111 protein-coding genes (2 of these 111 cut by a window edge) are annotated in these 108,090 nt (G+C 69.6%); 62 read left to right on the top strand and 49 right to left on the bottom strand.

Features of this window, described 5'->3' with window-relative positions; all coding sequences use genetic code 11:
- Positions 1-410 carry the 3' portion of a hypothetical protein gene (locus tag CKCBHOJB_RS13165; protein ID WP_281049126.1) on the top strand. It extends 331 nt beyond the left edge of the window, so only the last 410 of its 741 coding nucleotides appear in the window; its start codon lies off the left edge, out of view; the stop codon is at positions 408-410.
- 25 nt (positions 411-435) lie between these two features.
- On the opposite strand, the gene CKCBHOJB_RS13160 is transcribed toward CKCBHOJB_RS13165, so the two are convergent.
- The 6 genes from CKCBHOJB_RS13160 to CKCBHOJB_RS13135 form a co-directional block, all read right to left on the bottom strand.
- Positions 436-1,131, bottom strand: a complete 696-nt coding sequence (locus CKCBHOJB_RS13160; protein WP_281049125.1) for a succinate dehydrogenase iron-sulfur subunit — start codon at positions 1,129-1,131, stop codon at positions 436-438.
- Between the two features lie 17 nt (positions 1,132-1,148).
- Positions 1,149-1,490 (bottom strand): succinate dehydrogenase, hydrophobic membrane anchor protein, encoded by a 342-nt coding sequence (sdhD, locus tag CKCBHOJB_RS13155; RefSeq protein ID WP_281049124.1) that lies wholly within the window; start codon positions 1,488-1,490, stop codon positions 1,149-1,151.
- Positions 1,487-1,873: a succinate dehydrogenase, cytochrome b556 subunit gene (gene sdhC / locus CKCBHOJB_RS13150; protein ID WP_281049123.1), complete on the bottom strand. Its 387-nt coding sequence runs from the start codon at positions 1,871-1,873 to the stop codon at positions 1,487-1,489. Before sdhC ends, sdhD begins: the two co-directional genes overlap by 4 nt.
- 558 nt (positions 1,874-2,431) lie before the next feature.
- A complete protein-coding gene (locus CKCBHOJB_RS13145) occupies positions 2,432-3,007 on the bottom strand; it encodes a hypothetical protein (protein ID WP_281049122.1) in 576 nt (191 codons plus the stop codon).
- Between the two features lie 268 nt (positions 3,008-3,275).
- Positions 3,276-4,028 (bottom strand): SDR family oxidoreductase, encoded by a 753-nt coding sequence (locus tag CKCBHOJB_RS13140; protein WP_281049121.1) that lies wholly within the window; start codon positions 4,026-4,028, stop codon positions 3,276-3,278.
- 107 nt (positions 4,029-4,135) lie between these two features.
- Positions 4,136-4,588: a YaiI/YqxD family protein gene (locus tag CKCBHOJB_RS13135; RefSeq protein WP_281049120.1), complete on the bottom strand. Its 453-nt coding sequence runs from the start codon at positions 4,586-4,588 to the stop codon at positions 4,136-4,138.
- Between the two features lie 291 nt (positions 4,589-4,879).
- On the opposite strand from CKCBHOJB_RS13135, the gene pqqA reads away from it, so the two are divergent.
- The 5 genes from pqqA to pqqE all read left to right on the top strand — a co-directional run bounded on the left by pqqA (position 4,880) and on the right by pqqE (position 8,212).
- Positions 4,880-4,954 carry a pyrroloquinoline quinone precursor peptide PqqA gene (pqqA, locus tag CKCBHOJB_RS13130; protein ID WP_002927495.1) on the top strand — a complete coding sequence of 25 codons (75 nt, stop codon included), beginning with the start codon at positions 4,880-4,882 and terminating at the stop codon, positions 4,952-4,954.
- Positions 4,955-5,040: 86 nt separating this feature from the next.
- Complete coding sequence (gene pqqB, locus CKCBHOJB_RS13125; RefSeq protein WP_281049119.1) at positions 5,041-5,955, top strand: pyrroloquinoline quinone biosynthesis protein PqqB; 915 nt, start codon at positions 5,041-5,043, stop codon at positions 5,953-5,955.
- Complete coding sequence (gene pqqC, locus CKCBHOJB_RS13120) at positions 5,952-6,752, top strand: pyrroloquinoline-quinone synthase PqqC (RefSeq protein WP_281049118.1); 801 nt, start codon at positions 5,952-5,954, stop codon at positions 6,750-6,752. The genes pqqB and pqqC overlap by 4 nt, the downstream gene beginning before the upstream one ends.
- A complete protein-coding gene (gene pqqD, locus CKCBHOJB_RS13115) occupies positions 6,749-7,030 on the top strand; it encodes a pyrroloquinoline quinone biosynthesis peptide chaperone PqqD (protein ID WP_281049117.1) in 282 nt (93 codons plus the stop codon). Before pqqC ends, pqqD begins: the two co-directional genes overlap by 4 nt.
- A gap of 9 nt (positions 7,031-7,039) precedes the next feature.
- Positions 7,040-8,212, top strand: coding sequence for a pyrroloquinoline quinone biosynthesis protein PqqE (gene pqqE / locus CKCBHOJB_RS13110; protein ID WP_281049116.1), 1,173 nt, complete (start codon positions 7,040-7,042; stop codon positions 8,210-8,212).
- An 11-nt stretch (positions 8,213-8,223) separates the two neighbouring features.
- Here the strand turns inward: pqqE and CKCBHOJB_RS13105 are convergent, their stop codons facing one another.
- Positions 8,224-9,135, bottom strand: a complete 912-nt coding sequence (locus tag CKCBHOJB_RS13105; RefSeq protein WP_281049115.1) for a DUF808 domain-containing protein — start codon at positions 9,133-9,135, stop codon at positions 8,224-8,226.
- A 191-nt stretch (positions 9,136-9,326) separates the two neighbouring features.
- Here CKCBHOJB_RS13105 and CKCBHOJB_RS13100 point away from each other — a divergent pair, with 191 nt between their 5' ends.
- A complete protein-coding gene (locus CKCBHOJB_RS13100; protein WP_281049114.1) occupies positions 9,327-9,869 on the top strand; it encodes a hypothetical protein in 543 nt (180 codons plus the stop codon).
- A 36-nt stretch (positions 9,870-9,905) separates the two neighbouring features.
- Here the strand turns inward: CKCBHOJB_RS13100 and CKCBHOJB_RS13095 are convergent, their stop codons facing one another.
- The 4 genes from CKCBHOJB_RS13095 to CKCBHOJB_RS13080 all read right to left on the bottom strand — a co-directional run bounded on the left by CKCBHOJB_RS13095 (position 9,906) and on the right by CKCBHOJB_RS13080 (position 14,954).
- Positions 9,906-11,864 carry an alkaline phosphatase D family protein gene (locus CKCBHOJB_RS13095; RefSeq protein WP_281049113.1) on the bottom strand — a complete coding sequence of 653 codons (1,959 nt, stop codon included), beginning with the start codon at positions 11,862-11,864 and terminating at the stop codon, positions 9,906-9,908.
- A 270-nt stretch (positions 11,865-12,134) separates the two neighbouring features.
- Entirely contained in the window at positions 12,135-12,785 is a 651-nt protein-coding gene (locus tag CKCBHOJB_RS13090; RefSeq protein ID WP_281049112.1) for a response regulator, read from the bottom strand.
- Positions 12,786-12,807: 22 nt separating this feature from the next.
- Positions 12,808-14,178, bottom strand: a complete 1,371-nt coding sequence (locus CKCBHOJB_RS13085; protein ID WP_281049111.1) for a sensor histidine kinase — start codon at positions 14,176-14,178, stop codon at positions 12,808-12,810.
- Positions 14,175-14,954, bottom strand: a complete 780-nt coding sequence (locus CKCBHOJB_RS13080; RefSeq protein ID WP_281049110.1) for a Fis family transcriptional regulator — start codon at positions 14,952-14,954, stop codon at positions 14,175-14,177. Before CKCBHOJB_RS13080 ends, CKCBHOJB_RS13085 begins: the two co-directional genes overlap by 4 nt.
- 342 nt (positions 14,955-15,296) lie before the next feature.
- Here CKCBHOJB_RS13080 and CKCBHOJB_RS13075 point away from each other — a divergent pair, with 342 nt between their 5' ends.
- From CKCBHOJB_RS13075 to CKCBHOJB_RS13035, 9 genes are all read left to right on the top strand, one after another.
- A complete protein-coding gene (locus CKCBHOJB_RS13075; protein ID WP_281049109.1) occupies positions 15,297-16,286 on the top strand; it encodes an ABC transporter substrate-binding protein in 990 nt (329 codons plus the stop codon).
- On the top strand, positions 16,283-17,140 hold the full coding sequence (locus CKCBHOJB_RS13070; RefSeq protein WP_281049108.1) for an ABC transporter permease: 858 nt from the start codon (positions 16,283-16,285) through the stop codon (positions 17,138-17,140). The genes CKCBHOJB_RS13075 and CKCBHOJB_RS13070 overlap by 4 nt, the downstream gene beginning before the upstream one ends.
- Positions 17,141-17,143: 3 nt before the next feature.
- Positions 17,144-17,998, top strand: coding sequence for an ATP-binding cassette domain-containing protein (locus tag CKCBHOJB_RS13065; protein ID WP_281049107.1), 855 nt, complete (start codon positions 17,144-17,146; stop codon positions 17,996-17,998).
- Positions 17,999-18,036: 38 nt separating this feature from the next.
- Complete coding sequence (locus tag CKCBHOJB_RS13060; RefSeq protein WP_281051686.1) at positions 18,037-18,801, top strand: ABC transporter ATP-binding protein; 765 nt, start codon at positions 18,037-18,039, stop codon at positions 18,799-18,801.
- A gap of 116 nt (positions 18,802-18,917) precedes the next feature.
- Positions 18,918-19,907, top strand: a complete 990-nt coding sequence (locus CKCBHOJB_RS13055) for a PQQ-dependent catabolism-associated beta-propeller protein (protein WP_281049106.1) — start codon at positions 18,918-18,920, stop codon at positions 19,905-19,907.
- A 195-nt stretch (positions 19,908-20,102) separates the two neighbouring features.
- Positions 20,103-21,284, top strand: a complete 1,182-nt coding sequence (locus CKCBHOJB_RS13050) for an amino acid ABC transporter substrate-binding protein (RefSeq protein WP_281049105.1) — start codon at positions 20,103-20,105, stop codon at positions 21,282-21,284.
- 7 nt (positions 21,285-21,291) lie between these two features.
- On the top strand, positions 21,292-22,101 hold the full coding sequence (locus CKCBHOJB_RS13045; protein WP_281049104.1) for an ABC transporter permease: 810 nt from the start codon (positions 21,292-21,294) through the stop codon (positions 22,099-22,101).
- 77 nt (positions 22,102-22,178) lie between these two features.
- On the top strand, positions 22,179-22,718 hold the full coding sequence (locus tag CKCBHOJB_RS13040) for an SRPBCC family protein (protein ID WP_281049103.1): 540 nt from the start codon (positions 22,179-22,181) through the stop codon (positions 22,716-22,718).
- Between the two features lie 109 nt (positions 22,719-22,827).
- Entirely contained in the window at positions 22,828-23,763 is a 936-nt protein-coding gene (locus CKCBHOJB_RS13035; protein WP_281049102.1) for a beta-propeller fold lactonase family protein, read from the top strand.
- Positions 23,764-23,789: 26 nt separating this feature from the next.
- On the opposite strand, the gene CKCBHOJB_RS13030 is transcribed toward CKCBHOJB_RS13035, so the two are convergent.
- Positions 23,790-24,773: an MBL fold metallo-hydrolase gene (locus CKCBHOJB_RS13030; RefSeq protein WP_281049101.1), complete on the bottom strand. Its 984-nt coding sequence runs from the start codon at positions 24,771-24,773 to the stop codon at positions 23,790-23,792.
- A gap of 200 nt (positions 24,774-24,973) precedes the next feature.
- On the opposite strand from CKCBHOJB_RS13030, the gene CKCBHOJB_RS13025 reads away from it, so the two are divergent.
- Positions 24,974-25,543, top strand: coding sequence for a DUF3280 domain-containing protein (locus CKCBHOJB_RS13025; RefSeq protein ID WP_281049100.1), 570 nt, complete (start codon positions 24,974-24,976; stop codon positions 25,541-25,543).
- Between the two features lie 64 nt (positions 25,544-25,607).
- Here the strand turns inward: CKCBHOJB_RS13025 and CKCBHOJB_RS13020 are convergent, their stop codons facing one another.
- The 7 genes from CKCBHOJB_RS13020 to CKCBHOJB_RS12990 all read right to left on the bottom strand — a co-directional run bounded on the left by CKCBHOJB_RS13020 (position 25,608) and on the right by CKCBHOJB_RS12990 (position 32,117).
- Positions 25,608-26,438, bottom strand: a complete 831-nt coding sequence (locus CKCBHOJB_RS13020; RefSeq protein WP_281049099.1) for a quinoprotein dehydrogenase-associated SoxYZ-like carrier — start codon at positions 26,436-26,438, stop codon at positions 25,608-25,610.
- Between the two features lie 23 nt (positions 26,439-26,461).
- Positions 26,462-27,424, bottom strand: a complete 963-nt coding sequence (locus CKCBHOJB_RS13015) for a quinoprotein relay system zinc metallohydrolase 2 (RefSeq protein ID WP_281049098.1) — start codon at positions 27,422-27,424, stop codon at positions 26,462-26,464.
- An 82-nt stretch (positions 27,425-27,506) separates the two neighbouring features.
- On the bottom strand, positions 27,507-27,881 hold the full coding sequence (locus CKCBHOJB_RS13010; RefSeq protein ID WP_281049097.1) for a hypothetical protein: 375 nt from the start codon (positions 27,879-27,881) through the stop codon (positions 27,507-27,509).
- Between the two features lie 17 nt (positions 27,882-27,898).
- Complete coding sequence (locus tag CKCBHOJB_RS13005) at positions 27,899-28,642, bottom strand: hypothetical protein (RefSeq protein WP_281049096.1); 744 nt, start codon at positions 28,640-28,642, stop codon at positions 27,899-27,901.
- Positions 28,643-28,703: 61 nt separating this feature from the next.
- A complete protein-coding gene (locus tag CKCBHOJB_RS13000) occupies positions 28,704-29,612 on the bottom strand; it encodes a quinoprotein dehydrogenase-associated putative ABC transporter substrate-binding protein (protein ID WP_281049095.1) in 909 nt (302 codons plus the stop codon).
- 26 nt (positions 29,613-29,638) lie between these two features.
- Positions 29,639-30,061: a cytochrome c gene (locus CKCBHOJB_RS12995; protein ID WP_281049094.1), complete on the bottom strand. Its 423-nt coding sequence runs from the start codon at positions 30,059-30,061 to the stop codon at positions 29,639-29,641.
- Positions 30,062-30,278: 217 nt separating this feature from the next.
- The gene (locus CKCBHOJB_RS12990) at positions 30,279-32,117 is read right to left on the bottom strand and encodes a methanol/ethanol family PQQ-dependent dehydrogenase (RefSeq protein ID WP_281049093.1); all 1,839 of its coding nucleotides are present in this window, start codon (positions 32,115-32,117) and stop codon (positions 30,279-30,281) included.
- 413 nt (positions 32,118-32,530) lie between these two features.
- On the opposite strand from CKCBHOJB_RS12990, the gene CKCBHOJB_RS12985 reads away from it, so the two are divergent.
- The 7 genes from CKCBHOJB_RS12985 to fae (CKCBHOJB_RS12955) all read left to right on the top strand — a co-directional run bounded on the left by CKCBHOJB_RS12985 (position 32,531) and on the right by fae (CKCBHOJB_RS12955) (position 39,653).
- Entirely contained in the window at positions 32,531-33,772 is a 1,242-nt protein-coding gene (locus tag CKCBHOJB_RS12985) for an ATP-grasp domain-containing protein (protein WP_281049092.1), read from the top strand.
- Positions 33,769-34,725 carry a triphosphoribosyl-dephospho-CoA synthase gene (locus CKCBHOJB_RS12980; RefSeq protein WP_281049091.1) on the top strand — a complete coding sequence of 319 codons (957 nt, stop codon included), beginning with the start codon at positions 33,769-33,771 and terminating at the stop codon, positions 34,723-34,725. Before CKCBHOJB_RS12985 ends, CKCBHOJB_RS12980 begins: the two co-directional genes overlap by 4 nt.
- A gap of 66 nt (positions 34,726-34,791) precedes the next feature.
- On the top strand, positions 34,792-35,826 hold the full coding sequence (locus CKCBHOJB_RS12975; protein ID WP_281049090.1) for a beta-ribofuranosylaminobenzene 5'-phosphate synthase family protein: 1,035 nt from the start codon (positions 34,792-34,794) through the stop codon (positions 35,824-35,826).
- Between the two features lie 64 nt (positions 35,827-35,890).
- Positions 35,891-36,796: an NAD(P)-dependent methylenetetrahydromethanopterin dehydrogenase gene (locus tag CKCBHOJB_RS12970; RefSeq protein ID WP_281049089.1), complete on the top strand. Its 906-nt coding sequence runs from the start codon at positions 35,891-35,893 to the stop codon at positions 36,794-36,796.
- Entirely contained in the window at positions 36,793-37,812 is a 1,020-nt protein-coding gene (gene mch / locus CKCBHOJB_RS12965; RefSeq protein ID WP_281049088.1) for a methenyltetrahydromethanopterin cyclohydrolase, read from the top strand. Before CKCBHOJB_RS12970 ends, mch begins: the two co-directional genes overlap by 4 nt.
- Before the next feature lie 4 nt (positions 37,813-37,816).
- A complete protein-coding gene (locus CKCBHOJB_RS12960; RefSeq protein WP_281049087.1) occupies positions 37,817-38,881 on the top strand; it encodes a RimK family alpha-L-glutamate ligase in 1,065 nt (354 codons plus the stop codon).
- A gap of 262 nt (positions 38,882-39,143) precedes the next feature.
- Positions 39,144-39,653, top strand: a complete 510-nt coding sequence (gene fae / locus CKCBHOJB_RS12955) for a formaldehyde-activating enzyme (RefSeq protein ID WP_281049086.1) — start codon at positions 39,144-39,146, stop codon at positions 39,651-39,653.
- Between the two features lie 103 nt (positions 39,654-39,756).
- On the opposite strand, the gene CKCBHOJB_RS12950 is transcribed toward fae (CKCBHOJB_RS12955), so the two are convergent.
- A complete protein-coding gene (locus CKCBHOJB_RS12950; RefSeq protein WP_281049085.1) occupies positions 39,757-40,275 on the bottom strand; it encodes a dihydroneopterin aldolase in 519 nt (172 codons plus the stop codon).
- Positions 40,276-40,483: 208 nt separating this feature from the next.
- On the opposite strand from CKCBHOJB_RS12950, the gene CKCBHOJB_RS12945 reads away from it, so the two are divergent.
- The 5 genes from CKCBHOJB_RS12945 to CKCBHOJB_RS12925 are packed head-to-tail and all read left to right on the top strand — an operon-like array spanning position 40,484 to position 45,094.
- On the top strand, positions 40,484-41,164 hold the full coding sequence (locus CKCBHOJB_RS12945; RefSeq protein WP_281049084.1) for a flavoprotein: 681 nt from the start codon (positions 40,484-40,486) through the stop codon (positions 41,162-41,164).
- On the top strand, positions 41,143-42,576 hold the full coding sequence (locus CKCBHOJB_RS12940) for a DUF6513 domain-containing protein (protein WP_281049083.1): 1,434 nt from the start codon (positions 41,143-41,145) through the stop codon (positions 42,574-42,576). The genes CKCBHOJB_RS12945 and CKCBHOJB_RS12940 overlap by 22 nt, the downstream gene beginning before the upstream one ends.
- Positions 42,573-43,154, top strand: coding sequence for a DUF447 domain-containing protein (locus tag CKCBHOJB_RS12935; protein WP_281049082.1), 582 nt, complete (start codon positions 42,573-42,575; stop codon positions 43,152-43,154). The genes CKCBHOJB_RS12940 and CKCBHOJB_RS12935 overlap by 4 nt, the downstream gene beginning before the upstream one ends.
- 1 nt (position 43,155) lies before the next feature.
- Positions 43,156-43,995: a (5-formylfuran-3-yl)methyl phosphate synthase gene (locus tag CKCBHOJB_RS12930; protein WP_281049081.1), complete on the top strand. Its 840-nt coding sequence runs from the start codon at positions 43,156-43,158 to the stop codon at positions 43,993-43,995.
- A gap of 7 nt (positions 43,996-44,002) precedes the next feature.
- Positions 44,003-45,094 (top strand): trypsin-like peptidase domain-containing protein, encoded by a 1,092-nt coding sequence (locus CKCBHOJB_RS12925; protein WP_281049080.1) that lies wholly within the window; start codon positions 44,003-44,005, stop codon positions 45,092-45,094.
- A 132-nt stretch (positions 45,095-45,226) separates the two neighbouring features.
- On the opposite strand, the gene CKCBHOJB_RS12920 is transcribed toward CKCBHOJB_RS12925, so the two are convergent.
- Genes CKCBHOJB_RS12920 through CKCBHOJB_RS12910 form a run of 3 tightly spaced genes read right to left on the bottom strand, consistent with a single transcriptional unit; the run spans position 45,227 to position 48,064 of the window.
- Positions 45,227-45,802, bottom strand: coding sequence for a protein kinase (locus tag CKCBHOJB_RS12920; RefSeq protein ID WP_281049079.1), 576 nt, complete (start codon positions 45,800-45,802; stop codon positions 45,227-45,229).
- Entirely contained in the window at positions 45,790-46,938 is a 1,149-nt protein-coding gene (locus tag CKCBHOJB_RS12915) for a hydantoinase/oxoprolinase family protein (RefSeq protein WP_281049078.1), read from the bottom strand. The genes CKCBHOJB_RS12920 and CKCBHOJB_RS12915 overlap by 13 nt, the downstream gene beginning before the upstream one ends.
- A complete protein-coding gene (locus tag CKCBHOJB_RS12910; protein ID WP_281049077.1) occupies positions 46,916-48,064 on the bottom strand; it encodes an ATP-grasp domain-containing protein in 1,149 nt (382 codons plus the stop codon). Before CKCBHOJB_RS12910 ends, CKCBHOJB_RS12915 begins: the two co-directional genes overlap by 23 nt.
- Here CKCBHOJB_RS12910 and CKCBHOJB_RS12905 point away from each other — a divergent pair.
- The 8 genes from CKCBHOJB_RS12905 to CKCBHOJB_RS12870 all read left to right on the top strand — a co-directional run bounded on the left by CKCBHOJB_RS12905 (position 48,063) and on the right by CKCBHOJB_RS12870 (position 57,109).
- Positions 48,063-48,773 (top strand): HisA/HisF-related TIM barrel protein, encoded by a 711-nt coding sequence (locus tag CKCBHOJB_RS12905; RefSeq protein ID WP_281049076.1) that lies wholly within the window; start codon positions 48,063-48,065, stop codon positions 48,771-48,773. The two genes, CKCBHOJB_RS12910 and CKCBHOJB_RS12905, sit on opposite strands and share 2 nt — an antisense overlap.
- 296 nt (positions 48,774-49,069) lie before the next feature.
- Positions 49,070-50,365 carry a formylmethanofuran dehydrogenase gene (locus CKCBHOJB_RS12900; protein WP_281049075.1) on the top strand — a complete coding sequence of 432 codons (1,296 nt, stop codon included), beginning with the start codon at positions 49,070-49,072 and terminating at the stop codon, positions 50,363-50,365.
- Entirely contained in the window at positions 50,365-52,041 is a 1,677-nt protein-coding gene (locus CKCBHOJB_RS12895) for a formylmethanofuran dehydrogenase subunit A (RefSeq protein WP_281049074.1), read from the top strand. Before CKCBHOJB_RS12900 ends, CKCBHOJB_RS12895 begins: the two co-directional genes overlap by 1 nt.
- Entirely contained in the window at positions 52,038-53,006 is a 969-nt protein-coding gene (gene fhcD, locus CKCBHOJB_RS12890; RefSeq protein WP_281049073.1) for a formylmethanofuran--tetrahydromethanopterin N-formyltransferase, read from the top strand. Before CKCBHOJB_RS12895 ends, fhcD begins: the two co-directional genes overlap by 4 nt.
- On the top strand, positions 53,003-53,839 hold the full coding sequence (locus CKCBHOJB_RS12885; RefSeq protein WP_281049072.1) for a formylmethanofuran dehydrogenase subunit C: 837 nt from the start codon (positions 53,003-53,005) through the stop codon (positions 53,837-53,839). Before fhcD ends, CKCBHOJB_RS12885 begins: the two co-directional genes overlap by 4 nt.
- A 103-nt stretch (positions 53,840-53,942) precedes the next feature.
- Positions 53,943-54,476, top strand: coding sequence for a formaldehyde-activating enzyme (fae, locus tag CKCBHOJB_RS12880; protein ID WP_281049071.1), 534 nt, complete (start codon positions 53,943-53,945; stop codon positions 54,474-54,476).
- Positions 54,477-54,486: 10 nt separating this feature from the next.
- Positions 54,487-56,418 (top strand): aminodeoxychorismate synthase component I, encoded by a 1,932-nt coding sequence (gene pabB / locus CKCBHOJB_RS12875; protein WP_281049070.1) that lies wholly within the window; start codon positions 54,487-54,489, stop codon positions 56,416-56,418.
- Complete coding sequence (locus CKCBHOJB_RS12870) at positions 56,411-57,109, top strand: HAD-IB family phosphatase (protein ID WP_281049069.1); 699 nt, start codon at positions 56,411-56,413, stop codon at positions 57,107-57,109. The genes pabB and CKCBHOJB_RS12870 overlap by 8 nt, the downstream gene beginning before the upstream one ends.
- A 28-nt stretch (positions 57,110-57,137) precedes the next feature.
- Here the strand turns inward: CKCBHOJB_RS12870 and mnhG are convergent, their stop codons facing one another.
- From mnhG to CKCBHOJB_RS12815, 11 genes are all read right to left on the bottom strand, one after another.
- Positions 57,138-57,494, bottom strand: a complete 357-nt coding sequence (gene mnhG / locus CKCBHOJB_RS12865) for a monovalent cation/H(+) antiporter subunit G (protein WP_281049068.1) — start codon at positions 57,492-57,494, stop codon at positions 57,138-57,140.
- Positions 57,491-57,775: a K+/H+ antiporter subunit F gene (locus CKCBHOJB_RS12860; protein ID WP_281049067.1), complete on the bottom strand. Its 285-nt coding sequence runs from the start codon at positions 57,773-57,775 to the stop codon at positions 57,491-57,493. The genes mnhG and CKCBHOJB_RS12860 overlap by 4 nt, the downstream gene beginning before the upstream one ends.
- Complete coding sequence (locus CKCBHOJB_RS12855) at positions 57,772-58,296, bottom strand: Na+/H+ antiporter subunit E (RefSeq protein ID WP_281049066.1); 525 nt, start codon at positions 58,294-58,296, stop codon at positions 57,772-57,774. Before CKCBHOJB_RS12855 ends, CKCBHOJB_RS12860 begins: the two co-directional genes overlap by 4 nt.
- The gene (locus CKCBHOJB_RS12850; RefSeq protein WP_281049065.1) at positions 58,293-59,918 is read right to left on the bottom strand and encodes a monovalent cation/H+ antiporter subunit D; all 1,626 of its coding nucleotides are present in this window, start codon (positions 59,916-59,918) and stop codon (positions 58,293-58,295) included. The genes CKCBHOJB_RS12855 and CKCBHOJB_RS12850 overlap by 4 nt, the downstream gene beginning before the upstream one ends.
- A complete protein-coding gene (locus CKCBHOJB_RS12845) occupies positions 59,915-60,256 on the bottom strand; it encodes a Na+/H+ antiporter subunit C (protein WP_281049064.1) in 342 nt (113 codons plus the stop codon). Before CKCBHOJB_RS12845 ends, CKCBHOJB_RS12850 begins: the two co-directional genes overlap by 4 nt.
- A complete protein-coding gene (locus CKCBHOJB_RS12840; protein ID WP_281049063.1) occupies positions 60,247-63,165 on the bottom strand; it encodes a monovalent cation/H+ antiporter subunit A in 2,919 nt (972 codons plus the stop codon). Before CKCBHOJB_RS12840 ends, CKCBHOJB_RS12845 begins: the two co-directional genes overlap by 10 nt.
- A gap of 218 nt (positions 63,166-63,383) precedes the next feature.
- Positions 63,384-63,773: a hypothetical protein gene (locus CKCBHOJB_RS12835; RefSeq protein WP_281049062.1), complete on the bottom strand. Its 390-nt coding sequence runs from the start codon at positions 63,771-63,773 to the stop codon at positions 63,384-63,386.
- A gap of 121 nt (positions 63,774-63,894) precedes the next feature.
- On the bottom strand, positions 63,895-64,305 hold the full coding sequence (locus CKCBHOJB_RS12830; protein WP_281049061.1) for a type II toxin-antitoxin system HicB family antitoxin: 411 nt from the start codon (positions 64,303-64,305) through the stop codon (positions 63,895-63,897).
- Positions 64,306-64,343: 38 nt separating this feature from the next.
- The gene (locus CKCBHOJB_RS12825; protein WP_281049060.1) at positions 64,344-64,502 is read right to left on the bottom strand and encodes a type II toxin-antitoxin system HicA family toxin; all 159 of its coding nucleotides are present in this window, start codon (positions 64,500-64,502) and stop codon (positions 64,344-64,346) included.
- Positions 64,503-64,731: 229 nt separating this feature from the next.
- Positions 64,732-64,932: a type II toxin-antitoxin system RelE/ParE family toxin gene (locus CKCBHOJB_RS12820; protein ID WP_281049059.1), complete on the bottom strand. Its 201-nt coding sequence runs from the start codon at positions 64,930-64,932 to the stop codon at positions 64,732-64,734.
- Positions 64,932-65,186, bottom strand: coding sequence for a type II toxin-antitoxin system ParD family antitoxin (locus CKCBHOJB_RS12815; protein ID WP_281049058.1), 255 nt, complete (start codon positions 65,184-65,186; stop codon positions 64,932-64,934). Before CKCBHOJB_RS12815 ends, CKCBHOJB_RS12820 begins: the two co-directional genes overlap by 1 nt.
- A 145-nt stretch (positions 65,187-65,331) precedes the next feature.
- Between CKCBHOJB_RS12815 and CKCBHOJB_RS12810 the strand changes: the two genes are divergently transcribed.
- The 4 genes from CKCBHOJB_RS12810 to CKCBHOJB_RS12795 all read left to right on the top strand — a co-directional run bounded on the left by CKCBHOJB_RS12810 (position 65,332) and on the right by CKCBHOJB_RS12795 (position 67,958).
- Positions 65,332-66,270, top strand: a complete 939-nt coding sequence (locus CKCBHOJB_RS12810; RefSeq protein ID WP_281049057.1) for an AEC family transporter — start codon at positions 65,332-65,334, stop codon at positions 66,268-66,270.
- A gap of 97 nt (positions 66,271-66,367) precedes the next feature.
- Positions 66,368-66,787, top strand: coding sequence for a VOC family protein (locus CKCBHOJB_RS12805; protein WP_281049056.1), 420 nt, complete (start codon positions 66,368-66,370; stop codon positions 66,785-66,787).
- Between the two features lie 103 nt (positions 66,788-66,890).
- Positions 66,891-67,265 carry a hypothetical protein gene (locus CKCBHOJB_RS12800; protein ID WP_281049055.1) on the top strand — a complete coding sequence of 125 codons (375 nt, stop codon included), beginning with the start codon at positions 66,891-66,893 and terminating at the stop codon, positions 67,263-67,265.
- A 243-nt stretch (positions 67,266-67,508) separates the two neighbouring features.
- A complete protein-coding gene (locus tag CKCBHOJB_RS12795; RefSeq protein WP_281049054.1) occupies positions 67,509-67,958 on the top strand; it encodes a MaoC family dehydratase in 450 nt (149 codons plus the stop codon).
- Positions 67,959-68,000: 42 nt separating this feature from the next.
- On the opposite strand, the gene fdhF is transcribed toward CKCBHOJB_RS12795, so the two are convergent.
- The 3 genes from fdhF to CKCBHOJB_RS12780 all read right to left on the bottom strand — a co-directional run bounded on the left by fdhF (position 68,001) and on the right by CKCBHOJB_RS12780 (position 73,054).
- Positions 68,001-70,862, bottom strand: a complete 2,862-nt coding sequence (gene fdhF / locus CKCBHOJB_RS12790; RefSeq protein WP_281049053.1) for a formate dehydrogenase subunit alpha — start codon at positions 70,860-70,862, stop codon at positions 68,001-68,003.
- Positions 70,859-72,604, bottom strand: coding sequence for an NADH-ubiquinone oxidoreductase-F iron-sulfur binding region domain-containing protein (locus CKCBHOJB_RS12785; RefSeq protein WP_281049052.1), 1,746 nt, complete (start codon positions 72,602-72,604; stop codon positions 70,859-70,861). Before CKCBHOJB_RS12785 ends, fdhF begins: the two co-directional genes overlap by 4 nt.
- Positions 72,605-72,682: 78 nt before the next feature.
- Positions 72,683-73,054, bottom strand: a complete 372-nt coding sequence (locus CKCBHOJB_RS12780) for a hypothetical protein (RefSeq protein WP_281049051.1) — start codon at positions 73,052-73,054, stop codon at positions 72,683-72,685.
- A 271-nt stretch (positions 73,055-73,325) separates the two neighbouring features.
- On the opposite strand from CKCBHOJB_RS12780, the gene CKCBHOJB_RS12775 reads away from it, so the two are divergent.
- Positions 73,326-75,371 carry a sigma-54-dependent Fis family transcriptional regulator gene (locus CKCBHOJB_RS12775; protein ID WP_281049050.1) on the top strand — a complete coding sequence of 682 codons (2,046 nt, stop codon included), beginning with the start codon at positions 73,326-73,328 and terminating at the stop codon, positions 75,369-75,371.
- 54 nt (positions 75,372-75,425) lie between these two features.
- On the opposite strand, the gene CKCBHOJB_RS12770 is transcribed toward CKCBHOJB_RS12775, so the two are convergent.
- Both CKCBHOJB_RS12770 and CKCBHOJB_RS12765 read right to left on the bottom strand, forming a co-directional pair.
- The gene (locus CKCBHOJB_RS12770; protein WP_348634846.1) at positions 75,426-76,820 is read right to left on the bottom strand and encodes a quinoprotein relay system zinc metallohydrolase 1; all 1,395 of its coding nucleotides are present in this window, start codon (positions 76,818-76,820) and stop codon (positions 75,426-75,428) included.
- Positions 76,821-76,900: 80 nt separating this feature from the next.
- Positions 76,901-77,713 (bottom strand): quinoprotein dehydrogenase-associated SoxYZ-like carrier, encoded by an 813-nt coding sequence (locus tag CKCBHOJB_RS12765; protein ID WP_281049049.1) that lies wholly within the window; start codon positions 77,711-77,713, stop codon positions 76,901-76,903.
- A gap of 405 nt (positions 77,714-78,118) precedes the next feature.
- Here CKCBHOJB_RS12765 and CKCBHOJB_RS12760 point away from each other — a divergent pair, with 405 nt between their 5' ends.
- Both CKCBHOJB_RS12760 and CKCBHOJB_RS12755 read left to right on the top strand, forming a co-directional pair.
- Complete coding sequence (locus CKCBHOJB_RS12760; RefSeq protein WP_281049048.1) at positions 78,119-79,927, top strand: methanol/ethanol family PQQ-dependent dehydrogenase; 1,809 nt, start codon at positions 78,119-78,121, stop codon at positions 79,925-79,927.
- Between the two features lie 189 nt (positions 79,928-80,116).
- A complete protein-coding gene (locus CKCBHOJB_RS12755; protein ID WP_348634870.1) occupies positions 80,117-80,974 on the top strand; it encodes a cache domain-containing protein in 858 nt (285 codons plus the stop codon).
- A gap of 59 nt (positions 80,975-81,033) precedes the next feature.
- On the opposite strand, the gene CKCBHOJB_RS12750 is transcribed toward CKCBHOJB_RS12755, so the two are convergent.
- Both CKCBHOJB_RS12750 and pedF read right to left on the bottom strand, forming a co-directional pair.
- Positions 81,034-81,882: a transporter substrate-binding domain-containing protein gene (locus CKCBHOJB_RS12750; RefSeq protein WP_281049046.1), complete on the bottom strand. Its 849-nt coding sequence runs from the start codon at positions 81,880-81,882 to the stop codon at positions 81,034-81,036.
- A complete protein-coding gene (pedF, locus tag CKCBHOJB_RS12745; RefSeq protein WP_281049045.1) occupies positions 81,869-82,318 on the bottom strand; it encodes a cytochrome c-550 PedF in 450 nt (149 codons plus the stop codon). The genes CKCBHOJB_RS12750 and pedF overlap by 14 nt, the downstream gene beginning before the upstream one ends.
- Positions 82,319-82,618: 300 nt before the next feature.
- Here pedF and CKCBHOJB_RS12740 point away from each other — a divergent pair, with 300 nt between their 5' ends.
- The 11 genes from CKCBHOJB_RS12740 (at position 82,619) to CKCBHOJB_RS12690 (ending at position 92,162) form a co-directional block, all read left to right on the top strand.
- Positions 82,619-84,667, top strand: a complete 2,049-nt coding sequence (locus CKCBHOJB_RS12740; protein WP_281049044.1) for a sigma-54-dependent Fis family transcriptional regulator — start codon at positions 82,619-82,621, stop codon at positions 84,665-84,667.
- A gap of 153 nt (positions 84,668-84,820) precedes the next feature.
- Positions 84,821-85,300, top strand: coding sequence for a 4Fe-4S dicluster domain-containing protein (locus tag CKCBHOJB_RS12735; protein WP_020687811.1), 480 nt, complete (start codon positions 84,821-84,823; stop codon positions 85,298-85,300).
- 12 nt (positions 85,301-85,312) lie between these two features.
- A complete protein-coding gene (locus tag CKCBHOJB_RS12730) occupies positions 85,313-87,160 on the top strand; it encodes an aldehyde ferredoxin oxidoreductase family protein (RefSeq protein WP_281049042.1) in 1,848 nt (615 codons plus the stop codon).
- A 59-nt stretch (positions 87,161-87,219) separates the two neighbouring features.
- The gene (locus tag CKCBHOJB_RS12725; protein WP_281049041.1) at positions 87,220-88,515 is read left to right on the top strand and encodes an FAD-dependent oxidoreductase; all 1,296 of its coding nucleotides are present in this window, start codon (positions 87,220-87,222) and stop codon (positions 88,513-88,515) included.
- Positions 88,516-88,528: 13 nt separating this feature from the next.
- Positions 88,529-88,798 (top strand): MoaD/ThiS family protein, encoded by a 270-nt coding sequence (locus CKCBHOJB_RS12720; protein ID WP_281049040.1) that lies wholly within the window; start codon positions 88,529-88,531, stop codon positions 88,796-88,798.
- A gap of 3 nt (positions 88,799-88,801) precedes the next feature.
- Positions 88,802-89,110: a hypothetical protein gene (locus tag CKCBHOJB_RS12715; protein ID WP_281049039.1), complete on the top strand. Its 309-nt coding sequence runs from the start codon at positions 88,802-88,804 to the stop codon at positions 89,108-89,110.
- A gap of 33 nt (positions 89,111-89,143) precedes the next feature.
- Complete coding sequence (locus CKCBHOJB_RS12710) at positions 89,144-89,431, top strand: DUF1330 domain-containing protein (protein ID WP_281049038.1); 288 nt, start codon at positions 89,144-89,146, stop codon at positions 89,429-89,431.
- A gap of 114 nt (positions 89,432-89,545) precedes the next feature.
- Positions 89,546-90,250, top strand: a complete 705-nt coding sequence (locus CKCBHOJB_RS12705) for an ABC transporter permease (RefSeq protein WP_281049037.1) — start codon at positions 89,546-89,548, stop codon at positions 90,248-90,250.
- Between the two features lie 8 nt (positions 90,251-90,258).
- The gene (locus CKCBHOJB_RS12700; protein WP_281049036.1) at positions 90,259-90,984 is read left to right on the top strand and encodes an ATP-binding cassette domain-containing protein; all 726 of its coding nucleotides are present in this window, start codon (positions 90,259-90,261) and stop codon (positions 90,982-90,984) included.
- Positions 90,981-91,208 carry a hypothetical protein gene (locus tag CKCBHOJB_RS12695; protein WP_281049035.1) on the top strand — a complete coding sequence of 76 codons (228 nt, stop codon included), beginning with the start codon at positions 90,981-90,983 and terminating at the stop codon, positions 91,206-91,208. The genes CKCBHOJB_RS12700 and CKCBHOJB_RS12695 overlap by 4 nt, the downstream gene beginning before the upstream one ends.
- A gap of 288 nt (positions 91,209-91,496) precedes the next feature.
- A complete protein-coding gene (locus CKCBHOJB_RS12690) occupies positions 91,497-92,162 on the top strand; it encodes a PEP-CTERM sorting domain-containing protein (protein WP_281049034.1) in 666 nt (221 codons plus the stop codon).
- 73 nt (positions 92,163-92,235) lie between these two features.
- On the opposite strand, the gene moaC is transcribed toward CKCBHOJB_RS12690, so the two are convergent.
- Complete coding sequence (gene moaC / locus CKCBHOJB_RS12685; RefSeq protein ID WP_281049033.1) at positions 92,236-92,724, bottom strand: cyclic pyranopterin monophosphate synthase MoaC; 489 nt, start codon at positions 92,722-92,724, stop codon at positions 92,236-92,238.
- 158 nt (positions 92,725-92,882) lie between these two features.
- Between moaC and CKCBHOJB_RS12680 the strand changes: the two genes are divergently transcribed.
- A complete protein-coding gene (locus CKCBHOJB_RS12680) occupies positions 92,883-94,322 on the top strand; it encodes a M48 family metalloprotease (RefSeq protein WP_281049032.1) in 1,440 nt (479 codons plus the stop codon).
- A 108-nt stretch (positions 94,323-94,430) separates the two neighbouring features.
- A complete protein-coding gene (locus CKCBHOJB_RS12675) occupies positions 94,431-94,661 on the top strand; it encodes a sulfurtransferase TusA family protein (protein ID WP_281049031.1) in 231 nt (76 codons plus the stop codon).
- Positions 94,662-94,871: 210 nt separating this feature from the next.
- Here CKCBHOJB_RS12675 and CKCBHOJB_RS12670 read toward each other — a convergent pair whose 3' ends face one another.
- Together CKCBHOJB_RS12670 and CKCBHOJB_RS12665 are read right to left on the bottom strand one after the other, a co-directional pair.
- Positions 94,872-97,856: a valine--tRNA ligase gene (locus tag CKCBHOJB_RS12670; protein WP_281049030.1), complete on the bottom strand. Its 2,985-nt coding sequence runs from the start codon at positions 97,854-97,856 to the stop codon at positions 94,872-94,874.
- A gap of 88 nt (positions 97,857-97,944) precedes the next feature.
- On the bottom strand, positions 97,945-98,874 hold the full coding sequence (locus tag CKCBHOJB_RS12665; protein WP_281049029.1) for a LysR family transcriptional regulator: 930 nt from the start codon (positions 98,872-98,874) through the stop codon (positions 97,945-97,947).
- A gap of 311 nt (positions 98,875-99,185) precedes the next feature.
- Between CKCBHOJB_RS12665 and dctP the strand changes: the two genes are divergently transcribed.
- The 3 genes from dctP to CKCBHOJB_RS12650 all read left to right on the top strand — a co-directional run bounded on the left by dctP (position 99,186) and on the right by CKCBHOJB_RS12650 (position 102,530).
- The gene (dctP, locus tag CKCBHOJB_RS12660) at positions 99,186-100,280 is read left to right on the top strand and encodes a TRAP transporter substrate-binding protein DctP (RefSeq protein ID WP_281049028.1); all 1,095 of its coding nucleotides are present in this window, start codon (positions 99,186-99,188) and stop codon (positions 100,278-100,280) included.
- A gap of 74 nt (positions 100,281-100,354) precedes the next feature.
- Positions 100,355-100,996: a TRAP transporter small permease subunit gene (locus CKCBHOJB_RS12655; RefSeq protein ID WP_281049027.1), complete on the top strand. Its 642-nt coding sequence runs from the start codon at positions 100,355-100,357 to the stop codon at positions 100,994-100,996.
- Between the two features lies 1 nt (position 100,997).
- On the top strand, positions 100,998-102,530 hold the full coding sequence (locus tag CKCBHOJB_RS12650) for a TRAP transporter large permease subunit (protein ID WP_281049026.1): 1,533 nt from the start codon (positions 100,998-101,000) through the stop codon (positions 102,528-102,530).
- 11 nt (positions 102,531-102,541) lie between these two features.
- On the opposite strand, the gene CKCBHOJB_RS12645 is transcribed toward CKCBHOJB_RS12650, so the two are convergent.
- From CKCBHOJB_RS12645 to CKCBHOJB_RS12635, 3 genes are read right to left on the bottom strand one after another with little or no spacing between them, the layout of a single operon-like run.
- Positions 102,542-103,186: a hypothetical protein gene (locus CKCBHOJB_RS12645; protein WP_281049025.1), complete on the bottom strand. Its 645-nt coding sequence runs from the start codon at positions 103,184-103,186 to the stop codon at positions 102,542-102,544.
- On the bottom strand, positions 103,183-103,623 hold the full coding sequence (locus tag CKCBHOJB_RS12640) for a DNA polymerase III subunit chi (protein WP_281049024.1): 441 nt from the start codon (positions 103,621-103,623) through the stop codon (positions 103,183-103,185). Before CKCBHOJB_RS12640 ends, CKCBHOJB_RS12645 begins: the two co-directional genes overlap by 4 nt.
- 32 nt (positions 103,624-103,655) lie before the next feature.
- Positions 103,656-105,161 (bottom strand): leucyl aminopeptidase, encoded by a 1,506-nt coding sequence (locus CKCBHOJB_RS12635; RefSeq protein WP_281049023.1) that lies wholly within the window; start codon positions 105,159-105,161, stop codon positions 103,656-103,658.
- A 139-nt stretch (positions 105,162-105,300) separates the two neighbouring features.
- On the opposite strand from CKCBHOJB_RS12635, the gene lptF reads away from it, so the two are divergent.
- Together lptF and lptG are read left to right on the top strand one after the other, a co-directional pair.
- On the top strand, positions 105,301-106,383 hold the full coding sequence (gene lptF, locus CKCBHOJB_RS12630; RefSeq protein ID WP_281049022.1) for an LPS export ABC transporter permease LptF: 1,083 nt from the start codon (positions 105,301-105,303) through the stop codon (positions 106,381-106,383).
- Complete coding sequence (gene lptG, locus CKCBHOJB_RS12625) at positions 106,380-107,456, top strand: LPS export ABC transporter permease LptG (protein ID WP_281049021.1); 1,077 nt, start codon at positions 106,380-106,382, stop codon at positions 107,454-107,456. The genes lptF and lptG overlap by 4 nt, the downstream gene beginning before the upstream one ends.
- 83 nt (positions 107,457-107,539) lie before the next feature.
- Here lptG and rplS read toward each other — a convergent pair whose 3' ends face one another.
- Together rplS and trmD are read right to left on the bottom strand one after the other, a co-directional pair.
- Positions 107,540-107,947 carry a 50S ribosomal protein L19 gene (gene rplS / locus CKCBHOJB_RS12620; RefSeq protein ID WP_281049020.1) on the bottom strand — a complete coding sequence of 136 codons (408 nt, stop codon included), beginning with the start codon at positions 107,945-107,947 and terminating at the stop codon, positions 107,540-107,542.
- Positions 107,948-108,045: 98 nt separating this feature from the next.
- On the bottom strand, positions 108,046-108,090 hold the 3' end of the coding sequence (gene trmD / locus CKCBHOJB_RS12615; protein ID WP_281051685.1) for a tRNA (guanosine(37)-N1)-methyltransferase TrmD. The gene runs 777 nt beyond the window's last position; 45 of the gene's 822 nt are visible here — the last part of the coding sequence; the start codon falls outside the window, past its right edge — the gene reads right to left on this strand; the stop codon is at positions 108,046-108,048.

Raw genomic sequence — 108,090 nt, 5'->3', positions numbered from 1 at the left:
TCAACGTCTGCCTGTCGATGTACCGCACCCCCGCGCTCTTCGACGCCCTGTTGCGACCGGCCATCGACAACCCGGCGGTCGGGTCGATCCAGTTCGTGCTCGATGAAAGCCAGCGCGAACTGTGGGACAGCACGATCGCGCCCCAGATCGCCGCCTGTGCAGGTCATGCGCGTGTCCGACCGCCACGCTGGTGCAAGCTGGAACGCACGCTTTCCTTCATCCTCGCGGACAGCCAGCACAGCGGCAGTTGCGAGGCCCTGCTCAGTTTCTGGGGCGAACCCTTCATGGCCCAGGCGACCGGGCGGGACGTGCCGCGCTTCGTGTTCCACGTACAGCAGCACTCCGAACTGCTGCCCCACCTGCTCGAACTCGAAGGCTGCAGCGCCCACTTTCGTTCGCGCACGCAGTGAAGGGAACGCCGCCGCGCACGGTGGTTCAGGACGAACGCCGCAGCAGCGCCAGGCGGATGCGCTCGATCGCGTGCGAGGGGCTCAAGCCCTTCGGGCAGACCTCGGTGCAGTTCATGATCGTGCGGCAGCGGTAGAGGCGATAGACGTCGTCGAGGAAGTCGAGCCGCTCGGCGGTGGCCGTGTCGCGGCTGTCGGCGATGAAGCGGTAGGCCTGCAGCAGGCCCGAAGGCCCGATGAACTTGTCCGGATTCCACCAGTAGGACGGGCAGAACGCGCTGCAGCAGGCGCACAGGATGCATTCGTACAGCCCGTCCAGGCGCTCACGCTCGGTCGGGCTCTGCAGCCGCTCGCGCTCGGGCAGGGGCGCGTCGTTGATCAGCCAGGGCTTGATCGAGTGGTAGTGGGCGAAGAACTGCGTCATGTCCACGATCAGGTCGCGGATCACCGGGAAGCCCGGCAGCGGACGCAGCACGATCGGCTCCTTCAGTCCGTCGAGCGCGGTGAGGCAGGCGAGGCCGTTGCGGCCGTTGATGTTCATCGCGTCCGAGCCGCACACGCCCTCCCGGCACGAGCGCCGGAACGACAGGCTGTCGTCCTGGACGCGTAGCCGCATCAGCAGGTCGAGCAGCTTCTTGTCACCCGCCTCCGGCTGCACGTCGTAGGCCTGCATTCGCGGCGGATCGCCGCGCTCCGGGTCGAAGCGATAGATGCTCAGTTTCATGTCCGCCCCTTCGCCGCTCAGGCCGCGAGCGCCACCGCGGCCAGGCTCAGCAGCACCCGCACCAGCACACCGAACAGCACGACCGCGATCAGGCTCAGCACCGCCAGCCGCAGTCCGCGCGGCTGGATGTAGTCGAGCACGATATCGCGCATCCCCACCCAGGCATGCGCGCACAAGGCGCCGAATAGCAGCGCGATCAGCGGCCCTCCCAGCACGCCGCCGGCGAAGGCGCGCCACCCGGAGAAGTCGAGCGGTGGCGCAAAGGGCAGTGCGAGCACGCCGAACACGATCAGCACCAGCAGCAGCAAGGCGCTGATGCGCTGGACCACCCATGCCCGCTGTCCGTCGAAAAGCCTCATGACAGGCCCCAGGCGAGAAACAGCAGGGTGAGCACGGGCGCGCCGACCAGGACCAGGCGCGCACTGACACGCGCCTGCACGAGCTCGCTGCCCACGCCGACATCCATCAGCAGGTGGCGAACCCCGGCCAGCACGTGATGCACGAGCGCCCACAACAGCACGGCACCCGTCACGGTCCAGAAGGGCGACGAAAGCAGATCGCGCACCGAGGCGAAGCCCGCTTCCGTGCGCAGCGAGACGTCGAGCGTCAGGGCGATGACGGGCAGGGCGATGAACAGCAGCACCCCCGCGACCCGGTGTGCGATCGACGCGATCGCACCGATCGGAAAGCGGATCTGCGCCAGATTCAGGAATACCGGCAAGTGACGAGAATGCCTGTCCATGTTGGCTCCCCGGAAACTCGAGCTTTCGCCGACGGTGGCGGAGCGACTCCTACCCGAACCATAGATCATCGGCTGGCGTGGCGCCGGCCGCTGCTTTGCCCGCGCTCCTGACGCACAGCGCCTCTATGAACACGGCACGCGGCGTGCGGGCCTGCGCCAATCAGCCTGGCGCCCGTGTCAAGCGCCGAACACCCGTCGCCACTGGAGGCCTGGTGCGAAATGCGAAGAACGGCTCGTAGCGTGACTGCGGGACGAGGATGGGGGTACGACCTTGCCAATTTTTGGCAAAGCAAAACAATTAGCCTGCGCTCATCTCGTCTTCTACATCGAACGACCGGATCACCTCGATGTCCGGCGCGTACTGCACGGCCAGCGCGACATTCCCGCCTGGATGCAGGACCCTGACGCCTTCGCCTGACAACAATCGGCCGATACTCCAAGGGCCGGTAATCACGGTCCGCTTACCAAGGCGCCATTCCTGTGGCCGGTTTTGGCCGGACCGAGACCGCCACATTGGAGCCCTTGCGGCAGTTCGACGAACCGTCTGCGACAGTTCAGCTAATGCCCGGCCGCGACCGGTTCGGTGTCCCACCACGCGTTGAAGCGGGCCTCCGCGCCGGCAAACGCCGCCTTGGCCCGCTCGACGTCCCATGGCGCCTCGGCGAGCGTTTCGTGGTCCCACATGCTGCGGGGCTCGGGCGGTGCTAAGAAGTCGCCGCCATAGACGTGGATCGCGCAGGTCATCTTGCCGATCGGATTGAGCACGGAGTGGATCGCGTCGCGCTCGAGCGTCGTGATGTCGCCCGCGCCCAGCGACTTCGCACCGTAGGCCTCGATGCCGCCCGCGGTACGCCGCCAGAACACGTTGTCCTCGCGGCCCGCGTAGATGCCCACCACGGAGAACATGTGGTGGTCGTGAGGCATGAGGCTCATGCACGGGGCCCACACGAAGTTGATGATGGTCAGGTTCGGCGCGCGGTACAGCATGCCAATGCCGGCATGGGTCGGCTCGCCGAGCTCGGTGAACACCCGAGAGCCGTCGGATACCGCCGCCGCGACGAGTTCGCTGATCGCGCCTTCGCCCTCGCCGACGGTCTTGATGCAGTCCTCGATGAAATGGTCCCTGTGGAACATGGCAGCGCTCCTCGATCCTCGCTCCCTGCCCGTCGGGCGCGAAGGCGAACGACTCCCCTTCGGCATTTTCCTTTCAGCGCCTTGTTTGTCCCTTTTGTAGACAAGCGGTCGGCCATCCGCAACCCGGCTGGCGGTCGGCAATGTGTGCTCCCGATGGCCAGGCGGCTGCGCTACTCCCTTCCGTCCAACGAGAAGGTCTCGGGGGTTTTGGGGATGGCCAGAAAAAACCCGCCGGCGGCGGGTCGAAGCAGGGTGGTCACGAGGAAGCTCATCCGATGGTATAGCCGCCATCCACGACGATTTCCTGGCCGAAGATGTTCCTGGCACTGTCCGAGGCCAGGAACACCGAGAGCACGGCGATATCCTCCGGCTGGCCGAATGCGCCGGGCATCAGGCGGGACGTGATCTTCTCCGCGACCGCACCCAGGACTTCAGGCGGCAGCCCGACCGTGCCCCACAGCGGCGTCCCGATCGGACCCGGGGCGATCGAGTTGACCCGGATGCCCTGGGGGGCAAGTTCTGCCGCCAGGGTCTGCGACAGGGACTTCAGTGCCGCCTTGCTCGCACTGTAGATGGCCAGCCCGGGGAAGCCCACCTGGGTGAGGAAGGTGGTGATGAACTGGATCGATCCGCCTTTGCGGATGTGGGGAATGAAGAGGCGCGCGGTTTCCGCCGCGCCGAAGAGATTGACCGAGAACTGGGTGTCGAAGGCTTCGGCGGTGCTGTTCTCGAAGGAGACGACGCGCGCGATGCCGGCATTCGGGACGACGACATCCACGCCGCCATGGGCCCGGACGGTCGCATCGACCAGGCGCTTCAGGTCTTCGGCTCGGGTCACGTCGCCCGCGACCGCCGTCACCTGCCCGGGGAAGGCCGCCTCCAGTTCCTTCAAGGCGTCGAGATTGCGGGCAAAGGCCACGATCCGGGCGCCTTCTCCGGCATATTTCTCGACGATCGATTTCCCGATCCCACTGCTGGCGCCGGTGACGACGGCCACCTTGCCTTCAAGCTTCCTCGCCATGTCTCGCTCCCGAAATGATCCCGAATCTGGGATTGCGACAAGAGTGTTGGAGATGCAAGCAGTTCTCGTTGACGCTGATCAAGAAGGCCCAGACCGGAGCGCGACGCTCAGCGCCGCCCCGCCGAGCGCAGCAGCCGATCGAGCCGGTTGGCGAAGGCCTGGCGGTCGGCGGCACTGAAGGGCGGCGGTCCGCCGGTATCGACGCCGGTGTTGCGCAGGGTGTCCATGAAGTTGCGCAGGTCGAGCAGTTCGCGGATGTTTTCCTTTCCGAACAGCTCGCCCTTGGGCGACAGGGCATGGGCGCCGCGCGCGACGACGTCGGCGGCGAGGGGAATGTCGGCGGTGATCACGAGGTCGCCCGCCTCGACGTGGGCGGCGATGTACTTGTCGGCCTCGTCGAAGCCGCCGGGCACCTGGATCATGCGGATCAGCGGGGAGCCGGGCACGCGCAGGTACTGGTTCGCGACCAGGGTGAGCGGCAGGCCGGTGCGCTCCACGGCGCGGAACAGGATGTCCTTGATGACGACGGGGCAGGCGTCGGCGTCGACCCAGATGTGCACGGTGTACCTCTCATGATGGCTGGCGGCCCGTCGCCGCAGGGGGCGGGAGGGGCGGCAGCGTCGTTTTCGCAGAAGCCCGGATGATGACAGGCTGCGGTCGATGGCGGGTCGGTGTTCCGCATCCGCGCGTGCAGCTCGCAGTGGCCTCAAGATTTTCATGAGGCCCGGTTCCGGACTTTCACGATGCGAATTATTCCTCTTCAAGCCACTCTTATACACACGGCCGGCGAACCGGTCGGCGGTGCCTGCAAGGGGCGCCGATCCCACCCAGAGACAAGACAGGAGACGAACATGAAATGGGAAACCCCCGCAGCCAGCGACATGCGCTTCGGCTTTGAAATCACCATGTACATCGCCAACCGCTAAGGCGTGATCCGGGGCGGCGCGGCGCGCGTCCCCGCGCCGTGTCGCCCTTTTCACGTACGCGTCCTTCGCGTGCTCCAGGAGAACCGATGAAGATCCGCGTGCTCGGTTCCGCCGCGGGTGGCGGCTTCCCGCAGTGGAACTGCAACTGCCCCAACTGCGACGGCCTGCGCAAGGGACGCATCCGCGCCCAGGCCCGCACCCAGTCCTCGATCGCCGTCAGCGGCGACGACGAGAACTGGGTGCTGTTCAACGCCTCGCCCGACGTGCTGCAGCAGATCCGCAGCTTCCCGGCGCTACAGCCGGCGCGCGCGCTGCGCGACACCGGCATCGCGGCGATCGTGCTGATCGACGCCCAGATCGACCACACCACCGGCCTCTACATGCTGCGCGAGCACCGCAAGCCGTGGCCGGTTTGGTGCACCGCCTGCGTGCGCGAGGACCTGTCGGTGGGCAACCCGGTGTTCGGCGTGCTCGGCCACTACAGTGGAATCGACTGGTGCGAGTTGCCGCTGCAGGCGCGCTTTGCCATCGAGGGCGCGCCCGGACTCGGCTTCGAGGCCCTGGCGCTGACCAGCAACGCGCCGCCTTATTCGCCGCACCGCGACCGCCCGCAGCCGGGCGACAACATCGGCGTCACTCTGATCGACGCCGCCAGCGGCAAGCGCCTGTTCTACGCGCCCGGCCTGGGGGAGATGGAATCCCACGTGTGGGAGGCGATGCAGACTGCCGACTGCGTGCTGGTCGATGGCACGCTGTGGGCCGACGACGAGATGATCCGCCTCGGCGCCTCGGCCAAGACCTCGCGCGCCATGGGGCACCTGCCGCAATCCGGCCCGGGCGGCATGCTCGAATGGCTGGACAAGCTGCCGGCCGCCACGCGCAAGGTGCTGATCCACATCAACAACACCAATCCGATCCTCGACGAGGACAGCCGCGAGCGCGCCGTGCTGGCCGCGCATGGCATCGAGGTCGCCTGCGACGGCATGGAGATCGCGCTGTGAGCTACATAGATCAGATCAGCATCGAGCACACCGCGGCGCTCGCCGCCAGCGCGGACGACCTGCCGCCCTGGTGTCCGCAGGAATTCGAGGCACTGCTGCGCGAGAAGGGCACGAGCTACCACATCTACCATCCCTTCCACGTGATGATGGCCGAGGGCAAGCTGACCCGCGAACAACTGCAGGGCTGGGTGGCGAACCGCTTCTACTACCAGATCTCGATCCCGGTGAAGGACGCCGCCATCCTGTCCAACTGCCCGGAGCGCGCGATCCGCCGCGAGTGGATCCAGCGCATCCTCGACCACGACGGCTTCGAGATCGGCGACGTCAAGGACCCCGGCGGCATCGAGGCCTGGATCCGGCTGGGCGAGGCGACGGGTCTCTCCCGCGACGACGTCACCTCGTTGCGCTTCGTCGCCCCGGCGACGCGCTTCGCGGTCGACGCCTACATCAACTTCGCCCGCCAGCGCCCGTGGCAGGAGGCGGTGGCCTCCAGCCTCACCGAGCTCTTCGCGCCGCACATCCACCAGCAGCGCCTGGACACCTGGCCCACGCACTATCCCTGGGTGGACACCGCCGGCCTGCAGTACTTCCGCAACCGTCTCACCCAGGCGCGGCGCGACGTCGAGCACGGCCTGCGCTTCACGCTCGAGTACTTCAGCCAGAGCCGGGCGATGCAGCAGCGCGCGCTCGACATCCTGCAGTTCAAGCTCGACGTGCTGTGGGCGATGGCCGACGCGATCATGCTGAGCCAGTGCGAGGTGGCGATCGTCGGCCCGCGCAAGGGGGCGGCGCGATGAGCGAGACGGCGACGATCGGCCTCGAGGCCACTCCGCGCGTGTCGAAGCGCTTCCGCCTGCAGTGGGAGGAGGCCCAGCAGGCCTGGGTGCTGCTGTATCCGGAAGGCATGGTCAGGCTCAACCAGAGCGCGGGCGAGATCCTGCGCCGCTGCGACGGCGCGCGCAGCGTGACCGAGGTGGTCGCCGACCTGGAGCAGGCCTTCGCCACCACCGGGCTCGAGGCCGACGTACTCGCCTTTCTCGAATTGGCGCGCAAGCAGCAGTGGATCGAGCCGTGAGGTGAGCCCATGAATGCGCCCCAGACTCCTGCGCCTCAGCCCCTGGGCCCCCAGCCCGGACCGCCGCTGTGGCTGCTGGCCGAGCTCACCTACCGCTGCCCGCTGCACTGCGTGTTCTGCTACAACCCGGTCGATTTCGCCCACACCCCGGACGAGCTCTCGACCGAGGACTGGTTGCGCGTGCTGCGCGAGGCGCGCGCGGCGGGCAGCGTGCAGTGCGGCTTCTCGGGCGGCGAGCCACTGCTGAGGGACGACCTCGAGGTGCTGGTCGCCGAAGCCCACAAGCTCGGCTTCTACACCAATCTGCTGACCTCGGGCGTCGGCCTCTCCGATGCGCGGGCGCGGGCGCTGAAGGACGCCGGGCTCGACCACATCCAGCTCTCGTTCCAGGACTCCACCAGGGAGCTCAACGACTTCCTGTCGCACACCCGCACCTTCGAACTCAAGCAGAAGGTGGCCGCGATCATCAAGGACAAGGGCTGGCCGATGGTGATGAACTGCGTGGTCCATCGCCTGAATATCGGCTACATCGACCGCATCATCGACATGGCGGTGGAGCTCGGCGCCGAATACCTGGAACTCGCCAACAGCCAGTACTACTCGTGGGCGATGCTCAACCGCGACCAGTTGCTGCCTTCGCGCGAGCAGATCGAGCGTGCCGAGCGCGTCACCAACGAGCGCCGCCAGCTCTACGGCGACCGCATCCGCATCTTCTTCGTCGTGCCCGATTACCACGAGAAGCGGCCGAAGAAGTGCATGAACGGCTGGGGCAACGTCTTCCTCACCGTTACCCCCGACGGCACCGCCTTGCCCTGCCACACCGCGCGCATGCTGCCCGGGCTGGCCTTCCCCAACGTGCGTGACATGGACGTGCGCAGCATCTGGTACGAGTCGGAAGGCTTCAATCGTTACCGCGGCGACGGCTGGATGAAGGAGCCTTGCCGCAGTTGCCCGGAAAAGGAAAAGGACCTCGGCGGCTGTCGCTGCCAGGCCTTCATGCTCACCGGCGATGCGGCGGCGGCCGACCCGGTGTGCGACAAGTCGCCTTCACATCACAAGGTGATCGAGGCGGTGGAGCGTGCCGACCGCGGCGAGCCGGCGGTGGTGGAGCGCCCGCTGGTGTTCCGCGGGCCGGAGGAGTCGCGCCGGCGCAAGGCGGGATTGCTGCAGCCGGGCGGCTGAGGCGCCTCGACTCAGTTCGCGCCGCGCAGCTTCTGCACTAGGATCACCGCGGAGAGCACGATCGCGCCGGCGACGATGCCCACACCGGCGCCTGCGCCGGTGTTGATCAGCGCCCCGCCCACTCCACCGAAGCCTGCGGCGAAATGTTCCACCGCATGCGCCGCCGTCGGCCAGCCGTGCAGCAGGATGCCGCCGCCGACCATGAACATCGCCGCGGTGCCGACCACCGACAGCGTCTTCATCAGCCACGGCGCGAAGCCCAGGATGGCACCGCCGACGCTGCGCGTGAAGGCCGACGCGCTGCGTTGCAGGTGCAGGCCGAGGTCGTCGAGCTTGACGATGCCCGCCACCAGCCCATACACGCCCACCGTCATCAGCAGCGAGATGCCGACCAGCACCGCCACGCGCTGGCCGAGCGAGGCCGCGGCCACGGTGCCGAGCGTGATCACCACGATCTCGGCCGACAGGATGAAGTCGGTGCGCACCGCGCCCTTGATCTTCTCCTTCTCGAAGGCGACCAGGTCCACGTCCGGGTCGGCCAGCGCCTCGAGCGTCTCGCGGTGCTCGGCCTCGTCCTCGTGCTTCGAGTGCAGGAACTTGTGCGCCAGCTTCTCGAAGCCCTCGAAGCACAGGAAGGCGCCGCCCAGCATCAGCAGCGGGGTGATCAGCCACGGCGCCAGCCAGCTGATCAGCAGCGCCGCCGGCACCAGGATGGCCTTGTTGATCATCGAGCCCTTGGCCACCGCCCACACCACCGGCAGCTCGCGGCTGGCCTGTACGCCGGTGACCTGCTGGGCGTTGAGGGCGAGGTCGTCGCCGAGCACACCGGCGGTCTTCTTGGCGGCGACTTTGGTCATGGTGGCGACGTCGTCCATGATGGTGGCGATGTCGTCGATCAGTGCGAGCAGGGTGGTTCCGGCCATGATGAAGGGGGGTGATGGCGAAGGCGTGATGGTGACAGAAATTCATGACGCGTTGCCGCAAGCCCGCATGCTGTTTCATCGTCCCCGTCGCGGGCCTGGCGGCAAAGCGTATCCGGAAGCAATTTCGCATGTCGTCCGCGCCATCGCGGCGCTAACATGAAAGCGTTTCCATTTCCCCGGGGCAGTTGCCTATGCCGGCCGAGCTGCTGTTCGCCTTGCTGCGCGACCCCGCGTCCACCGGCGCGGTACTGCCGTCATCGCGCGCGCTGGCCAATGCCATGGCGCATGCGGCGACCGGTGCCGATGCGGTGGTCGAGCTCGGCGCGGGGACGGGGCCGGTCACCGAGGCCTTGCTGCGGCACATGCCCGGTGTGCCCCTGATCGCGGTCGAACTCCAGGCTCCACTGGCGCGGCGCCTGCGCACGCGCTTTCCCTCGGTCGAGGTGCGCGAGGCCTCGGCGAAGCAGGTCGTCGATGGCCTGATCCACCGCCCCGGCCGGCTGGTGCTGGTTTCCAGCCTGCCGTTCCGCTCGCTGCCCAAGGCGGTGGGGGCGGAGACGGTGGACAGCATCTGCCGTTTCCTCGCTCACAGCCGCGAGCGCAAGCTGGTGCAGTTCACCTACCAGCCGCGCGCGCCCTTCGTCGCGCCGCGCGGCCTGCGCTGGCACCGGCGGTCCGTCGTGTGGCGCAACACCCCGCCGGCCGGGATCTGGGAGCTGCAGGCGGAGGGCTGAACCGCCGCAGCCCCACTCGTCCTGCCCGCTGCGGGATCAGTCCCAGCGCGAGGCGTCCTCGTCGCGGACGAAGGCGATCGTGCGCCCGTCCGCGAGCAGCTCGCGGATCCGCCACGGCACGCCTTCCGCATCCAGTTCGACCAGGCCGATGCCGCTGCCGTTGAGCAGCCGGCGCCCCTGCGCGGCGCCCTCGTAACGGCGCGGCGTCACGCGCATGTGGCGGCGGCGGGTGAACCAGTTCAGCGGGGAGCGCGGCGAGTACAGCCAGCGGTTCAGGCGGTCGAGCACGGCCAGCAGGCGGGGCGGAAACTCGTTGCGCACGCCGCTGCTGCAGATCTGCCAGATGTCCGGCCCGCGCACCCGGCCGCGCAGTTCGACGTCGTACACGAAGGAGTAATGCACGTCGCCCGACAGCACGACGAAGTGCTGCGGCGTCTTGCGGTGGCGGAAGATGTTGAGGATGGCCTGCGCCGAGCCCGGGTGGGCCATCCAGTTCTCGGCGTCGACCATCAGCGGATGGCCGAACCAGGTGAACATGCGCTGGATGGTCTCGATCAGCTTGACGCCGAAGATCGGCGCCGGCGATACCAGCAGCACCGCGGGCAGGCCGCGCAGGGTGTGCTGCAGGTCGGTCAGGGATTCCCAGTCCATCAGCCCGGAGGGGCGACGCGCGGTGCGTTCCGAGCGCCAGCGCTGGGTGCGGGTGTCGATGACGACCAGCGGTGGCGTGGTCGGCCAGGTGTAGTGCCAGCCCTCCGAATGCAGCAGGTGCTCGATGCACTCCTCGTGCGGCGCGTCGCCCGGCGCGGCGAGGCTGCGCTGCAGCAAGTCGAGCGCCTGCTCGTCGAGCGTCTCCGGCCGGTTGCCCCAGGCCTGGTTGATCGCGTAGGCGAGCAGGGCGTTGCCGATGATGCGGCGCGAGAAGGGATGGCCGTAGGCGATCTCCTCCCATTCGCGGCTCAGGTTCCAGTCGTCGGTGACGTCGTGATCGTCGAAGATCATCGCCACCGGGATGTGCGCCAGCACGCGGCGTACCGCCGGCAGGTCGGCGACGAAGGCCTCCAGCGCCCGTCGCTCGCGCGCATAGAGGGCGGCGTCCTCGGCGCCCAGACCGGACGGCGGCGCGAGGTCCAGCCCGCGCCAGGCTTCGGGCGACCACACCAGCAGGTACATCGCCAGCACTTCGGCGAGCGTGATCAGGTGGTTGTGCGCGCTCGCCGAGGTGAATACCGGCTTCTCCACGCCGCCGAAGAACACCTCGATCAGCGCGTAGTTGCGCTTGTGCCGGGGCAGCAGCTGGTCGCGCCGGTAGTAGCAGTCGGGATGGCGGTGGAGGTCGTCGGCGTCGCTGACGCCGGCCTCGTCGATGCCTTCCAGGCGCTCGACCGGCAGCCCCAGGCGGGCGATCAGGCCGTGGATCGCGCGCAGCATCGGCCCGGCGACGTCGTCGGCGTAGATCTGGTCGCCGGTCATCACCAGCACGGAGGGCCAGGCGGGCAGGCCGTCGGGTTCCGGGGCCGGATCGGCGTCGAGCGCGTTGCGCGCAACCAGTTCGGCGAGCAGGGCATCGGCGCGCAGCAGCCCGTCGCCGTCGTGGTGATGCGGCTTGCGGCAGGAGCCATGGAGCAGGGAGGCGACCTGCGGCGCGAACACGAAGCCCGGGGTCTCGCGCCCCGGATAGCAGAGATCCGGCGCCCAGTCGCGATCTGCGCGCCACTGCGGCTCGGTCTCGTCGCGCGGCGCGAGCGCCAGGCGGTAGCCGATCCAGCGCCCGGCGGGCAGCTCGGTGTCGAGCGCGAGGTCGAGCAGCAGGTAGTGCAGGTGCGTGCCTGCCGTCAGCACGCGGCAGGCGGGCGTGCCCGGTTCGGGTTCCAGGCGCAGCGGCCGTTCGTCGCCGAGATCGAGCTCGATGCGGGCGCGCAGCGGCCGGCTGGTCGCGAGCCACAGAACGATGCGCTTCGACTCGACCCGGCGCAGCATGGGACCGGCGAGCACCGGCGGGAGGTCCTGGTTCGCGGAAGGCGAGGGCGCGGGCATCGACCCGGATTGGCGGGGGAGGGACGTCATGCCCGGTTTATATCAAAGCGGCCGTGTCGGCGTCAGCCTCGCGGTCGTGAGCCGTTCCTCTCTTCTGTTGGAGAGGAGATGCAACTGCTGTGGGAGCGGCGGCAGCCGCGACGAAGGCCAGTTTCGCGGCTGCCGCCGCTCCCACAGTTGCCGCCGCCCCCTTTCGGCAAGCCGTCGGGCTGCGCGCCGGATTCGCGCTCAGACCTCGATCAGCCCGCTGCGGATCGCGATCAGCGCCAGTTCGGCGGCGTTGGAGACGTTGAGCTTCTGCTTGATGTGGTACAGGTGGGTGCCGACGGTGCTGGGGCTGAGCTTGTGGCTGTCGGCGATCTCGGCCACGCTGCGGCCCTGGGCGAGCTGCAGGAAGACCGCGAACTCCTTCTCGGTGAGCGCGGCGAGCGGATCCTGGGCGCCCGAGAACTGGGCGAGCGCGAGCGCGGGCGCGATCTCGGGGTCGATGTAGCGCTGGCCGCGGGCGACGCTGGCCGCGGCGCGCAGGAGTTCCTGCGGATGGGCACGCTTGGACAGGTAGCCGGTCGCGCCCGCACGCAGCGCACGGGCGGGAATCTGGGCGTCGTCGTGCGCGGACAGGATCAGCACGCGCGCGTCGGGGTGATGGGCGAGCACGCGCTCGAGCGCGCCGAGGCCGCCGATGCCAGGCATGGACACGTCCATCATCAGCAGGTCCGGGCGGTGCTGGGTGTAGGCGCTCACCGCGGCCTCGCCGCAGTCGGCCTCGCCCACCACGCTCGCACCCGCACCCTCCAGCAGCAGGCGGAAGCCCATGCGCACGGTGGCGTGGTCGTCTGCGAGCAGGACGCGGATTCCTTCGAGCGCTTGTGCGGTCATCTCTTCTGCATCGATGTGGTGGTCACGGACGGGTGTCCTTGCCCGCGGCAGCCGGCAGCGGCAGGCGGGCGCGGACGTTTAGACCGCCTTCGGGCGGACTGCTCAGCTCGAGCTGGCCGTGGAGTTCGGCGATGCGTTCGCGCATGCCGACCAGGCCGTGGCGTCCGGGCGCCGGATTCTGGCCGAGGCCGCGACCATTGTCGATGACCTCGATCTCGATCTGGCCGTCGCGCACGCCGAGCCGGACCTGGACGCGGGTGGCGTGGGCGTGGCGGGCGACGTTGGTCAGGCTTTCCTGGACCATGCGCAGGATGGTGAGCCCGAGCGCATCGCTGACCTGCTCTCCGAGCGGCTCGATCCTGCATTCGATGCGGATATCGCCATGATGGCTGGCCCATAGCGCGCAGTAGCTCTCGATTGCCTCCTCGACATGGACCTGCTTGTCGGCGGTGCGGCTGCGCAGGCGCTGCAGGATGGTGTGGACGCCCTCCTGCATCTGCGTCGTCATTGCCAGGATGGCCTGGGCGCTGCCGTTGATGCCGGGCTGTTCGGTGGTGCGCTGGATGATGGCGCCGGCGATCGAGCGCACCGCGGTGATGCCTTGGCCGAGCTCGTCGTGCAGCTCGCGTGCGATCGCGCGCCGCTCCTGTTCGAGGCGGACCTGCAGCGCACGTGCGAGCGCCTGGTCCTGCTCCAGGCGGGCGTTCTCGGCGAGGCTCTCGTCGAGGCTGTCGGCGAGGCGGTTGTAGCTGTGGGCGAGAAGGGCGAGCTCGCGGGTGGCGTATTCGGGCAGGCGCTGGTCGAACTGGCCGCTGGCGCCGCGCTCGAGCGCGCTGTGGATCTCGTTGATCGGAGCCAGCGCGCGGTCGATCGCGAAGCGGGTCGCAAGCCAGATCGACAGCAGCAGCGCCACCGCCCAGCCGAGCGCGGCGCCGAGGTGGTCCCAGGCGTCGAGCACCGCGCGCGAGGTGTCGGGGGACAGCACGACGCTCAGGCCGTCGGCCTCCAGTCGGCGCTCGGCCACTTCCGGCGCCACCCAGCCGGCGAACCACTCGGGGGCGTTGCGCCCCGCCTTGTAGGGCGATTCGGGCGACACGTACAGGCGCTGGCCGCCGGCGTCGAACACTTCCAGGCGGTTGGCGCGTATGCGGCCGATGGCGCCGAGGTGATCCATCAGGCGCGCGCGCGCCTGCGGGCCGTCGCCCAGGGTTTCCGGCACCAGCACCTTGAGCCACTGCTCGGCGACACGGGTCGCGGCTTCGACCTCCTCGTGGATGGCCTGGCGGGTCTCGCGCAACCACACGCCGGTGCCGATGATCATCATCACCGCGATCAGGGTGGTCAGCACTAGGCTCAGGCGCCCGTGCAGACTGGGGGAACGGAGGATGTTCATGCGGCGGCCCTCCTCAGGCTGGCGCGTGCGGAATAGTCGGCGCCGCGGTGGTCGCGCAGCACGAAGGGCTGGCGGAGGCCGAGCGCAGCGTAGCCGACGATGCCGCACCACTGGGTGGCGAAGCAGGTGGCGGCCGGCACGCCGCAGCCGACCGGGCAGGGCGCGAGCAGGTCGATGGCGACGCGGTTGGCGAGCAGCACGACGCCGTCGGCGTCTAACAGCGCGAGCGCTTCCAGGGGCGTGCCGAGCACGGTCGGATAGCGGTGGAAACGCAGCAGCAGGAAGCCCTGCGGTTCGGTCTCGATCAGGCGGTGCTCGATGATCCGGGCCGCGGTCTGCAGCAGCGCGTTGGCGTGACTCAGCCAGTCGAGCGGCGAGGCCTCGGCATCGACGAAGCCGAGCAGGCCGCCGTCCGGCGGCAGGATCGGCACCGCGATGCCGATGCGCTGCGCCGCGCGCTGGCCACCCACGACCGCGCGCCGGTCCTCGCCGCCGGCCGCGGCATGGGGGGCGTCCGGCGTCGGAGCGCTGGCTGCGGGCAAGGCGGCCGCCTCGCGCCCGCTGCCGATGGCGCGCAGCACGCCGCCGCGGCTGTCGGCGAGCAGCACGGTGGTGGTGGGGCTGTCGAGCTGGCGGTAGAGGTCTTCCATCGCCGGCGCGGACAGCGCCACGAGGCGCTCGCGGTCGAAGGCGTGCACCGCGGCGGACGTGCGCTCACCCGCTCCGGTGGTGGCGCCGGACAGGCTCGACTGGGCAGGCACGGTGATCGGGTTCATGTTCCGTGGGAACGAGTGCGGTGGTGGGACGTGATCGGTCATTGCAGGATTCATGCCCGGAGGCCGCGGGCATGCCTGCCCGCGTCCGCGGGCGCCGGCGCGTGCTTCCCGCTCCTCGGGCCGACCCTGCAGGCGGGCCCCGCGGTTGTGTCGTCATTGAACAGGCGGTGTTCCCATTCGGAACAGTTCGGGCCACGCCGTGGCGAATGGGCCACGCATGTCCATCCAGCGCCAGCGTGGAGAAGCAGTTGCCGACTGGATGGCATGGTTCCTGCATCCGGAACTCCACAATTGGATGCCGCGCACGGTCGACGGCATGCGCATACGAGGAGGAGAGACGACATGCCGGCCCTGATCGGACGCCTGCTGGGATTCCTGCTGCTGACCGCGTTCGCGATGTCGGGCGCCTGGGCCGCCGAGCGTGCGGTGGTGCGCGTCGGGATCCTGCAGTTCGGCACCGTGAGCTGGGAGCTCGAGGTGATGCAGCGCCACGGGCTGGCCGAACGTGAGGGCATCGAGCTGCGCATCGTGCCGTTGGCGCTGAAGGACGCCGCCAATGTGGCGATCCAGGGCGGCGAGGTGGACCTCATCGCCAACGACTGGATCTGGGTGTCGCGCATGCGCTCGGAAGGCAGCGACTACGCGTTCGCGCCCTACTCGCAGGCGGTGGGCGGCATCAGCGTGCGACCCGATGCCGGCGTCGCGCAGTTCGCCGACCTCGAGGGCAAGCGCCTCGGCGTGGCGGGCGGTGCGCTCGACAAGAGCTGGCTGCTGCTGCGCGCCTACGCCCGGCGCACGGTGGGCGAGGATGCGGCGACCTTCCTGCAGCCCCAGTTCGCGGCGCCGCCGCTGCTCAACGAGCTGGTGATGCGGGGCGAACTGCCCGCGGCGATGAACTTCTGGCACTACACCGCCCGCCTGTCCGCCGCCGGCATGAAGGAGCTGATCTCCATGCCGCAGATCCTCGCCGGCCTCGGCATCGAGGATGAACTGCCGCTGGTGGGCTGGGTGTTCCGCGAAGGCTGGGCGCGCGACAATGCCGCGGCGATCGAGGGCTTCCTGCGCGCATCGGATGCCGCCAAGGCGCTGATGCTCGAATCCGACGCGGTGTGGGAGGAGCTGCGGCCGCTGATGCGCGCCGAGAACGAGGAAACCTTCATCGCCCTGCGCGAGGGCTTCCGTGCCGGCATCCCGCGCACCGGCATCGACGATGCCGAACGCGTCGCCACCCGGGTCTTCGACATCCTGGCCGCGGAGGGGGGCGAGGCGCTGGTGGGCAAGGCGCGCACGATCGCCCCGGGCACCTTCTGGCGCGGAGGCGGGAGCCGGTGAGTGGCAAGCGCACGGCAGCAGTCGAGTCTCCGGTGCCGATGATGGCCCGCACGCCGCGTCCTGCGGGGCAGGATGCGAGTCCGCCGGCCGCGCACGCGGCGACGTCCGCGGGCGGCCGGGATGGCTGGCTGCGGCTCGCCTCGCTGGGCGCCTTCCTGCTGCTGTGGCAGCTCGGCGCGATGTTCGCCGACAGCCGCACGCTGCCCGACCCGCTGACCGTCTTCGCTCGCATCGTCGACGAGACCCTGTCGCTGAGCCTGCCCGGCCACCTCGCGGTGACGCTCGGCCGGGTCGCGGTCGCCTTCGCCGCGGCCATGCTGATCGGTGCGCTGCTGGGCATGGCGATGGGGCGCTGGCGCCGGCTCGACGCCTTCTTCGACGCCTGGCTGGTGCTCGGGCTCAACATCCCGGCGCTGGTCACCATCATCCTGTGCTACGTCTGGTTCGGCCTCAACGACTGGGCGGCGATCCTGGCGGTAGCGATCAACAAGATCCCGACCGTGGTCGTCACCGTGCGCGAGGGCGCACGCGCGGTCGATCCCAAGTTGCTCGACGTCGCCCGTGCCTACCGCCTGTCGCGCCGCACCACCTTCCTGCGCGTCTATCTGCCCCAGCTCGTGCCCTACCTGATGGCGGCGGCGCGCTCCGGGCTGTCGCTGATCTGGAAGATCGTGCTGGTGGTCGAGCTGCTCGGCCGCAGCGAGGGGGTCGGCTTCCAGCTCAACGTCTTCTTCCAGTTCTTCGACATCACCGGCATCCTCGCCTACACCCTGGCCTTCGCCGCCGTGGTGCTGATCGTCGAGGCCTGGCTGCTGCGCCCGCTCGAGCGCCGGCTGACCGGATGGAGGGCCTGAGCGATGCTCGAGATCCGCATCGACCGCAAGCGTTACCCCGACCGTGGCGGACGGCCGCACCTGGCGCTGTCCGGCCTGCGCCTGGACGTGGCGCGTGGCGAGTTCGTGTGCGTGGTGGGGCCCTCGGGCTGCGGCAAGAGTACCCTGCTCAATATCGTCGGCGGGCTCGACCGCGACCTGGACGGCCAGGTGACGATGAACGGCGCTTTCCCCGAGGACGTCGGCTTCATGTTCCAGGAGCCGCGGCTGATGCCGTGGATGAGCGTGCTCGACAACGTGCTGCTGGTGGCGTGCGCAGGGGATGCGGCGCGCCAGCGCGAACGCGCGATCGCACTGCTGCGGGCGATGGAGCTCGGCGACGTGCTCGATGCCTATCCGACGCGGCTGTCGGGCGGGATGATGCGGCGGGTGGCGCTGGCGCGCGCCTTCATCAACGAGCCCGAGCTGCTGCTGATGGACGAGCCCTTCGTGTCGCTCGACAGCCCCACCGCGAATCGCCTGCGCGAGATGCTGGTCGAGCAGTGGCAGCGCTGCGGCGCGAGCGTGCTGTTCGTCACCCACGACCTGCGCGAGGCGCTCGCGCTCGGCGACCGGGTGTGCTTCCTGTCGGCGGCGCCGGGGCGGGTGGTGCTGGATCTGCCGGTGGAGCTGGCGCGCCCGCGCGACGCCGCTGCGCCGGTGGTCGATCGCCTGTACCAGACGCTGCTCGCCCGCCACCCGGAGCTGCTCGCGGGGCTGGCGAACGGGGAGAGCGGTTTCCCCGGGAGTAATTCGGCGAAGGGTGACGGGCCGACCACCGGTTCCGGGGCGAGGGGGGCGGGCACGAGTGGGCACGCACCCTGGGGAGGGGCGTCATGAGCAGCGTGAGCACGGCGAGCGGCAAGGAGACGCAACCCATGGCGGACAGGACGGCGGTCGGCGAGGTGCTGCTGTCGGTGCGCGGTGTGCGCAAGTCCTACGGCGCGCGTCCGGCGCTGAAGGGCGTGGACCTGGAGGTGCGCGCCGGCGAGTTCGTCGCCCTGCTCGGACCCAACGGCGCAGGCAAGAGCACGCTGTTCCAACTGCTTACCGGCCTGTTCAACGCCGACGCCGGCGAGGTGCGCGTGTGCGGCCAGGACATGCGCGTGGCCCCGGTGCGCGCGCTCGGCAGGATCGGCGTGGTGTTCCAGCAGATGACGCTGGACATGGATCTCAGCGTCGAGGCAAACCTGGTCTTCCATGCCCGCCTGCACGGCATCGGCGGCGCGCAGGCGCGCGAGCGCATCGCCGATGCGCTCAGTCGCCTGGGTCTGGCCGAGCGCCGCGCCGATCGTGTGCGCGAACTCTCCGGCGGCAACCGGCGCAAGGTGGAGCTGGCGCGCGCGCTGGTGCATCGGCCCTCGGTGCTGTTGATGGACGAGGCCACGGTGGGCCTGGATCCGGCCTCGCGCCGGCATCTGCTCGACGAGGTGCTGGCCTTGCGCGCGAGCGGCGTCGGCGTGCTGTGGGCCTCGCACCTGGTGGACGAGGCCGAGGCCGCCGATCGCGTGCTCGTGCTGCACAAGGGCGAGCTGCTCGCCGAGGGCTCGCCGGCCGCACTGGTGGCGACATCCGGTTGCACCACCCTGGCCGAGGCCTTCCTGAAGCTGACCGGCAGCGGCCAGGCGGTGGAGCCCGCCTGAGCCCGTCCGGGCACGCCGGACGCATCGACCCGGCATGGATTTTTCTTGCGGGAACTTGCCCGCGCTTCAAGCAGTGACAGCTTCGCAGCAACAAGACCAACGAGGAGACGACAACAATGACCCGACTGAAGACCCTGGGCTGCGCCGTGGCCACCACCTTGATGCTCGCCCTGCCGGCCGGCGCCGCGCTGGCCAAGGACACCGGCTACATCTTCGTCAGCAGCGAGAACGATAACGCGGTCACCGTGCTCGACGGCAAGAGCTTCCAGGTCGTCAAGACCATCGCCACCGGCGAGCGCCCGCGCGACATGAAGCTTTCGCCCGACCGCGAGCAGGTCTTCGTCATCGCCAGCAACAGCGAGCGGGTCGACGTGATCGACATCGCCAAGCTCGAGGTCGTGCGCAGCATCGACGTCGGCGAAGATCCGGAGATGTTCGATTTCAGCCATGACGGTAGCAGGATCTTCGTTTCCAACGAGGACGACGCCGAGGTGTCGGTGGTGGATGTCGCCAAGAATGCGGTGCTCGCCAAGATCGAGGTCGGCGAGGAGCCCGAGGGCGTGCTGGTCAGCAAGGACGGCGGCCGGCTCTACGTGACCTCGGAAGTCGCCAACATGGTCCACGTCATCGACACCGCGAACAATCAGATCCTCGCCAACGTCGTGGTCGGCAACCGTCCGCGCCGTTTCGCCGACACCCCTGACGGCAGCGAGGTATGGGTGACCAACGAGCTCGGCGCCTCGGTGACCGTGCTCGACGCGAAGAACAACACCATCAAGGAAACCATCGGCTTCGAGCCCAAGGGTTTTCGCAGCGACGACGTGACCCCGGTGGGCATCACCATGACCCGCGACGGCAAGACCGCCTACGTCACCCTGGGCCGAGCCAACCACTTCGCGGTGGTCGATGTCGCCAGCCGCAAGGTCAAGGACTATGTCCTGGTCGGCAACCGCGCCTGGGGGGTGACGCTGAACCGCGACGAGTCGATGCTGGTGGTGGTCAACGGCCTGTCGGACGACATCTCCATCGTCGATACGAAGACCAACAAGGTGCTGCGCTCGGTGCCCGTGGGCCGCGTGCCGCACACGGCGGTGATCGACGACTGACCGCGGTTTTGGGGGCGGGGCGCGGAAGGTCTCGCGGCTTCCGCCGCTCCCATAGCGCGATCCCGCTGCGGTGTGTGGGAGCGGCGGAAGCCGCGATCCCGTGGAGCCATGTGTGGAAGCGGCGGCAGCCACGATCTGCAGCTTCCACCAGGCACCGCGCGCTGTGCTCACGAATGAGTCGATGGAGGGTATGACATGAACCTGCGTGCGCTGACGCACATCCTGCTGGCGGCAACGATGCTGCTCTTCGCGCTGGCAGCCGGGGCGGCCGAGGTGATCCGCTTCGGCTACCTGGAGCTGAACAAGGACCCGCGCTACGACGAGAAGAAGACCTTCTTCCGCACCCTGTCGCGTCCCTTCGGCCAACCTTTCGCCGGCGCCGAGGTGGCGCTGCGCGAGGCGCGTTTCGTCGGCCAGGCGCTGGGCGTGAGCTTCGACCTGGTGCGCGCGCGCGGCGCCGACGCTTCGGCGCTGGTGGCCGAACTCGACAAGCTGCATGCCGAAGGCGTGCGCTACTTCCTGATCGACGCCCCGGGCAAGGTGGTGGCCGAGGTCGCCGCCGCCACCCGCGGGCGCGAGCTGCTGATCTTCAACGTCTCGGCGGCGGACGATGCGCTGCGTCAGGCGCAGTGCCAGGCCCACCTGTACCACACCATCCCCAACCACGGCATGCAGACCGACGCGCTCGCCCAGTTCCTGGTGTTCAAGAAGTGGCGCAACGTGCTGCTGCTGCAGGGCCCGCTCGACGACGACAAGCTGATCGCGGCCGCCTTCGAGAACTCCGCGCGCCGGCTCGGTCTGAAGATCGTCGCGAAGAAGGACTTCCTGCTCAGCAACGACCCGCGCCAGCGCGAGCTCGGCAACGTCGGCCTGCTGACCGCGGGCGGCGACTACGACGTCGTCTTCGTCGCCGACAGCGACGGCGAGTTCGCGCGCAGCGTGCCCTACGACACCGTGCGCCCGCGCCCGGTGGTGGGCGCCGAAGGCCTGGTCGCCGAGGCCTGGCACTGGGCCTGGCCGCGCCACGGCGCACCGCAGCTCACCGGCCGCTTCGAGAAGCAGGCCAAGCGCCACATGGGCAGCGCCGACTGGGCGGCGTGGATCGCGGTCAAGGCGGTGGTCGAGGCGGTGGTGCGCACCGAGAACGCGCCCTTCGCCAGGCTGGTTGCCTACCTCGGCGGCGAGGAGATCACCATCGATGGCTTCAAGGGCAACCGCCTGTACTTCCGCGACTGGGACCGCCAGCTGCGCCAGCCGATCCTGATCGCCACCCACAACGCGGTGATCGAGCGCGCGCCGATCCAGGGCTTCCTGCACCAGACCAACAACATGGACACGCTCGGCTTCGACCGGCGCGACAGCCAGTGCAAGCCGTGAGGACGCGATGAGGCCCGCCCACGCCTGGCTTGCGCTGCAGGCCGTCACCAGCCGCGAGGTCGCCAAGTTCGTCCGTCAGGGCGGGCGGCTGGCCTCGGCGCTGGTGCGTCCGCTGCTGTGGCTGGTGGTGTTCGCCGCCGGCTTCCAGAACGTGTTCGGGGTGTCGATCATCCCGCCCTACGACACCTACATCCCTTACCAGACCTACATCGTGCCGGGGCTGCTGGGCATGGTGCTGCTCTTCAACGGCATGCAGTCCTCGCTCGCCATGGTGTACGACCGCGAGATGGGCGTGATGCGGCTGCTGCTCACCGCGCCGCTGCCGCGCTGGTACCTGCTGTTCTGCAAGCTGCTCGCCGGCACCCTGCTGTCGGTGCTGCAGGCCTATGTGTTCCTGGCGATCGCGGCGCTGTTCGAGGTCGAGGTGCCGTTCTCCGGCTGGCTGTACGCGCTGCCGGTGCTGGTGCTGTCGGGGATGATGCTGGGCGCGCTCGGGCTGCTGTTGTCGGTCAACATCCGCCAGCTCGAGAACTTCGCCGGCACGATGAATTTCGTCATCTTCCCGATGTTCTTCATCTCGCCCGCGCTCTATCCGCTGTGGAAGCTGGAGGAGTCCGGCGCGGCGGTGATCCACTTCCTGGCGTCCTGGAACCCCTTCACCCACGCGGTGGAGGCGACGCGCTTCGCGCTGCACGGCCAGGTGGCGGTGCAGTCGCTGGCGATCGTCACCGGCTGCCTGGCGGCCTTCTTCCTGCTCGCCGCCTGGGGCTACGACCCGCAGCGCGGCATGCTCAAACGCACCGGAAAACCGGGCTGAATCCGGCTGGCGGCGTCCTGCGCGCAGGCGCTGCCGGTCATGCTGTCCTCGATGACGACAACGATGGTGGAGACGACATGAGACTGACTCGCAGGGATGTACTGGTGGTGGCCTTGTCCGCCGCATTCGCCGGCAGCGCCTGGGCGCACGGGCCGAGCCGGCAGAAGGTCGAGCTGACGGTGGATATTGCCGCGCCGGCCGACAAGGTGTGGGCGCGGGTGGCGAACTTCCACGACATGTCCTGGCACCCGGCGGTGGCGCGCACCGAGGGGCAGGGCGGCAACGAGATCGGCGCCAAGCGCGTGCTGACCCTCAAGGGCGAGGGCGACCCGAAGATCGCCGAGCAGCTCACCCGCTACAACGCGGAGGGCAAGACCTACTCGTACAAGATCACCGAGGTCGACGTGAAGGTGCTGCCGGTGAGCAACTACACCTCGCACCTGACGGTGACCGCCGACGGCGAGGGCAAGTCCAGGGTGCAGTGGCGCGGCGCCTTCTACCGCGGCTTCCCGAACAACGATCCTCCGCCGGAACTCAACGACCAGGCCGCGATCGACGCGGTGACCGGGGTGTACAAGGGCGGCCTCGATGCGCTGAAGGCGGAGATGGAGAAGTGAGGGCGCAATGAAGGTGCCGTGGGGGCGGGCCTGCCCGCGAAAGCTGCGGTTCACGACGCATGATTCGCGGGCAAGCCCGCTCCCACGGGGATGGCTGAGGTGGCCCGCCTTGCTTGCTGCCGCCTTGTTCGCTGCCGCTGCGGCGGCCGCGGACGAGCGCGCCTTCGTCACCAACCAGTCGGCGCAGACCGTCTCTGTGGTCGCGCTGCCGCAGATGGCGGTGCTCGCCACGCTGGCGGTCCCCGGCAAGCCCGCCGGCGTCGCCGCCGCGCCCGACGGGCGCCGTGTCTATGTCAGCAGCCCGGAGGGGGCCTTCGTCACCGTGCTCGCCACCGACCCGCCCGCCGTGCTGCGCCGTATCGCGCTCGAGGGCGGCCCGCTGGGCATCGCGGTCCACCCTTCGGGCAAGCCCCTGTACGTCGCCGACTGGTATGCGGGACGGATCTTCGTCGTCGACCCGGACAGCGGCGCGCGCATGGCCGAGCTCAAGACCGGCGCCTCGCCCTCGGGGCTGGCGCTGTCGCCCGACGGCAGCCTGCTCGCCTCGGCCGATCGCGACAGCGACCAGGTGTCGCTGTTCGCCACCGCCGACAACAGCCTGATCGCCACCGTGCCGACCGGCGCGCGCCCCTTCGGCGTCGGCTTCACGCCCGACGGCGCGCACCTGCTGAGCACCGACGTCGGCGCCGATGCGGTGACGGTGATCGACGTCGCCCGGCGCACGGTGCGGACCACCATCGCGGTGGGCGAGCGCCCTTACGCGGTGGCCTTCGCCGGCGGGCGCGCCTTCGTCACCAACCAGTACGCGGGCACGGTGTCGGTGATCGATCTTTCCAGCTGGACGAAGATCGCCGACCTGCCGAGCGGGGAGTATCCGGAGGGCGTCGCCGCCTCGGCCGACGGCGCCAGCGTCTATGTCGCGAACTGGTTCGACAACAGCCTGGTGCGCATCGACGTCGCGAGCCTGAAGGTGGTCGGCGAGGCGCGCACCGGCGACGGTCCGCGCGCCTTCGGTCAGTTCATCGCCCGGGTGCCGGCGCCATGAGCGACCGCGCCGGCGGCCGGTGGGCCTCACTCGGCGAGCGTCGCGCGCTCCAGGGCGAGATAGCGCTGCTGCACGTTGCGGCCGTGGACCGGCTCGTACAGGGACCAGCCGGCGTAGCGCGGCAGCTGCGCCGCCTGCACCATGGCCGACAGCGGCGTCCCCGCATCGAACAGGCTGCGCACCCGGGCCTCGGTGTCGGCGATGTAGTCGCGCACTGCGTCGAGTGCAGCGGCGGACACCGGCGGGCCGTAGCCGGGCACGATGCGTCCGCCCGCCGCCGTGTGCGCGGGGGTGGGGGCGATCGCAGGCATGCCAGCGGCGTTCGTGCGCCCCGTCTCGCGTCGTGCCATCGCCTGCAAGCCGTCGAGCGCCGCCAGCCAGCCCTGCGGCTCGCCGTCGCGCAGTTCGGGGACGCGGTCGACGGCGACAAGCGCACCCGCGAACACCACGCCGCTGCGGGCATCGCGCACCATCAGGTCGCCGGGCGAGCTGCCCCAGCCAGGGTGGATCAGCTCCAGGCGGCGACCGCCGGCGTCGATCGTTTCGCTGCCATCGATCAGGCGGTCCGGGCGCTGCGGCCGGCTGCCCGCCATCTCGTCCTCGCCGAGCAGCGCGCGCAGCCTGTGCACGCAGCCCTCGCAGCGGCTGGCGATCAGCTCGGCGCTGGCGCGGTGCGCGAGCACCGGGATGCCCTGGTCGGCGAAGGCTGCCGCGCCCAGGACGAACTCCTGCACCGGCTGGGTGAGCACCACCAGCACCACCGGCTTGCCGCCGATGCGCTCGGCCGCGGCGAGCAGGGCGCGACCATGGCGGTAGGAGACGCCGGCATTGATCATGACCGTGCCGCTGTCGCCGACCACGAAGCCGATGTTGCCGATGCGTCCGCGGTTGGCGGGCGAGGGTTCGCCGGTGTCGCCGACGAAGACATGCACGCCCTCCGCCAGCGTCAGCGCGTCCTGTGCCCGCGCGCCGAAGCTGGCTGCCGCGAGCAGGATCAGGACGGCCAGCAAGGACCCCCAGCGCCGCAAGTTGTCCGTGGGAGCAGCCGTGGCCGCGAACGGGCGCTCGGGCCGGCGCCGTTCGCGGGCAAGCCCGCTCCCATACGGACCGCCCGCACGAGTGCCGCTTCCACAAGAACCGTAACCGCAAGAACCACCGCTACCAGCCCGCTTCATGCGCATGCCCTGTCGCCGTCCCGAGGAGAGATTTCATGACCGCCGTCGTCCTTCGCATCCCGTCCGTCCGTTTCAGCCTGGTCGTCCTCATGTCCCTCACCCTTTCCATCGCCTTCAGTGCTGCGGCCCGTGCGGCGGATGCGGCGCCGCCCACCCTAGCCATGGTCGGCTTCGAACTCCTGGAGGACCACCCCGACCCCAGTCGTCACGATGCCCAGCAGGCGCGGCTGAAGATGATCGAGGACGAGTTCCGCCTCCAGATCGGCCAGCGCGGGCTCTATACCCTGGTCGACAACGCGCCGCATCAGGCGCTGATCGACCGCGTGCGCGGCGGGGTGGAGTTCCTCTATCGCTGCCCGCACTGCGTGGACGAGATCGGCGCCGGCATGGGCACGCGCTACATCGCGGCGGGCTGGGTGCAGAAGGTCAGCAATCTGATCCTCAACGTCAATATCGAGATCCGCGAGGTCGCGACCAACCGCGTCGCGCTCGTCAAGTCGGTGGACATGCGCGGCAACAACGACGAAAGCTGGATCCGCGCCATCCGCTTCCTGGTGCGCGACATGGACGAGAAGCGCCAGGCGAACCCGCGCTACGGACTGTGAGCAAGGCGGCCATGCCGGGCCTGTCTCCCGCGAGCGGGTTTCGTGACCTGGGTGGGGCCGGCGCTCAGCCGCCGGCCCCCACCTTCACTGCGGTCTCGAAGCGCAGGTCGTTGGTGTCGACGACCTCGGCCTTGAGTTCGCCCTCGCCGGTGGGCACGAAGTAGAAGCGGAAATTCGGGTTCTCGCTGATCGAGAAGTCCACGTCGGCGCTCAGCACCGGCTCGCCGGCGTAGCTGACCTGGATGCGGCGCACGAAATAGGCGGGCGTGTACATCCGGGTGAGCTGGTCCATGACCAGGCCGGAGTTGTTCGGGTGGCTGATCATCAGCTGCGCCAGCGCCGGCTTGCCGGGTTCGACCTCGCCCTCGACGCGGAAGCGCATCTTGCCCAGGCTCGCCATCGCCGCCTGCATGTCCTTGCCCGGCGGCGCCGAGCAGCCGCCCGAGGCCTTGACGAAGCGGGTGGCCATGTAGAGCTCGCCGGTGTTCATCTCGGCGATCGCGCGCACGTGGGTGTAGGCGTCGATGCGCACCCGGGTCTCGATGTCGGCACGCCCGCTCTTCGGCGTGAAGTGGAATACCGCGCCCAGCGGCGAGGGGTTGTTGTCGATCATCAGGTACACGCGTTCGATGAAGCGCTCCGGGCGCTGCTCGACGTGGGTGCGGATCGAGATCGGCACGATGGCGGCGTCCTGGGCGCGCTCCGGTGCTTCCAGGCTCAGGACCGCGTCGGCGGGTGTGGTGATCGCACGATCCTGGAACATCGACGTGCGCATCTGCTGCCAGGTGGCGTTGGCGTCTGGGTTGTCGGGATCGGATTTCTGCTGCGCCTGCGTCGGGCCGGCCAGGCCGAGCGTGAACAGCGCGGCGAGCAGCAGCGATGTGAGCGTGTTCATGCGTCCTCCGCGGGCCGGTAGCCCTAGTCTTCCCATTCGAGTTCGGCGTAGGCGGCGGTGAGGTTGCGGCGGTGGAAATCCGCCGTCAGCAGCCAGCCGTCGATGCCGGTGTGCGCAAGTGATTCGACCGCATCGGCGATGCTTCGTTTGTCGGCGAGCGCCGCGCGGATGCCGTCGCGCACGGCTTCCAGGTAGCGGCGCTGGGCGGCGAGGGCGCCTGGCCAGTCGGCGGTCGGGGCGCCGTGGCCGGGCACGACGCGCGTCGCCTCCACCAGCGCGAGGCGGTCCATAACCGCCAGCCAGCCCAGCAGCCGGCCGTCGATGACCGGCAGGTGGCCGATGAACAGCAGGTCGCCGGCGAACAGCGTCGCACTGGGATGGTCGAGCACCGAGAGGTCGTTGTCGGTGTGCGCGGTGGGCCAGGCCTGCAGCAGCAGGCGGCGGTCGCCGAGATCGAGCTCGGTGCTGCCCTCGACCTCGAGGTCCGGATACACGATGTCGCCCTCGGCGGTGGCGATGCCGAGATCGCGCGCCAGCGCCTCGCGGTAGAAGGGCGCGCGGGCCGCGAGCGAGGCCTTCAGCCGGGCGTGGCCGACGAAGCGCGGCCGCGGTTCGAGCGCGGCGAAGGCGGCGTTGCCGAGCGTGTGGTCCGGATGCACATGGGTGTTGATGACGTAGCACACCGGCTGCGGCGTGGCGCGGCGCACGGCGGCGAGCAGGCGCTCGCCGAGAGCGGGACTGCCGCCGGTGTCGATCACCGCGACGCAGCGCGTCCCGACCACGAAGCCGAGGCCGGCGATGTCGCCCTCGACCTCGTCGCCACGCGCACCCGGCCAGGGCGCCTGGTGGCCGGTGTGGACATGGACGCCGGGGGCGATTTCCTCGACCGGGAGCGGCTCGATCGCGGGGTTCGCGCCGCACAGACCCGCCCACGCCAGCGCGAATGCTGCGATCGGGCGGTGCAAGCTGCGGGCGAGGGGGCTCATTTCGGTTCGGTCTGGTGGGATGGGTGACGGGGCGCAAGGGAGGCGTCCGCGCCCACCGGGCGTAGCCGCAGGCGCGCCCGATTCAGCGCCGCACCGCCGTGGTGTCGATGAAGCAGCCCTGCTTGGCCTTGGCGACCGCGGTGTCGTACTTGCGCACCTCGCCGCGCCAGTGCTTGCCGCGGTAGTAGCCGCCGCGCTCGCCGCTGATCGAGTTGGCCAGCGCCGCGGTGTGCATGGTGCGGTACTGGTCGAAGCTGATCTCGGCGGCGATGGCGTCGAGGGCGCAGGAGCACTTGCTCGACATCTCGAACTCGGGGCCGGGATGGTCGCGCATGCATTCGAGCACGAAGCTCACGCGCTCGGTGGTCGGGAAGTCGTTGGCCGTGGCGGGCAGGCTCCCCAGGGCGGCGAATGTCGCGAAGGCGAGGCCGGCGAGCGGCCGGGTCCAGGTTTTCATGGTCTGTGTCTCCTTGTTCAGCGGCGCGCGAGCGCGCTCAGGTCGGGCGGCGTCGCGCCTTCAAGATACATCTCCTCGACCACCAGCGGCTCGGCGCCGGCCTCCTTGGCATTGATCCGGCTGGCGATGCCGAACACGCCGCCGGGCACCGCGTCCGACAGCCAGAACACGTACTGCTTGTCGGCGTACTGCTCGAAGCGCGCGCGGTTGGGATCGTCCGCGTAGGGGTCGATGACGACCTCGCGGGCGGTGATCGGGCGGCCGAGGTATTCGAGCGCGCGTTCCTCGACGCGGGCGCCCTGGTAGATCGCCATGCGGATGCGCTTGCGGAAGTGGTTCTGCTGACCCTTGGTGAGCCGGCTCATGTCGCGCACGTCGTGCTCGAGGAAGTACAGGATCACCGGATTGGCGCGGGCGTCCTCGACCCGGGGCAGGGCGAGCCGGCGTTCGGCGCTGAGGAAGTCGGCCTCGCCGTTGCAGCAGGCGCCGGCCGTGGTCGGGGACAGGCGCAGCGTCACGCGGTCCTCGAAGTCGGCTTCCAGCGAGCCGTGGCGGTTGAAGCGGTAGGCGAGCGTCTGCGGCGGCTGCAGGGTGCCGAGATGCTCGGTCATGAAGATGATGCGTTCGGCGTCGGAGTAGTCCTGCTTGCCGGTGTCCTGCGCGGCCGATTGCGCATGGACTGTAGACGCGAGCCCCGGCAGCAGCGTGGCCGCGAACAGGACCAGGCGGGCGGAGAGCGTGGAGCGGAGGAGCGGGCGCATGGGCTTCCTGCGGTGGGGCAGCGGGACGGACGCCGGCGGCGCACCGTCCCCTGCGTCGGACTCAGTTGCTGACGAGCTTCTGGCCGGGCTCGACCAGGGGCACGTGGTAGGCCTCGAGGATGTCGGCGATCTCGGCCTGGTGGGTGTCGAGGAAGCCCTCGAGCTGCGCCTGCCATTCCGCTTCGCCGCGGCGGATGCCCATGCCGAAGGCGAAGTCGAACTGGACGCCGGGCTCGGACTTCATCGGCACGACCTTGAGCGGCGGGTCGAACTTGTTCGCGTAGTAGCCCGCGACCGGGCCCCAGACGATGGCGACGTCGATCTTCCCGCCGACGAGGTCCTTGTCGATGATGTCGCCGACGTAGTGGTCCATGGCGACGTTGATGGTCTGGTAGGGCACGCCCTGATCGACCAGGTTGTGGCGGTCCATCCACCGCGAGGCCGGCGATTTGTCGTAGAGGCCGATGCGCAGTCTCGACAGGCGTTCGGGGCCGAGCGCGAGGAAGGCGTCGACGCTGTCGACTTCGTCCAGGCCCTTGCCCGGCGGGAAGACCATCGCGTAGGTCGAGTGATAGTAGGGCTTGGTGACCACGACCTGGTCGAAGCCGACCGGCACGCCGATGATCACGTCGCAGGGGTAGTCCTCGCCCGGCAGCTTGTAGCGCAGGGTGTTGCGGATGAAGGCGAAGCGCTGCGGATAGTTGAAGTAACTGACCGGCACGCCCAGATGCTTGCCCAGCAGTTCGGCGATGCGGTTCTCGAAACCCTCGTTCCTGTCGTTGGCGAAGGGAAGGTTGTTCGGATCCTGGCACACGCGCAGCGCATCGCGACCGTTGGCCTTGCCTTCGGCGGCGAGCACGTTGGGTGCGGTCGCCAGCAATACTGCGCCCGCGCATGCGGCAAGGCTGCGGGCGGCTAGGCGGCGGAAGCGCTGAGCCTGGGGACGGGGTTGGGGGCGAAGCTCGGTCATCGGGACTCCTTGCAAGCCATGGGCCGTCATTCGATACCGGTCACGCGCGAGCGGGTGATCGCGCCGTCCGAGCGTCCCTTCAGATACGCATACAGCTTGTCGATGTTGTCCATCACGCGCGGGTCGTTGCCGAAACTCTGCATGCCCTTCTCGAGCCGGCCGTCGCGCACGACGGTGACGAACTCCTCCTTGGTCAGGATCTTCAGGCGTTCGATCAGCGAGGGACCGACCATGCCTTCCTGGTTGGCGCCATGACACCGGTCACAGGCCGCCGCGCGCCAGGTGCGGAAACCCTGCAGGGTGTCCGGGTCGACCTTGTAGCCATCGACGACGGTGTACAGGGGTTTATCCGACTCGCCGGGCTGGGCTGCGGCCTTGGCGTCCTGGGCCTGGGTCACACCGCCGAAGCAGAGGAAGGCGAATGCGAGGGCGAACTGCCTGTGTTTCATGAGGGACTCCTCCTCCGTGCGGACGCCGTGCGCTCCGCGGTCTCGATGCGCGCCTTTCCGGCGCTGACTTGTTTTCCACGACTGTGCGATTTGATCGCCACGGCCGGCGAGGGTTCTCCGCCGCCGGCCGCGCGATCGCTCCGCCCCGGGCATCACGCCGTTGCCGCACGCCCCGGGCTGCCGGCCGCCGCCAGGGCGGCAACCGGCTCCGACGCGCTCAGCGCTTGGGCAGCGCGAAGATCGTCAGCGAACCACCGAGCTGGGTGTAGTTCTGCAGATCGCGGTAGCCGCCGACCGCGCCCAGACCGTCGGTATCCTGCTCCAGGCCCGCAGCCATGCCGATGCCGGCCCAGCCGCCGATGCCCGAGAACACGCCGAGGTACTGCTTGTCCTTGTGCGTGTAGGTGAACACGTTGCCGATGATGCCGGACGGGGTCTTGAAGCTGTACAGCTCCTTGTTGATGTCCTTGGCGTCGACGCACTTCAGGTAGCCTTCCAGCGTACCGAAGCAGGAGATGCCGCCGGCGGTGTTGAGCGCGCCGCTCCAGACCGAGAACTTCTCCGGCTTGGTCTGCACGATCTTGCCTTCACCCGCGTTCCAGGCGATGAAGTTGCCCATGCCGCCATGGCTGTTCGGCGTCGGGAACATCGACACCGTGGCGCCGACATAGGGCTGGCCGGCGACGTAGTCGACCTCGAACGGCTCGTAGTCCATGCACACGTGGTTGGTCGGCACGTAGAACAGACCGGTGTTCGGATCGAAGGACGCGGGCTGCTGGTCCTTGGTGCCGAGGGCCGCCGGGCAGATGCCCTTGACGTTCACGTCGGGACCGTGCTCGGGGTTGGTGTGCTTGGAGGTGGAGTACTTCGCCACCACCTGCGGGCGGCCGGTCTTCATGTCGACGTGCGAGGCCCAGTTCACCGTCGGGTCGTACTTCTCGGCCACCAGCAGGGCGCCGTTGGTGCGGTCCATGGTGTAGGCGAAGCCGTTGCGGTCGAAGTGCACCAGCGCCTTGGTGTCCTTGCCCTTGACCTTGATGTCGGCAAGGATCATCTCATTGACGCCGTCGAAGTCCCACTCGTCGTGCGGCGTCATCTGGTAGACCCACTTGGCGACGCCGGTGTTGAGGTCGCGGGCGAAGATCGTCATCGACCACTTGTTGTCACCCGGACGCTGCGAGGGGTTCCAGGTCGAGGGGTTGCCGGTGCCGTAGTAGACCAGGTTGAGCGCGGGGTCGTAGCTGAACCAGCCCCAGGTGGTGCCGCCGCCGATCTTCCACTGGTCGCCCTGCCAGGTCTTCAGCGACGAATCCTTGCCGACCGGCTTGAGTTCGCCGTCGGTCCACGTCATCGTCTTTTCGGGGTCCATCAGCATCTCGGCGTCGGGGCCGGTGCTGTAGCCCTTCCACGCGAGCTTGCCGGTGTTGATGTCGTAGGCGGCGAGGAAGCCGCGCACGCCCCATTCACCGCCCGAGATGCCGGTGATGACCTTGTCGCCGAACACGTGCGGTGCCTGGGTGTTCACCGCACCGAGCTTGGGATCGCCGTTGACCACGCTCCACAGCACCTTGCCGTTCTTGGCGTCGAGGGCGAGCAGCGTGCTGTCCGCCTGCTGCAGGAAGATCTTGCCTTCGGCGTAGGCCAGGCCGCGGTAGACCGTGTCGCAGCACATCTGTGCGATCACCGACGGATCCTGCTTCGGCTCGTAACGCCAGACGATCTTCTGGGTGTCGAGGTCGATCGCGAAGACCTTGTTGGGGAAGGGGGTGTGGAGGTACATCATGCCGTCGATCACGAGCGGCGAGCCCTCATGGCCGCGCAGCACGCCGGTGGAGAAGGTCCAGGCGACCTGCAGGTTGCCGACGTTGTCCTTGTTGATCTGGTCGAGCTTGCTGTAGCGCTGGTTGTAGAAGTCCCCCGCCTGCGCGGCCCAGTTGCCCGGATTGTCCATCTTGCTCTTGAGGTCTGCGTTCGCGAGCGCCAGCCCGGGCAGGGCCAGCAGTACTGCGGCCAGCAGTCGGGGGCTGCGACGGGCGGGTTTCCCTGTTTGTTTCATTGTCGTCTCCTCACTTGTCAACACTGTGGTGTTTTGCCGCGCCAACCGAGCTTCCCCGCCGCGGCACACGAGGACTACTGCTGCAGCACGCCCACCGTCGCCGGCGAGCCTCGGGTGCACTGAAACTGGCAGCTACGATGCAAAGCTTGTGCCAGGCCGCGGATGTGGGTGCGTGCAACGGGCCTGAGCGGCGCGAAGGAGTGGATCCCGCGGACGGGCGATTGCTGCGCGGCGAGGCGGGCGAGGGCGGAACCGGATCGGATGCAGGCCTGGACCTGTAACGGGCGGCCGCCGGCGCCCCCGCTCTGCGTAAATCTGGTGCAGGTGCTCAGTTTTGGGACAGCCCTTGCGCGAGCGGCGCTGCCGGCGCCGGGCACCGTGTGGCGACGGCGGCGCGGTGGCAGAATGCGGCGATGACGTCCGCACCGATCCTGCATCCAGGCGCCTCGCATGAACCTGGCACGTCCGAGTTTCAACCGGGCACGTCCGCCCGGGCTTCCTCACCCCTGCGCCTGGCGTTCGCCGCGACCTCCGCGCGCAGCCTCGTCGATTGCGCGCGTGCGAGCGGCATCATCCCGATCGCCCTCGACGTCTTCGGCGACCTCGACACCTGCCGGCTCGCCGCGGCGTGCGTGCCCATCGGCGGCAGCGCGCTGGCGCTGGATCGCGACGCCTTGCTCGGTGCACTCGCCGACCTGCGCGCGCGCGGCGACGTCGCCGGCTGGGTGGCGGGGAGCGGATTCGAGGCGCAGCTCGGGCTGCTGGCGGAGGGCGCGCAGCGGCTGCCCTTGATCGGCAACCGGCCGGAGACGGTGCGTCGTGTGCGTAGCCCGGCCGAGTTCTCCGCGCTGCTCGATGCGCAGGCCATTGCCCAGCCGGATTTCAGCATCGATCCGCCGGCCGATGCACGCGGCTGGCTGGTGAAGGACGCGCATGCCTGCGGCGGCTGGCACGTGCGTGCGGCCGAGGAGGTGGAGGCGTGCGTGCCGGGCGAGGGCAGGTATTTCCAGCGCCGGGTGGCGGGAGAGCCCTGGTCCTGCCTCTTCCTCGCCGCCGCGGACGATGCGCGCCTCATCGGCTTCTCGCGCCAGATCGTGCGCCCGCTCGGGCGACGTCCCTATGTTTACCGGGGGGGCGTGGGGCCGGTGGCCCTGCCGGCGGCGGCGCGGGAGGATCTGATCGCCGCGGCGCTGAAGCTGACCCGTGCGCTCGGCCTGCTCGGGCTCAACGGCATCGACTTCGTGCTCGACGCCGCAGGCCGGCCCTGGGTGCTGGAGCTGAATCCGCGCCCGACCGCGGCGATCCAGCTCTTCGCCGACGCCTGCGAAGGCGGACTGATGCGGGCTCATGTCGAGGCTTGTGCCGGCCGGCTGCCCCTGTCTGCCCAACTCTCGTCCCCGGTGGTGGTGCGCGGCTTCGAGACCGTGTTCGCGCGTCGGGCCGGGTGGATCGGCGAGGCGGATGCAGCCTGGCTCGCGGGGCAGACGTGGTGCTGCGACGTCCCACAGCCTGGCACGCGCCATGCGTGGGGCGATCCGCTGTGCACCGTGCGCGCGCGGGGCGATTCGGTCGAAGCCGTGCTGCGGCGCCTGGGCGAACGCCGGCGCAGCGTGTCGCTGCGCCTGCAGCCGCCAATGGAGGACAGATCCCGATGAGCATCGATTCACGGCCCGCTGCCGGGCTCGCGGCGCAGGCGCGCGCCGCCTTCCTGTGGGCGTGCGCGCTCGACGTCGCGGTACGCAAGCCGGGCAACGTCAGCCTTCATTCGGCCGGGCACGACATGCGCGCGCGCCAGTTCCTCGACAGCGCGCAGGCTTCCGCGCCGGCGCTGTTCGAGCGCGGGGCGGCGGTGGGGGTGCGCATCGAGGCCGCGGTACGGGCGACGCGCGCGGTCGCGGGCTGCAACACCAATCTCGGCATCCTGCTGCTGTGTGTGCCGCTTGCCTGCGCGGTCGAGCGCCTGGACGCCCACCAGCCGCCATCCGCCGGCCAGCTGCGGGCGGCACTCGAGGCCGTGCTGCAGGGGCTCGACATCGAGGACGCGCGCGCCGCCTACCGCGCGATCGCGACCGCCCATCCGGGCGGCCTGGGTACGGCGCCGGAGCAGGACGTTGCGGACGAGCCCGACGTCGACCTGCGTGCAGCGATGCGCCTGGCCGCCGACCGCGACCTTATCGCCCGCCAGTACGCCAATGGCCATGCGGAGGTGTTCGGGCTCGGACTCGCCGCCTTCGCCGGCCCGGACGGTGAGCCGTCGATGGCGCTCGCGCAGCGCGTGCAGCGCGTCTACCTGGCCTGGCTGGCGACCCATCCCGACTCGCACATCGTGCGCAAGCAGGGCGCGGCGGTCGCGCGCGGAGTGGCGGCCGAGGCTGCGGTCTGGCGCGAGCGTCTGGCGTGCGACCCGGGCGCCGGCGAGGGTGCCGACTTCGCCGCCTGGGACGAAGCGCTGAAGGCGCGCGGGCTCAACCCGGGAACCAGCGCCGACCTCACGGTGTGCACGCTGTTCGTCGCTGCGCTGCTCGATCCGGCGCTGATGGCGCAGGGCGTGGCGGGAATCGATGCGCTGCTCGGCGGGTCAATGGAACGAAGCTTGCTAACCCCGTAGGCGATCAGTCGCCCGCAGGCCTTGCGCCACTGCGGGCCCCAAGCCTGGAGCCTTCCCAATCACGCCATGAAAATCCATCATGCCCCCGCCGAAAGCCGTGCGCCTGCCGACACCGTCATCCGCGTCGATGCGCCGTCGCGGCTGCACCTCGGCTTCCTCGATCCCAATGCCAGCCTAGGCCGTCGCTTCGCCAGCCTGGGCCTGGTGATCGACGCCTTCCCGACCCGGCTGGAGCTTGCTCCCGCGCGGGAGACGGCGGTCGCCTCCGACGACCCGCGGCAACAGGACGCGGTGCGTCGGCTCGCCCGCCACCTCGACACCTTGCAGCGTGCGACCGGGCGCTTCCAGCCGATGCGGCTGCGCCTGCGCAGTGCGCCGCCGGCGCATTCGGGCTTCGGCTCCGGCACCCAGCTCGCGCTCGCGCTCGGGCGTGCGTTCTGTGCGGTGCATGGACTCGATCTGCCCACCCGCAGCCTGGCGGCGATGCTCGGCCGCGGTGAGCGTTCGGGGGTGGGCATCGCCGGATTTGACCAAGGTGGCCTGCTGCTCGACGGCGGCCCCGGGCCGGGCGGCACCCCGGCGCCGGTGCTGGCACGGCTGGATTTTCCTGCCGCGTGGCGGGTGCTGCTGGTGCTCGACGAGCGCATCGATGGGCTGAGCGGCGCCGCCGAGCGCGCGGCGATGGACCAGCTCGCGCCTTTCCCGCGCGAGCTGGCGGCCGACCTCTGCCATCAGGTCCTGCTCAAGGTTCTGCCGGCGGTCATCGAACAGCGCTTCGAGCCCTTCGCCGAAGGCATCAGCCGGATCCAGAGCCAGATCGGCGATTACTTCGCGCCCGCGCAGGGCGGCTCGATGTACACCAGCGCGGGGGTCGCCGCCTTCATGGGCTGGCTGCGCGCGCAGGGTCCGGCCGGGGTCGGGCAGAGTTCGTGGGGGCCGACCGGCTTCGCGATCCTGCCCTCCGAGGCCGAGGCCCGACGCCTGATCGCGCTCGCCCGGGAGCAGGGGGCGATCGATCCCGCATTGCGCGTGGTGGTGTGCGGCGGCGACAACCGCGGTGCGCGCGTCGGCGTGGGCACGCCGGCACTGGTGCGCGCCTGAGCGCGGCCCGCGAACGACAGAAACGAGACCACGGAAGCGATTTCCGCACAGGAGGAGGGCGCTCATGGAGCGAAGCTACATTCTTCACATGTTCACGCCGGGCAAGCAGATGAGCCCGTTCGACATCAACATGGCGGTCGATGCGGGCTACCAGGTCGTGGTGCCGTATTGCGGCGTGAGCCTGGGCGAGATCACCGGCCTGACCCAGGACGCGATCTTCTCGCGCGGCCCCAAGGGCGTGAAGGCCACCGGCATCTTCATCGGCGGCCGTGACGTGATGCTCGCCGCCGACATGCTGGATGCCGCACGCAAGGCCATGGTGCCGCCCTTCGAGGTGTCGGTGATCGCCGACCCCAGCGGCTCCTACACCACCGCCGCGGCGCTGGTCGCCTGTGTCGAGCAGCTGCTGCGCAGCGCGCACGGCACCGATCTGGCCGGCAAGCGGGTGCTGATCCTGGGCGGCACCGGCACCGTCGGCCGCATCGCCGGCGTGCTCGCCGCCGGGCTGGGGGCGCGCGTCGTGCTCGCAAGCCATCGCGACCAGGCCAATGCCGAGAAGGCCGCGGCCGAGACCGCGGCGCGCTTCGGCTGCGAGCTTCACGGCGCCGGCACCGGCAGCGCCGAGGCGCGCCGCGCCGCGCTCGCCGAGGCCGACGTGGTGCTGGCCACCGCTGCCGCCGGGGTACAGGTCGCGACTGCGGAGGAGGTGGCGGACGCCGCGCGCCTGCTGGTCGCCGCCGACGTCAATGCGGTGCCGCCCGAGGGTATCGCCGGCGTGGGCGTGATGGACAAGGGCAAGCCCATCGCCGGTACGCGCGCGCTCGGCATCGGCGCGCTGGCGGTGGGCAACGTCAAGTACCAGGTCGAGAACGGCCTGCTGGCGGCGATGCGGCAGGCGGACAAGCCGCTCTACCTCGGTTTCCGCGAGGCCTTCGCCAAGGCGCGCGAGCTGCTGGCGGAGAAGTCATGAGCGCGCCCGGGGCAGGAACGAACAACGCGGTGACTGGCGCCGCCCGCGGCCTCAGCGTCAACCGGCTGGCCGCGCCGCGGGTGGCCGCGCTGCTGGCTGATGCCGATGCGCTCGGCATCGCGGTGGAGCGCCTGGAGAGCGGTGTGACCGTGGTCGATGCCGGCATCGACGTGCGCGGCAGCGTGGCGGCCGGCGTGCTGATCGGCGAGATCTGCATGGGCGGGCTGGGCAATGTGCGCCTGACGACCCGCGTCGAGGAGGGCTGGCCCGACTGGCTGGAGGTGAGCAGCGCGCAGCCTGTGCTGGCCTGTCTTGCCAGCCAGTACGCCGGCTGGAGCCTGGCGGCGAGCAAGGAGGAGGCGGGCGGCAGGAAGTTCTTCTCGCTCGGCTCCGGTCCGGCGCGCGCGCTGGCCGGTCGCGAGGACCTGTTCGCCGAGCTCGGCTACCGCGACGAGGCCGAGGCCGGGGTGCTGGTGCTCGAAGTCGACCGCCGTCCGCCTCCGATCGTCATCGACAAGGTGCTGCGCGATTGCGGCCTCGCCCCCGAGCGCCTGACCCTGGTGCTGACGCCCACCACCAGCCTTGCCGGCACCACCCAGGTGGTGGCGCGGGTGCTGGAGGTGGCGATGCACAAGGCGCACGAGCTCGGCTTCGCGCTCGCCGACATCGTCGATGGCCATGCCGCAGCCGCCCTCCCGGCCCCCAGTCCCGATGGCGGGGTGGCGATGGGGCGGACCAACGACGCCATCCTCTACGGCGGTCGGGTGCACTTGAAGGTGCGCGGCAGCGACGAGGCCGCGCGCGCGCTCGCCCAGCGCCTGCCTTCATCCAATTCGCGCGACTACGGGCGTTCGTTCGCGGACATCTTCCGCGACTACGAGTACGACTTCTACAAGATCGACCCGGCGCTGTTCGCGCCCGCCGAGGTGTGGGTCAGCAACCTCGACAGCGGCCGCAGCTGGCACGCCGGCGGGCTCGACATGGGCCTGCTGCGGCGCCTCTGGCTGGAGGCCTGAGCCGATGCAGGACACCGACCAGCGCGGGCCAGGGGCCGGGCAGTCCGGTGGCGCTGCGGTAGCGCCTGCTCAGCGTGGCGAGCGGATCGAGGGCGAGCCTGGCGAGGGAGCCTCCGTCGCGCGCGTCGCCATCTTCACCGACGAAACCGGCTGGCACACCCGGCGCGTGCGCCAGGCGCTGGCGCGGCGCGGCTTCGAGGGGCGCTGCGTCGACCTGGCGGACTGCCGCTTCGATACCGTCGCATCGTCTCATGGGCTGGTGATCCCGGGCTTCGGTCGCAGCCTGCCGCGCGCCGGGCTGGTGCGCGGCATCGCCGGCGGCAGCCTGGAGCAGATCACCAAGCGCCTCGGCATCCTGCATGCGCTGCGCGAGCTCGGCGTGCCGGTGTACAACGACGCCCGCGCGATCGAGCGCAGCGTCGACAAGGCCATGACCAGCTTCCTGCTCCACCGCGCCGGCGTGCCCACGCCGCCGACCTGGGCGCTGGAGGACGAGTCCCAGGCGCGGCGCATCCTGGTGCGGGAAGCCGCCGCCGGCCACAGCCTGGTGCTGAAGCCGATGTTCGGCTCGCAGGGCAAGGGACTGCAGCGAGTGGGGGCGGTCGATGGCGGTTTCGTGCCGCTGCCGCCCTTGTCGACGGTGAGCGGGCTCGCCTACCTGCAACGCTTCGTGCCGCAGCCGGAGTCGGCCACGGCGCCCGGTTTCGACTGGCGGGTGCTGGTGGTCGGCGGGCGCGCATGCGCGGCGATGAAGCGCGTCAGCGCGCACTGGATCCGCAACGTGGCGCGCGGCGCGCGCTGCGTGCCCTGCGTGCTCGACCCCGGCCTGGCTGCGCTCGCCGAGGCCGCGGCCGAGGCGCTGGGCATGGACTACGCCGGTGTGGACCTGCTGCCGGACGCATCGAATCCGTATGGCGCACAGGTCATCGAGGTCAATGGCGTGGCGGCCTGGCGCGGGCTGCAGCGCGTTACCGGCTTCGACATCGCCCAGGTCCTGGTCGACGATCTGCTCGCGCGCCGGCTGAGCGTGGCGGCCGGCGGGACGCTGGCACAGGTGTGTCATTTTTGATCAGGTGTATCGGCTTTTGGCATCGGCCTGAACATTCCCGATGCCCCGGTCGGCGCCTGTTCACGCAGTTTGCGGGTGCCGGCGCTGCGGGGCGGCCGGCTGGTGCGGGCGGTGCGGGGTTTTCCCCTCAGGGTCGGTGGGTTCGGCAAAAGCTGGCACGGTTCCTGTATCAGTGAGCGCGACGCCGGGGTTCTGCACCCGCCCTCCGGCTTCTGGCCTGCTTCCGGGCGGCCACACCACCACATCGAACGGAGAAACAAGAATGGCAAAGATCGATCGCATGCTCGTAGGGGAATCCCTGGTCGGAGACGGCAATGAAGTCGCGCACATCGACCTCATTCTCGGCCCGCGGGGCAGTGCTGCCGAAACGGCTTTCGCTACCGCGCTGACGAACAACAAGGACGGCTTCACGTCCCTGCTCGCGGTCGTCGCGCCCAACCTGCTGTGCAAGCCGGCCACGGTGATGTTCAACAAGGTCACGATCAAGGGCGCCAAGCAGGCGGTGCAGATGTTCGGCCCGGCGCAGCGCGCGGTCGCGATGGCGGTCGCCGACAGCGTCGAGGACGGCACCATCCCGGCCGACGAGGCCGACAACATCTTCATCTGCGTCGGCGTGTTCATCCACTGGCTGGCCGAGGATGACAAGAAGATCCAGGACTACAACTACCAGGCCACCCGCGAGGCCATCAAGCGCGCGGTCACCGGCGAGCCCACCGCGGCCGAGGTGGTGTCCAAGAAGGCGACGGCTGCACACCCCTTCGCCGCCAACTGATTTCCTGCGCGTGACACAAAAAGGCCGAAGCGTCTGCTTCGGCCTTTTTGTTCGTGCGCGCCCGGCGACGAGGCGGACGCCGGATCAGGCGCGACGCGCCGGCTCAGCGCCGCTCGCCCGGCACCATGCCGGCGCCGAGCAGGCTCAGCACCTCGGCGCTGTGGCGCGTGCCGGTCGGCGGGGCAGGGCGCCGCCGGCGCTCGATCATCACGCCGACACCGTCGACATCGGCGAACTTGCCTGGCTTGGTGACCCGCACCCGCACCCAGTGCGCGCCGAAGCGCTCGAGCAGCAGCGCGGCGACGCCCTCGGCAAAGGCTTCCAGCAGGCGGTAGGAGTGTCCTGCCAGCATCTCGTGCAGGGCGGTACGCACCACGCTGTAGTCGATGGTGTCGCCGATGTGGTCGGTGTCGCAGGCGCGGCTGCGCGGCAGGCCGGCGGCGAGGTCGATGCGCAGCGGCTGGGTGTCGTGCAGCTCGTCGTGATGGATGCCGATCACCGTCTCGCCGACGAAGCCGTCGATGAAGATGATGTCCAGCCCCTGCCCGTCGGGTTCGTGGGCGGGCAGCGCGGCGATGCCGCTCGAGATCGGATCGGGACGGGGCGCGGGAAAGGGAATCAAGATCGGTTCTCCAGGTTCGGGGAGTGCGTGCGGGACTGCGCTTTGGCCGTCGTGTGGCCGTGCATGCCCGCGTTCAAGCGAGAAACGGGCCAACGGCCGATGGCGGGGCGCGCTTGTAATCGAACGCACAGTTGGGCATGTTAGTTGCTCTTCGATAAAACACCACATGCAGGCGGCAGACAGCCGCTCGGATCAACCAGGCAGATCGATGTCGCACAACGAAGCAAGGGACGTGCACGGTGCCTCCATCCCCGCGCATCACGACGAGGGGCGGCGCGCCTTCGAGGAGGATGCGGTGTTTCCGACCGGTGGCACGGCCGGCGACATGAGCCGGCGCAGCCGCTTCGCGTGGGCGCTGACCGGCTCGGGGCACTACCTCGTCGAGTGCATCGAGCTGGCCTTGCGCCTGCCCGCGATCGACCTCTTCCTGTCCGCCGCGGCCGAGGAGGTGCTGCCGCTCTACGACTACCGCATCGCCGCGCTGCGCGAGCGCTGCCGCGTGTTCCGCGACAAGACGGCGAGCTCGGTGCCGGTGGGCATGCTGTACGACGACGTCTACCACACGGTCATCGTCGCCCCGGCGACCAGCAACACGGTGGCCAAGTGCGCCTTCGGCATCTCCGACACCTTGCCGACCAACATCTTCGCCCAGGCCGGCAAGCTGGAGATTCCCGGCATCGTGCTCGCCTGCGACATGAAGCCGGTGGTCGTCACCCGGAGCCCGCGCGAGTGGGTGGAACTCAAGCCGCGCAACATCGAGCTCGAGAACGTCGAGCGCCTGCGCCGCATCGATTTCTGCGAGGTCGTCGAATCGCCGGAAGAACTCGAGGCGCTGCTGCAGCGCCGTCTGGACCAGCTTGGGCTGACATGGAACGCATCCTCTTCCTGACCGGCCGCCTGGCGCAGCACAACCTCGAGAAGGTGCTCGCCGGCATGGAGCCGCCGCCCTTCCACTGGACGGTGCGGGAGCTCGGTCTGCAGGTGGCCGGGCTGATGACGGCGGACATGATCCACCGCCGGCTCGAGCCGGCGGACGTGCACGGCTTCGACCGCGTGATGGTGCCGGGGCGCTGCCGGGGCGACCTCGAAGCCTTGAGCGCCCGTTACGGCGTGCCGGTCGAGCGCGGCCCGGAGGAACTGAAGGACCTGCCGCGCCACTTCAACCGTGCGGCCAGGGCGGTGGACCTGTCGCGCTACGAGACGCGCATCTTCTCCGAGATCGTCGATGCGCCGCGCATGGACGTCGCCGCCGTGGTCGCGCGTGCCCGCGAGCTGCGCGCCTGCGGCGCCGACGTGATCGACATCGGCTGCCTGCCGGCGACGCCCTTCCCGCACCTGGAAGACTGCGTCGGCGCGCTCAAGGCCGAGGGCCTGATGGTGTCTGTGGATTCGCTCGACCCGGAGGAACTGCTGCGCGGCGGGCGCGCCGGCGCCGACTACCTGCTCAGCCTGACCGCCGACACCCTGTGGATCGCCGACGAGGTCGCCGCCACCCCGGTGCTGATCCCGCGCGAACCGGCGGACGAGGCCTCGCTCGACGAAGCGATCCTGCACATGCAGCGCCTGGGCCGGCCCTTCCTCGCCGACGCCATCCTCGACCCCATCCCCTTCGGGCTGCTCGCCTCGCTGTGCCGCTACCAGCGCCTGCGCGAACGCCACCCCGAGGTGGCGATCATGATGGGCGTGGGCAACGTCACCGAGCTCACCGAGGCCGACACCAGCGGCATCAACGCCGTGCTGTTCGGCATCGCCGCCGAGCTGCGCGCCGCCGCGGTGCTCACCACCGAGGTCAGCGGCCACGCGCGGCGCGCGGTGCGCGAGGCCGACGTCGCCCGCCGCGTCATGTTCGCCGCGCGCGAATCGGCCACCCTGCCCAAGGGCCTGAGCGACGAGCTGATGACTGTGCACGACAAGCAGCCCTTCCCGGACACGCCCGCCGAGATCGCCGAGATCGCCGCCGCGGTGCGCGACCCCAACTTCCGCGTGCAGATCTCGCCCCAGGGCCTGCACGTCTACAACCGCGACGGCCACCACGTCGGCGCCGACCCCTTCGCGCTGTGGCCGCGCCTCGGGCTGGAGCAGGACGGCGGCCACGCCTTCTACATGGGCGTCGAGCTCGCCCGCGCCGAGATCGCCTGGTCGCTCGGCAAGCGCTATGCGCAGGACCAGCCGCTGGCCTGGGGCTGCGCCACCGAGCGCGCGGCGCAGGACATGCTCGTGTATTGCGCCCCCGGCGCCACCAAGAAGAAGCGGCCGCCCGCCGAGCGGCCCGAACCCGTCCCGCAGAGGTCCGCAGAATGATCTTCGAAACCGTCGTCAGCACCCTGTCGCCCGCCGGCGAGCTGCATCTCGCGCCGATGGGCGTGCGCTACGAAGGCGAGGACGAGGACGCCCGCGTCGTCCTGATGCCCTTCAAGCCCTCGAAGACGCTCGACAACATCCTCGCCACCCGCTGCGCGGTGCTCAACCTGACCGACGACGTGCGCGTGTTCGCCGGCTGCGTCACCGGCCGCCGCGAGTGGCCGACGCTGGCGCTCGAGGGCTTCAATGGCCGCCGCCTGCAGGATGCGCTCGCCCACGTCGAGCTCACCCTGACCGGCGACCAGGACGACGCCTTGCGCCCGACCCTGCACATGCGCCGCGGCCGCGAGGGCGTGCATCGCGCCTTTCCCGGCTTCAACCGCGCGCAGGCCGCGGTGATCGAAGGCGCGGTGCTGGTGAGCCGCCTCGGCATGTTACCGCGCGACAAGGTCGAGACCGAGATGGACTACCTGCAGATCGCCATCGACAAGACCGCCGGCGCGCGCGAGCTCGAGGCCTGGGACTGGCTGTACGCGGCGAAGGAGGACTTCTACGCCCGCGCGCCGGAGCTGCGCTGACATGCGCATGCTGGTGAGCGTGCGCGATGTCGCCGAGGCGCGCGAGGCGCTGCGCGCCGGGGTGGATTTCATCGACCTCAAGGAGCCGTCTGCGGGCGCCCTCGGCGGGCTGGCGCTGCCGGTGATCCGCGCGGTGGTGGCGGCGCTGCGGGCGGACGGAGGCGAGCCGGAGCACGCGCGTGGGGAGGGCGAACGAGCCGTACCCGGCGGCTTCGAAGAGCCTGCCGACGCGGCCGTTCGCCTGGCGATGCGGGGCGGCGCCCGGCCGGGGGCGCCGATGATCAGCGCCACGATCGGCGACCTGCCGCCCGAGGCGCTCGACGCCATCCTCGCGCAGGCGAGGGCGGTCGGCGCCTGCGGCGTCGACCTGGTCAAGGTCGGCGTGCCGGGGCGCGGCGCGGCGGCGTGCGCGGTGCTGGAGGCGCTCGCGGCCTTGCCGCTCGCGATCGTGCCGGTGCTGATCGCCGACGACGGGCTGGACCGGGCCGTGATCGACGCCGCCTGCGCGCCGAATTTCGCCGCGGTCATGGCCGATACCCAGGCCAAGCGCGCGGGCAGCCTGCTCGAGCTGCTTGGCGCGGACGAACTGACCGCCTTCATCGACCGCGCCCATGCGGCTGGACGCATGGTGGGCCTGGCGGGGGCGTTGCGCCTCGCCGACCTGCCGCAGCTGGCGAGTCTGGCGCCGGATTTCGCCGGCTTCCGCAGCGCGGTGTGCGACGGCAGCCGCGAGGGCCGGCTCGATCCGCTGCGCCTGGCGGCGCTGCGCGCGGCGATCGGGACGGCGTCGCGCCGTGCGCAGGCGCCGACCCGGACGACGGCGGAAATGCTCGCCGTGTGAGTCTGCGATGGCCGCGCGCCGCAGCCCCCGCTCATCGCTGGCGCGCGCGGGCCGCGCGCTCGCCCTGCTGTGCGCGCTGGGCTTCGCGGCCGGCGCCACGGCCAACATCTTCGTCGCCGACCGCCGCGAATACCGCCTCGCCGACCAGCCGCTGCTGCGTTCGGTCGGCGTGCTGCTCAATGGCCGCCGCCAGGTCGGCACCGCCTTCCTGGTCGGCGAATGCCATGTGATGACCGCCTTCCACTCCGCCTTCTTCCGCGATGCGCAGGCCATCGCCGGCAGGGAGCTCGCCGGCGGGCCGCGCACCGGACGGGCGCTGAGCTTCCACATCGGCCCCGACCCGGCCCGGCCCGGGCTGTTCCGCAGCCGCAGCACCGCACGCGTGGTCGACTACGGCAACTACCATCCGGCGGCACCGCGGGGCATGACCGGCGACTGGGCCATCCTCGAACTGGAGGACTGCCTCGGCCGCGAATACGGCTACCTGTCGCATTTGCGTCCGGGCAGCGGCGACTATCTGCCGCGCGCGCCGCTGATGACGATCGGATTCCCGTATTCGGGCTGGACGCGTCCCGGCGTGGCGGTGGAGGAGGGCTGCCGCGCGCGTGAAAGCGGTCCGGTGACGGGCCTGGTCGCGGTCGATTGCGCCTTCGAGGCCGGCATGTCGGGCGGCCCGGTGCTGGAGCGCCAGCCCGACGGCGAATGGCGGGTGGTGGGGATCATGCAGCTGCGGGTGTCACCGGTCGCGGGCGTGCTGCCGGCCTACGCCCATCGCCATCGCAACCAGATGGTGCATGCGGTGGCCTTCTTCCGTTCGCTCGAACGTGTGCTGGCGTTCGAGCGGGCGGGCATCGAGCTCGTGCTGGCGGACGCGGCCGGTCCGGTTCGCCTCGGCTTCGCCCAGGTGGATGGCTGGCGGCCGCTGATCGTCGGCGAGGGCGCCGCGCGCCGCGGCCTCGTCTTCGACGGCCGCCGCGGTCCCGACCCGCGCGGTGCGCCGGTGCCGCCGAGCGTGGAGAGCGAGGAGATCATGAGGATCGAGACCCTGGTCGGGCCGCTGCGCGATGCCGCCAGCGCCGGCGCCGGCAGCCCGCGTTGAGGATCGGACTGCCTCGCCGCGACTGCGCTGCCCCGTGGGAGCGGCCTTGGCCGCAAAGGTCTCGGACCCGCGGACGCGGCGCGCGCACCGGTCCGCTGGCCAGGGGAGAACCCTGCTCGGGGCCTGCGTGGCTCAGCCCACGACCTGCTCCATGTCGGTGCGCGTCACCACGTCGCAGGCGATGCCGGCGCGGGCGCATTGCGCGGCGTAGCTGGGGAAGGCGCGGTCGACGATGCCTGCCGCCGCGAGTGCGGCCGGCGTGGCCTGCGCTGGTACGGCGCAGGACTTCACCAGCACCACGGCGCATGCGCGCAGGCGCAGCGCGAGCCAGGCCGCCAGGCTGTCGCTGCTCACGTCCCAGCTCGTGAGCAGGTCCGGTGCGTCGCGCTGCAGCGCCAGTGGCAGCCAGATGACGGCGCGGCCCGAGGCGAGGCGCGCGCGCAGGCCGGCCTCCGAATCCGCCAGCGCCAGTCGCGGCTCGATTCCGTGCAGCAGCCGGGCGGTCTGGGCCATGCCGAGCACCGCCATGTTGTGCGCGCAGACGTCGTCCACCCGCCATTCCTTCTGCAGCGCACGGGCCGCGTCGGCGAAGGGGCCGCCACCGGGCACGATCACGGTCTGCCCGGCCCCCCGGGTGGCGAGCCGGTCCAGCCAGGCCGGCAGCAGCGGGTCGCGCAGCAGGCTGCCGCCGAGCTTCACGACCAGCATGGCGTATCCGGGTTGGCGGCGAGCTGGGCGACGGCGACGCTCGGCGCACACACCCGCGCCCAGTCTGCGCAGTCGGCCGCGACCGCGGCGAGGGCATCGAAATCGATGCAGCGGTGACCGAGCTGCGCGGCGAGGTCCCGCACCAGGAAGGCGCCGCAGCCGGCGGCGACCAGCGGCGCGGTGGCGGGCAGCCCCGAGTGGCGGAGCACGCGGGCGAGGTTACGGCGGATCTCGGCGAGCATCTGCGCCCGCCAGCGCAGCGCGAACGTGCGCCATTCCTCGGCGCTGGCGTCACGCGCGTCGTGGCCGATCATGCGCGCCAGGCGCAGGCGGCTGCCGGCCTCGTCGCGCGCGCCGTCGTCGGCGGGCGCGTAGTGGTCGTGTGCGGGGTCCAGTTCGGCGCTGAGGCGGAACACGTCGGCGGTGGTGGCGAAGAACTCGTTCATGACGTTGTAGGCGGTGCCGCGGAAGCGGATGCGGCGGGCGAGCGCGCACAGCGGGCTGCGCACCACGCCGAGATAGACCAGCTCGCCGCTCGCCAGGCGGGCTGCGTCGCTGCGGCCAAGCGGGACCGGGCGGTGGTCGCGGATCGGGATCAGGTCGGTGGTGGTGCTGCCGATGTCGACCAGCACGGCCTCCGGCAGGCGCTGCGCGACCAGGCTGGCGGTGGCGATCCAGTTGGCGGAGGCGACTGCCTGCCAGTGCGCGGCCGCCGCGTCGGCAGCCAGCCAGCCGGCCTCGCCGGCGTAGAAGCGCACCGCCGGGCCGAGCAGGGCGGCCAGGCGCTCGCACAGCGCGCGCACGCCGGCCTCGCGGTCGGGGAAGAGGTCGGTCATCTCGGCGGTCATCGTCACCGCATGGCGGGCGTGGGCGAATTGCGGCCAGCGTGCGCACGCGGCCTGCACCGCTTCGTCCAGATGGCCGAGCCCCTTCCACAGCGGGGTCGGCCACTGGCCGATGGCGGTGACCGTGCCGCCTTCGAGCAGGCTCGCCTTCACGTGGGCGCCGCCGATGTCCCAGCCGATGAGGGGCGAGGCGCTTGCGTCCGCGGAGTGCGTCGAGTGGGGCGAGTGGGGCGAGTGGGCCAGGCGCGCGGCGCCAGGCGGGAGCGTTTCAGGCGTGTTCGGTGGGGACATCGGCGGTGTCGATCGCTGGGGTGGCAAGTGCGGCGTCGTGGGCGGCAATGATCTCGGCGGCGAGGTTGCGGCCGCGCAGGGCAGGTTGGCGGTCGTCGTCGCCATCGCCGGCCGGGGGGACGACTCCGGCATAGGCGCAGGTGAGGCGCGGATTGATCTCGACGACGCACAGCCCTTCGTCCGCCGTGCGGACCAGGTCGATGCCGACGAATCCGGCCAGGCCGGGCACGGCGGCGGCGATGCGTGCGGCCAGCGCCTGCAGCGGTGGCGAGGGCGGTTCGACGCCGGTGTCGACGCCGGCGTAGCCGAGCCGGCCATCGGCAGCCACCGCCACCCGTTGCCGGTTGACGCTCAGCACCTCGCAGTGGCCGGCGCTGCACAGCAGGGACAGGCTCAGCGCCTCGCCCTCGACCCAGGCCTCGAGCGTCCAGCGCGGTTCGTCGGCGCGTTCGCCATCGCCTGGGGCCGCGGCGGCATGCTCGCACGCCGCATCGAAGGCCGCGCGTGCCGCCGCGAAGCTCGGGAACACGCGCGTGTGCTCGCCGCCGGCTCCGTCGTCGGGTTTCAGTACCCAGCGATCGGCGCCCGGGTGGTCCGCGGGCGATGGCAGGGACTGCGCCGGCGTCCATGCGGTCGGGACGGGCAGGCCGTGGGCGGCGAGGTGTTCGCGGGTGCGCGTCTTGCTGCTGGCCAGACGGATCGCGTCGGCGCTGCAGCCGATCCAGCGCGCCGGCGGCACCGCCGCGCACAGCTCCAGCAGGATGTCGTCGGTCTCCGGCGCGGTGACCCAGGCCAGGTCGACCTCGGCCGCAGCCGTGCGCAGCCGGTCCACCAGATCGCCGGCCCCGGCGGTGGGCAGCACGCGCAGCCTGCTCTGTCCGGAACCGGCGGGCGGCGCCTGGAACCGCGTCGGCAGCGGGACGAGGCCGGCGTCGGCGACCAGCACCTCCAGCCCGGGGCTGGCGAGGAGTTCGGCGAGCAGGGCGTCGCGCATGCGCGCGCCCTGGGCGAGCAGGGGTTCCGCTTCGACGCCGGCGTCAGCCTCGCTGGCGGACGGGGCCGCAGCTTCTCCCAGCCCCCCCGCGCTGATAAATTCGAACACCAGAATCCGTCGAGTCCTGTCCATGCAGCTCATTCCCGTCATCGACCTGATGGCCGGCCAGGTCGTCCGTGGCGTGCGCGGCGAGCGCAGCGCCTACCGGCCGATCCGGTCGTCCCTGTGTGAATCCAGTGCGCCGCTCGAGCTCGCGCCTCGCCTGCTCGAGCGTGCGGTGAGCGACACCCTCTACGTCGCCGATCTCGACGCATTGACCGGCGGCGCCCTGCAGTTCGACATCGTCGTCGCGCTGCTCGACCGTCTGCCCGCGGTGCACATCTGGCTCGACGGCGGTTTTCGCGCTGTGGCGGCGATCGACGCCCTGCGCCGGCGCCTCGGGGCGCGCGCCGCGCGGGTCACGCCGATCGTGGCCAGCGAGTCGCTCGCCGACGCCGAGTCCGCGCGCCGCTGCCTGGACGCTCACCGCGAACACTGCATTCTGTCACTCGATCGCCGCCAGGGCAGCCTGCTCGATGCCGCCGGCTGCCACGCCCATCCGGAATGGTGGCCCCAGCGCGTGATCGTGATGACGCTAGACAGTGTCGGTGCCGAGGCCGGACCCGACCTCGACACGCTGCGCAGCGTGCGCGCGCTGCGGCCCGACGCGCAGCTGATCGGTGCCGGCGGCATCCGCGATGCGGCAGATCTGCAACGCGCGGCCGAGGCGGGCGCGCAAGCCTGGCTGGTGGCCTCGGCACTGCACGATGGTCGCCTCGATGCGCGCCATGCCGGCGCGTGATACAGGAATCGTGCCAGTCCGCCGGGCCGGAGTCGCGTCTCACTGCGCTGGGCTGGCTGCGGGACGAAGCCGGGGGCTGGACGGGCGCATGCGCAGGGTTGCGCGCGGATCCCCCGGATCCCCGATCGCGAGGGGCGACGATGCTCGGCCTGCGCCTGCTCAGTTGTGGCACAGTTGGCCTCCGCAGGCTCCGCCCGGGCTGTGCCAGATTTGAACGCTGCCCCGGCCCGGTTCGCTCGCACCGTGGCCGAAGGGAAACGCCGCGGCCTGGCATATCGCTTGCATGAGGCGTGCGCATGAATACGACTTCCGACGGGGCCGCGGCCGGGGCAGCCGCGCAGCCGGGAACCTGGACCTGCCCATTCTGCAGCCTGTTGTGCGACGGCTTCGCGCTGGAGAGCGGGTCGTCGCTGCGGCTGCGTGGCAGCGACTGTCCGCGCGCCCGCGCCGGGCTTGCCGCCTTGGATGACATCGGTGCGCTCACGCCCAGCGTCGATGGCGTGGCCTGCGATCTCGATGCCGCGCTCGACGCCGCTGCCGATCGTCTGGCCGCGGCGCGCCTGCCGCTGTTCGGCGGACTTGCGACCGACGTGCAGGGCATGCGCGCGCTGTACCGCCTGGCCAACGTGCGTGGCGCCATCCTCGATCACGCTCACGGCGAGGCGATGATGCCTGCGCTGCGCATGCTGCAGGACCGCGGGCAGATGTTCACCACGCTCGCCGAGATCCGTAACCGCGCGGACCTGATCGTCTGCGTCGGCACCGATGCGGTCTCCGGCCACCCCGAGTTCTTCCGCCGCTGTGCGCCGGTCGAGGGAAAGGACTCGGCCGCCCGGGTGGTGTTCCTCGCCGCAGGCGAGGGAACGCCGACGGCTGCCGACATCCCGTGGGCGAGCGCGGTCGATGCGGTCAGTCCGCCCGGCGATGCCTTCGACACGGTGGCGATGCTGGCGGCGCTGGTCGATGGCCGGCGCATCCACGACGCCGATGGCGTGCTGGCGGCGCTGGCCGAGGCCATGCGCGCCGCCCGCTATTGCGTGATCGTCTGGGAGCCCGCCCGCCTGCCGCCGCATGGTGCGCTGGTCGGCGAAGCCTTGCTGCGCCTGCTGATGAACCTCAACCGCAAGACCCGCGCCGGCGCCTTCACCCTCGGTGGCAACGACGGCGCGCAGACCGCCAACGGCGCGATGAGCTGGCTCTCCGGCCTGCCGCTGCGCTCGCGCGTGGGGCCGCAGGGCGTGGGTCACGACCCGCTGCAGTACGCCAGCGCGCGTCTGCTGGAGGAGCGCGCGGTGGATCTGCTGCTATGGGTGGCGAGCTTCACGCCTGGTCTGCCGCCGCCGCAGACCGCGCTGCCCCGTATCGTGCTCGGCCACCCGGGGCTCACGGCGGGCTGCGCGCAGGCGGGCTCCGTGTTCATCCCGGTGGCGACGCCGGGCATCAACGCCGACGGCCATCTGCTGCGTTCGGACAACGTGGTGTCGCTGCCGCTGTACGCGGTGCGCGACGACGGCCTGCCGACCGTGGCCGAGGTGGCGCGGGCGCTGGTCGGACGCCTGACCACCGGCACTGCGGCGAAGGAGGGCGCGTAATGACGACGATTCGGCTCAAGGGCGGGCGCGTCTATGACCCCGCCAACGGCGTCGACGGCGAGGTCAGGGACCTCGGCATCCGCGACGGCCGCATCGTCGCGCTGCATGCGCAGGACAAGGTCGACACCGAGTACGACCTCGCCGGCTGCGTGGTGATGGCCGGCGGCATCGACCTGCACACCCACATCGGCGGCGGCAAGGTGAACCTGGCGCGCATGATGCTGCCCGAGGACCACCGCCTGAACCGCCCGCGCGACTCGCTGCTGGAGCTCGCCTCCAACGGCTGCTGCACCCCGGGCACGCTCGAGACCGGTTACCGCTACGCGCAGATGGGCTACACCACCGCCTTCGAGCCGGCGATGCTGGCCGCCAACGCGCGCCAGGCGCACATGGAGATGGGCGATACGCCGATCCTCGACCACGGCGCCTACGTGATGCTCGGCAACGAGGAACTCTTCCTCGAGATGCTGGCGCGCGGCGAGGATCCGCAGCGCATCCGCGACTACGTCGGCTGGGCGATCGGCGCGAGCAAGGCGATGGGCGTCAAGGTGGTGAACCCGGGCGGCATCTCGGCCTTCAAGTTCAACCAGAGGAAGCTCGACGTCGACGAGGACCATGTGCATTGGCAGGTCACGCCGCGCCAGGTGGTGCACAGCCTTGCGCGCGCGCTGTCCGAGCTGGGCGTGCCGCATCCGCTGCACATCCACGCCAGCAACCTGGGCGTGGCGGGCAACATCGACTCCACGCTCGCCACCATCGACGCGCTCGAGGGCCTGCCCGGGCACCTCACCCACATCCAGTTCCACAGCTACGGCAGGGAGGGGCCGAAGAAGTTTTCCTCGGCGGCGCGGCAACTGGTCGAGCGCGTCAATGCGGCGCCCAACGTCAGCATCGACGTCGGCCAGATCATCTTCGGCCAGACCGTCACCGCGTCCGGCGACACCATGCGCCAGTTCGCCAACGCCGATCTCGGCAGCCCGCGCAAGTACGTCGGCGGCGACATCGAGTGCGACGCCGGCTGCGGCGTGGTGCCCTTCCGCTACCGCGAGCAGAGCTATGTGAACGCGCTGCAGTGGGCGATCGGGCTGGAGATCTTCCTGCTGATGGATGACCCCTGGCGCGTGGTGCTGACCACCGACCACCCGAACGGCGGCCCCTTCACCAGCTACCCGCACCTGATCAAGCTGCTGATGGACAAGAGCTTCCGCGACGAGCAGCTCGCCCGCCTGCATCCGGACGTGGCGGCGATGGCCGACCTGCGCGAGATCCGCCGCGAGCTTTCGCTCTACGAGATCGCGATCATGACCCGCGCCGCGCCGGCGCGCCTGCTCGGTCTGACCGACCGCGGCCAGCTCGGCATCGGCGCCGCGGCCGACATCGCGGTGTATCGCGAGGAGGCCGACCGCGAGGCGATGTTCGCCACCCCGGAGTACGTGTTCAAGGACGGCCGCCTGGTGGCGCGCAAGGGCCGCATCGAGGCGGTGCCGGTGGGCGGCACGCACTTCGTCGAGGCCGACTACGACCCGGCGATCGAGAAGACGGTCGAGGCCTGGGCCGACCGCCACGCCAGCATCAGCTACCGCCACATGAAGATCGGCACCGACGAGCTGTGCTCGTGCGCCAACGGCGGCGCGCTGCTGGCGTGCAAGGTGCACGGCCGCGGGAGGGCGCTATGAGCAGCCCGGCGCAGGAGACGACCAGCGCGATGAACGCGGCGCCAGGCAGCGTGACGCTGAACGGCGTGACGATCGACGACACCTTCGCCGAGGCCTTTCCGATGAAGGCGACAAGGGTGCTGATCACCGCCCACAACGAGACCTGGGCGCGCAACGCGGCCGTTTCCATGACCGGCTTTGCGACCTCGGTGATCGCCTGCGGCTGTGAGGCCGGCATCGAGCGCATGCTGGGCGCGGACGAGACGCCCGACGGCCGGCCGGGGGCGTCGGTGCTGCTGTTCTCGATGTCGGGCAAGGAGCTCGCCAAGCAGCTCGAGCGCCGCGTCGGCCAGTGCGTGCTGACCTGCCCGACCACCGCGGTCTACGCCGGACTGGACGAGGGCGAGGCGATCGCGCTCGGCAGGAATCTGCGCTTCTTCGGCGACGGCTGGCAGATCTCCAAGATGATCGACGGCAAGCGTTACTGGCGGGTGCCGGTGATGGACGGCGAGTTCGTCGCCGAGGAGACCACCGCGCTGGTGAAGGCGGTGGGCGGCGGCAACCTGCTGCTGCTGGCGCGCGACACCGACGCCGCGCTGGCCGGGGCCGAGGCTGCAGTGGAGGCGATGCGCGCGGTACGCGGCGCGATCATGCCCTTCCCCGGTGGCGTGGTGCGTTCCGGCTCCAAGGTCGGCAGCAAGTACGCCTCGCTGATGGCCTCGACCAACGACGCCTTCTGCCCGGCGCTGACGCCGCTGGCCAGGCGCAGCGAGCTCGACGACTACACCCGCTGCGTGATGGAGATCGTCATCGATGGCCTGACCGAGGCCGATGTCTCCGCCGCGATGCGCGCCGGCATCGCGGCCATCGTCGCGCGCGGCGCGGCGGCGGGTGTGACGCGCATTTCTGCCGGCAACTACGGCGGCAAGCTCGGGCCCTTCCATTTCCATCTGCACAAGCTGCTCGGCGGGGAGGGCGCGGCATGAGCGCGACACGAGGCTGGTGCCTGCGCCTGAAGGCGCAACCGGATTTCCGCGTCGATCTCGGCGGCGTGCTGCCGGCGCGGCTGGCGGCGATGACGGCTGACGAGGTGGCGCGCGTCGAGGTGCGCCATGGCAACGAGCGGCTGGCGCTGGGCGAGCTGTTCGACATTGCGGCGCTCGATGGCGTGGCGGGTGAGTCGGCTCCGGAGCTCCGTCTGGACGGCGACTTGTCGCGCTTCGACGCCATCGGCCAGGACCTGGACGGCGGCGTGCTGCACATCGCCGGCGCGGTCGGCGACCGCCTGGGCCTGTCCATGCGCGGCGGCGAGATCCGCGTGCAGGGCAGTGCCGGGCAACTCGTCGGCGGCGAGATGACGGGCGGGCTGATCGAGGTCACGGGTGATGTCGGCGACTTCGCCGCCGGCGCGCTGCCCGGCAGCATGGACGGCATGCGCGGCGGCACGCTCATCGTGCGCGGCAAGGCTGGCGCGCGCTGTGGCGATCGCATGCGCCGCGGCACCGTGGTGCTGCACGGCGACGCCGGCGACTTCCTCGCCGCGCGCATGGTCGCCGGCACGATCGCGGTCGCCGGCCGGGTGGGCGCGCACTGCGGCTACGGCATGCGCCGCGGCACGCTGGTGTTCGCCGGCCCGCTGCCCGCAGTGCCCTCCACCTTCGTCGCGACGCATCAAGACATCGTCGTTTTCTGGACATTGCTGCGCCGCAGCCTCGCTTATCATGGCGGCCCGTTTGCTGCGCTGCCGGTGCGCGCGCCGCGCCGCCTGGTGGGCGATCTGGCCGCGGACGGCAAGGGCGAGTGGCTGCTGCCCGGATGAGAGCGGGCGCGCCAGCGACCCTGCGACCAAGACATCGAATACCCCCAACCGGTGGCACCGAGCGCGTCGGGCCGCATCCAACCTCTCGAAAGGAACCACGCGAATGAGCAAGAACTACGTCTTCCACGCCGGTGAGGCCACCGTGCTGGCCGCCGAGGGCCAATTCACCGACGCCATGCCCGAGATCCTGATCGGTCGCAGCGACGGCCCGGTCGGCCAGGCCTTCGCCAACATGATGGCGCAGAGCAAGGGCCACACCGCGATGTTCGCGATCCGCGCCTGCAACCAGATGGTGCGCCCGGCGACGATCACGGTGCCCAAGGTCACCTTGAAGGACACGGCCAACATCGAGCTCTTCGGCGGCGTGGTGCAGTCGGCCACCGCCGACGCGGTGCTCGACTGCGTGATCGAGGGCATCATCCCGCGCGCCCTGGCCGACGAGCTGTGCATCATCAGCCTGGTGTGGATCGACCCGCGCTGCGCCAAGGACCCGAACCTCGACAAGAAGGACATGTACCGCACCAACTACGAGGCCACCAAGCTCGCGATCAAGCGCGCGCTCAACAACGAGCCGAGCTTCGACGAGCTGATCGCGAACCGCCACACCATCAAGCACGACATGGACGACTGGAGCTGAGTCGCTCGCCATGACCTGTTTCGCCCTGCTCGACGACTGCCACGCCACCGCCGCCGCGCCCACCAGCCGGCTCTATACCGGCTTCGTGCGCGAGCACCGCTGCGACGACCCGGCCACGCTGGACGCGGTGTGGGCGGCGGCCGACCGCGATCTGCGCGCCGGCCTGCATGCGGTGGTGCTGGCCGACTACGAGTGGGGCGCGCGCCTGCTGCAGGCCGGCCACGAGCGCCTGGCGCCCGAGCACGGCGGCAGCCTGCGCGTGCTGATGTTCGAGCATCTGCAGCACCTGGCCGCCGACGCGGTCGATGCCTGGCTCGAGGCGCGCGAGCGCGAGGAGACCGGCGGTCACGGCATGGACGGCCGCGCGCCCGCCGCGGCCGGCGTGCTCGACATCCGCCCCTCGGTGGACCACGACGCCTTCTGCGACGCGATCGGCCGCATCCACGCTGCGATCGGCGAGGGCGAGACCTACCAGGTCAATTACACCTACCGGCTGGATTTCCGCAGCTTCGGCGCGCCGGTGAGCCTGTACCGCCGGCTGCGCGCGCGCCAGGCGGTGGCCTTCGGCGCCTTCATTGCGCTGCCGCCGGGCACGATCGGGCCGGATTTCGTGCTGTCGTGCTCGCCGGAACTCTTCCTGCGCAACGATGGCGGACGCCTGTCGGCGCGGCCGATGAAGGGCACCGCGCCGCGCGCGCGCGAGGCCGAGGGCGACAGCGAGATCGCGCGCATGCTCGCCGGCGACACCAAGAACCGTGCCGAGAACCTGATGATCGTCGACCTGCTGCGCAACGATCTCGGCCGCATCGCCCGCACCGGCAGCGTGCGTGTGCCGGCGCTGTTCTCGGTCGAGGCCTACCCGACCGTGTTCCAGATGACCTCGAGCATCGAGGCCGAACTGCCCGACGACACCGGCTTTGCCACGCTGCTGCGCGCGCTCTTTCCCTGCGGCTCGATCACCGGTGCGCCCAAGCACCGCACGATGCAGATCATCGCCGAACTGGAGACCACGCCGCGCGGCCTGTACACCGGCAGCATCGGCTGGATCGATGCGCCCCGGCACCCGGACCAGGCCTGCGGCGACTTCTGCCTGTCGGTGACGATCCGCACCCTGACCCTGCAGCGGCGCGCCGATGGTGCGGGCTGTGACGGGCGCATGGGGGTGGGGGCGGGCATCGTCATCGACAGCCGGGCCGAGGAGGAATTCGAGGAGTGCGCACTCAAGGCGCGCTTCCTGACCGGCCTGGACCCCGGCTTCAGCCTGTTCGAGACGATGTACGCAACGCGCGAGGATGGCATCCGCCAGGTCGAGCGCCATCTCGCTCGCCTGGCCGCCAGCGCCGCGTCGCTCGGCTTCGCCTGCCCGCGCGCCGAGATCGTTGCCGCGTTGCGCCAGCAGGTTGCGGGCCTCGCCCCCGGCCAGCCCAGCCGCATGCGGCTGGCGCTGCACAAGGACGGTCGCTTCGAGATCGTGGTCGCGCCGCTCGAGCCGCTGCCGCCCGGGCCGGTCGAGGTGCTGCTCGCGCCCGCGCCGATCGAGGATGCGCACGGCCTGTTCGCCCACAAGACCACGCTGCGCGGGCGCTACGACGCCGGCATCCGCGCGGCACAGGCGCGGGGCGCCTTCGACACCCTGTTCTTCGACGCCGACGGCTGGCTCACCGAAGGCGGGCGCAGCAACGTCTTCCTGCGCATCGACGGCGAATGGGTGACTCCGCCCGTGGGGCGCGGCGTGCTGCCGGGCACGATGCGTGCCGCGCTGCTGGACGATCCCGAATGGTCGGCGCGCGAGCAGGCCTTGCGGGTGGAAGACCTGTTCCGCGCCGAGCGCATCGTGCTCACCAATGCCCTGCGCGGCGTGGTGGAGGCGCGGCTGACGGCGGGCGAGGCCGAGCGCTTCCGCCATCCGGCGACCGAAGCGGCGCGCGCCGGCCGTGGCTGACACGCTCGCGCTGTTCGATCTGGATTTCACGCTGATCCCCTTCGACAGCGGCCTGCGCTGGGCGCGCTTCATGGTCGGGGAGGGCGCGCTCGCGGCCGGCACCGACGAGGCCTATCTGGACGTCTGCCGCGGCTACGTCGCCGGCCGCAACTCGGTCGAGGAACTGCACCGCTTCGCCGCACGGCATCTGCTCGCGATCGCAGGGGAGGACCTTCCCGCGCTGCAGGCCCGCTTCGAGGCGGCGATCAGCGCCGAACTGCCGTCCGCCAGCCGCGCGCTGGTTGCGGATCACCTGCAGGCGGGGCACCTGTGCTGCATCGTGACCACGACCAACGAGATCGTCGCCCGCCCGTTCGCGCGCGCCTTCGGCATCCCGCATCTGCTCGCCAGCCGGCCGCTGGTCGAGGCGGGGCGCTTCAGCGGCGACTACCGCGGCCCGCTGTGCCACGGCGCGGCGAAGGTCGAGTGCGTCGAGGCGTGGTTGCGGGAGCGTGCCGCCGGGACGGTCGGACGCGATGGCCAGTCGCCCGCGGCGGCGGCCGGATTTCGCCAGCGCATCTTCTACTCCGATGCGTGCAGCGACCTGCCGCTGCTCGAGTGGGCCGACGAGGCCGTTGCGGTCCGCCCCGACCCGGGCCTGCGCGCCCACGCCGAGGCCCGTGGCTGGCGGATCATCGAGCGCCTGGAGTAGGGGCGGGGGCCGCGCGCGCCAGGTGCGCTCAGGGCGAGTCCGGGTCCTCTGCGCCGTCGGCCCCGCGGCTGGCGCGCAGATCGCGATACACGGCGGCACGCATGATCAGCATCGACACCACCGGTGCGGTCATCAGCACGAACAGGCTGATCAGCACCTCGTGGATCACCAGCCGCGACTGGGTGACCGTGAAGTACAGCATCGAGGCCACCAGGATGCAGCCGGCGCCGAGGGTGACGGTGATCGCCGGGCCGTGGATGCGCTGGTAGAAGCTCTGCAGGCGGGCCAGGCCGAGGGTGCCGATCAGCGTGATCAGGCCGCCGAGCACGAGCAGGAAGGCGACCGGCAGCGCCACCCACCACGACAGCGTTTCGGCGCCATTCATTCGATTACCTCCCCGCGCATCAGGAACTTGGCCAGCGCGATCGTCGACACGAAGCCGAGCAGCGCGATGATCAGCGCCGCCTCGAAATAGATCTGGCTGCCGTGACGGATGCCCAGCATCAGGGCGAGCAGCATGGTGCACATCCACAGCGTGTCGAGCGCCAGCACGCGATCCTGCGCCGACGGACCGATCATCAGGCGCAGCGTGCACAGCAGCATCGCCAGCACCACGCAGGCGAGCGCGAACAGGGTCGCCGCCGACAGCAGGGTCGCGGTCGTCATTTGCGTTCTCCTTGGTCTTCCGCTTCCGCGCTTTCGAACACCTCGATGATCGGCTGCTCGTAACGCGTCTTGATGGTCTCCACCCACCACGCTTCGTCGTGCAGGTCGAACACGTGCAGCAGCAGTTCGTGGCTGTCCGGGATGATCTCCACCCACACCGTGCCCGGGGTGGAGTTGATCAGGCAGGACAGCAGGGCCAGACCATGCGGGCTGCGCAGGTCGAGCGGGACGCGGATGAACTGCGAATTCACCTCGGCCGAGCGCCGCAGCAGGATGATCTGGCTGACGTTGAAGCAGGAGCGCACGATCTCGATCGCCGAGAACCACAGCAGGCGGCACAGGGCCAGCGGGCGGCGGATGCGGGCATGACCATGGGGCTGCAGCGGGCGCGCCAGCAGCGGGGCGAGGATCGCCAGTGCGCCGCCGAGCAGCCAGTGCCCTGCTGCGATGCTCTGGTTGAGCAGCAGCCACATCAGCAACAGGCTGGCGGACAACAGCGGCGAGGGCAGCCAGCGCTTCATCGTGCCGCCTCCGCCCCGGGCACGCGCTGCACGGCGGGCTCGCCCAGCACGCGCTCGGCGTAGCCGCCGCTGTGCAGCAGGCCATCCACCGTGCGGCCCAGGTAGTCGAAGACCGGTTCCGCCTGCACGGTGAGCAGCACGCAGGCGACCACCAGGGCCGCCACCGGCGCCGCCTCGGAGACCTGCAGCCGGGGTGGCGTCACCACGCCCGAGGCCCAGAAGGTGCGTACGCCGAGGCGCATCAGCGCGATGATCGCCGCCAGGCCGCCGACCACCATCAGCGCGATCAGCAGCCAGGTCGTGCCCGGCACGCCGGCGGGCGCCGCCGCCAGCATGGCGTGGAAGAGGCTGAACTTGGCGACGAAGCCCGACAGCGGCGGCATGCCTGCGATCACCAGCGCGCAGGCCGCGAAGCTGAGGCCGAGGAAGGCGAGCGTGCCGGGCATGCCGACGCCGACCGGGTCCTCCGGCTTGTCCTCGATGGCGAAGGCTTCCATCGTGATCGCGATCAGCGCCGCACCGGGCGGGCGGATGCGCTCGGTCAGCTCGATCAGCAGCATGAACGCCGCCATCGCCAGCGTCGAGCCGAGCAGGTAGTACAGGCCCGACGCCAGCACCGCGCTGCCCGAATGCCCGATCACCGCTAGCAGCGTGCCCGAGGAGATGATCGCGCCGTAGCCTGCCATGCGCCCGCCGTCCTGGCTCGCCAGCATGCCGATCGCGCCGAAGACCAGGGTCGCCATGCCGCCAGCGCTCAGGGCCGCGAAACCGAAGCCGCCGAGGGCGCCCGCCTGGTCGCCGAACACCGCCAGCCACACCCGCAGCACCGCATAGACGCCGACCTTGGTCATCAGAACCAGCATCGCCCCCACCGGCGCCGAGGCCGAGGCGTAGGTGGTGGGGAGCCAGAAGCCGAGCGGCCACATCGCGCCCTTGGTCAGGAAGGCGAGCGCCAGCACCGTGGCGCCGATCTGCAGCAGCCAGGCGTCCTGCGCGCCGAGCGCCGCCACCCGCGCGCCGAGGTCGGCGATGTTGAGCGTGCCGGTGGCGGCGTAGATCAGCGACACGCCGATCAGGAACAGCAGCGACGCCACCAGGTTGACCGCGATGTACTGCATGCCGGCCTGGATCCGGCGCAGGTTGTAGCCGTGCAGCACCAGGCCGTAGGACGCGGCCAGCATCACCTCGAAGAACACGAAGAGGTTGAACAGGTCGTTGGTCAGGAAGGCGCCGTTGAGCCCCATCAGCAGGAACTGGAACAGCGAATTGAAGCTCACCCCGACGCGATCCCAGCGTCGCGCCGAGAACACCAGCACGGCGAGCGCGATGGTCGCGGTCAGCACCAGCATCAGCGCGGCGAGGCGGTCCACCATCAGCGCGATGCCGAAGGGCGCCACCCAGTTCGAGGCCAGATACACGCCGATGCCGCCCGGCCAGTGTCCGCCGTCCGCCATCGCCAGCAGCGCGACCGCCACCACCCACAGCAGCACGCTGCTCGCCAGGCCGACGCCGAACTTCAGCGTGTGGCGCTTCTGGTTGATCGGGATCAGCAGCGCGCCGGCGAGCAGCGGCAGCAGCACGGGCACGATGATCAGATGTTGCAGCCAGGGCAGCGGACTCATTCGCGCGGCTCCTCGCCATCGACGTGGTCGCTGCCGGACAGGCCGCGCGCGCCGATCATCATCACCAGGTAGAGCGCGGTGGTCGCGAAGCCGATCACGATCGCGGTCAGCACCAGACCCTGCGGCAGCGGGTCGGCAAACTGCGCCGGATCGATGTCGGGCGTGGGCGTGATCGGCGGCTTGTCCACCCACAGCCGGCCCATCGCGAAGATGAACAGGTTGACCGCATAGGACATCAGCAGCAGGCCGGTGATGAGCTGGAAGGTCCGCGGGCGCAGGATCAGCCAGATGCCTGCTCCGAACACCACGCCGATGGCGATCGCAAGGGTCAGTTCCATCGCATCGCCCTCCCGTCGGCGGCCTCGACGCCGCCTTCGGCCAGCTCTTCGCCCGGCTGGCGGTGGGCGCGCAGCGACTGGTGCGCGAGCGCGACCAGCATCAGCATCGTGGTGCCGACCACTACGGCGAACACGCCGAGATCGAACACGAAGGCGCTCGGCAGGTGCAGTTCTCCCACCACCGGCCAGTGCACATGCGCGGTGTGGGTGGTGAGGAAGGGATGGCCGAACACCCACGCTCCCAGGCCCGTGGCGCAGGCCAGCAGCAGCCCGATGCCCAGCCAGCGGTGCGGGCGCAGGTGCACATGGCTCTCCACCCAGGCCGTGCCGGCCAGCATGTACTGCACCAGGATCGCCACCGCGAAGATCAGTCCGGCGACGAATCCGCCGCCGGGCAGGTTGTGGCCGCGCATGAAGAAATACACCGCGATCACCCCCATGAAGGGCAGCAGCAGGCGCAGATAGATGCCGGCCACCTGCAGGTAGCCGCTGTCGGCCTGTTCGGCGGGACTCTGCCGGCTTGCCGGATCCGCCTCGAAACGCTGCTGCGGCGGGATGCCGGTGCTCTCGGGCGCGGGACGGAAGCGGCGCAGCAAGGCATAGACGGTGAGCGCGACGATGCTGAGCACGGTGATCTCGCCCAGGGTGTCGAAGCTGCGGAAGTCCACCAGCAGCACGTTGACCACGTTGCTGCCGCCGCCCCCGCCGAGGGCCTCGAGCAGGAAGAAATCCGCAATGGTGTCCGAGGCCGGATGCACCAGCACGGCGTAGGTGAGCGCGGCCAGCGCGAGGCCGCCGCCGGTCGCGATCGCCAGGTCGCGCGCGCGCCGTAACCAGGCGCGGTGCGGCGGCTGCGGCGCGGCGGCGATCGATTCGAGTCGCGGCGGCAGCCAGCGCAGCCCGAGCAGGATCAGCACGGTGGTGACGGTCTCGACCATCAGCTGGGTGAGCGCGAGGTCGGGGGCCGACAGCCACAGGAAGGTCGCCGCGGTGACGATGCCGGTGCCGCCGATCAGGGCGAGGGCGGCCAGGCGGTGATACTTCGCCATCCATGCCCCGGCCACCGCGCAGCCGGCGCCGATCAGCCAGATGCCGGCGAACAGCGGATCGAAATCCTGCAGCGCGATCGACGTCCATGCCGGCGGCGCGCCGGCCAGCAGCAGCGGCGTCGCCAGCAGCGTGATCATGATCAGCAGCAACTGCGGCTGCAGCCTTCGGGTGCCGACGCGTCGCAGCAGCCACTCCGCCGCGCGGGTGAGCTGCAGCATCGTGGTCTCGTAGGCCTGGGCGCCGTTCAAGCGATGGATCAGCGGCACGCGCTCGCGCTGCTGCAGGCCGAAATGGCGGCGCAGCACGACGTAGAGCAGCACGCCGCCCATCAGCGCGGCCACGCTCATGAACAGCGGCAGGTTCAGGCCGTGCCAGACCGCGAGGTCGTAGTCCGGCGCCGCGCTGCCGAGCACCGCGTGCACCGCGATGTGCAGGATCGGTTCGATGCTGATGCCGGGTGCGATGCCGACGATGAGGCAGGCGAGCACCAGCAGCTCTACCGGAAAGCGCATCCAGCGCGGCGGCTCGTGCGGATCACGGGGCAGGTCCTGCGCCGGTGTGCCGAAGAAGATCGAGATGAAGCGCAACGAGTAGGCGACGCTGAACATGCCCATCGCCACCGCGGCGTACGACATCCACCAGTTGCGGTCGCCGCCGACGTGGAGGGTCTCGGCGAAGAACATCTCCTTGGACAGAAAGCCGTTGAGCAGCGGCACGCCCGCCATCGCCGCGCTGGCGACGATTGCCAGCGTGGCGGTCACCGGCAGCTTGTGGCGCAGCCCGCGCAGCACGCGCAGGTCGCGGGTGCCCGATTCGTGGTCGATGATGCCGGCGGCCATGAACAGCGAGGCCTTGAAGGTGGCGTGGTTGAGGATGTGGAAGATCGCCGCCACCATCGCCAGCGGCGTGCCGATGCCGATCAGCACGGTGATCAGGCCGAGATGGCTGATCGTCGAGTACGCCAGCAGGCCCTTGAGGTCGTGCTGGAAGATGGCGATGAAGGCGCCGAGCAGGAGCGTGCACACCCCGGCACCGCCGACGATCCAGGTCCATTCCTCGGTGCCCGCCAGCGCCGGCCACAGCCGCACGAGCAGGAACACGCCGGCCTTCACCATGGTCGCCGAATGCAGGTAGGACGACACCGGCGTCGGTGCCGCCATTGCGTGCGGCAGCCAGAAGTGGAAGGGGAACTGCGCGCTCTTGGTGAGCGCGCCGAGCGCGATCAGCACCAGCGCGGTCAGGTACAGGTCGTGGCCGCGGATGCGGTCGCCGGCGGCGAGCACGGTGTCGAGGTCGTAGCTGCCGACGATGTGGCCGAGCACCAGCACCCCGGCCATCAGGCACAGGCCGCCGGTCGCGGTCACGGTGAACGCCATGCGCGCGCCGCGACGGGCGTCGGCACGGTGGTGCCAGTAGCCGATGAGCAGAAAGGAGGTCAGGCTGGTGAGCTCCCAGAACACCACCAGCTGCACCAGGTTGCCCGACAGCACCACCCCCAGCATCGAGCCCATGAAGGCGAGCAGGAAGGAGAAGAAGCGTGGCACCGGGTCCTCGGGCGACATGTAGTAGCGCGCATACAGCACCACCAGCAGGCCGATCGCCAGCACCAGCATGGTGAATACCCAGGCCAGCCCATCGATCCGCAGCACGAAGAAGAGGCCCTGGGCCGGCAGCCAGGCGAACTCCTCGCGCAGCACCTCGCCGCCCGCGATCTTCGGGAACAGGGCGAGGGCGATCAGCAGGCCGCAGACCGCCACCGCGATCGCCAGCCAGGATTCGCGATTGCGCGCGTCCTGCGGCATGAGTGCCGCGAGGACACTGCCGAGGAACGGGACGAGGATGAGCGAGGCGAGCAGCATTGACCGGGGTCGGGATAGGAGGGCGGTGCAGAATGCACCAGTTAGCTTTTACCAGTCCCTGGCGACTCAGGTCGAGGGGCGGCAGAGATTCGGGCCTCGTTTGCAGGCGAATGTAACAAGATGGGATTCCCGGCATAAAGTTTCCGCCGTTCGTCATCGATCGCGCCGAAATGAAAAAAGGGGGCCGAAGCCCCCTTGTCTTTGAGATCGATGCCGCCTCAGTTCTTGCCGCGTTCGCGGAGGCGCTCGTCCTTCGCCTTGCCGGTTTCGCGCACCCGTTCGTCCCTGGCCTTGTCCCGTTCGCGCAGACGCTCGTTTTGCGCCTTGTCGTTCTCGCGCATCCGCTCGTCGTAGCGCTTGTCGTTCTCGCGGCCGCGTTCGCGTTCCGCCTTCTCGTACTCGCGCTCCTGCGCGCTCGCTTCCCGGCGCTCGCGCTGGGGGGCGTCCTGGCGAACGTCCGCGCTACGGCCGGCGTCCAGGCGCATCTGCTCGCCCGGGATGACATCGCGCATCTCTGCACCCTTGCCCTTGCCGTTATCCGCCATCGCGAACTGCGGCAGCGTGGCGATGCTCAGGCACAGGGCCAGTCCTGCCAGACGTCGGTTCATGTTTGCTCCTTGCATGCGGTGATGAGGTGCTGCAAGCCTGAGCCTGCGCGGTGGGGCGCGTCAATCGGGGATTGTTTCAGTTTGCGTGCGCGGCGACCCGCGCCACGCCGAAGGCCAGCGCTCAGGCCGAGTGCGTGATCCGGTCCAGTGCGCTCTGCGCGAGGAAACCGCTGCGGCTGCGGTACTCCGGGTGGCGGGCGACGAAATCGTCGATGCGCCTGATCAACGAGGCTGGCAAGGTGATGTTGATCTTCTCCGCCTTGCCCATGTAGCGCGTCACATCGATGTCGACAACCGCCCAGATCCAGCCCGCGAACTCGGACTTGGCCTGATGCTGCGCAACCGTGCCCGCGACCGGGATGTCCGCGCCGTCTTCGGCGACGCCTTCAAGATGCAACTCGATCGCCTCGCGCGCGTTGGCGATCGCCTCGTCGAGGGTGTCGCCCGCCGAGAAGCAGCCCGGAATGTCCGGCACCACGACGCCGAATGCATGCACGTCGTCGCCGGGTTCGATGGCAATGGGGTAGAGCATTTTGATTCTCCTGCGCTGGCTGCCGTGCTGCGGCGGGCTTACTCGAGACCCGCTTGCTTCAGGATGCTGTTGAGCGTTCCGGGCGGCAGGCCCGTTCGTGGGTGGGGAATCGTCACACGACCCGCCTTGTTCGGGTGCTTGAACTGGTGGTGACTCCCCTTGACTGCAACGAGGTACCAGCCATCTTCCTGAATCAATCGGATTGCGTCCTGTGGAGGCGTTTGATTCCACGGGCGCGGGCCTTGGATGGGGAGCCCGGGATCATACGGGGTGCATGGAGGTGGGCGCCGCCGCGCGCTACGACTCGTGCGTGTCGTGACCCTCGGAACGTCCTCCGTCCGCTGCAAAGTGGGCGGGCAGATCCCGCGCTCCGTGCAGGATGCGCACCACGAGTACGTCCGTGGCGGTGGGCTCGAAGAAGATCACCTAGTTCCCATGAGCGCAGGAGCGGATGCCTTCGCCCAGTTCCGGGCGCAGACGGTAGCCCGGTGGATTGAGCAGAATACGTTTACAGTGCTGGCGCAACGCCTGCACGAAGCTGATCGCCCGACGCGGATGGTCAGTGGCGATGTAATCGGCGATGGATTCGAGATCCTGCTCGGCCAGTAGGGTGAAGCGCAGACGCATCAGCGTCCCTGGTTGGCGTATTTGGCCTTGAGGCGATCGAACACCACGTTGGCAGACTTGGGCTCGCCGCTCGCCCGGCCGGCCGCGATCGCGGCCCGAAGGGCGTCGAGTTCGAGTTGTCGGCGCTGTTCGCCTTCCTCTAGCAGACGCAAGCCGGCACGGACCACTTCACTTGCATTGTTGAAGCGGCCCGCTTGCACCTGCTCTCGCACGAAGCGCTCGAAATGACTACCCAAGGCAACACTGGTTGGCATGACGGCAACTCAATCACTATTGGTTAACAACTGATGTTAAAGCGGCGCCGGTCGTCGGCGTCAATCGTGTGCCTGTAGACTTACGTCTGCGGTTGCTAAGGGATGTCATCGATCCCGCCTTTTCTTCAAGACGCAGACGTCCCCTATGCTCGCCATCCTGGCCATCACCGGCCCGATCTTCATCCTCATCGCCGTGGGCTTCGCCGCGGTGCGCCTGCGGGTGCTGGCCACCACCGACATGCGCGCGCTCGGTGTGTTCGTGATCAACTTCGCGCTGCCGGCGCTGCTGTTTACCGCGATGTCGGCCGGCTCGGTCACCCAGAAGCTGCGCCTCGACCTGCTGCTGCCCTATGCGCTCGGTTCACTGGCGGTGGTCGGTCTGGTGGCGGCGCTGGCGATGACGGTGCTGCGACGCAAGCTGCAGATGGCGGCCGTGCTGGCGATGGGGATGTCGGTCTCGAACAGCGCCTTCATCGGCTTTCCGATCGCACAGCAGCTGTCGCCGGCGACCGCCAGCGCAGCGCTGGCGGTGTATGCGATGGTCGAGGCGCTCATCATGTTCCCGCTGCTGATGGCGCTGGCCGAGCTCGGTGGCGGTGGCGGGGGGCGGTGGCCGCTGGTGCTGCGCGGCATCGTGCTGAGCCTGGCGAGGAACCCGATGATCCTCGCCATCCTTGCCGGGGTCGCGCTGTCGGCGCTGGGCTTGAAGCTGCCGCTGCCCGCAGCGCGCGCGACCGAACTGCTCGGCAGCACCGCCGCGCCGGTGGCGCTGTTCTACATCGGCGGCACCCTGGCGGGCCTGAAGGTGAGGATTGCCGCCGGGGACATCGGTCTGATCGTGGCCGGCAAGCTGCTGCTGCATCCGCTGGTGGTCTACCTCGCCTTCCTCGCGCTGCCGCTCGACGGGGCAGAGCTGCAGACCGCAGCGGTGCTCAATGCCTGCATGCCGATGATGAGCATCTATCCGATCCTCGCGCAGAAGTATGGCCAGGAAGGGCTGTGCGCCGCGGCGCTGGTGGCGACCACGGTGACCTCCTTCTTCACCATCAGTGCCTTCCTGTGGGTGAGCGGTACGGTCGGCTGAAGCTCGTCGCCTTGCGGCCGTCGGTTACCAGGAATTGGACATGGTCTACAGTGAAAGTCCGTGGGCAGACAGCCCCGGACTGCAGAGGAGACCGATCATGCAGGTCCAACCCTATCTGAACTTCGGCGGCCGCTGCGAGGAGGCGCTGAGCTTCTACCGGACCGCACTGGGCGCGGAAGTCGAGACCTTGATGCGCTTCCGGGAAAGTCCCGATGAGCCGCCGCCGGGGGCGATTCCCCCCGGCTGGGACGACAAGGTGATGCACGCCAGCATGCGCATCGGCGAGTCGGTGGTGATGGCGTCGGATGGCGGCTGTAGTGAAGAGGCGGGCTTTGCGGGCTTTTCGCTGACGCTGTCGGTGGCCGACCCCGCCGAGGCCGAACGCCGCTTCGCCGCGCTGGCCGACGGTGGCCGGGTGCAGATGCCGCTGGCAGAGACCTTCTTCGCGGCGAGCTTCGGCATGGTGACCGACCGTTTCGGCGTGCAGTGGATGGTGATCGCGATGAAGCCGGGCTAGCGTGGGGCGCACGCCGGCTGCCCGAGGTGAATGAACGGGGCCGCACGTCAGTATCTGCGGGTCCTTTTCCTTCGCAGCCCGATTTTCGACAGGAGGAGGCCTCATGTTCCGCTTGCTCTTCACCGCCGCCCTGATGGCCGTGGCGACCGCGGCATCGGCGCAGGATCCCGTCGTGACGGACCCCGACAAGTACAGGGTGATTCTGGAGAACGACTGCGTACGGGTGCTCGATTACGCGGATCGCCCCGGGGAAAAGACCCATCAGCACCGCCACCCGCCCTTCGTCCTCTACGCGCTGTCGCCCTTCAGCAGGCGGCTCGCGCTCGATGACGGCCGGGTGCTACAGCGCCAGTTCGCGGCGGGAGAGGTGATGTGGTCGCCCGCGCAGGTGCACGTCGGTGAAAACGTCGGCGACACGCCGACCCACGTCATCATCGTGGAGATGAAGCCGGGGATCGGTGGCTGCGTGTCGGGGTGAGAGCGTCACCCGTCTGCCGCCGCGCCGCCTCGATCGCCATCAGGCTCTGGTCGAAGTGGATGCGCGGGATGGTCGCGATCTGCGCCTGCGACAGGCGGCTGTAGCGCTGTTGCCAGGCGGGCCAGTGTGGTTGCAGCGTCGTCACCAGCAGCGTGGCGCGAACCACGTCGTCCGGCTCGTGCGTTTGTCCGCGACCTGCCCGGTAGGCACAATCGGGTGCGCCACAACCATGGAGCCTTGAAAATGACAGAGCCTCACTACCTCGACGACCTCGCCGTGGGCCAGAAATTCGGCTCCGGCCGCCGCACGCTCGACCTCGACGCGATCCGGTCCTTTGCTGCCGAATTCGACCCGCAGCCCTTCCACCTCGACGAGGCGGCGGCGCAGGCCACGCTGTTCCGCGGGTTGGCGGCCAGCGGCTGGCACACTGCAGCCATGACCATGCGGCTGCTGGTGGACAGCGAATTCCGCCCGGCCGGCGGCGTGATCGGCGCCGGCCTCGAGGAACTGCGCTGGCCGCGGCCGGCGCGGCCCGGGGACGAGTTGCGCCTCGAGACCGAGGTGCTCGAGGTCCGCCCGTCGAAGTCGCGCCCGGAGCAGGGCATCGTCAAGCTGCGGGTGACGACGCTCAACCAGGACGACGAGGCGCTGCAGGTCTATGTGGCGAACCTCGTGGTGCAGCGGCGCGCGTGATTGCGGCCCGGCCGCGTCGGGGAGCGACCGAGCAGTGCCGTACTATGCTGCGCGAGCACCCACCGCCAGTCTGCACGCCGCGTACTTGAACTCCGGAATCTTCCCGTACGGATCGAGGGCCGGGTTGGTCAGGATGTTCGCCGCCGCCTCCACATAGCAGAAGGGCACGAAGACCATGCCTTCGGGCATCAGCGGGTCGGTGCGCGCGGTGAGCGTGATCTTGCCGCGGCGGGTCTCGATGGCGAGCGCTGCGCCCGGTTCGAGGCCGAGGCGGGCGAGTTCGCCCGGCGCCAGGGTGGCCACGGCCGCCGGTTCCAGCGCGTCGAGCACGGTGGCGCGGCGGGTCATCGATCCGGTGTGCCAGTGTTCGAGCTGGCGGCCGGTGATCAGCACGGTGGGCCAGAGGTCGTCGATCGGCTCGTCGGGCGGCAGCGGCACCGTGGGGCGGAAGCGCGCGCGGCCGCTGGCAGTGGGGAAGCGGTCGCCGAACACCACGTCCATGCCGGGGGCGTCGTCGGCGGGGCAGGGGTAGGTCACCGATTCCTCTGCGTCCAGGCGTTCCCAGCTGATGTGGTCGAGCGAGTGCATGCCGCGCTTCATCTCCGCGAACACGTCGCGCGGGTGGGTGTAATGCCAGTCGAGGCCGAGGCGGCGGGCGATCTCCTGGATGATCCACCAGTCGGGCCTGGCGTCGCCGGGCAGGGGCACGGCGGCGCGGCCCATCTGCACCTGGCGGTTGGTGTTGGTGACGGTGCCGTCCTTCTCGGCCCAGGACGAGGCGGGCAGGATGACGTCGGCGAACTGCGCGGTCTCGGTGACGAAGAGGTCCTGCACCACGAGGTGTTCGAGCATGGCGAGCGCGCCGCGCGCGTGCGCCAGATCGGGGTCGGACATCGCCGGGTTCTCGCCCTGGATGTACATGCCGCGGATGGTGCCGGCGTGGATGGCATGCATGATCTCGACCACGGTGAGGCCGGGCTTGTCATGCAGCGGCGTGTTCCACAGCTCCTCGAACGCGGCGCGGATCTGCGCGTCGCCCACCGGCTGGTAGTCGGGGAAGACCATCGGGATCAGGCCGGCGTCGGAGGCGCCCTGCACGTTGTTCTGCCCGCGCAGCGGATGCAGGCCGGTGCCGGGGCGGCCGATCTGGCCGGTGGCGAGCGCGAGCGAGATCAGGCAGCGCGCGTTGTCGGTGCCGTGGGTGTGCTGCGAGATGCCCATGCCCCAGAAGATCATCGCGCGCTCGGCGTTCGCGTACAGGCGGGCGATGTCGCGGATCTCGTCGGGTGCGACGCCGCAGGCCGGCGACATGGCCTCGGGCGTCATCGGCAGCACGTGGGCCTTGAGCGCCTCGAAGCCTTCGGTGTGGGCGGCGATGTAGGCCTCGTCGTACAGGTGTTCGGTGACGATGACGTTGAGCATGGCGTTGAACAGCGACACGTCGCTGCCCGGGGTGAAGCGCACCATGCGGTGGGCGTGGGCGCCCATGGTGATGCCGCGCGGGTCGAGCACGATGAGCTTGGTGCCGCGCTTGGCCGCCTGCTTGAAGTAGGTGGCGGCGACCGGGTGATTCACCGTCGGGTTGCAGCCGGTGAGGATGACGACGTCGGCCTGCTGCGCCTGCATGAAGGAGGCGGTGACCGCGCCCGAGCCGATGCACTCGATCAGCGCCGCCACCGAGCTGGCGTGGCACAGCCGGGTGCAGTGGTCCACGTGATTGGAATGGAAGCCGGTGCGCACCAGCTTCTGGAACAGCCAGGCTTCCTCGTTGGAGCACTTGGCGCTGCCGAAGCCGGCGAGCGCGTCGGGGCCGTGCTCGTCGCGCAGCCGGCGCAGGCCGGCGGCGGCGAGGTCGAGCGCCTCGTCCCAGCTCGCGACTCGGAAGTGGGTGAGCGGCTTGGCGGGGTCGAAGTCCGGGTCGAGGCCCTTGGGCACGCCTTCGCGGCGGATCAGCGGCACGGTGAGGCGGGACGGGTGGTTGGGGTAGTCGAAGCCGAAGCGGCCCTTCACGCACAGGCGGTTCTCGTTCGATGGCCCGTTGCGGCCTTCGACGAAGACGATCTTCTCGTCCTTGACGTGATAGGTGAGCTGGCAGCCGACGCCGCAGTAGGGGCAGACCGAATCGACCTTGCGGTCGGCGCAGGCCGAGTCGCCGCGGCCGTGCTCATCGACGATGCGGCTGGGCATCAGCGCGCCGGTGGGGCAGGCCTGCACGCATTCGCCACAGGCCACGCAGGTGCTGTCGCCCATCGCGTCGTCGAAGTCGAACACGATCTTCGAGGCCGCGCCGCGGTGGGCGAGGCCGATGACGTCATTCACCTGCACCTCGCGGCAGGCGCGCACGCACAGGTTGCAGGCTATGCAGGCGTCGAGGTTCACGTGCATCGCGGTGTGCGAGGTGTCGGGCGCGGTGGGGGCCTCGCGGCGCTGGGGCAGTCGGGCGTGCGGGGCGTCCGGCGCGTCGATGTCGAGCGCCATCAGGTCGACCATCTCCCAGAAGTGGCTGGAGCGGTCGGGGCTGTCGGCGCGCGCCGGCTGGTCGGCGAGCAGCAGCTCCATGACGCCCTCGCGCGCGTTGCGCACGCGTTCCGAGCTGGCGCTCCTGACCACCATGCCGGGCATGGCCGGGCGGATGCAGCTTGCGGCCAGCGTGCGCTCGCCCTCGATCTCGACCATGCAGGCGCGGCAGTTGCCGTCGGCACGGTAGCCGGGCGCGTCCTTGAAGCACAGGTGCGGGATGCGTTCGCCGGCGCGTTTGGCGACCTGCCACAGGGTTTCTCCCGAAAAAGCCTGCACGCGGACGCCGTCGAGGGTGAGCTCGAAGGCGTCCGGCGTGGCAGTCAAGGAGGGAGCCGGGGATGAGGGGGACGGAGAGGCTGAGGGTGCGGAGGCGAGCGTGCTCATGAGGCGGATTCCGTGTTCGCGGCGGCCGGGCGCAGGCTGATGCCCTGTTCCGCCAGTTCGGCCGGGAAGAAGCGCAGCAGGCTGGTGACCGGATTGGGCGCGGCCTGGCCGAGGCCGCAGATCGAGGCGTCCTGCATGACCTGGGCGAGGCGCTGGAGCTGGCCGGCATCCCATTCGTCGCGTTCGAGCAGGCCGAGCATCTTCTCGGTGCCGACGCGGCAGGGCGTGCACTGGCCGCAGGACTCGTCGGCGAAGAAGGCCATCAGGTTCTTCGCCACCGCGCGCAGGTCGTCCTGGTCGGAGATCACCACCACCGCGGCCGAGCCGATGAAGCAGCCGTGGGGCTGCAGGGTGTCGAAGTCGAGCGGGATGTCGGCCTTGCTGGCCGGCAGGATGCCACCCGAGGCGCCGCCGGGCAGGTAGGCGAGCAGGCGGTGACCCTCTGCCATGCCGCCGCAGTATTCGTCGACCAGTTCCTGCAGCGTGATGCCGGCCGGGGCCAGATGCACGCCGGGCTTGTTCACCCGGCCGGAGACCGAGAAGCTGCGCAGGCCCTTGCGTCCGTTGCGGCCCTGGCTGGCGAACCAGTCGGCGCCGCGCTGCCACAGCAGCGGGATCCAGTACACCGTCTCGACGTTGTTCACCAGGGTCGGGCGGTCGAAGAGCCCCTTTTGCGCGACGAAGGGCGGGCGATGACGCGGTTTGCCGGGCTTGCCTTCGAGCGATTCGATCAGCGCCGATTCCTCGCCGCAGATGTAGGCGCCGGCGCCGCGGCGCAACACGATGTAGCCGGGGGCGGCGAGGCCGGCGGACTCGACCTCGGCGATCGCAGTGCGCAGGACCGCGTGCAGGCCGGGGTACTCGTCGCGCAGGTAGATGTAGAGCGCGGCGGCGTCCACCGCCGCGGCGCTGATGAGGGCGCCCTCGAGGAAGCGGTGCGGCGCCTGCTCCAGGTAATGGCGGTCCTTGAAGGTGCCGGGTTCGCCCTCGTCGGCGTTGATCACCATGTAGCGCGGCGCGGGTTCGGCACGCACGAAGGCCCACTTTTTGAACGTGGGGAAGCCGGCGCCGCCCAGTCCGCGCAGGCCGGCGTCCTGCAGCACCTGGCTGAGCCGTTCGATGGAGACGCTGCCGTCGCGGACGGACTGCAGCAGTGCGTAACCGCCCTCGCTGCGGTAGGCGTCGAGCCGCGGCCAGACGATCGGCTCCGGATGCAGGTCGCCAGCTCCGTGCAGCAGGGTGCTCACCGCGGCCGGCGTGGCGTGGCCGAGGTGGCGGTGGCCGACCTCGACCACCGGCGCGCTGTCGCAGCGGCCCATGCACGGTGCGCGCACGACGCGGATCTGCGCCGGGTCGAGCTCGGCGGCGAGCGCCGCATGCAGGGTGCGTGCGCCGGCGAGCTCGCAGGACAGCGAATCGCATACCCGGATGGTCACCGCCGGGGGCGGAATCTCCCCCTCGCGCACGATGTCGAAGTGGGCGTAGAAGGTGGCGGTCTCGTACACCGCGGCCATCGGCAGGTTCATCCACTGCGCCAGCGCGCGCAGGTGGCGCAGCGCGAGGTGGCCGCAGGCGTCCTGGATCGCGTGCAGGTGCTCGATCAGGTGGTCGCGGGCGCGCGCGCGGCCGGCGAGCAGGGTCTCGATCTCGGCGAGCGCGGCGGGTTCGAGTTGCCGGCCGCGCTGGGTTGCGCGGGGTTTGCGGCGCACGGGGCTGTCCGGGGCGGTCGTGGAAGCGGCCATCTTTGGGATGTTCCTGGGTGGTCGGGGTCGTGGCTGCGGGTCGGCGCCCGGTTCATGATGCGGCGGGGGGCGGGTGACTCAGTTGCCGAATATCCGCGCCAGCAGGCGGCTGAACCAGCTCGTGGTCGGCGCCGGCGGCGGGTTGCGATCGGGCATCGACGCGGGTTCGCGGGCGGCGTGGGCGGGCTGGCTGCGCATCACCGGAGGCGCTTCGGGCGCGGTGGCCGGGCGCGCGCTCGGGGCCGCCTTCGCTTCCGCAGCTGCAGCCGTCACCGCGGGCTCGTGCGCGCGTGCGGCTGCGGGCCGGGCTTCGAGGCGGGCATCGAGCAGCTGCCGGTAGTGGCGCTGCAGGATCGAGTCCTGCGGCGCTTGCGGCAGTCCGGCGGAGGCCGCCAGCTGTTCGAAGTGCCGGCGCAGGATGGAGTCGGTGGGCAGGGGACAGGCATGCATGACGAACGCCTCCTCGGTGGATGGTCGGTGCGCCGACGCGGTTCGTGCGTGTGGGCGGCTGTGCTGGAATGACACAAGCCCGGTTTTCAGGCAAACCTTGTGCCAGTCGGGGCCGGACCCCCGCGCAGCCCGCCACGGCGTGATCCCGGCGAGTCGGGGTGCGAAAGGCGCGGCTGCATTTGCTTCAATGTTGGGCAGGTGCTACTTTTTTGAACACAACCATAAAACTGCATCCCCGGACCACGTTTCCGGGGAGCCGGAGGAAGACGACATGAACGCTGTGCCGCAGTTGAAGCCGGCGCGTGAGGACCGGGTCGCGATTGCGCGCGAGAAGTTTTTCAGCCGCGGCGTGCTGCCCGAAGACGACGTGTCTCCGCTGATCCTGCGCTCGTGGTCGCGCTGCCGCGATTCGGGCTTGGATCCGAGTACCACGCGGGCGGTGGATGTCGCCGGGCGTGGCCAGCTCGAGGAGTCGCGCAAGCAGAGCAGCCGCCTGCTGAACCTGGCCAGCGGCGTCATGGAGCACGTGTTCGACCAGATTCGCGCCTCGGGGAGCATGGTCATCCTCGCCGACCTCGACGGCATGATCATCCACAGCCTGGGCGACCCGGCCTTCGTCGACCGTGCGCAGCGCGTCGCGCTGCAGCCGGGTGCGCGCTGGGACGAGGCCAGCCTGGGCACCAACGGCATCGGCACCGCGCTGCTCGAGCGCGGCCCGGTCGAGGTCTTCGGCTCCGAGCACTACCTGGACCGCAACGTCTTCCTGACCTGCTGCGCGTCGCCGATCTTCGATCCGCACGGCGAGCTCGCCGGCGTCTTCGACATCTCGGGCGACTACCGCAATCCCCAGCGCCACACCATGGGCCTGGTGCGGCTGTCGGTGCAGCTGGTCGAGAAGCGCCTGTTCGAGCACGAGTTCGGCAAGCACGTGGTGTTCGCCTTCCATACCCGGCCCGAGTACGTCGGCAGCATGCAGGAGGGCCTGATCGCGCTCGGCCCCGATGGCGCCATCCTCGGCGTCAACCGCAGCGCGCGCGAGTGGCTGGTGCGCCAGGTCGGGGAGTCGGCCACGGCCAGCTTCGGCGACCTGTTCAAGCTCGGCTTCGGCACCATCCTCGACCGTGCGCAGGCGAGCGCGGGGGACCTGATCCGGCTCGGCACCAAGGGTGGCGGCGAGATCTACGTCCAGGTCCGTGGCCTGCGCCCGCTCGCCCTCGCCGGTGCGGGCGAGCCCGAGGACACGCGGCGGAGTGCCGATTCGGCACGCAGCGCCGACACCGCGAGTGGCACCGGCGATCGCCTGAGCCTCGAGCAGCTCGACACCGGCGACGACAAGCTGCACCGTGCGATCGAACGCGCCCGGCGCGTCGGCGGCAAGAACATCCCGCTGCTGATCCAGGGCGAGTCCGGCGTCGGCAAGGAGCTGTTCGCGCGTGCCTTCCACAACGCATCGAGCCGCGCCGACGGGCCCTTCGTGCCGTTGAACTGCGCGGCGATTCCCGAGAACCTGATCGAGTCCGAACTCTTCGGCTACGTCGGCGGCGCCTTCACCGGCGCGCGCCGCGAGGGCGCGGTCGGCAAGGTGCAGCAGGCGCATGGCGGCACGCTGTTCCTCGACGAGATCGGCGACATGCCGCTGGCGATGCAGACCCGCCTGCTGCGCGTGCTGCAGGAGCGCAGCGTGACGCCGGTGGGCGGCATGAAGGCGATCCCGGTGGACATCTCGCTGGTGTGCGCCACCCACCGCGTGCTGCGCGACGCGGTGGCCAACGGTGAGTTCCGCGAGGACCTGTACTACCGCATCAACGGGCTCACCGTGACCCTGCCGCCGCTGCGCGAGCGCAGCGACGTCGCCACCCTGGTCGAGCGCCTGCTGCACGCCGAGGCGCGCGAGTCGGGCCGTTCCGGCATCCGCATCAGCCCGGAAGTGATGCGTTTCTTCGAGACCTATCCGTGGCCGGGCAACATCCGCCAGATGCACAGCGTGATGCGGGTCGCGGTGGCCCTGCTCGACGACGACGAGGACGAGATCCTCGCCATCCATCTGCCCGAGGAGCTGTTCGGCGCCGACCCCGGATGCGCGCGTGCGGATGCGCCCGCGGGCGCGGCGATCGTGGCTGCTGCGGGCACGGCGGTCACCGCCGAATCCGTGGTCGCGGAGCTGGCGCCGGCGAACGTGGCGCGCAGTCTGGACGAGATGGAGATGGAGGCGATCGCGGTGGTGATGCGCGAGGTCAAGGGCAACGTCTCGGCCGCCGCGCGGCGCCTCGGTGTCAGCCGCAACACCCTGTACCGCAAGCTGGGGCGGATGAACTGATCCGCCTGCGACGGGCGTCGCCGCGTACCCCCGCCGCGCTACGCCTTGCGTCGCTCACTCGCGCCCGAGCAGGGCCGCCGCGCGCCTCACGATCCGCGCCATCAGTTCGCGCGCCGCTGTCGCTCCTGGCGTGTCGATGCCCGGGGGGCGGTAGGCGACGCGCACCTCGCGCGGGGCGCGGGGCTCGGCATAGACCCCGATCGACAGCGGGCACAGCGCAATGTGCTCGCGCGCCTCGGCGGCGAGGCGGGCAGCCACTGCCGCGTTGCAGAAGGTGAGGATCTCGGCCTCGGCGTAGAGCCCGCGCGCGTGGCCGAGGTCGGGCGCGGTGCGGTCGAGCATGTGGCCGAAATGGCTCACCACCGGCGGCGTGATGCCTTCTGCGGCAATCGCTTCGGCGAGCGCGTCGCGCACGTCCGAGAAGCCGACGTCGGCGAAGTGGCGGACGCGGATCCCGGCATCCGCGCCCGCCTGCCGGCCGGCGGTCTCGTCCGCCGCCTCGTCCGCCCTCGCCGGGCCCTCTAGCACCGCCTGTTCCGCCGCCGGGAACAGGTGCGCGACCGAGCGCCGGAACTCGTTCTCGACCAGCGCCAGGGCGGCGAAGCGCGCGGGGATGGGCGTCGCGAACACCTCGCTCATGTCCAGCCCGTCCTCGGCGCTCTGGCGGATGGTGCGCTGCAGCCATGCGAGATAGTCGCGGGTCTGGCGCAGCGGCGCGGTGTCGGTGACGACCTCGCCATGGCCGGGCACCCAGCGCTGCGCCGGCAGGCGCTCGAGCGCGTCGAGCGCGGCCAGCCAGCGCGCGATGTCGGCATGCGGCGTGGTGGGCGCGCGGCCGTTGAAGACGAGGTCGGCGGCGAAGACGGTGCCGGTGTCGTGGTCGACGAGCGCGAGGTCGGCCACGGTGTGGCCGCCGAGCGCGAGCAGCTCGACGTCGCGGCCACCGATGCGCTGGCGGCCGGGTTCCACTGCGCGAGCGGGGACGACCACCTCGGTGTCGAGCATCCAGTCGCCGTTGAGACGGTACATGTTGGCGTTGAAGGCTTCGCCCTCGCTGCGGATGGCGGCGATCGTCTCCGGCAGCGCGGCCAGCGTGGCGGGCGGGAAGGCCTGGTTGCCGAGGAAGTGGTCGGGGTGATGATGGGTGTTGAGGGTGAGCACCACCGGCAGCGGCGTGACGCGGCGGATCGCGGCCAGCATCTGCTCGCCGTAGCGCTTCGACGAGCCGGTGTCGATGACGATCACGCCTTCCGTACCGACTAGGAATCCGGCGTTCGCGATGTTGCCGCCGTTGGTGAAGGAGAAGTCCTCCGTCAGTCCGACGATGACATAGGCGCCGGGCGCGATCTCGCGCGGCTCGAGCCGATAGTCGAAGCGTTCGGCATGCGCGCCGGGGATCAGCGCGAGCAGTGCGGACAGCGCGGCCAGCACGCGGGCAAGCCAGCGCATGACGACAGGGAAACGGCCCGGGCGCGGGTGTCGTGGATGCGGGCGCACCACGCACGTGGGGGCGAGCGGGGCGGCGGGCGTCATCGCGTCACCCAGGCGTCGATGGGGTTGCCGTTGTTGTCGCGGCCGCCGAGGTGCAGGCGTTCCCCGGGGGCGACCGCAGCGAAGTCGAGCGTGAAGCTCGGGTTCTCCGCGACCGGTTCGAGTGGCTGGATGCGGCTCAGGACCTGGCCCGACGCGTCGGTGACCACGATGTCCTCGATGTGGAAGGCCGGGATGCCTGCCGCCAGTCCGGTGTCCATCGGGTGGATGATGCGCATGCGCAGCCGTTCGCCGCCGCCGATGCGTGGCCACAGGCGGCCATTGACCTCGTTGAGGCGCTCCTGCCATTCCGGCGAGCCGGAGCCGAGCGAGGGCAGGGTGCAGCCGCCGCCGGTGGTGGTGACCCAGGCGCCGCCGACGCGCCACATGCCGTCGGCAGTCCTCGCCGCGACGCGGACCGGCGAGGACTGCTGCAGCTTGAGCCGGAAGCCGAGGCTGGCGCGTGCCGCACCCGGCTCGAAGCGCAGTGCCTTCACGATCGGGTTGAAGTCGGCGAACACGATCATCTCCTCCACGCCGGGCAGCGCCGTGGCGTCGACGGTGATCGGCACGTTGAGCGGGTCTTCCGCCACCGCGGGGGCGCTGAGCCTGACGCGGGCGTCGAACACCACCGCCTGGCCGTCGAAGAACGCCCTGCGCATGTCGCCCCAGCGTGGCGACTCGAGCGGGTCCGCGATCTCTGCCGGGCTCGCGCCGCTGTCCGCGTGCGCAGGGGCAATGGGGGCGGCGCATGTGAACAGTGCAGCGATTCCCGCCGCCAGCAGGCGCCGGGCCGAACCGGGTGGTGTCATGGTGTGGTCCTGTAAGGCCGGGCCGGCGGGGATCCGCCCGCACCGGATCTGGCTGCTGAACCAGTGCAATCGTCGTGCCAGCACTCGAGGGCCGGACCGGCCTTCGTCGGCCGGATGAACCTTGTTCCGAAGCGCAACATTTCTGCTCCGCCGCTCCGTTGCGCACAGCTCCTTGCGCTGCGGCTGGAGCAACCCGGCGCAATGGCCGCCCCGTTCGCCGACGGCTCGCGCCTGCCCCGTACCTCGCTGCGGGCCGCGCCAGCCCTGGTCTCGCGCCGCGCCCCAGGCGCATGGCAGTCGTGCTGTGGCATGGCGATTGCAGTTTGCCTCCCGTCCGGTGCCGCAGCGGTGCCGGAGCCCATGCCACCACACAACAGGCAAGAGAGACACGAGGAGGAGTCGAAGATGAAGAAGCACACCCGGCGGCAGCACCTGCCCGCCATGCTGAGCGCGGTCGCCATCGCGATCGCGGGTTTCGGTACTGCGGGCAGCGCCCTGGCGGCCAGCGTGACCGACGAGGACATCCTGAAGGATGCCGAGACGACCCAGGACGTCGTCACCAACGGCCTCGGCACCAAGGGCCAGCGCTACAGCCCGCTTGCCAAGGTCAACACCGAGACGGTGAAGAACCTGGTGCCGGCGTGGGCATTCTCCTTCGGCGGCGAGAAGCAGCGCGGCCAGCAGTCGCAGCCGCTGATCCACGACGGCAAGATGTACGTGACCGGCTCGTACAGCCGCATCTACGCGCTCGACGCGAAGACCGGCGCCAAGCTGTGGAAGTACGAGCATCGCCTGCCCGAGGGCATCATGCCCTGCTGCGACGTGATCAACCGTGGCGCTGCCATCTATGGCGACCTGGTGATCTTCGGCACCCTCGACGCCCAGCTCGTCGCGCTCAACAAGGACACCGGCAAGGTCGTCTGGCGCGAGAAGGTCGACGACTACAAGGCCGGCTACTCGATGACCGCGGCGCCGCAGATCGTCAAGGGCCTGATCATCTCCGGCGTGTCGGGCGGCGAGTTCGGCGTCATCGGCCGCGTCGAGGCGCGTGACGCCAAGACCGGCAAGAAGGTCTGGGTGCGTCCGGTGGTCGAGGGCCACATGGGCTACAGGTACGACAAGGACGGCAAGGAGATCGAGAACGGCATCTCCGGCACGACCAACGCCAGCTGGCCGGGCGACCTGTGGAAGGCCGGCGGCGCGGCGACCTGGCAGACCGCCTACTACGACCCCGATGTCGACCTGATCTTCATGGGCACGGGGAACCCGGCGCCGTGGAACTCCTGGCTACGCCCGGGCGACAACCTGTATTCCTCGTCCACGGTCGCGGTCGACCCCGATACCGGCAAGATCGTCTGGCACTACCAGAACACGCCGCACGACGGCTGGGACTTCGACGGGGTGAACGAATTCATCTCCTTCGAGTACAAGGACCCGAAGACCGGCCAGCTGGTGAAGGCCGGCGGCAAGGCCGACCGCAACGGCTTCTTCTTCGTCAATGACCGCAGCAACGGCAAGCTGCTCAACGCCTTCCCGTTCGTGACCCGCGTCGACTGGGCCAAGGGCATCGACATGCAGACCGGGCGGCCGATCTACGACGACACCAAGCGCCCCGGCAACCCCTTCACCGAAGGCGGCGGCGCGGTCGAGGGCGGCAAGGGCAAGTCGGTGTTCACCGCGCCGGGCTTCCTCGGCGGCAAGAACCAGATGCCGATGGCATTCAGCCCGGAGACCGGCCTGTTCTACGTGCCGGCCAACGAGTGGGGCATGGACATCTGGAACGAGCCGGTGAGCTACAAGCGCGGCGCCGCCTACCTGGGCGCGGGCTTCACCATCAAGCCGCTGTACGAGGACTACATCGGCGCGATGCGCGCGGTCGATCCGGTGAGCGGCAAGATCGTGTGGGAGCTCAAGAACAATGCGCCGCTGTGGGGCGGCGTGCTCACCACCGGCGGCAACCTGGTGTTCTACGGCACGCCCGAGGGCTTCCTGAAGGCGGTGAACGCGAAGACGGGCGAGGAAGTCTGGCAGTTCCAGACCGGCTCGGGCGTGATCGCGCCGCCGGTGACCTGGGAAGCCGATGGCGAGCAGTACGTCGCCGTCGTGTCCGGCTGGGGCGGTGCGGTGCCGCTGTGGGGTGGCGACGTCGCCAAGCGCGTGAACTACCTCGAGCAGGGCGGCACCGTCTGGGTATTCAAGCTGCACGAGAGCTGACCCGACACGGGGCTGATGCCGTGGCCCGCCTGTGCGGCGGTGCCACGGCCCGAAGCGGCGGCCCGGACGCAGCAGCGCCCGGGCCGCATTGCATTGCGCGCGGCGCCGCGTAGCGGATTCGAACTCGGCGCGAACCCGAGGCGAACCGGTTCCCGAGCCGCGCATGTCTGCAACCATGGAGTTCCGATGATGAAGCATTTCCCGAAGACCAAGATCCTGGCAGCGGTGGCCTTCACCACCCTGGCCAGCCTGGCCGTTCACGCCGGCGAGCGCGCCACGCCGCTGGAGGCGCGCACGCTGTTCGAGCAGGCGGTGAAGTACATGGACGCGAACGGCCCCGAGCGCGCCTTCGCCGCCTTCAACGACCGCAAGGGCGAGTTCGTGCGCAAGGACCTGTACGTGTTCGTGATCGACGACAAGGGCGTCTATCACGCCAGCGGCGCGGCTCCCGAGGCCCTGGTCGGCCTCACCGTGCTCAACACCACCGATGCCGCCGGCAACCCGCTGTTCCGCGAGATGATCGACCGCACCCGCGTCAGCCCGGAGGCGACGGTGCGCTACATGTGGCTGAACCGGGTGACGAACAAGGTCGAGCCCAAGGTGAGCTACGTGCGCAAGCACGGCAGCTACGTGCTCGGCGTGGGCTATTCGGCGCCGCGCGCCAGCGCCGACGATGCGCGTGCGATGCTCGAGCGCGCGGTGACACTGGCGCGCAGCGAGGGCCATGCCGCCGCTGCGGCGCGCTTCAACGATCGGCGCGGCGAGTTCGTCAGGGACGATCTCTATGTGTTCATGGTGGACATGGACAGCGGCCGCTTCGAGGCGATGGGGATGAATCCGGCGCTATCGGACACGGACGCACTCGGCCTGCGCGATGCCGCGGGCAACGCGCTGGTGGCGGAGATGATCGCCAAACTGCAGTCCGCGGACGAGGCGACGGTGGACTACGTCTGGCGCAACCCGGTGACGAACGTGGTCGAGCACAAGCGCTCGTACGTGCGTCGCGACGGGCGTTCGCTGATCGGCGTGGGGCATTACCTGGAATAGGGAGCAGGCGCTTGTTCCGGAACGCAACACATTCGTTGCGCTCCGGAACGTTCCATTGCTCACGGCAGGCGATGGCGGACGCCGCCGGCCTCGAAGATGCGGGCGAGTTCGCCCGAGCGCTGGAGGTCGGCGAGCGCCTTGCCGAGGGCGTCGGCGAGCGCGGCGCTGTCGGCCTTCACCGCCATGCCCAGCGGCCAGCCGCCGAGGCGCAGTTCGGGCATTGCCAGGGTGTCGAGGGCGACGCCCGGATGCGACGCGAGCGCGGCCTCGAGCTCGCTGCGCGTGCCCATCACCGCGGCGATCTCGCCCTTCTTCAGTGCCGCCGCAGCCTCGCCCAGGGTGCGGAAGTGCGCGACATTGGGCCGCAGCGCGCCGTCCATCAGGTTGAGCAGGAAGTCGCTGGCGTGGGTGTCCAGTTCCACGCCGATGCGCTCCTGCGTGAACACCGCGAAGCTCTCCGTCGCCGAGCCCGAGGGCGCCGGCACGCGCTCGGTAATGCGCGCCAGGGCCAGGGTCTCGAGGTGATAGGGGGCGAAGATCTTCACCTGGCGGTTGGCGGCGGCGAAATTCACGTCGACCGGCACGTGCAGCATCACGTCGCCCGGCTTGTGGCCGAGGTAGTGGCCGCGCCAGACCATGTTGCGCAGGTCGTCGTTCATGTTCTCGTCGGCGGGGAACTCGACGATCTGCGGCTGCAGCCCGAGGCGCTCGGCGAGCGCGCGGCCGAGGGCGACGTCGATGCCCTTGCCGGCTGCCGAGAAGGGCGCGAAGTTGGCATATACCGCCACCCGCAGCGTGCCCGGCTGCTGCAACTCGAGCTCGGCCGCCGCCGCCCGCACCGGGCTGGCGGCGAGCAGGGCGAGGGCGCCGGCGCCGAGCAGGAAGCGGCGGCGATCACTGTTGTTCATGGACCGTCTCCAGCCAGGCGCGGATCGCCCACATCGCCTCCTGGGTGAGCATGCCCTCGAAGGGCGGCATGTAGACCGCGCCGTTGCGGGTCACGCCGTTGCGCACCCTGCCGATGAAGAACTCGTCCATCTCGTCGCCCCGCTCCAGGAAGCGCAGGTCGGGGGCGATGCCGCCCGACACCGCGCCCAGCCCGTGGCAGCGCGCGCAGTTCTGGTTGAAGGCCGAGTCGCCGATGCGGATGGCGTCGGCGTTGTCGCGGTAGGGGTTGGCGATCAGCCATTCCTCACCGATCGGCTTCAGGCTGGAGGTATCCACCGCCTGCGGCGTGACGTCGCCGTGCGCGTGCGCGAAGGTGGCGGCGGCAGCGATGCCGAGGGTGGCGGTACCGAGGGCGAGTCGGCTGAACAGTGTCTCCGTCAAGGTTCTTGTCTTCACCTTGTTGATCCTCATGGCTGTGGTTCGAATCGGGTCTTGATCCGGTTCCTCCGGATGAACCCCTAACTGCAATCGGCGTGCCACCTGGGGGATAATCGCGCTGGAACGGCAGCCGCGCGGGCTTCTGTCCGGGGCGGATTTTTCAGGCTGGCAAGATTCCTGCTCAGGAGCCGGACGAACGGAGCACGCCGTTTGTTGCGAGACGGATCAAGTGCTACGTTGCGAATCGTGGAACCCAGAAATTCGAGGCAGCCGGCCGCGGGAATCGCGGCCAGGCCGCCCGGAGGAGACGAGAGGACTATGGGACAGTCATTCGCTGTCGACGCCGGTCGCGACCAGCGTTTCCAGTACGCGCGCAGGCGTTTTTTCGAGGAGGGCGAGTGTCCGGACGAGGGCGTGCCGGCGCTGATCCTGAATTCCTGGCGGCGCTGCCGGGAGCTCGGGCTCGACAGCGCCAGTCGCGAGGCCCGCGCGCACTGCGAGCGCGCCCGGCTGGCGGAGGTGCGCGAGTGCAATGCACGCCTGGTCGAGCACGCCAGTGGCGTCATGGAGCATGTGTTCGAGCAGATCCGTGCCTCGGGCAGCATGGTCCTGCTGTCCGACCCGCAGGGCACGATCGTGCACAGCCTGGGCGATGCGGATTTCGTCGATCGCGCCAACCGCGTCGCGCTGCAGCCCGGCGCGTGCTGGAGCGAGGCGGCGCGCGGCACCAACGCCATCGGCACCGCGATCGCCGCCAATGCGCCGGCCGTGGTGCTGGGGGCGGAGCACTACCTGGATCACAACGGCTTCCTGTCCTGTACCGCGTCGCCGATCTTCGATCCGCGCGGCATGCTCGCCGGTGTGTTCGACGTGTCCTGCGACCAGCGCATGCACCAGCGCCACTCGCTCGGGCTGGTGCGGCTGTCCGTTCAGCTGATCGAGAAGCGCCTGTTCGAGACCGAGTTCGCCAACGAGATCCTGGTCGCCTTCCACGAGCGGCCGGAGTACGTCGGCAGCCTGCAGGAGGGCCTGCTCGCGGTCACGCCCGAGGGCGTGCTGGCCGGGGCGAACTCGATCGCACGCGAATGGCTGGCGCAGCGCCTGGAGGGCGGCGGTGCCTCCTTCGCGGAGCTCTTCCGCCAGGGCCTGGGCAAGATCGCCGACCGCGCGCAGAACTCGAGCGATGCGCTGATCCGCCTCGTGCTCCATGACGGTTCGCACCTGTACGTGCAGCTGCGCTCGCTGCGGCCGCAGATCGGCACCTTCGTCGGCGAGACGCGCAGGATCGCGGAAGCGGCGCGGGCGCCGCGTGCGGCACCGGCCGTCGCCGGCACGCGCTGCACGCTGGAATCGCTAGCCACCGGCGACGCCGGCATCGGGCGCGCGCTCGACCGGGCGCGCCGCATCCTCGGCAAGGACATCCCGCTGCTGATCCAGGGCGAGTCGGGCGTCGGCAAGGAGCTGTTTGCGAGCGCCTTCCACAACAGCGGGCCACGTGCCGACAAACCCTTCGTGGCGCTCAACTGCGCGGCGGTGCCGGAGTCGCTGATCGAGTCCGAACTGTTCGGCTACGTCGGCGGGGCCTTCACCGGCGCGCGCAAGGAAGGCGCGATCGGCAAGATCCAGCAGGCCCACGGTGGCACCCTGTTCCTCGACGAGATCGGCGACATGCCGCTCGGCATGCAGGCGCGGCTGCTGCGCGTGCTGCAGGAACGCTGCGTGACGCCGGTCGGCTCGGTGAAGTCGATCCCGGTCGACATCTCGCTGGTGTGCGCCACCCACCGCGTGCTGCGCGATGCGGTCGCGCGCGGCGAGTTCCGCGAGGATCTCTATTACCGGGTCAACAGCCTCACCGTCAGCCTGCCGCCGCTGCGTGAACGCAGCGACATCCGCTGCATCGTGGAGCGCATCCTCGAGCGCGAGGCGGCCGATGCCGGGCTGGCCGGCGTGCGCATCGGCGAGGAGGTGATGCGCTTCGTCGAGCGCTATTCCTGGCCGGGCAACGTCCGCCAGCTGCAGAACGTGGTCCGGGTCGCGGTCGCGCTGCTCGACGAGGGCGAGACCGAGATCCTGCCCAGCCATCTGCCGGAGGAGCTGTTCCTGTCCGATCCGGCCGCGTCCGAGGACACGTCGCGGGACCCGCATCGGTGCCTGCCTCGGCCGGCTGCGGCGCCGGTTGCGGGCGAAGGCCTGGCGCTGGCCTCCGACCGTCCCGGGGCGCGCCGTCTCGACCAGCTCGAGGTCGAACTCATCGAGCGCGTGATGCGCGAGGTGGGCGGCAACCTCTCGGCCGCCGCCCGCCTGCTGGGCGTCAGCCGCAACCGCCTGTACCGCAAATTGGGGCGCAGTGGCAATGGCACTGGCTGAGGAGGGTAATCCCAGGTTGACCTTCCATAGGCACGACTTATGCTTAGATTTGCATAGGTGCCTTGCCCCATGAGGCACCCGTGTGTCGTCGGAAACGGGATGTCCGAACCGGTGACCGACTGCATCAACCGATAACGATTGAGGAGACGATCGATGTGGAAAGCACTGCACATTGATCCCGCGAAGTGCACCGGCTGTCTGCAATGCGAGATGGCCTGCTCCTACGAGCACACCGGGGTCATCAATCCGAGCAAGTCTCGCATCAAGGTGTTCAACTTCGAACACGAGGGCCGCAAGGTGCCCTACACCTGCACGCAGTGCACCGAGGCCTGGTGCCTGAACTCCTGTCCGGTGGATGCGATCCGCATCGACCTGTCGACCGGCGCCAAGATGGTGTTCGAGGACACCTGTGTGGGCTGCAAGGTGTGCACGATCGCCTGTCCGTTCGGCACCATCAACTACAACCAGGACACCGGCAAGGTGCAGAAGTGCGACCTGTGCGAGGGCAACCCCGCCTGCGCCAGCGCCTGCCCGACCGGCGCCATCACCTATGTCGACGCCGACTGGACCGGCATCGACAAGATGCGCGCCTGGGCCGCGAAGGCCAATACGCCGGCTTCGGCCGCCGCCTGAGGAGGACACGTCATGGGTTGGAACAGAAAAGTCCTGCGGGTGAACCTCTCGGCCGGCACCTGTACGGAAGAAGCACTGAACATGAAGTGGGCCGACGAATACCTCGGCTCGCGCGGCCTCGCCACCAAGTACCTGGTGTCCGAGATCGACCCCAAGGTCGATCCGCTTTCGCCCGACAACAAGATGATCATGGCCACCGGCCCGCTCACCGGCACCATGGCCTCGACCGGCGGCCGCTACACGGTGATCACCAAGGGGCCGCTGACCGGCGCCATCGCCTGTTCGAACTCGGGCGGCTTCTTCGGCGCCGAGATGAAGTTCGCCGGCTGGGACATGGTGATCTTCGAGGGCAGGTCGGCTAAGCCGGTGTGGCTCTACATCGAGAACGACAGGGCCGAGCTGCGCGATGCCGCCGGCCTGTGGGGCAAGAGCTGCTGGGAGACCGAGGAGCACATCAAGGAAGAGCTGCAGGACCCGCTGGTGCGCATCTCCTCGATCGGCAAGGCGGGCGAGAACCAGGTGCTGTACGCCTGCATCGTCAATGACCTGCACCGCGCGGCCGGGCGCTCCGGCGTGGGCGCGGTGATGGGTTCGAAGAACCTCAAGGCGGTCGCCATCCGCGGCACCAAGGGCGTGTCGGGCATCAAGGACTTCGGCGCCTTCCTCAAGGCGACCAACGACGCGAAGAAGGTGCTCGCCGACAATGCGGTCACCGGCCAGGGCCTGCCCAAGTACGGCACCCAGGTGCTGATGAACGTGATCAACGAGATCGGCGCGCTGCCCACCCGCAACCATCGCGACGTGCAGTTCGAGGACGCCTCCAAGATCTCGGCCGAGGCCATGCACGAGAAGCGCGAGTCGGACGGCAAGACCCACCTCGTCACCAACGCCGCCTGCTTCGGGTGCACGATCGCCTGCGGGCGCATCTCCGAGATCGACAAGAACCACTTCACGGTCAAGAACAGCCCGAAGTACTGGGGCGCCTCCGGCGGCCTGGAGTACGAGGCGGCGTGGGCGCTCGGTGCGGCCAACGGCGTGGGCGACCTGGAGGCCCTGCAGTACGCCAACCTGATCTGCAACGAGCAGGGCATGGACCCGATCTCCTTCGGCGCCACCGTCGGCGCGGCGATGGAGCTCTACGAGTTGGGCATCCTCGACGACGACAAGATCGGCATGGCGGCCCCCTTCGGCTCGGCCGAGGCGCTGGCCAAGATGGTCGAGATGACCGCGCTGGGCGAGGGCTTCGGCAAGGAACTCGGCCTGGGCAGCAAGCGCCTGTGCGAGAAGTACGGCCGCCCCGAGCTGTCGATGAGCGTCAAGGGTCAGGAATTCCCCGCCTACGACTCGCGCGGCATCCAGGGCATGGGCCTGGCCTATGCCACTTCCAACCGCGGCGCCTGCCACCTGCGCGGCTACACGGTCGCGTCCGAAGTGCTCGGCATCCCGGTCAAGACCGATCCGCTCACCACCGACGGCAAGCCGGCGCTGGTGAAGGCCTTCCAGGACGCCACCGCGGTGTTCGACTCGGCCGGCATCTGCGTGTTCACCAGCTTCGCGTGGACCCTGGCCGACGTGCAGCCGCAGGTCGCCGCCGCGTGCGAGGGCGACTGGAGCATGGAGAAGCTGAACGAGGTGGGCGAACGCATCTGGAACATGGAGCGCATGTTCAACAACGCCGCCGGCTTCACCGCCAAGGACGACAACCTGCCGCCGCGTCTGACCCAGGAGCCGGCCAAGACCGGTCCCGCCAAGGGCCTGGTCAACGGCCTGGCGAAGATGCTGCCCGAGTACTACCAGGTACGCGGCTGGACCCCCGCGGGCGAACCGACCGCCGAGACCCGGGCTCGTCTGGGTTTGTGATGCCGCAAGCGTACACGGGCGTCCTTGTGGGTGCCCGTGTACCGTTCGAGGACGCTCCAATGAAACACCTGATTCTCGGCAACGGCCCTGCGGGCGTCGTCGCCGCCGAAACCCTGCGCAAGGCCGCGCCGGCCGACGACATCCTGATGGTCGGCCACGAGGACGCGCCGCCGTATTCGCGCATGGCCATCCCCTATCTGCTCGAAGGCAACATCGACGAGCCGGGCACCTACCTGCGCAAGGGCGCCGACCATTTCGAGCGCCTGCGCATCCGCCAGCTGCGCGGTCGCGCGGTCGCGCTCAATACCGACAAGCGCACGGTGCTGTTCGACGACGGACACTTCGAGGACTACGACCGCCTGCTGATCGCCACCGGCTCGCATCCGGTGCGCCCGCCTATCCCCGGCGTGGACCTGCCCGAGGTGCAGACCTGCTGGACGCTGGCCGACGCGCGTGCGATCGCCGCCCATGCGAAACCCGGTGCGCGCGTGCTGCAGCTGGGTGCGGGCTTCATCGGCTGCATCATCATGGAAGCGCTCGCCAAGCGCGGCGTCCAGCTCACGGTGGTGGAGATGGGCGACCGCATGGTGCCGCGCATGATGACGCCCAAGGCCGGCGGCATGATCAAGCGCTGGGTCGAGGAGAAGGGCATCCGCGTCGTGACCTCGGCGGGCGTGCAGCGCATCGACCGTGGTAGCGAGGCGGGCGCCGACGCACCGCTGGCCGTGACGCTGTCCACCGGCGACCGCCTGGATTGCGATCTGGTCATCGTCGCCGCAGGCGTCGCGCCCAACGTCGGCTTCCTCGAGGAAACCCCGGTGCATGTGGCCAAGGGCGTGCTGGTCGACGAGCGCATGGAGACCTCGGTGCCCGGCATCTTCGCCGCCGGCGACGTGGCCGAGGCGCCCGACCTGTTCACCGGCGCCCACCTCGTCGCCGCGATCCAGCCCAACGCCGCCGACCAGGCCCGCATCGCGGCGATGAACATGGCACGCGGTGGCGCGGCGGCGCGCGACACGAAGCTCAATGGCGTGCTGGCGATCAACGTCCTCGACACCCTGGGCCTGATCTCCTCGTCCTTCGGCCAGTGGTGGGGCGAGAAGGCCGAAGCCGGCGGCAGCGGCGTGGAGATGATCGACGAGACCCGCTACCGTTACCTCAGCCTGCAGTTCAAGGACGACGTGATGATCGGCGCCACCTCGATCGGGCTGACCCAGCACGTCGGCGCGCTGCGCGGGCTGATCCACGGCCAGGTGAGGCTGGGCGACTGGAGGGCGCGTCTGCTCGCCAATCCGCTCGCCTTCGTCGACGCCTACGTCGCTCGCAGCCAGCAGCCGATGGCGCTTGCGCGTTGAGGGGGGGGGGCGAATGGAGACCCGCGTGACGATCCGCATCGCCTTCAAGCTCTTCGCCTCGCTTTCGGACTACCTGCCGGAGGGCCATCGCGGCAACCGGCTGGAGCTCGAGGTGGATGAGGGCACGACGGTCGCGGACATGATCCACCGCTACCGGGTGCCCGAGCGCAGCGCGCATCTGGTGCTGGTCAATGGCCACTTCGTGCCGCCTTCCGAGCGCGCCCGCAGGCGTCTGGCGGATGGCGACGAGCTCGCGATCTGGCCGCCGATCGCGGGCGGCTGAGCGGTGGCCTTCATCCACGGCCCGGTGCCCGAGTCCTTCGAGCGCCGGGTCACCGCCACGCCGCGCGAGTTCGAGCGCGACCTGCGCCAGGCCTGGCCGGCAGTGGAGGGCAGCGCGGCTGCGGCGCGCTTCAGCCTGCGCGACGGCACGCAGGAACTCGTCATCGACATCGAAGCCGCCGGCGTGCGCCGGCTGGGCCTGTTCGAATTGCCGCAACTCGACGTGCGCTACCGCTTCGCCCCCGGCGACGAGGCCATGCGCCGCGCCTTGCTGGCGAGGCTGGACCGCGCGATGCAGAAGGGCGGGGGCTGATCCCCGCCTCGACCAAGCTCTGGATATCCATAAATGAACAACGCTTATGTCGTCGGCCACATCACGGTGAAGAACGCGGAGATGTGGGCCGAGTATCGAAGCAGGGTGCCGGCGACGCTGACCCCCTGGGGTGGCGAACTCGTCTTCCGCGGCAAGCAGGTGGCGGCGCTGTCCGGTGCGAGCCCGCATGAGGACATCGTCGTGATCCGCTTTCCCAGCGTCGCGGCGGTGAATCACTGGTTCTCGTCGCCGGCCTACCAGGCCCTGATTCCGCTGCGCGAACAGGCCGCCGACGTGCTCCTGCTGTCCTACGAGAGCTAGGCGGGGGCGTCCCGCCGCGCCGTCCTCCAGACGGGGGACCGGGCGTTGCTGCCCTTCGGCTCATCCGCCTGCCATGCTCCGGCCGGCGCCGCGTTTCGGGTATGCTCCCCGCCGATGTCCGCCTTCGCCGCCACCTTCTCCGAAGCCATTTCGCTGCTCGCCAGATTCGACCACACCGTGGCGGAGATCGTGGTGCTGTCCCTGCAGGTCAGCGGCGGCGCGGTGGTGCTGGGCACACTGATCGGGTTGCCGCTGGGCGCCTGCATCGCGGTCGGACGTTTCCCGGGCAAGAACGCGCTGTCGGTGCTGGTCAATGGATTGATGGGCCTGCCCTCGGTCGTTGTGGGCGTGGTGGTGTATCTGCTGCTGTCGCGCTCGGGGCCGTTCGGCGGCTTCGGGCTGCTGTACACGCCGCTGGCGATGATCGTCGCCCAGACCCTGCTGGTCGTGCCGCTGATGGCGGCGATCACCCGCCAGGTGGTGGAGGACGTGTGGCAGCGCTACGCCGAGGAGCTGCAGCTGATGCGCTTCTCATGGTGGGACAGCGTGACCACGCTGCTCTACGACTGCCGCCACTCGCTGGTGGTCGCGGTGCTCGCGGGCCTCGGGCGGGCGATGAGCGAGGTGGGGGCGGTGATGATCGTGGGCGGCAACATCGATCGCGCGACCCGGGTGATGACGACCGCGATCGCGCTCGAGACCAGCAAGGGCGACCTAGCGCTGGCGATCGCACTCGGCATGGTGCTGATCGTGATCATCCTGGCGCTGAACGCATTCGCCTTCGTGCTGCGCCACTGGGCGATGCGGCGTTACGGCTGAGGCGGACGATGGCGATCTTTCCCCTGTGCATCCGCGACCTGCGTTACCGGCCCAACGGCCGCGAGGTGCTGGCCGGGATCGATCTGGAACTGGGCGACGAGGGCATCACGCTGGTGCTGGGGCCCAACGGCGCGGGCAAGAGCGTGCTGCTGCGCACGATCTGCGGCCTGGTGCAGCCGAGTTCGGGCAGCATGGTCTGGGGATCGGAACAGGGCGCTCGGCCGGCGCAGGGCGTGATGATGGTGTTCCAGCGCCCGATGATGCTGCGCGCCTCGGTGCTGCACAACGTGGCCCTCGGCCTCAAGCCCTTCGACCTGCCGCGGCGCGAGCGCGCAAGGCGCGCGCTGGCGATGCTCGAGCGCATCGGCCTGGCCGACCGTGCCGGCGACAGCGCGCGCCTGCTTTCCGGCGGCGAGCAGCAGCGCCTTGCGCTGGCGCGCGCGTGGCTGACCAGGCCTCGCCTGCTGCTGCTCGACGAGCCCACCGCCAGCCTGGACCCGTCGGCGAGCGCGGCGGTCGAGCGCATCATCCGCGAGATCCGTACCGATGGCACACGCATCCTGATGGTGACCCACAACCTCGGCCAGGCGACGCGCCTGGGCGACGACATCGTGTTCATGTCCGCCGGCCGGGTGTGCGAGCACACCGCGGTGCAGCCCTTCTTCGCGCGCCCGCGCTCCGAGGAGGCGCGCCTCTTCATCCAGGGCGAGCTGCCGTGGCGGATGAGGCTGTGAGCCGTCGCCGCGTGCCGCTGTCGGCGGTGGTGCTGTTCGTGCTGGCCGGGCTGAGCCTGGTGCCGGCGCTGATCTGCTTCGCCGGCGAAGGGGCTCGCCTGCATCCGGCGCTCGCCGACCCCATGGCCGGCCTCGCCTTCCTGGTGTCGGCGATCGCGCTCGCCGGTTCGGGGGCGTTTCCGCTCGTCTTCGCCCGTCTTGTGCGACGGGACGGTGGCGAGTAGGGGCGGAGTGTCGGAATTTCTTACGCTCGCGATCAGCGAATCCGATTGCAGCGGAGCGTTCTGGGGCGTTTTCGGTTCTGCGCCGTGATTTATGTCACACATGCCGGCCGAGCGCTTTGTCATTCTCGGCGGAGTTATTGCCCAGCTTGGGTTTCAGCAGGGTGAACTGTCGGTATTTCTTACACTCCGACGTCATGCGATCACGTGCCCGTATTATTCGCACGGGTTTGGCGGGGTGGCACGGGCGTTGCTTTGGGATAAGTGCCGTGAATGGGCCGAGAGGATGACATGAAAAAGAACACGCTCGTGGTGCTTGCGCTCGGACTGCTGGGGTCCGCCGCGGTCGCGGCACCCGTCCCGGTGCAAGTGACCGACGTCGCGGCCATCGGCAACGACAATCCGATCGGCAACGGCTCCACCCTGATCGCTGACGGCCTCTATCCGGTCGAGGGGAGCCCGTGGAATGGCCAGGAGAGCGCCTACTGGAAGGGCAACGGCAAGTCCATCACGCTGAGCTTCGACCAGGTGTACGAGCTTCATGACCTGGTGCTGTCGGTGGATGGCAACGACAGCTATCTTGTCGAGATCTCGAGCGACAGCATTTCCTGGTCGCAGTTGCTGCTGGTGCCCTTGGGGTGGGCCGGGGACGCCAGAGGGATGCAGACCCTGGACAGCCGTGCTGACACGTTCGATGGCTGGCTGTCTTCCGTCGGCGCGACCGACTTCGCGCCCGTCCTCGCGCGCCATGCGCGCATCAGTGCGGTCGGCGGCGACAACAGGTATGCGGTGGGCGAACTGGCCTTCTTCGGCATGCCCAGGCCGACGGCCCCGACGGGCGGGAATGGACCCGCGGAACAGGAGGCCGAGGTCATCCCTGTCCCCGAGCCGGGCATCCTGACCTTGCTGGCGGCGGGCCTGCTGAGTGCGGCCTTCGGTCTCCGGCGCCGCGCCTGATCAGGATGCCGACGCCTGCGGGCGTCGGGGCGTCGGGCAGTGGAACGCATCGGGGGGCACGATGCCCACGCGCTCAGGCCTTCCAGTGCCCCGACTTGCCCCCCAGCTTCTCCAGCAGCTGGATGCCCTCCATGCGCATGCCGCGATCGACCGCCTTGCACATGTCATAGATCGTGAGCAGGCCGACGTTCACCGCGGTCAGCGCCTCCATCTCCACCCCGGTACGGCCGACGGTTTCCGCGGTCACGGTGCAGCGGATGGCCGATTCGGCCTCGTCCAGATCGAACTCCACCGCCACCCGGGTGAGCGGGATCGGGTGGCAGAGGGGGATCAGTTCGCTGGTGCGCTTCGAGCCCTGAATGGCGGCGATGCGCGCGATGCCGAGCACGTCGCCCTTTTTCGCGCTGCCGGATTTCACCATCGCGAAGGTGGCGGGGAGCATCACGATGCGGCCGGTGGCCACGGCGACGCGGCGCGTCTCGGCCTTGGCGCCGACGTCGACCATGTGGGCCTGGCCGTCGGCGTCGAAATGGGTGAGGGGATTCGGGGTCGAGGAGGACATGGCTTCATGGGCGGGCGCCGGCAGATGAGCCGGAGCCGGGTCGGAAAGCGGGTTGGCGGGACTGGCCGCGGCGGTCGGGATGCACGCGCCGGCACGTCGCTACAGATCGATACACCCGGGCGGGAACACTGCCGGAGCGGCGGGTATCATAGCACCCGATGATGCGCCGACCTCTCGCCCTGCTGCTCAGCCTGGCGCTGGCTCTGCCCGCGCCGCTGCCCGCCCTGGCCTACGATCTGCCCGACCTGGGGGATGTGGCCGCGTCCGAGCTTTCGCCCGCGGCCGAGCGCCGCATCGGCGAGCAGATCATCAGCCAGATCCGCTGGCGTGATGCGGCCTACCTGGACGATCCCGAGGTCGAGGAGTACGTCGATCGCCTCGGCCACCGGCTGGCGGCAGCGAGCAACAGTCCGGCCCAGGATTTCGACTTCTTCGTGGTGCGCGACCCGACGCTGAATGCCTTCGCGCTGCCGGGTGGCTACATCGGCGTGCATACCGGCCTGCTGCTGGCGGCGCAGACCGAATCCGAGTTCGCCTCGGTGCTCGGTCACGAGATCGCACACGTCACCCAGCGCCACATCGCGCAGATCGTCGGCAAGCAGAGCCAGTCGGCGATGCTTATGGTGGCCTCGCTGCTGGTGGCGGTGCTGGCCGCGCGCAGCAATTCCGACGTCAGCCAGGCGGCGATCGCGGCGGGCCAGGCCGGCGCCATCCAGTCGCAGCTCGGCTACACCCGTTCCTTCGAGCGCGAGGCCGACCGCGTCGGGCTGGAGACGCTCGCCAACGCCGGACTCGACGTGCGCGGCATGCCCGGCTTCTTCGAGCGCCTGCAGCGCAACACCCGCGTGTATGAGAACAACGCCCCGGCCTACCTGCGCACCCACCCGCTGACCTCCGAACGCATCGCGGACATGGAGAACCGGGTGACGAGCATGCCCTACCGCCAGGTACCCGATTCGGCGGACTTCCGCTTCGTGCGCGCCAAGCTGCGCGCCAGTGCCGGGCAGCCGGCGGAGGCGGTGAAGGACCTGCAGGACCAGCTTGCGCGCACGCCTCGGGACGAGGCGCTCGAATACGGCCTCGGCCGTGCCTTGTTGCGTGCGGGGCGCCTCGACGAGGCCGATCAGCGCGTCACGGCCTTGCGCAGATCCGCGCCGGCCTCGCCCTGGCTGGAGGCGCTCGCGGCCGAGGTCCGCCTGGCGCGCAAGGATGCCACCGGCGCGGCGCGCATCCTGGAGGCGGCGCAGAAGCAGTTCCCGGCCAGCCGCAGCCTGTCCTATGCGCTCGCCGATGCCCGCATCCAGGCAGGGCAGGCGCGCGAGGCGGCCGCCGGCGTGCGGCGGATGATCGATACCCGCAACAGCGATCCGCGGCTGTGGCAGCTGCTGTCGCGCGCGCACGCCGCGCTCGGACAGCGCACGGCGCAGCACCGCGCACAGGCCGAGGTCTATGTGCTGCGCGGCAGTCTGCCGGCGGCGATCGAACAGCTGGAGATCGCGCGCAAGGCCGGGGATGGCGACTTCTACGAGCTATCCGCGGTCGATGCGCGGATGCGCGAGCTCAAGCAGCGCCTGCTCGAGGAAAAGCGCGAGCGCTGAAAGGGGCCCGTGGAACGGCAGCGCCCGCCAGTGAACCTGTGCCTTTCGACACCCGCCGGCATCCATTAGAATCCGGCGTTCTACTCAAACCAGGAACAGAGGACAAGGATGAATTTCGACAAGGAAGTGGATGCTCGCGGGCTCAACTGCCCCCTGCCTATCCTGCGCGCCAAGAAGATGCTGGCGGAGATGCAGTCCGGCCAGGTCGTGCGCGTACTCGCGACCGACCCGGGTTCGGTCAAGGACTTCCAAGCCTTTGCGCGCCAGACCGGCAACGAGCTGGTGCAGCAGGGCGAGACGGCCGACAAGGCGTTCGAGTTCTTCCTGAAGCGCAAGTAAGCGTCGGGTGTGCCCCGGGGGCGCCTGCGGCGTGCCCGGCGAGCGGACGCAGCTTGCGCGTTGCAGGGCTGTCGGGAAACGGGCGAAAGCCCGTTTTTCCATTGTGGCGCTGGCGTTCGGTAATCCGCGGGCGAGCCCGCTCCCACGGCGCGGACCGGATTCACCGTGGGAGCGGGCTCGCCCGCAAACGACAGCGCGTGACGGCCGGGCTCAGCCGCCGAGCTTGGCGAGCTGCGGCTTGAGCTTGTCCACCGTGGCCTTGAAGCCCGCCAGGCGGTCGCGCTCCTGCTGCACCACCGCCGCGGGGGCGCGGTCGACGAAGCTGGCGTTGCCGAGCTTGCCTTCGGCCTTGGCGATCTCGCCTTCCAGACGGGCGATCTCCTTGCCCAGGCGCTCGCGTTCCGCGGCGACGTCGATCTCCACCTTGAGCATCAGGCGCGTCTCGCCCGCGACCGCCACCGGGGCGAGCTCGTCGGCGCCGATCTCGTCGACCACCTGCACGTCCGACAGCTTGGCCAGACCCGCGAGGTAGGGTACGTACACCGCCAGCGCGGCCTTGTCGCCGGCCGCCACCAGCGGCAGGCGCTGGGCCGGGGAGATGTTCATCTCGCCGCGCAGGTTGCGGCAGGCGTAGATCATGGCCTTGAGCTCGACGACCTTCGCCTCGGACGCTTCGTCGATGCGGCTCATGTCGGCCTGCGGGTAGCGCACGCGCATGATGCTGTCGCCGTCCTTGCGCCCCGCGAGCGGGGCCACGGTCTGCCACAGCTCTTCGGTGATGAAGGGGAGCAGCGGGTGGGCGAGACGCAGCACGGTCTCGAGCACGCGCAGCAGCGTCCGGCGGGTGGCGCGCTGCTGCGCCGGGGTGCCTGTCTGGATCTGCACCTTGGCGAGTTCCAGGTACCAGTCGCAGTACTCGTCCCACACGAACTCATACACCGCGCGGGCGACGAGGTCGAAACGGTAGGCCTCGAACTGCTCGGCGACCTCGGCTTCGGTACGCTGCAGGCGCGACACGATCCAGCGGTCGGCGAAGGAGAAGTCGAGCACCTCGGTGGAGCAGGCGACATTGCCGCCGATGCCGCAGTCCTGGCCCTCGCAGTTCATCAGCACGAAGCGGGTGGCGTTCCACAGCTTGTTGCAGAAGTTGCGGTAGCCCTCGCAGCGCGCGAGGTCGAACTTGATGTCGCGGCCCGGGCTGGCGAGGCTGGCGAAGGTGAAGCGCAGCGCGTCGGTGCCGAAGGCGGGGATGCCCTCGGGAAATTCCTTGCGCGTCTTCTTCTCGATGCTCTGCGCCTGCTTCGGGTTCATCAGGCCGAAGGTGCGCTTCTTGACCAGCTCGTCGAGCGCGATGCCGTCGATGAGGTCGATCGGGTCGAGCACGTTTCCTTTCGACTTGCTCATCTTCTGGCCTTCCGCGTCGCGGATCAGGCCGTGCACATAGACGTGCTTGAACGGGATCTTGCCGGTGATGTGCCTGGTCATCATGACCATGCGCGCGACCCAGAAGAAGATGATGTCGAAGCCGGTGACGAGCACCGTCGACGGCAGGTAGAGGTCGAGCGCGTCGTTGCTCTTCTCGGGCCACTCGGCAGTCCAGTCGAGCGTCGAGAACGGCCACAGCGCGGACGAGTACCAGGTGTCGAGCACGTCGTCTTCCTGGCGCAGGTGGCCGGCGTCGTGGCGGGCGTGCAGCACGGCGAGGCGCTCGGCGATGGCGGGGTAGTCGTCGGCGGTCTGGCCTTCGCGCTGCCGGGCCTGGACCTCGGCGTTCAGCGCATCGATCTCGGCCTGCAGGTCGGCCTTCCAGGCGCGCAGGGCTTCCTCCTCGCAGGTGGCGACGTAGATCTTGCCTTCCTCGTCGTACCAGGCGGGGATGCGGTGGCCCCACCACAGCTGGCGCGAGATGCACCAGTCCTGGATGTTGTTGAGCCACTGGTTGTAGGTGTTGACCCAGTTCTCCGGGTAGAATCTGATCTCGCCGGAGGCAACGACTTCGAGCGCCTTCTCGGTGATCGACTTGCCGTCCACGCCCGGCCTGGACATGGCGACGAACCACTGGTCGGTCAGCATCGGTTCGATGACGACGCCGGTGCGGTCGCCGCGCGGCACCTGCAGCTTGTGCGCCTTGATGTCGACCATCAGGCCGAGTTCCTGCAGCTCCTCGACGACCATGTCGCGCGCCGGCACGCGATCCAGGCCGGCGACGCTGGCGGGCATGGGCACGCCTTCGAGGGTGATGCCGTCGGTGGTGTAGCGCTCGGCGACCGCGGGCACGCTGCCGTCGAGCTTGAGCACCACGATCATGTCGAGCTTGTGGCGCTGGCCGACGGCGTAGTCGTTGAAGTCGTGCGCCGGGGTGACCTTGACACAGCCGGTGCCGAACTCGCGATCGACATAGTCGTCGGCGATGATCGGGATGTGTCGGCCGGTCAGCGGCAGGGCGACGGTCCTGCCGATCAGGTGGGCGTAGCGCTCGTCCTCCGGATGCACCATCACCGCGACGTCGCCGAGCAGCGTCTCGGGGCGGGTGGTGGCCACGGTCAGACCCTTCAGCTCGCCGATCGGACCATCGGTGAACGGATAGAGGATGTGGTAGAGCTTGCCGTCTTCTTCCTCGGACACCACTTCGAGGTCGGACACCGCGGTGCCGAGCTTCGGGTCCCAGTTCACCAGGCGCTTGCCGCGGTAGATCAGGCCCTCGTTGTACAGGCGCACGAAGGTCTCGGTGACCGTGTTCGACAGGCCCTCGTCCATCGTGAAGCGCTCGCGCTTCCAGTCCGGGCTGGTGCCCAGGCGGCGCATCTGGCGGGTGATGGTGCCACCGGAGTACTCCTTCCACTCCCACACCTTCTCGAGGAACTTCTCGCGGCCGAGGTCGTGGCGGCTGACGCCCTGGGCGTCCAACTGGCGCTCGACGACGATCTGGGTGGCGATGCCGGCGTGGTCGGTGCCCGGCTGCCACAGGGTGTTGTCGCCGCGCATGCGGTGGTAGCGCGTGAGCGCGTCCATGATCGTCTGGTTGAAGCCGTGCCCCATGTGCAGCGTGCCGGTGACGTTGGGCGGCGGCAGCAGGATGCAGAAGGCGTTGGGGTTCGACTTGTCGAGTCCGGCGTCGAAGTAGCCGCGGGACTCCCATTCAGGGTACCAGCGACGTTCGATGTCGGCGGGCTCGAAGCTCTTGGCCAGTTCCATGATGTCTTTAGCGCGTGAAGGCAAAGCGCGGATTATAGCGGATGCGCCCGTCGGCCCCGTGCCCGTGCCGGGCGGAAAGTCGGCGGCATCAGCGCGGGGCAGCCATCTCCCAGTCGCACGTGGGCCAGCGCGGATCGCCGAATTGCGTCTGCATGAACTCGATCCAGGCCAGGACCTTGGTCGGCACCAGGCGTGGCGAGGGATAGACGGCGTGCATCGGCTGTGCAGGCAGCGCGAATTCCGACAGCAGCGGCACCAGCGCTTCGCGCGCGATGGCCGGGTGGGCGAGATAGGCGGGGAGGATGGCGATGCCCATGCCGGCGAGGGCGGCGGCGAGGATCGAGTCGACGTCGTTGGTGCGCAGCGGGCCGCGGACCGATACCGCCACGGCGTGTTCGTCCGTCGATTGGTAATGCCAGCGCTGGTCGTCCTGGACGCTGCTATAGACGAGACAGTCGTGGGTGGCGAGCGCTTCCGGCGTGGCCGGCATGCCCTGGCGTTCGAGATAGCTCGGGCTCGCCACCGTCACCCAGGGATTGAGCCCGAGCTGGCGGCTGCCGAGCGCGGAGTCGGCCAGCCGCCCCATGCGCACCGCCACATCGATGCCGTGTTCGAGCAGATTCAGGGTGTGGTCGTCGAGTTGCAGGTCGAAGCGCACGCCCGGGTTGCGTGCCATGAACTCGCGCGCGAGCTGCAGGATGACGTGGCGACCGAGGCCCGCGGGACAGGCGACACGCAGCGGGCCGGAGATGTCCTCGCCCAGGTTGGTGACCAGGCGGTCGGCGGCTTCCAGTTCGCGTTCGATGATCTTGCAGCGCTCGTAGTACAGCGCGCCCGCTTCGGTCAGGCGCATGCCGCGGGTGTTGCGGTTGAGCAGGCGCACGCCGAGGCGCGATTCGAGGGCGGCGATGTGCTTGGTCACGGTGGGTTGCGACAGTTTCATGTCGCGCGCGGTGCGCGAGAAGCTGCCGCTCTCGACGAGGCGGACGAACAGCTGCAGGCCGGTGAGCTTGTCCATGCGAAGAGGACCACGATAATGGATTATTGATTCTTTAGAAGAATAAGCGATATTCCTTATGCAGTGTTCTCGCATCCTCGGAATGGGGGCAAGATTCGCCGACGCCGATGCCCCCAAAAGCTTGTTGGCGGCTGCGGGTTTTCCCGTATGTGGCTTCTGGCCTTGTCCGTGGGCATCGGCTGAACATCTGGCGAAGCTGCGTGGGGCTCGGATGCCCGCGTGGTGGAGGATGGGCTCGGCATGTTGATTGCTGCGCTGCAGGAATAAGTCAGGGCTGCAAGACATTCATCACAAGAAGGGAAGGAGACACGATGAGCAAGACATTCACGCGACGCGACATGCTCAGGACCACGGCCGCGGGGGCGCTGGTGAGCGCGCCCTTCATCGGCAACGCGCAGGCCCAGGCCGGTACCACCTGGAAGGTGCAGTCGGTCTGGGACGCCGGCACCACCGGCTATCGCCTTTTCGAAGCCTGGTGCAACGGCTTCAAGGAGAAGTCGGGTGGCGAGCTGACCGTCCAGCCCTTCCCCGCAAAGGCGGTGGCGGCGGACAACAACTCGCTGTTCGATGCGGTGCGCAGCGGCGTGCTGCAGGGCATGAACCCGTTCACGCTGTACTGGGCGGGCAAGATCCCGGCCACCGTCTTCCTTTCCTCCTATCCCATGGGCCCGGACCAGCCGGCGCAGTGGGACACCATGTACTACGGCCTGGGCATGCTCGAGATGGCGCGCGAGATCTACGCCAAGCAGGGCCTGTACTTCGTCGGTCCCATCCACCACGACGCCAACATCATCCACTCCAAGGTGCCGATCCGCTCGGTCGACGACCTCAAGGGCAAGAAGATCCGTCTGCCGGGCGGCATGGTGGCGGAGGTCTTCCAGGCCTTCGGCTGCTCGACCGTGGCGCTGCCCGGATCGGACATCTTCCCGGCGCTTGAGAAGGGCACGATCGATGCCGCCGACTACGTCGGTCCGGCGGTGAACTACGACCTCGGCTTCCACCAGGTCACCAAGTACATCCTGTTCGGGCCGCCGGGCACGATGAGCGTATACCAGCCGGTGGACGTGATGGATCTCACCGTGAACATGGGTGCCTGGCGTCGCCTGAGCCCGAAGATGCAGCAGTTCGTCGAGGACCAGGTCAGGACCTACTCGGTGAAGCACTTCGTCGAGATCCAGAAGGCGAACATGGTGGCGATGACCAAGTTCCGCGAGGCGGGCTGCGAGGTGTCGCGCATGGGGCCGGACGACATCGCCAAGTTCCGCAAGGCGGCGATCCCGATCTGGTTCAACTGGGCGAAGAAGGACCCGGACGCCGCGCGCGTGTTCAAGCTGCAGCTCGAATACATGAAGAACGATCTGCTCGGCTACGTCACCGACGAGGATCTCAAGGGTCATTCCATCTGACGGGTGATCTGGCGCGGTGAAGCGCGGGACGGGTCGGCCGTGGCCGGCCCGTCCGATTTGCGGAGCAGGAGAGGATGGAAGAACTCAAGGGTTTCGGTTTCGTCATGCCCCATTGGGCCTACTGGGGCTGGCTGGCGGTGATGCCGCTGCTGCTGATCGCGGCTGCGCGTGCGAAGGGCATGCTGCCGCAGGTGAAGCACGCCGAGGATGCGAGCGCCTTCGAGCGCGCGGTCGACTGGCTGAGCGATCGCACCGGCATGTTCGTGGCGCTGTGGAGCGTGAATGCGGTGCTCGCGTACACCTACGAGGTGGTGATGCGCTACGCCTTCAATCAGCCCACGATCTGGGTGCATGAGAGCAGCTACCTGCTGTTCGGCATGCAGTACGTGATCGCCGGCGCCTACGGCCTGCTGCACGGCTCGCACGTTCGCGTCGATGTGATCTACACCAAGCTGTCGAAGCGCGCCCGCAGCGCGGTCGACGTGATCACCTCGGTGTTCTTCTTCGCCTTCGTGCTGGTGATGATCTCCACCGGCTGGCGCTTCTTCAGCGACAGCTACAACATGGGCGAGCGCTCGCTGGAGACCTGGCAGGTGCAGTACTGGCCGGTCAAGGCCACCCTGCTGCTGGGGGCGGTGCTGATCCTGCTGGCCGGCATTTCCCAACTGATCAAGGACATCCGCCGCTTCGAGCTGGCCTGTCAGGAGCACCACTGAGATGCAGAGCACGGTTGCACAACAGGCGAGGGGCAGCAGCCCCGCCTATCGGTACGGCGTGTATGGGACCGCCCTGCTGCTCGCCCTGGTGATGGCGGTGGAGGCGATCAACATCGCCTTCTACGATCCCTGGGGCGAGGATTATTTCCTGTTCCGCCTGCAGGGTGTGCTGGGTGCAGTGGAGATGGGCCCGCTGACCTGGATCATGTTCGGCTCGCTGTTCGTGCTGCTGATGGCCGGCCTGCCGCTGGCCTTCGTCGCCGGCGGCCTCGGCGTGGTCTTCCTCTATCTGGTGGGTGATTCGGCCATGCTCAACATGGTGCCGAGCCGCATCTTCCCGATGATGACCAACCCCGACCTGGCGGCGATCCCGCTGTTCATCTTCATGGCCACCATGCTCGAGCGTGCGGGCCTGATCGAGGAGATGTTCGACGCGGTGTACCAGTGGATGGGCGGGTTGCGCGGCGGCCTGGCGGTGGCCACCATCGTCGCCTCGACCATTCTCGCCGCCATGGTCGGGGTGGTGGGTGCGGCGATCGTCACCATGGGCATCATCGCGCTGCCGGCCATGCTCAAGCGCCACTACGACGAGCAGATCGCCCTCGGGTCGATCATGGCCGGCGGTGCGCTCGGCGTGCTGATCCCGCCCTCCATCCTGGCCATCCTGTATGCGGTGGTGGCGCAGCAGTCGGTGGGCGAGCTCTACGCCGGCAGCGTGATGCCCGGCCTGATGCTGTCGGGCCTGTACATCGCCTACGTGCTGCTGCGCGCCTACATGAACCCCGCGGTGGGCCCGGCGGTCCCGGTGGCCGAGCGCATCGACCTGGCCGCCAAGCTCAAGCTGCTGCGCGGGCTGGTCGCGCCGATCGCACTCGTCGTCATCGTGCTCGGCCTGCTGTTCACCGGCATCGCGACGCCGGTGGAAGCCGCCGGCCTGGGCTCGTTCGGGGCGATGATCGTGGCCGTGCTGCATCGGCGGCTCACGCTGGAGGGGCTGTTCGGCGCCAGCCTGTCGACGGTCAAGGCGACGGCGATGGTGCTGTGGATCATCTTCGGCGCGTCGATCTTCGTCGGCCTCTACATCCTCAAGGGCGGCCAGACCTTCATCACCGACACCCTGCTCGGCACCGGCCTGTCTCCCTACGGCATTCTGATGCTGATGATGGTGCTGCTGGTGATCCTGGGCATGTTCCTCGACTGGGTGGGCATCCTGCTGCTGGCGGTGCCGATCTTCGTGCCCATCATCAAGCAGCTCACCTTCGACGGCCTGTTCGGCCTGCCCGGGCCGAGTTCGGATCAGGTACTGGTGTGGTTCGGCGTGCTCTATCTGGTGAACATGCAGATGAGCTTCCTCAGCCCGCCCTTCGGCTACGCGCTGTTCTACATCCGCGGCGTGGCGCCGGCGTCGATCAGCATGGCGACGATCTTCCAGTCGTCGCTGGTGTTCCTGGGCATCCAGGCCCTCGCGCTGGTGCTGGTGGTGGTGTTCCCCGCGATCGCGACCTGGCTGCCTGGCCTGATGTACGGCAAGTAGCGTCGAGGTGCTCAGCCGTGCGGCGGCCGATCCGGGTTTCTGCCCGGATCGGCCGCCTGCTCGAGGACGGTGCCGATGCGTGCGGAAAGTTCGGGAAGCAGGGTGGCGTGCAGGTGGGCGAGCATTTCCGCGTGCAGGCGTTCGCGCAGGGTGTCGAGCTCGCGGTCGATGATCTGTCCGAGCGCGGTCGCGATCAGGTTGGTCAGCTCGCGGGCGACCTCGCCGTCCACGTCCGCCAGGCGTTCGTTCGGGTCGTCGATGGCGGCGGCAATGTCCTGATCCGCCTGCATTTCCTCCGCCGCGAGCGGCGGCGGGGCAGGGGGCATGGGTGGTGCGGATACGTCCGGCAGCGGAGTGCCGGCCGTGGTCCTGGCGGGATGCTCCGCGACAGGGGCGAGCGCCGCGCCGCCTTCGGCTGCGAACGCGCCGAAAGGTCTGCGCTCCGGCCAGGTCGGCGGCAGTTCGGAGTCGTCGACGATCTCGGTCAGGAGGGGCAGGTCGTCGTCGAAGGTCGCTGGGGCCTGCGCCCTCGCGGGCGACGAGGCCTCGTTGCCGGCCTGCGCGCGATGGCGGTGGAGTAGCGCGTCGGCCTGGTCGAGCAGGTCGTCGGCGCGTTCGAGATCTTCGTCCCGCGAAGGCGGGGTCCAGTCCTTCATAACGCCACCCTGCGTTCGGCATCGAATGCCTTGAGCTCGTAGCCGCACTGCCGGTAGGTCGCCCAGCGCTGGCGCGCGGCGTGTTTCTCGGCGTCGTCCTGGCCGACGATCTCGATCAGCATGCGGAAGGCTTCGTGCCGGGCCGGCAGATCGTCGGCGAGGTTGAAGAGCAGGTCGGTCTGCGGCCAGTGCGCATCGTCGCCGGCCGCTGCGAGCACGACCGGCGTCTCGGCGGCGAGCGCCGAGCCGATCGCGACATGGGGGATGAAGCTGAGTGGCTCGGCCGTCCACAAGGACTGGTCGAGGCGCTTGAGCTGCGCGGTGTCCGCACAGCGGATGGCGATCCTGCGCCCGCGCTGATGCGCGTTGGCGACCAGCTCGCGGGTGAGCGCGAGCCGGTCGGGCGTGTTGTGATAGAACTGCACGCGCGGTGCCATCGGGCCTCCGGTCTTCCCGTCCCGCCCCGCGCTCAGGCGCCGCCGCCGAGCGCGCGCCCGATCAGGAAGGACGAAAGCAGAGGCACCGGCCGTCCGGTCGCACCCTTGGCGTCTCCCGACACCCAGGCGGTGCCCGCGATGTCGAGGTGCGCCCACTTGTAGGCCTTGGTGAAGCGTGACAGGAAGCAGGCCGCAGTGATGGTGCCGGCGTAGCGGCCGCCGATGTTGCCCATGTCGGCGAAGTTGCTCTTGAGCAGCTCCTGGTACTCGTCCCACAGCGGCAGCTGCCAGGCGCGGTCGCCGGATTCGGTGCCGCGCTTCAGGATCTCTGCGGCGAGTTCGTCATCGTTGGCGAGCAGGCCGCTCGGGATCTTGCCGAGCGCGACCACGCAGGCGCCGGTCAGGGTGGCGACGTCGATCACGCACTCGGGCTTGAAGCGCTCGGCGTAGGTCAGGGCGTCGCACAGGATGAGCCGGCCCTCGGCGTCGGTGTTGAGCACCTCGATGGTCTGGCCCGACATCGAGGTCACGACGTCGCCCGGCTTGGTGGCGCCGCCGCCGGGCATGTTCTCGGTGGTGGGGATCAGGCCGACGAGGTTGATCGGCAGGCCCATCTGCGCCACTGCCTTGAAGGTGCCGAGCACGCTCGCGGCGCCGCACATGTCGAACTTCATCTCGTCCATCTCGGCGGCGGGCTTGAGCGAGATGCCGCCGGTGTCGAAGGTGATGCCCTTGCCGACCAGCACGACGGGCCTGGCCTTGGCCTTGCCGCCCTTGTAGTGCATGACGATGAACTTGGGCGGCTGGTGCGAGCCGCGCGCGACCGACAGCAAGGAGCCCATGCCGAGCTTCTCCATGTCGGCGCGCTCCAGCACCTCGACCTCGAACTTGTACTGCTTGCCGAGTGCCTCAGCGGTGTCCGCGAGATGGCTCGGGGTGCAGATGTTGCCGGGGAGGTTGCCGAGATCCTTGGCCAGCGCCATGCCGGTGGCGATCGCGTGGCCCTGCAGCACCGCGGTGTCGAGCTCGGCGCCGAGTTCGCTGCTCACCAGCAGGGTGAGCTTCTTCGCGCCGCGGTGCTTCCTGTCCTTCTTGTCCTTGTCGGACTTCAGCGCATCGAAGCGGTAGGCGCCGTCGGCCAGGATGCGGGCGGCCTGCTGCAGGCGCCAGGGCAGCTCGCGCTTGTCGAGCTCGACATCGGCCAGCGCGATCACCGCATCCTTGGCCGGGGTGGCGGCGAGCGCCTTGGCGGCGGCGCCGAGCGCGTCGCGGTAGGCCTTGTCGCCGAAGTCGTCCTCCTTGCCCAGACTGACCAGCAGCACGCGTTCCGCGTGCACGCCCACGAGCTCGGGCAGCAGCAGCGTGGCGCCGGCCTTCTCCTCGAGGTCGCCGCGCTTGATCAGGCTGGCGATCCGGCCTTCGGCGGCGCCATCGGCCGCGGCAGTCAGCGCCGGCAGCCTGCCGCCGGCGAAGGCGCCCAGCACCAGCAGGCCGGTCTTGAGCTTCGCCGGGCTGCCGGTCTTTATGGTAAATTCCATCCGCTTTTTCCTTGTATCGATGCTTGGTTCGGACCGCCGAAGATTATGGCCCGTCCGCAACGCGAGCGTCAAAGACGCCTTCCAACGATCCCGCGGCCCTGGGCGCGGGTGTCCTCCCTGATTCTCGACGATTCGCCCGATGATCTTCCGGCGTGCGCTGCAAAGGGAATTCGCGCAGACGGCGGCCGCAGTGTTCGTCGCGCTGTTCGCGATTCTCATCTCCACCGTGCTCATCCGCCTGCTCGGCCAGGCGGCGGGCGGGCGCGTGCCTGCCGATGCGGTGGCGGCGCTGATCGGCTTCGGTGCGCTTGCGCAGTTGCCGACGGTGCTCACCCTGACCTTGTTCATCGCCATCCTGGTGTCGCTGTCGCGCAGCTATCGCGACTCCGAGATGGTGGTGTGGTTCGCCTCGGGCGTGCCGCTGACGGCGTGGATCAGGCCGGTGCTGATGTTCGCCGTGCCGCTGGTGATCGTGATCGGCGCGGGTTCGCTGTGGCTGTCGCCGTGGTCGCAGCTGAAGAGCGCCGAGTACCGCGAGCGCCTCGACAGCCGCGACGACACCCATCGAGTGGCGCCCGGCGTGTTCCGCGAATCCTCCGGCGCGCAGCGGGTGTTCTTCGTCGAGATCGGCGCGGGCGAGGACGGGCGGGTGCGCAACGTCTTCGTCAGCGAGCAGACGCGCAGCGGCGAGCTGGTGGTGATCGTGTCGGCCGAGGGTTACCTGCGCAGCGACGAGGAGGGCCGCCGCTACGTGGTGCTGGACAAGGGCCGGCGCTATGACGGCAAGCCCGGCACGCCCGAATACCGCGTGATGGAGTTCGAGCGCTACGAGGTGATGGTCGAGCAGAAGCAGGTGATCACCCAGCAGGCGCGGGTGCGCGCGCTGCCCACCGAGGCGCTGCTTGCCAGTGCGGACAAGCGTAGCCTGGGTGAGCTGGTCGGCCGCTTCGGCATGCCGCTGGTGGCGCTGCTGCTGGCGCTGATGGCGATCCCGCTGTCCTTCGTCAATCCGCGTGCCGGCCGCGCCAACAACATGCTCATCGCGCTGCTGGTGTATCTGCTCTACAGCAACGCGATCTCGGTGTTCCAGTCCTGGGTCGGCCAGGGCAAGCTCGGCTTCGTGCCCGGGCTGCTGCTGCCGCACCTGGTGGTGATCGGGGTGCTCGGCCTGATGTTCTACAAGCGGCTGGCGGTGTCGCCGTTCTGGCGGAGGCGCACATGAGCGCGGTGCTGCTGCGTTACCTCGCGCGCGAGATCTTCGCCGCCACCGCACTGGTGCTGGTGGCCTTCCTCGGCCTGTTCGCCTTCTTCGACTTCATCAACGAGCTCGAGGACGTGGGCAAGGGCGGCTACACGCTGTACCAGGCGGTCGTCTATGTCGCCCTGACCCTGCCGGCGCGAGTGTACGAGCTGATGCCGATCGCGGTGCTGATCGGTACCCTGTACGCGCTCGCCACGCTGGCGAAGAACTCCGAGATCACCGTGATGCGGGCCTCGGGCATGTCCAATTGGGTGCTGATGCGCTCGCTCGGTCTGATCGGGGCGGTGTTCGCGACGCTGATCTTCCTGATCGGCGAATACGTCGCGCCGCCGGCCGAGTCCGCGGCCGAGGAGTGGAAGCTCACTGCCACCAAGGCCACGGTGTCGCAGCAGCTGCGCTCCGGCCTGTGGGTCAAGGACGGCCGGCTGGTGATCAACGTGCGCACGCTGATGCCGGACCGCACGATGCGCAACGCGCGCGTGTATGCCTTCGACGAGAACTACGCGCTGGTGTCGATCAGCGAGGCCAAGCGCGGCGAGTTCGACGGCGCCGGCGAGTGGAAGCTGCTCGACGTGTCGCGCACCAGCTTCCTCGGCGAGCGCACGCAGGTGGAGCGCCTGCCGGAGATCCGCTGGCGCTCGGACCTGACGCCGGAGGTGCTCGGCGTGCTGATGGTGGCGCCCGAGCACATGCCTTTCGCCAAGCTGTGGACCTACATCAACCACCTGCGCGAGAACAACCAGAACGCCGACCGCTTCGAGATCGCGCTGTGGAAGAAGCTGGTCTATCCGTTCGCGGCGCTGGTGATGATGGCGCTGGCCATGCCCTTCGGCTTCATCCACGACCGCATGGGCGGCGCGAGCGCGCGCATCTTCATGGGCGTGATGCTGGGCGTGGGTTTCCACCTGCTCAACGGCCTGTTCTCCAACCTCGGCATGATCAACGCCTGGCCGCCGATCATGGCCGCGCTGACTCCCAGCCTGATCTTCCTTGCCGCCGCGGCCTGGCTGCTGCGCTACGTCGAGCGGCGCTGAGCGCGGCGCCCCGTGCGCAAGCGAACCGGTCAACGAGAAAACGGGCCCGAAGGCCCGTTTCCCTTGCCGAGTCGCCGAGGCGATCAGCCCTGCTGTTGCTGCTGGGCAGCGCGCTTGGCAGCGGCGGCCTTGTAGTCCAGCTTTTCCTTGATACGTGCCGACTTGCCCGAACGCTGGCGCAGGTAGTAGAGCTTGGCGCGGCGGACGTCACCGCGGCGCTTCACTTCGACGCCGGCCACCAGCGGCGAGTAGGTCTGGAACGTACGCTCGACGCCTTCGCCCGAAGAGATCTTGCGGACGATGAAGGAGGAGTTCAGGCCGCGGTTGCGCTTGGCGATCACCACGCCTTCGTAGGCCTGCAGACGCTCGCGGTTGCCTTCCTTGACCTTCACCTGGACGATCACGGTGTCGCCGGGACCGAATTCGGGGATGGTCTTGCCTTGCGAAACGCGGGCGATTTCTTCCTGCTCGAGTTGCTGAATCAGGTTCATTGGACTAACTCCATCGATGTTATCGGCCTCTGACTCTTTGCATCGGCCTGGCAGCAGAGCAGGTCGCAACCTGATGCCTGCCGTTTGTAATAGGGCCTTCAGGCGCCCTGCGTGTGCAGTGCGTCTTCCGCCCCGGCTTGCTC

The organism is Thauera sp. GDN1 (genome assembly GCF_029223545.1).
In the GTDB taxonomy this organism is placed as follows: Bacteria; Pseudomonadota; Gammaproteobacteria; order Burkholderiales; family Rhodocyclaceae; genus Thauera.
Note: the sequence above shows the minus strand (reverse complement) of the source record. Positions and strands in the feature narration are given on the sequence as shown.

What these genes read in the sequence shown, in the direction of transcription:
- CKCBHOJB_RS12885 (WP_281049072.1), top strand. Translation starts at nt 53,003, where the DNA reads ATGAGCGCGACACGAGGCTGGTGCCTGCGCCTGAAGGCGCAACCGGAT.
- CKCBHOJB_RS13045 (WP_281049104.1), top strand. Translation starts at nt 21,292, where the DNA reads ATGAGGCCCGCCCACGCCTGGCTTGCGCTGCAGGCCGTCACCAGCCGC.
- CKCBHOJB_RS12740 (WP_281049044.1), top strand. Translation starts at nt 82,619, where the DNA reads ATGGGACAGTCATTCGCTGTCGACGCCGGTCGCGACCAGCGTTTCCAG.
- CKCBHOJB_RS13145 (WP_281049122.1), bottom strand. Translation starts at nt 3,007, where the DNA reads ATGTTCCACAGGGACCATTTCATCGAGGACTGCATCAAGACCGTCGGC.
- CKCBHOJB_RS12930 (WP_281049081.1), top strand. Translation starts at nt 43,156, where the DNA reads ATGCGCATGCTGGTGAGCGTGCGCGATGTCGCCGAGGCGCGCGAGGCG.
- CKCBHOJB_RS12820 (WP_281049059.1), bottom strand. Translation starts at nt 64,932, where the DNA reads ATGCGTCTGCGCTTCACCCTACTGGCCGAGCAGGATCTCGAATCCATC.
- CKCBHOJB_RS13160 (WP_281049125.1), bottom strand. Translation starts at nt 1,131, where the DNA reads ATGAAACTGAGCATCTATCGCTTCGACCCGGAGCGCGGCGATCCGCCG.
- lptF (WP_281049022.1), top strand. Translation starts at nt 105,301, where the DNA reads ATGATCTTCCGGCGTGCGCTGCAAAGGGAATTCGCGCAGACGGCGGCC.
- fae (WP_281049071.1), top strand. Translation starts at nt 53,943, where the DNA reads ATGAGCAAGAACTACGTCTTCCACGCCGGTGAGGCCACCGTGCTGGCC.
- CKCBHOJB_RS13065 (WP_281049107.1), top strand. Translation starts at nt 17,144, where the DNA reads ATGCTCGAGATCCGCATCGACCGCAAGCGTTACCCCGACCGTGGCGGA.
- CKCBHOJB_RS12945 (WP_281049084.1), top strand. Translation starts at nt 40,484, where the DNA reads ATGTCGCACAACGAAGCAAGGGACGTGCACGGTGCCTCCATCCCCGCG.
- CKCBHOJB_RS12840 (WP_281049063.1), bottom strand. Translation starts at nt 63,165, where the DNA reads ATGCTGCTCGCCTCGCTCATCCTCGTCCCGTTCCTCGGCAGTGTCCTC.
- fdhF (WP_281049053.1), bottom strand. Translation starts at nt 70,862, where the DNA reads ATGAGCACGCTCGCCTCCGCACCCTCAGCCTCTCCGTCCCCCTCATCC.
- CKCBHOJB_RS13015 (WP_281049098.1), bottom strand. Translation starts at nt 27,424, where the DNA reads ATGAGCCCCCTCGCCCGCAGCTTGCACCGCCCGATCGCAGCATTCGCG.
- rplS (WP_281049020.1), bottom strand. Translation starts at nt 107,947, where the DNA reads ATGAACCTGATTCAGCAACTCGAGCAGGAAGAAATCGCCCGCGTTTCG.
- CKCBHOJB_RS12645 (WP_281049025.1), bottom strand. Translation starts at nt 103,186, where the DNA reads ATGAAGGACTGGACCCCGCCTTCGCGGGACGAAGATCTCGAACGCGCC.
- CKCBHOJB_RS13020 (WP_281049099.1), bottom strand. Translation starts at nt 26,438, where the DNA reads ATGAACACGCTCACATCGCTGCTGCTCGCCGCGCTGTTCACGCTCGGC.
- pabB (WP_281049070.1), top strand. Translation starts at nt 54,487, where the DNA reads ATGACCTGTTTCGCCCTGCTCGACGACTGCCACGCCACCGCCGCCGCG.
- CKCBHOJB_RS12830 (WP_281049061.1), bottom strand. Translation starts at nt 64,305, where the DNA reads ATGCTCTACCCCATTGCCATCGAACCCGGCGACGACGTGCATGCATTC.
- CKCBHOJB_RS12935 (WP_281049082.1), top strand. Translation starts at nt 42,573, where the DNA reads ATGATCTTCGAAACCGTCGTCAGCACCCTGTCGCCCGCCGGCGAGCTG.
- CKCBHOJB_RS12905 (WP_281049076.1), top strand. Translation starts at nt 48,063, where the DNA reads ATGCAGCTCATTCCCGTCATCGACCTGATGGCCGGCCAGGTCGTCCGT.
- CKCBHOJB_RS12730 (WP_281049042.1), top strand. Translation starts at nt 85,313, where the DNA reads ATGGGTTGGAACAGAAAAGTCCTGCGGGTGAACCTCTCGGCCGGCACC.
- CKCBHOJB_RS12735 (WP_020687811.1), top strand. Translation starts at nt 84,821, where the DNA reads ATGTGGAAAGCACTGCACATTGATCCCGCGAAGTGCACCGGCTGTCTG.
- fhcD (WP_281049073.1), top strand. Translation starts at nt 52,038, where the DNA reads ATGAGCAGCCCGGCGCAGGAGACGACCAGCGCGATGAACGCGGCGCCA.
- CKCBHOJB_RS12960 (WP_281049087.1), top strand. Translation starts at nt 37,817, where the DNA reads ATGCAGGACACCGACCAGCGCGGGCCAGGGGCCGGGCAGTCCGGTGGC.
- sdhC (WP_281049123.1), bottom strand. Translation starts at nt 1,873, where the DNA reads ATGGACAGGCATTCTCGTCACTTGCCGGTATTCCTGAATCTGGCGCAG.
- CKCBHOJB_RS12855 (WP_281049066.1), bottom strand. Translation starts at nt 58,296, where the DNA reads ATGAAGCGCTGGCTGCCCTCGCCGCTGTTGTCCGCCAGCCTGTTGCTG.
- CKCBHOJB_RS13040 (WP_281049103.1), top strand. Translation starts at nt 22,179, where the DNA reads ATGAGACTGACTCGCAGGGATGTACTGGTGGTGGCCTTGTCCGCCGCA.
- mnhG (WP_281049068.1), bottom strand. Translation starts at nt 57,494, where the DNA reads ATGAATGGCGCCGAAACGCTGTCGTGGTGGGTGGCGCTGCCGGTCGCC.
- CKCBHOJB_RS13080 (WP_281049110.1), bottom strand. Translation starts at nt 14,954, where the DNA reads ATGAACCCGATCACCGTGCCTGCCCAGTCGAGCCTGTCCGGCGCCACC.
- CKCBHOJB_RS12835 (WP_281049062.1), bottom strand. Translation starts at nt 63,773, where the DNA reads ATGAACCGACGTCTGGCAGGACTGGCCCTGTGCCTGAGCATCGCCACG.
- CKCBHOJB_RS12690 (WP_281049034.1), top strand. Translation starts at nt 91,497, where the DNA reads ATGAAAAAGAACACGCTCGTGGTGCTTGCGCTCGGACTGCTGGGGTCC.
- CKCBHOJB_RS12985 (WP_281049092.1), top strand. Translation starts at nt 32,531, where the DNA reads ATGACGTCCGCACCGATCCTGCATCCAGGCGCCTCGCATGAACCTGGC.
- CKCBHOJB_RS12940 (WP_281049083.1), top strand. Translation starts at nt 41,143, where the DNA reads ATGGAACGCATCCTCTTCCTGACCGGCCGCCTGGCGCAGCACAACCTC.
- CKCBHOJB_RS12680 (WP_281049032.1), top strand. Translation starts at nt 92,883, where the DNA reads ATGATGCGCCGACCTCTCGCCCTGCTGCTCAGCCTGGCGCTGGCTCTG.
- CKCBHOJB_RS12920 (WP_281049079.1), bottom strand. Translation starts at nt 45,802, where the DNA reads ATGCTGGTCGTGAAGCTCGGCGGCAGCCTGCTGCGCGACCCGCTGCTG.
- CKCBHOJB_RS12795 (WP_281049054.1), top strand. Translation starts at nt 67,509, where the DNA reads ATGACAGAGCCTCACTACCTCGACGACCTCGCCGTGGGCCAGAAATTC.
- CKCBHOJB_RS12765 (WP_281049049.1), bottom strand. Translation starts at nt 77,713, where the DNA reads ATGACACCACCCGGTTCGGCCCGGCGCCTGCTGGCGGCGGGAATCGCT.
- CKCBHOJB_RS12850 (WP_281049065.1), bottom strand. Translation starts at nt 59,918, where the DNA reads ATGAGTCCGCTGCCCTGGCTGCAACATCTGATCATCGTGCCCGTGCTG.
- CKCBHOJB_RS13090 (WP_281049112.1), bottom strand. Translation starts at nt 12,785, where the DNA reads ATGACCGCACAAGCGCTCGAAGGAATCCGCGTCCTGCTCGCAGACGAC.
- CKCBHOJB_RS13140 (WP_281049121.1), bottom strand. Translation starts at nt 4,028, where the DNA reads ATGGCGAGGAAGCTTGAAGGCAAGGTGGCCGTCGTCACCGGCGCCAGC.
- CKCBHOJB_RS12705 (WP_281049037.1), top strand. Translation starts at nt 89,546, where the DNA reads ATGTCCGCCTTCGCCGCCACCTTCTCCGAAGCCATTTCGCTGCTCGCC.
- CKCBHOJB_RS12895 (WP_281049074.1), top strand. Translation starts at nt 50,365, where the DNA reads ATGACGACGATTCGGCTCAAGGGCGGGCGCGTCTATGACCCCGCCAAC.
- CKCBHOJB_RS13055 (WP_281049106.1), top strand. Translation starts at nt 18,918, where the DNA reads ATGACCCGACTGAAGACCCTGGGCTGCGCCGTGGCCACCACCTTGATG.
- pqqB (WP_281049119.1), top strand. Translation starts at nt 5,041, where the DNA reads ATGAAGATCCGCGTGCTCGGTTCCGCCGCGGGTGGCGGCTTCCCGCAG.
- pqqE (WP_281049116.1), top strand. Translation starts at nt 7,040, where the DNA reads ATGAATGCGCCCCAGACTCCTGCGCCTCAGCCCCTGGGCCCCCAGCCC.
- CKCBHOJB_RS12910 (WP_281049077.1), bottom strand. Translation starts at nt 48,064, where the DNA reads ATGGACAGGACTCGACGGATTCTGGTGTTCGAATTTATCAGCGCGGGG.
- CKCBHOJB_RS12975 (WP_281049090.1), top strand. Translation starts at nt 34,792, where the DNA reads ATGAAAATCCATCATGCCCCCGCCGAAAGCCGTGCGCCTGCCGACACC.
- CKCBHOJB_RS12710 (WP_281049038.1), top strand. Translation starts at nt 89,144, where the DNA reads ATGAACAACGCTTATGTCGTCGGCCACATCACGGTGAAGAACGCGGAG.
- CKCBHOJB_RS12900 (WP_281049075.1), top strand. Translation starts at nt 49,070, where the DNA reads ATGAATACGACTTCCGACGGGGCCGCGGCCGGGGCAGCCGCGCAGCCG.
- CKCBHOJB_RS13075 (WP_281049109.1), top strand. Translation starts at nt 15,297, where the DNA reads ATGCCGGCCCTGATCGGACGCCTGCTGGGATTCCTGCTGCTGACCGCG.
- CKCBHOJB_RS12635 (WP_281049023.1), bottom strand. Translation starts at nt 105,161, where the DNA reads ATGGAATTTACCATAAAGACCGGCAGCCCGGCGAAGCTCAAGACCGGC.
- CKCBHOJB_RS12990 (WP_281049093.1), bottom strand. Translation starts at nt 32,117, where the DNA reads ATGAAACAAACAGGGAAACCCGCCCGTCGCAGCCCCCGACTGCTGGCC.
- fae (WP_281049086.1), top strand. Translation starts at nt 39,144, where the DNA reads ATGGCAAAGATCGATCGCATGCTCGTAGGGGAATCCCTGGTCGGAGAC.
- CKCBHOJB_RS13085 (WP_281049111.1), bottom strand. Translation starts at nt 14,178, where the DNA reads ATGAACATCCTCCGTTCCCCCAGTCTGCACGGGCGCCTGAGCCTAGTG.
- CKCBHOJB_RS12725 (WP_281049041.1), top strand. Translation starts at nt 87,220, where the DNA reads ATGAAACACCTGATTCTCGGCAACGGCCCTGCGGGCGTCGTCGCCGCC.
- CKCBHOJB_RS12805 (WP_281049056.1), top strand. Translation starts at nt 66,368, where the DNA reads ATGCAGGTCCAACCCTATCTGAACTTCGGCGGCCGCTGCGAGGAGGCG.
- CKCBHOJB_RS12775 (WP_281049050.1), top strand. Translation starts at nt 73,326, where the DNA reads ATGAACGCTGTGCCGCAGTTGAAGCCGGCGCGTGAGGACCGGGTCGCG.
- sdhD (WP_281049124.1), bottom strand. Translation starts at nt 1,490, where the DNA reads ATGAGGCTTTTCGACGGACAGCGGGCATGGGTGGTCCAGCGCATCAGC.
- CKCBHOJB_RS12995 (WP_281049094.1), bottom strand. Translation starts at nt 30,061, where the DNA reads ATGAAACACAGGCAGTTCGCCCTCGCATTCGCCTTCCTCTGCTTCGGC.
- dctP (WP_281049028.1), top strand. Translation starts at nt 99,186, where the DNA reads ATGAGCAAGACATTCACGCGACGCGACATGCTCAGGACCACGGCCGCG.
- CKCBHOJB_RS12925 (WP_281049080.1), top strand. Translation starts at nt 44,003, where the DNA reads ATGGCCGCGCGCCGCAGCCCCCGCTCATCGCTGGCGCGCGCGGGCCGC.
- CKCBHOJB_RS12650 (WP_281049026.1), top strand. Translation starts at nt 100,998, where the DNA reads ATGCAGAGCACGGTTGCACAACAGGCGAGGGGCAGCAGCCCCGCCTAT.
- CKCBHOJB_RS12750 (WP_281049046.1), bottom strand. Translation starts at nt 81,882, where the DNA reads ATGAACAACAGTGATCGCCGCCGCTTCCTGCTCGGCGCCGGCGCCCTC.
- CKCBHOJB_RS12675 (WP_281049031.1), top strand. Translation starts at nt 94,431, where the DNA reads ATGAATTTCGACAAGGAAGTGGATGCTCGCGGGCTCAACTGCCCCCTG.
- CKCBHOJB_RS12670 (WP_281049030.1), bottom strand. Translation starts at nt 97,856, where the DNA reads ATGGAACTGGCCAAGAGCTTCGAGCCCGCCGACATCGAACGTCGCTGG.
- CKCBHOJB_RS13050 (WP_281049105.1), top strand. Translation starts at nt 20,103, where the DNA reads ATGAACCTGCGTGCGCTGACGCACATCCTGCTGGCGGCAACGATGCTG.
- CKCBHOJB_RS12980 (WP_281049091.1), top strand. Translation starts at nt 33,769, where the DNA reads ATGAGCATCGATTCACGGCCCGCTGCCGGGCTCGCGGCGCAGGCGCGC.
- CKCBHOJB_RS13060 (WP_281051686.1), top strand. Translation starts at nt 18,037, where the DNA reads ATGGCGGACAGGACGGCGGTCGGCGAGGTGCTGCTGTCGGTGCGCGGT.
- CKCBHOJB_RS13100 (WP_281049114.1), top strand. Translation starts at nt 9,327, where the DNA reads ATGCCGGCCGAGCTGCTGTTCGCCTTGCTGCGCGACCCCGCGTCCACC.
- CKCBHOJB_RS12845 (WP_281049064.1), bottom strand. Translation starts at nt 60,256, where the DNA reads ATGGAACTGACCCTTGCGATCGCCATCGGCGTGGTGTTCGGAGCAGGC.
- mch (WP_281049088.1), top strand. Translation starts at nt 36,793, where the DNA reads ATGAGCGCGCCCGGGGCAGGAACGAACAACGCGGTGACTGGCGCCGCC.
- CKCBHOJB_RS12655 (WP_281049027.1), top strand. Translation starts at nt 100,355, where the DNA reads ATGGAAGAACTCAAGGGTTTCGGTTTCGTCATGCCCCATTGGGCCTAC.
- CKCBHOJB_RS12815 (WP_281049058.1), bottom strand. Translation starts at nt 65,186, where the DNA reads ATGCCAACCAGTGTTGCCTTGGGTAGTCATTTCGAGCGCTTCGTGCGA.
- CKCBHOJB_RS12800 (WP_281049055.1), top strand. Translation starts at nt 66,891, where the DNA reads ATGTTCCGCTTGCTCTTCACCGCCGCCCTGATGGCCGTGGCGACCGCG.
- CKCBHOJB_RS12640 (WP_281049024.1), bottom strand. Translation starts at nt 103,623, where the DNA reads ATGGCACCGCGCGTGCAGTTCTATCACAACACGCCCGACCGGCTCGCG.
- CKCBHOJB_RS13005 (WP_281049096.1), bottom strand. Translation starts at nt 28,642, where the DNA reads ATGCGCCCGCTCCTCCGCTCCACGCTCTCCGCCCGCCTGGTCCTGTTC.
- CKCBHOJB_RS12700 (WP_281049036.1), top strand. Translation starts at nt 90,259, where the DNA reads ATGGCGATCTTTCCCCTGTGCATCCGCGACCTGCGTTACCGGCCCAAC.
- CKCBHOJB_RS12810 (WP_281049057.1), top strand. Translation starts at nt 65,332, where the DNA reads ATGCTCGCCATCCTGGCCATCACCGGCCCGATCTTCATCCTCATCGCC.
- CKCBHOJB_RS12780 (WP_281049051.1), bottom strand. Translation starts at nt 73,054, where the DNA reads ATGCATGCCTGTCCCCTGCCCACCGACTCCATCCTGCGCCGGCACTTC.
- CKCBHOJB_RS12755 (WP_348634870.1), top strand. Translation starts at nt 80,117, where the DNA reads ATGAAGCATTTCCCGAAGACCAAGATCCTGGCAGCGGTGGCCTTCACC.
- moaC (WP_281049033.1), bottom strand. Translation starts at nt 92,724, where the DNA reads ATGTCCTCCTCGACCCCGAATCCCCTCACCCATTTCGACGCCGACGGC.
- lptG (WP_281049021.1), top strand. Translation starts at nt 106,380, where the DNA reads ATGAGCGCGGTGCTGCTGCGTTACCTCGCGCGCGAGATCTTCGCCGCC.
- CKCBHOJB_RS12785 (WP_281049052.1), bottom strand. Translation starts at nt 72,604, where the DNA reads ATGGCCGCTTCCACGACCGCCCCGGACAGCCCCGTGCGCCGCAAACCC.
- CKCBHOJB_RS13010 (WP_281049097.1), bottom strand. Translation starts at nt 27,881, where the DNA reads ATGAAAACCTGGACCCGGCCGCTCGCCGGCCTCGCCTTCGCGACATTC.
- CKCBHOJB_RS12720 (WP_281049040.1), top strand. Translation starts at nt 88,529, where the DNA reads ATGGAGACCCGCGTGACGATCCGCATCGCCTTCAAGCTCTTCGCCTCG.
- CKCBHOJB_RS12970 (WP_281049089.1), top strand. Translation starts at nt 35,891, where the DNA reads ATGGAGCGAAGCTACATTCTTCACATGTTCACGCCGGGCAAGCAGATG.
- CKCBHOJB_RS13000 (WP_281049095.1), bottom strand. Translation starts at nt 29,612, where the DNA reads ATGACCGAGCTTCGCCCCCAACCCCGTCCCCAGGCTCAGCGCTTCCGC.
- CKCBHOJB_RS13025 (WP_281049100.1), top strand. Translation starts at nt 24,974, where the DNA reads ATGACCGCCGTCGTCCTTCGCATCCCGTCCGTCCGTTTCAGCCTGGTC.
- CKCBHOJB_RS12860 (WP_281049067.1), bottom strand. Translation starts at nt 57,775, where the DNA reads ATGACGACCGCGACCCTGCTGTCGGCGGCGACCCTGTTCGCGCTCGCC.
- CKCBHOJB_RS12770 (WP_348634846.1), bottom strand. Translation starts at nt 76,820, where the DNA reads ATGCGCTGGCTTGCCCGCGTGCTGGCCGCGCTGTCCGCACTGCTCGCG.
- pqqD (WP_281049117.1), top strand. Translation starts at nt 6,749, where the DNA reads ATGAGCGAGACGGCGACGATCGGCCTCGAGGCCACTCCGCGCGTGTCG.
- CKCBHOJB_RS13105 (WP_281049115.1), bottom strand. Translation starts at nt 9,135, where the DNA reads ATGGCCGGAACCACCCTGCTCGCACTGATCGACGACATCGCCACCATC.
- CKCBHOJB_RS12665 (WP_281049029.1), bottom strand. Translation starts at nt 98,874, where the DNA reads ATGGACAAGCTCACCGGCCTGCAGCTGTTCGTCCGCCTCGTCGAGAGC.
- CKCBHOJB_RS12915 (WP_281049078.1), bottom strand. Translation starts at nt 46,938, where the DNA reads ATGTCCCCACCGAACACGCCTGAAACGCTCCCGCCTGGCGCCGCGCGC.
- CKCBHOJB_RS12760 (WP_281049048.1), top strand. Translation starts at nt 78,119, where the DNA reads ATGAAGAAGCACACCCGGCGGCAGCACCTGCCCGCCATGCTGAGCGCG.